The following is a 115343-nucleotide window of genomic DNA, read 5'->3' as shown; positions in this document are numbered from 1 at the left end:
TGTTCGGCAGTAATCTTGCCAAAATTCAGCTCTTCCACCACATCTGCCAGGGAGGAAATCACTTCAGGTGATCCAACCGGTGGTGGTGGGCTCATTGGCGAAGCTTTCGGTTCCATCGATGCCACGAATTCAAATACCTGCTTCGTCGCGTCACTCAGTTCAGGAGCAATGGCCTCTTTGATTTTCCCAGAAATCGGCACACCGCGCTCCCCTTTGATCAGTTTGTTCGCCTCTTCGTCATTCACCCAGAAATCAATGAACTTTGCCGCTTCTTCTTTCACTTTGGAGTTGGACGTTACACCCCAATACATACTTGGCTGCATATAAAGTCCTTTTTCCATGTCTGGTCCCGGCATTGGCGCAATCGCGAGTGGACGATTAGCTACCTGCTGCAGAGCTACAAACTGGTTAGACCACTGCCATACCCCGATGCCTTTTTCCTTGACCAGATCCGACTCTTCGATGATGCCTTTCGTCTGGTTAGCCACATCCGGTGAAGGAGCTGCCTTCTGCTCAATCATCCGCTGCATCAATCCGAAGAATTCTACGAATAGAGCATCGTCATCATAACCAAGCCCGGTTCCTTCTGGGTTGTAGAGTGATTTGCCTTTGGTACGCAGGAAATAGTGGAAGAAGATATCCGGCGCTACGCCGCCATCCAGATACAGCCCCTTCTCCGCTGCCTGCTTGCCAAGCGCTTCGTAGGATTCCCATGTCAGATTTTCCGGCATGGTATCTACGCCAGCTTTCTTGAGCAGTGCCGGATCATATTGAAAACCAAGTACGTTCACCCCGGCAGGTACACCGTACTGTTTGCCGTTAATTACACCTGTGCTGATGACATTCTCAGCTACATCATCCACCTTGATCTGGCTGCCCAGATACGGTGCGAGATCCTCAAGCTGACCGTTCTGTGCATATTGACTGATGTAGGAAATATCCATCTGAATAATGTCAGGCAGCTGGTTGGCTGCGGCTTGCGGAGCAAGCTTTTTCCAGTAGTCGTCAAAAGAAGCATATTCCACATCAATTTTGACGTTTGGATTTTTCGTTTTATACAGGTCGATGACCTTCTGTGTATATTCATGCCTTGTATCCGAGCCCCACCAGGCGATACGCAGGTTTACCGAATCATCCTTGCTCCCGGATCCCTGCTCGCTGCCTCCACCTGAGCTGCACGCTGCTGTAAACACAAGTAACGCAGCCATCACCAGGAATATTGCCTTTTTCACCATGTCAATCTCCCCTTTTTATGCTGATATGGTATTGTGAACGGGTTATCTCCATCTTGTTATCGATACACTGATAACGCTTTCACAAACTTGATAATGCCATTTTCGCAAAAGTACGATCCAAGTTGAATACACAAAACCGTCTTGTTGGTTCAAAAAACAGAGGAGGACATTCCCTGACGCTGCAAGCGCCGGTTGTCCTCCTCCTGAAAATATGGATCTGCGCAGCTCCACCACTGCCAATTCACTGTTAGATGCCGAATCTGCGGAATTCGGTAGGTGTCATTCCGGTCCATTTTTTGAACACCTGACTGAAATATTGCGAATTGCCTCCAAATCCGAACAGCTCCGCCAGCTCAAAAACCTTCACATCCCCGCCTCTGCGGATATGTTCACAAGCCCGTTCGATGCGCAGACGATTAACGTAATTGGAGAAATTTTCGCCAGTAACTTTTTTGAAAATTTTACCGAGGTAATCGGGATTCATATATAACATCTGATGAGCCACTCCACTTAAGGAAAGATCAGCCTCACCATAATGACGGTCTACGATGTCCATCATCTTCTCCACTGCCGAAGATTGGCGGATGATGTAATTTTTATAATAACCCGCGGTTAACCGGGTGGCACTGTCTGCGACAAATGCTTTTAAACCGGGCAGTGTATCCATATGTGTCAGTTCTGCCATCCGCTGCGTGAAATCCGCAGCCTCTTCAGGTGGGCAGACTTGAATCATCGCCGAGTACAGCTGCACGACATACGCGCGTGTAACCTCAATATCCAGCTTCTGTTCGGCCAGCTGCTCGAACAGACGGTGCACTTCAGCGGCAGCCTCCTCCGCATTCCCGGATTTAATCAGCTGGCACAGCTGTTCGGCATCCCGCTCCACATACACACCGTCGCACTCCCCTGCCAGTACTACATCCTCTTTGGTAATGAGCTTACCTTCCCCGATGAAAAAACGATGATTCAAGTACTGCATCACCTCGCGGAACAACCGACGGGACTGAGCCATCTGGTCGGCTTCACTAAGTGCGGCGGTGACCTCCAGCTTATATAGACGGGTAAAAGCCTGGCGGACTGCTTCAATTCGCTCCTGCAGTACCTGCAGCTCTACTGGTTCTGCCAGGACAATCAGGAGCTTGCCTTCAATGGTTGTGCTTAACAAAACGTCAGGAAGCATGTCAGCCGCTATATTTTTAATCGCAAACAAATGACTGTAATCATGCTCCTCCACAATACGAACCAGCAGTAACCGAACGCTTTTCTGCTGCAGCTCCAGATTGAATAGGTCCTGATAATATTCCAGATCCATCGGCCCATATGTACGATTGGTCATATACTCCAGCAAAAACTGTTCTTTCACATGGGGAAGTACTCGCTGCAGCCGCTGCTTCATTTCCCCTGCAGCATGCTCTTTCACCTGTGCATCCTGACGCTCCTGCAGCAGCTCGATCAAGGCATCGTGGATCTGATTTTCATTACAGGGCTTAAGCAGATAATGCTTCACCCCATACTGCATCGCCTTGCGAGCATATTCAAATTCCTTATAGCCGGACAGCATAATAAATCGCACAGCGGGATAGGCCTCAGATGCTTTCTCGATCAGACCCAGCCCATCCAGACCCGGCATGGAGATATCGGTAATGATAATATCCGGTTTGGAGCTTTCGATCTTCCCCAGCGCCTCGACACCGTTTCTGGCCGTCTCCACAAGCTCTGTCCCTGCAGCCGCCCAGTCAACGACCTGAGAAATCCCCTCCAGTATGACACGTTCATCATCTACGAGCATCACTTTGTACATCGTCATCGTCCTCTCTGATCCAAGGTATGCTGATCGATACTACAGTTCCTGATCCGGGCTTGCTGCTTATGCTCATGATGCCTTCGTCACCAAAGGTCAGCCTGAGACGTTCCTGGATGTTCGTAAGGCCTATGCCCTGTCCTCTGGTCTGAATCTGTCCTTCCTGCAAACGTTCCATAAATTCGGAAGTCATGCCCGGCCCGTTATCCTCTACCTCAATCCGGATATACTCTCCTTCTGCTCTGGCACGAATTCGAATCTGGCATGGCTCGATACTCGGTTCAAGTGCATAATGAATGGCATTCTCTACAAGCGGCTGCAGCGTTAACTTCGGAATTCTGGCTGTTCCAGCCTCAGGTGCGATATGCATGTCAAAATCAAGTCTTTCTTCAAACCGGGTACGCTGAATGGTAACGTAGCTGCGCACGATATCCAGCTCACGTTCCAGTGTAATCCACTTTTCGGACATATTGACCGAGCTTCGCAGCAGAAAGCCCAGCGCCTCGACCATCTCCGAAATTTGATGCTGCTTCTGTACTTTGGCAAGCCAGTTGATGGATTCAAGGGTATTGTACAAAAAATGCGGATTAATCTGCGCTTGAAGCGCTTTCAATTCCGTCTCGCGAATAACGAGCTGCTTTGCATAATTTTCATCAATCAGCTCTCGAATCCGCTGCAGCATCATCTTGAAGGTTCGATGCAGCAGTCCCACTTCGTTCTGCGGAGATACGGGAACGCTGCCAAGAGCGGCTTCTTCCAGTTTATCCAGGTCTCCCTTTTCAATATTACGCATTTTCTTAATCAAACGGGCGATCGGATGGGTGATACTGCGCGAGAATTTGGCTCCGAACATTAGAGCGACCAGGAAAATCATAATAAAAATGGCCATGACGAGCTGTTTGACAAACTGAATCTGCTTGAACATCTGATCGAATGGCGTGGTGTATAAGTAATTCCAGCTGGTATACGAGGAGTTAGCTCTCGCAACAAAAAATTTGCCCTGTTCTAACGTGGCGATTCCGTAAGGCTGCGTCCGCTTCAGCTCTTCTGCTATTTCGGACCTGCTGACCGTGGATTCGGTCGGATAGATGACCTCTGTCCCGTCAATAATCAGCAGCTGGGAGTCCTCAGCCGGTTCCTGCATCTGATCCTGTACGATGCGGTCCAGCCGCACACGGATAATCAGGGTGCCCAGCTTCTCCAGCGTAAATGCACCGCCAGTGAAAGACTTTACCTGTCTGACTGACATTAATCTGGCCTGCTGATCTCCACTCGCCTGCCAAACATTGGATCCGGCATACTGCTCTCCCAGCGAGATCAATTCCTTTTGCTTCTCCGCAGAGATGCCTTCCCGGTTACCTGCAGCCATCACATTGTTATCGTTGTCGATAAAAATCATGGAGTACACGTATTTCTCGGAACCCGCGTAGGCCACGAGGCGATTGGTAATTTTTTTGCGCAGACCGTTACGCTCATACCCCGTTTCGGACTTCTCCAGCTGCAGCAAATATTGCTGCAGGGGCTCATCCGACATCACTTTGAAAGATAAATTGGATAACTCGCGCAGCTTGTTTTCAATGCCGACGGAAGACATGTTGAGCACCTGTGATGACTTCTCATAGATCTGGCGGTCATAGATATTCAATACGTACTGCATGACAGATACATAGAAAGCAAAACTGATTAACATCAAAAAGCCAATCAGCAGCATCGTTTTGTGATGGATAGGCATTGTATTGAAAGCGTTTTTAATTTTACGCACTCAGGAGCGCTCCTTTGCTTGGCGAAGGGTGCGTTCGCCCAAAATGCTTCTGATTTTCTGTAAGTTATTTTGATATTTACACATTAATAGACAGATGACAAGTCATATTTAAATCTCGCATACCTTTCCCAGCATAGACTCCAATTTTCATGCAATTTCTCACCCATGTTCTATTGTGTAAAAACATATAAAACATTGTGATAAATATTTTCTTACCAGTAAGAGATAGACTCGACTCTATTCTATTCATTTAAAGTTTAATGGAAATACATTTAATCGTTCATAGACTTTACATCTTTTTTTAGTAGAAGGTGTTTTATTTTTACATTTTTTCTGTTATATATATATCTAGAGACATAAAGTAATTATATGAAGAAAAGGAATTATTTATTTAAACTTTTATCTTTGTCAAATCCAAGCTTATTATTCCTTAATAATAAGGAGGTGATTATTGTCGAGTGGGTCTATTTAGTATTGGCAATTATATTTGAAGTAGCCGGCACCACAAGTATGAAACTTTCCAATGGTTTCACCAAACTTATCCCCAGCATACTTTTGATTGTATTTTACTTAGGAAGTTTGTCCTTTCTTACATTAACTCTAAAAAAAATCGATGTTTCCGTTGCTTATGCAGTATGGTCAGGAATGGGAATCGTCTTTATCTCTTGCATTGGTCTTTTATATTTTAACGAACGCTTCTCTCTTGTGAAGTTTATTGCAATTGTTTTAATTATTGTTGGTGTAGTTACATTAAATCTTACCAAAGATCAGCAAACTAATAGCCAAGAAGAGGCTAAGTATAGTAGTGAAATTAATTGATATTGGAGAGATTACATTGGATATATTCCATAAATGTATGAACTGGGAAGTAGTAAAGAATATGCGTGCTAATGACTCTTATCCGTATTTTAAACCTATTCAAGAAAAGATGGGTACAACAGCCATTGTTGATAATCAACATATGATTATGCTTGGGTCAAATGACTATATAGGATTATCAAGCGATGTAAGACTTACTCAAGCAGCTGCTGAAGCAATGAAAGATTACGGCACATCATCATGCGGCTCCAGATTCTTAAATGGAACCCTTCCACTGCATTTAGAATTAGAAACTGAGTTAGCAGCATTTTTAAATCGTGATCGAGCTATTGTATTTTCAACAGGATACCAAACAAACCTCGGGGTCATCTCAGCAATCATGGGACGTAACGATATTGCTATCGTTGATCGACAAGTGCATGCCTCAATTGTTGATGGACTCCGCCTCTCCTCTTGTAAAACATTACGATTCAAACATAATGATATGAATGATCTTGAAACGAAACTAAAGGCTGCTCCAAAAGATACAGGTAAACTAATAATAGTTGACGGTGTATTTAGTATGGAGGGGGATATCTCCAATCTTAAAACCATTGTTGCGCTTAAGGAGCAATACGGTGCCAGATTACTTGTAGATGATGCCCATGGAGTCGGAGTTCTTGGTATCAACGGAAGGGGAACAGGAGAGTATCTGGATGTGGAATCCAAGATAGATCTTATAACGGGAACATTCAGCAAGTCTTTTGGTAGTCTGGGAGGTTTTGTGGCTGGTGATGAAGAGATTGTTGATTATATTCTTCACAAGGGAAGAAGCATGATTTTTAGTGCGAGTATGACACCTGCGAGTACTGCTGCATGTCTTAAAGCACTTGAGATTATTAGAAACGAACCTGAACGTCGAGATCGACTTCACAGACATACCAAAAAGATGGTTGAAGGTTTACGAGATTTAGGATTCAATACCGGGAATAGCCAGACGCCCATTATTCCCATACATGTAGGCAGTGCGATGAAAACCTTTATTTTTTGGAAAGCCTTAATGGATGCAGGTATTTATACAAACCCGGTAATTTCTCCAGCAGTCCAAGAAGGCGGAGAAATGATTCGTATTTCTTTAATGGCGACACATACCTCTGAGCAGCTTGATGAATCTTTACATATTTTCGAGGATATAGGGCGGGAATTAAAACTAAGCAGTGGAAAGGAAAGTATTCCTCTACTAAATAGCTAAAAGTAACTTATAAGGAGAATTATATCCTATGCTTAATAAACTCGAATTGCTCTTTCGTATGGTTTGGTACAAAATGACCAACAAACACGCAAATAACACAAAAGATTATGATAAAGCAAGCGGAGATTACGATTCTTTTTTCTCTAAAATTATGGGAGAGCATTCAATTCATTTACTAGATAAAATAAACATTACTCCTGGTCAAGATATTCTAGAACTAGCTTGTGGTACCGGTTATATCACTAACGAAATCGCTCAGAGGCTCCAAGGTAAGGGATCAATTACTACAGTGGACCTTTCCAATGGCATGCTTGAGGTTGCTCGCTCGAAATTATTAAACTACCCTTCTCTAAAAGTTAATCTGCAGCTGAATGATATGATGACCTTCCTTAAACAGACACCCAGTTCCAGCTTTGATACTGTAGTCTGTGGTTGGGCCATCTGTTATACCAATCCTGTACTTTTTATGAGAGAAGTAAAGCGTGTATTAAAACCAGAAGGAAAGGTAGGAATAATAGAGACACGAGTTGATTCTGAGAAGGTACTTATGGATGCATTCGAGAAAGTTTTAAGTTTAAACCCTTCTTACCTGCAGCGCTATATTAAGGTAGAACTACCGCAGAATCCTACAGTATTAAACAAATGGTTTTTACGAGGAAATTTACAGACGTTACATTCATGGGAAGGAGAGCAGCCTATACCGTGCCAATCATCGGACGATGCTATGGAGTGGGTCTTACGTTCAGGTGCAGCAGCAGGTTTTTTAGATGTCATCGATCGAGAGAAAGAAGATGAAATTTTGGATCAAATTAAGAAACAGCTCGATCACGTGCTGCATTTAGAGAAAAAGCTCGATTTGTCCCATACCTTTGTTGCAGGCATTGCTCGAAAGGAAATCTCTTAAATGAATAAGAAGATTTTATATCTGGATAATATAAAGTCTTTTATGGCAGTGCTGGTAATTGTATTTCATACAAACAGTGCTTACGGGGCTGAAGGTGGCTGGTATTATGTTGAACTATCCAACGATGAACTATCCAAAACGATTCTTACCTTTGTTAATGCTGTATGCCAGACATTTTTCATGGGTCTATTCTTTTTTATATCAGCTTATTTTACACCACCTTCATTTGATAAAAAAGGATTCTATCCTTATATAAAAGGAAGAGTCTTCAAGTTACTTATTCCCGCTTTATTCTATTACTTTATTCTTAATCCTTTTTGTATATTTTTGGTAGAACCTCAGTCACATCTTTCCTTATCTTCTTTTGGGTTTTACAACATGTGGTTCATTATGGCTCTGTTTTATTTTTCCTCAATCTATGGCTTGGTACGAAAATGGTTTGGAGGCTTTACTGTAAAAATAAACTTCCCATCCAAAATAGGCATATTGTATTTCATCCTATTAATAGGATCTTTGAATTTTGTAACAAGATTAATCTTTCCTACCAATATGTTATATATACATGATTTTTCCTTGGGATACTTTCCACAGTATATTATGTTATTTTGGCTCGGCACCGTTGCTTACAGGAATAACTGGCTAGATCAGATAGACTCGCTTCTCACGAGCTTTTATTTCCGCATCTCTTTAATAACTATTGTGACTTTGCCTGCAGCATTTTTACTCATTGATTTGTACGGAGGAAGTCTCGATTCCTTTTATGGAGGATTCACCTTTGAATCTCTTTATTATTCTTTTTGGGAGCCGTTTACATCTATTGGGATTATTCTAAAAATAATCACTGTCTTTAAGACAAAGTTCAATTTTACTAATTCATTTTTATCCAGATTCAACCGTTCAAGCTATGCAATTTATATTTTTCAAGCTCCTATAATTGTATCTTTACAACTAGCTCTACAAACCATTGATGTGAATATTATAATCAAGGTTATGCTGGTGAGTAGTGTCACATTAATAATTTCGTTTTATTTAAGCCGTTTTCTCTTAAAAAATAAAATGTTGAATCAAATGATATGATGATTGGGAAGGAGTAACATGAAAATTTTAAAACCCTTTTTTTTGGTCACCGATATAGGTTTTATCGTCTACTGGATTATCATATATTTCCAAATCATACCTGACTCTTGGGCTTTTAAAGACTATACTAATCCCATTATGATCAACTGGAACTGGTCCTTTTTTCCTTTGGATATTCTTATCTCAATTACAGGTTTGAGCAGTCTTTATTTATATCAACGAAGCAACCCTTTATGGAGACCATGGTCACTCATATCTCTAGTCCTAACCTTTTGCTCCGGGCTGCAGGCAATTGCCTTCTGGGCATATGCTGGCGATTTCGATATTTATTGGTGGGGATTTAATTTGTATTTAATGATATATCCACTGTTTTTCTTAAAGACTGTCATGAAACCTCAAAAAAATGCAATATAAAAACTGACTCCACACTTTTGTTCACAGCTAACTCCTTGTAGTCATAGCTAAACGGTGAAGAAGTTACTTATTATTTCAGGTAGAACCAAAGTGCATAATTATAGCAAATAGCCTTAGTCCTAATTCTTCAGGACTAAGGCTATTTGATTTAGTTGGAAGCGCCCGTTAACTATTTTATTCATTTAAACGCTAATGAAATCATAGTTTCTACGGATTTACAAATACCGTTTTGAGCTTCGCGATGTACTGCACGTCAAAACCAAGACCTTCAGCCACCATAGCTACTGGTACATAGGTTTTGGATTCCTTACCTACTTTGTTCAGGAAAGCCGGGGTGTCCACAGCAACGGATGTGCCATTCACTTTTAAGGCATTAGCTCCGATCTTCACAGCTACTTTGCGGTCACCGTAAGTAATGGTTGCGGTTGCGGTTTTATTATCCCACACTGTTTTGGCTCCTACGGCGTTCACAATGTCCTGAATTGCCACAAAGTTTTTGCCGTTGCGGATAATCGGTTTATATGGAGTGTTGAGTGTTTTGCCGCTGACAATGATGTTCATCGGTTGACCTGCATCTGGTGCAGCCAGTTTGGTGTAGTCGCCCCAGATTGTTTTGGCAAACTCTTCAGCAATGGCAGCATATCCGAATTGATTCGGGTGAAAATCACGGTCTTTGATCATATGTGTCATCGTGCCTTCACCGCCAACAAAATCTTTGGCTACATGAGCTACTTTCACATCTGTACCCTGAGCTGCGAACTGAGCGGCAATGCCGTCAATCGTTTGTGTAAAGCCCTGGGAAGCCTGCATCAGCTTGGCATACAGCTCTTTGCCAGCGACTTCCGGCATCGGCTGGTACTGATCTGCAATGACGATCCGGGCCGATGGATTAACTGCATGAATATTATTAATGATCGCAGTAACATTGGTTGTATACGTGGCCAGCAGCTCTTTCACTTTCTCCTGCAGCTCCTGATCGCTCAAGGTGTTCGCTGTACCAAGCAGCTCGGATACGTCATTGCCACCAATCGTCATCGCTACGAGATTGGCCTGTGCAATGCTTTCACGGATGGAAGCCGTGTTTGCACCAATCTGACCGGCTCTCGGATCAGGCAGGTTAGGCTGAATTGCATCCGCAGTAAGCGTCTCTCCTTCGTTAACGGCATCAGTAAAGTTCTTCAGACCGCTGGTCTTAAGTCCGGCGATACCGAAGTTATCTACCTGTGTACGCCCATGCAGCAGACCTTGTTCCTGCAAACGCTCAACATAACCATATGGGGCAGTGGTCATCTTAGGCTCATACCCTACAGTAATGGAGTCACCCAGTGTAACGATGCGGAACTCTTTCGTCACTGCCGCTGCATCTTTCTTCGGTGCAGTCTTCGATGTTTCGTCCGAAGCCACAGGTAATACGCTCGTTTTGGCATCAGCAGCATGTGCAGGCAATGCGGACGATGTGAACAGCAGCATACCCGCCAGCATACTGGCTGAGAGACCTGCAGCTGTGTTTTTCCATATCCGTTTACGTTTCATTCTAGTGAACACTCCTTTGGTTGCATCTATATTTCACACAATTATATAGTAAGTCAGTCATTCTGATGACATATGCTTGTGTAAAACTATTCTATCATCTTGGAGCAGGTCCTGTCCTCTTTCCTATAAATGGGCATAAAATAACAGACTCCCCATCGTTGGGAAGTCCGTTAATCATACAATTCATCTCTATTGAGTGCCTTAGGGTCCAGGGTTTATGAATGATCATACGTTTTGTTTTGTGCGGGCTCATTTACTCTTGTCCCTGCCCTGAGTCTGCACCTTGGCCTGTAACTTGGTCTGGATCTGACAATGGTTTGCCATTCGCCTTTGTTTTCGACCCGGCAGCACGTTCCAGATAGCGATCATAGCGGTCATCCAGTTCCCGAGCCATAGTGCGAAACTTTAATGTTTCCTCCACGATCGGGTCTCGTTCCGTCTGAATGCGCACCTCGTATTTGGGAGGAATGAGCTGACGTTCCTGCTCTTCAGCATCGACGGATGCTTCCATGTCTCCTTCCGTCAGCATGTCGCTAAGCCGTTGTTCAAGTTCTTTGGACTCATCCATTGTTATTCGCTCCTTCACTAAAGTGTGTCTACTTATTCCAAACCTGTAGCCTTGGCTTCCTTCAACACATTGGTCAATGCATCATGAACCTTGCCGTTGCTGGCAGCGATATGGTTTACCGCCAGTGTATATGGTGTTCCAACGGTATCCGTGACCTTACCACCGGATTCCGCTACCAGCAGTGCTCCTGCGGCAATATCCCACGGCTTGAGGCCAACTTCCGTATAGGCACTCAGCCGTCCTGCGGCAACGTAAGCCAGATGAATTGCAGCGGAGCCGCCTGCACGCAGGTTGCGAACCTGCGGAGCAAGGGCCTGAACAGCAGCCATATTCAGCGGCAGCGCAAACGTGGTATCTGCCGGGAAGCCTACCGCCACAAGGCTCTGTGCAAGTGTTTCTTCACCCGATACCGTCATCCGGTTTCCGTGCACGTAGGCTCCTTTCCCTTTTTCAGCAACAAATAATTCGTCCCGGGAAGGGTCATAGATGACACCCACGATAACTTCGCCCTTATGTGCCAGCGCAATGGAAACCGAATAGAATGGGAATCCGTGCACAAAGTTCGTCGTGCCATCCACCGGATCCACAATCCAGAGGTACTCCTCCTCTGCTGCCTCTTTCAGCGCTCTTGCTGAAGCTTCAGGTCCTGGTTCGACTCCTTCCTCACCCAGAACAGCGTGATCTGGAAAATGGGTTAGAATCAGGCGGCGAATCATCTGCTCCGCGCCTTTATCGACTTCGGTTACCAAATCCTGCGGAGAATATTTGGTTCCTAGTTCACTTACCGTACCCAGACGGCTCTTGATCCACTCGCCCGCCTTGGATGCGGCATTAATGGCAACGGCAGTATAGCTTTTGCTTGTCACGACATAAGGTACCTTTTCCTTTTCACTCAAAGCGTTCACTCTACTTTCTATATCAATCTACGAAAAAGTTAAAATACTTGTTAGAAGTATACGTCCGAGCGTGTGTAAAGTTTCTTACCGCCCAAGCCCCTTTTGGCTTCAGGGATGGATGCGAACGGTGGACTCATCTACCCACTCCACACCCTCATTCTGATAGAAAGCCAGTTTCTGCATCAGCTGCACCAGAGCCTCATCCTTACGTTTCGCCTCAATCATTACATCAAGGGCTGGGGTATCTGCCGCAATATGACGCAGAAAATCAAGCAGCGGCTCAACCTCGACTCCATCCGCATGGCCACGAAGGTCCTTCTCGCTCTTCGGGCTGGAGACATGAATTTTCGGTACCAGCGGCTTATCCGCTGGCGCATCGGCCTGTGCGAGCGGTGACTGCCAAGTCTTTAAAATATCCGGCCACAGCTCCCATGGCTGCTCGCCTTCATTGTTCACCCACTGATGATGGATATCAAGTACCATAGGCAGGCCGAGGTTCTGACATACTGCCAGCGTTTCGGGCGAATTGAAGGTTTTATCATCATTTTCAAGCGTCAATCGCTCCTGGATGTCAAGGTCCAGTTCTGAAAAATTCTCCTCAAAACGCCGTGCTGCCGAAGGCTTGTCCCCGTATGCACCACCAATATGAATATTGTTCTTGGCTGTAGCATTGAGGCCCATGGCATTCAGCATCCGGACATGATGACGCAGATCCTTCATTGAGCTGCGCAGCACCTCTTCACGAGGCGTACTCAGCACGGTAAAATGATCCGGATGAAAGGAGACGCGCATCTCGTTTTCCTTCACAAAATGACCGATAGCTTCAAAATCCGGCTTCAGTGCCGGGAACGGGTCCCAGTCACTTAAGTCCTCATGGGTTGCAAGTGGAATCAATTTCGAAGAAAAGCGATATACATGAATATGGCTGCCTTTATTATGCCTGAGCAAACGTAATGTATTGTGCAGGTTCTCGGCTGCAATGCGTTCCAGCTTGCGAAGAGCCGCTTCCCTGTCGTCGATTTTTTTAAAACTGGCCATCGTCATGGTCCGTGAAGGCGAAGCATTCTCCACGAGCACCGACATCGCCACGTAACCGAAACGTACAAGCATCATTTTCTTCCTCTCTGTTTAGGGCGGACAGACCGCACGGCTGCAGCAGCCGCGAAGATAAGCCGACACGGTATATAACCAAGTTTTACCCTAAACAAGGGACCATAATCGCATGCTTGCAAATCCTCCAGGCGCTCTTTGCAAGAAGTCATGCCTTTAGGTTAAACCCCAGTGATAGGCCCATCAATGGGCTCTATTCCTGAGCCTGCTCACCAAAGAACATCTCGTCGGCCAGTGCCGTCTGGATTCGTGATTCTTCCTCCGTCAGCTTACGAATAAGCTGCATCTCCACTTCCGTCACTTCCTGGTTCTGAAAATTGATCTCTGCAATGGAAGCCACGATCTTCACAATCGCCACGGCTGTATTATCCGGGGTGTAAGCAATGACCTTTTGCCCGGTTGGGAACACCCGGAAGCCTTGTTTGACCATTTTGCCGCGACCGTATTCCAGCAGTTCGAAAAGCTCCTGCTCGCTTTTGAATTTGCATACTGAATTAAACTCTGTCTGAAATCCCATGCACATTCCTCCTGATTTCCTGATTCGGTTCGTCTCAGGCTACGCCTGAACGCCGTTTTCGTAATTCAGTGCCTGCTTGCGGTTATACCGCTCCAGTCCCAGTTCGATCATACGATCCAGCAATTCGGCATACGATACACCTGTCTCGCGCCATAAAAGTGGGTACATACTGTAAGGCGTAAAGCCTGGCATAGTGTTCACTTCATTAATGAGCAGCGCTCCATCCGACTTGCGAACGAAGAAATCCACACGTGAAATGCCGTTACCTTCAATCGCACGGAATGCCTGCAGGGCTGCTTCACGGATGCGGTCAGCTGCCTCTGTGTCCAGCGGTGCAGGAATCAACATCTGAGACTGTCCGTCAATGTATTTGGCAGCATAATCATAATATTCGCCGGAGGATACAATCTCGCCGGGAACCGATGCCATCGGTTCATCATTGCCGAGAACACTAACCTCGACTTCACGAGCTTCTACAAACTCCTCAACCACAACTTTGGTGTCATACCGTAGTGCAAACTCAATGGCTGTTTTCAGTTCATCGCGGTTACGCGCTTTGGAGATCCCTACACTAGAGCCAAGGTTGGCCGGTTTGATAAAACACGGATAACCAAGCTGGTCCTCGACCTGGACGATCATATCGTGCTGAGCCTGCTTCCATTGTGTCGCGTTAAAATACGTAAAGGCACACTGGTCAATACCAGCCTGAGCGAACAGCTTTTTCATCACCACTTTGTCCATGCCGCCTGCCGAAGCCAGCACACCTGCACCCACATACGGCATATCTGCCATCTCAAACATGCCCTGGATGGTACCATCCTCTCCAAACGTGCCGTGGAGCAGCGGGAACATGATGTCCAGCGCTTCCGCCCCGCCCGATAAACGTGCAAACAATGCATTCAGTGCGTCCTGTGTGCCGCCCGCCGAGCTTTCCAGCTTCAAGTCTTCGATGCGTGCAAAAGGTGCATGCATCACCGCTCCTTTTTTCCACGTCCCCTGTTTGGAGATATAAAAAGGAACCAGTTCATACTTTTCATAATCAAATGCATTTGTTACAGCAAACGCCGTTTGCAGCGACACTTCGTGTTCGCCCGATTTTCCGCCGTATACGACGCCTACTTTTAATTTATTCTTACTCATGCGTAACCTCCGATTATATCTGTACGTGATGCTGTCTGCGCAGCCATCTCAAATCCCTGCCCGGCTGCTTCCGGTTTCTATTCTTATTTTACACGGAACGGGCTGTCTGCGTCACCGCAGCCCGCAAATCTTTACCTTTTAAAACTCATCTGCAATATGAAAAAGCCGGTATACCGTCTGCTCCGTCCAGGCATAGGAATCCCGGTAGTCCCAAAAACGGTGACGGCTGCTGACCGTATGTGCGTTCACAAGCGGCATGCCTCCCGCATCAAAAGCGGTGACCACCGTGCTGTGCTGGAACCTTCCGTCGCCGTCCCAGTCATAGAAAATAACATCGCCAAGCATAAGCTGCTCAGGGCGATCCACCTCGGTGGCTGTCAGCCCCCAGCTGCTGCCGGACAGATATCTTGCCAGGCTGTTGGATACAGCCCAGCTGTAACTCCACATTTCCGAGCCGTTCACATACCCTTTGTACCACCAGCCCGCTTCTCTTCTACCAGTATAGTGGATGGGTGCTTCCCCTGCAAAGAGACATTGGGACACATAATTGGTGCAGTCCACATCGAATTCTTCAAAAGCCGGATTGCCCGCATTCCACCACCGATCAGCGTAGGCAACAGCCAGATCCCGACGGTAGATTTGTCTTTTGGCTCTTCGTCCCTGGCCCAATACTTCCCGGTTCAACAGCGGTCGGTTCCCCGCCTGTACAAAATCAGCCTGCTGATACGGACGTCTTTCCCCGGCTGGACGCCGTTCGGGCACTTCACGCTCCACACGCGCAATACTCCACCGCTCATTTTCGCGTAAAAAGGTTAACCTTTCCCGCTCAATTCGATCCTCGCGATGAGTAATCCCGCTCTTTTCATAGAACAATCTGCTGTAGAGCTGCACTTCAATTACCGCTTCTTCCGATCCATCAATGAGAGTACGCACAAGCTTGGCACTGGTCTCGCTGCGAAGAGGTACGGCGCGCCGTCTGCGGTACCATTCATCCAGCCTTGCCATGCGCTCTCCCCGTTCCACCACAAATTCGGGATCGGTTACGATTCGTTCACTCGCCTGTGGACGGTAATCGATCTCACAGCGATTGTACTGGTTGACGTACGTATACAAGGCGCTCTTCCATTCGCGTTCCAAGCTTATGTCCCCCTTTGACATGAGTTAGTCTCTATCCAACTGCTCATTCCATGGCTTGATCTCCTACTATGCATATGAAGGAAAAATCCGTTGTATGTACACAGTTTCGGATAAAGCCCCTGTAAAAACATTCAGGAAAGCTCGAAATCATGCTTGCTCCCATCAGATTTTAGTAAACGCCTTCATTCGTTCAAAAGCGTGCTTGCACAGGCAAAAAGCCCTTTACGTACGAAGGTGAAAACGGTATACTTAGAACTAAAGTTATGATTTTGAAATTATGTTTCATCTAGTGAAACTACTGAACAAGAACACGGAACGGTGAAGGCCTGTTCTTTATTTAGAAATGAACGTTTTCTTCATCTCACCGACACATTTTAAGGAGGTACATGTATGTCAGCAAAGAACCATTTCTCCGCCGCTCGTACGCTTGAGGTTGGAGGCAAATCTTACCGCTACTACAGTCTCGAGGCACTTCAGGAAGGCGGCCACGGCGACCTTTCCAAACTTCCCTTCTCAATTAAAGTGCTGCTTGAAGCAGCGGTTCGTCAATTCGACGGACGTGCTATTACCGAAGATCACGTAAAACAACTGACCGGCTGGGCAGAAGGCCGTGATAATAATAAGGAAATTCCGTTTATCCCTGCGCGGATCGTATTGCAGGATTTCACGGGTGTACCGGTTGTTGTTGACCTCGCGGCAATGCGCGATACGGTGAAAAAGGCAGGCGGCGATCCAAAACAGATCAACCCGCTCGTTCCCGTTGATCTGGTTATTGACCACTCCGTTATGGTCGATGCATTCGGAACCAGTGATGCACTGGATTACAACATCAAGGTTGAGTTCGAGCGTAATGAAGAGCGTTACCGCTTCCTGCGCTGGGCACAAACAGCATTCAATAACTTCCGTGCTGTTCCACCATCCACGGGGATTGTTCACCAGGTTAACCTGGAGTACCTCGCTTCCGTGGCAGCTACCAAAACGGTTGATGGCGAAACGGTTGTATTCCCGGATTCACTCGTAGGTACGGACTCTCATACTACAATGATCAACGGTCTCGGCGTTGTCGGCTGGGGTGTAGGTGGTATCGAGGCCGAAGCAGGTATGCTGGGTCAGCCGCTTTATTTTGTAACACCAGACGTTATCGGTTTCAAACTGACAGGCAGCCTGAGCGAAGGCGCAACAGCAACAGACCTTGCCCTGACAGTTACTCAAATGCTTCGTAAAAAAGGCGTTGTCGGCAAATTCGTTGAGTTCTACGGACCGGGCCTTGCCAACATTGGCCTTGCTGACCGTGCAACAGTTGCCAACATGGCACCGGAATACGGCGCAACCATCGGGTTCTTCCCTGTAGACAGCGAGACGCTGAACTACCTGCGCAGCACTGGACGTTCCGATGAACAAGTAGAGCTGGTTGAAGCGTATTACAAAGCTCAAGGGATGTTCCGCACAGCGAACACGGTTGATCCGGAATTCACAGATGTCATTGAACTTGATCTCGGCTCCGTTGTACCAAGCCTTGCAGGACCTAAACGTCCACAAGACCGTATCGAGCTGACACAAATGAAAGAAAGCTTCAACAGCATCATCCGTACCCCTGTCGACAAAGGCGGTTATGGACTGAGCGATGAGAAGATTGAACAAAAAGTGCCAGTGAAGCACCCTGACGGTTCCACAAGTGAATTGAAAGCAGGCGCTGTTGTGATCGCGGCGATCACAAGCTGCACAAATACATCCAACCCTAGCGTTATGGTCGGTGCAGGTTTGCTCGCGAAAAAAGCAGTTGAACTCGGTCTGACCAAACCAGGATACGTGAAAAGCAGCTTGACTCCAGGTTCCCTTGTCGTTACAGAGTATCTGGAAAAAGCAGGTCTGATCCCTTATCTTGATCAGCTCGGATTCAACGTTGCTGGATACGGCTGTGCAACATGTATCGGTAACTCCGGTCCACTGCCGGATGAAGTAAGCGAAGCGATTGCCGAGAACGATATGACTGTAGCAGCTGTATTGTCCGGTAACCGTAACTTTGAAGGCCGTGTACACGCACAAGTGAAAGCCAACTATTTGGCTTCTCCGCCACTCGTTGTTGCTTACGCACTGGCAGGTACAGTTGATATTGACTTCGAAACCGATCCTATCGGTCACGATCAGAATGATCAACCTGTATTCCTGAAAGACATCTGGCCTAGCTCCGAAGAGATCAAGGATGCGATTGCCAGCTCCCTGAATGCTCAGATGTTCCGCAACAAATATGAGAATGTATTTACTGCCAATGAACGCTGGAACAACATCGCTGTACCGGAAGGCGAACTGTATGAGTGGGACCCGAACTCCACATACATCCAGAACCCGCCGTTCTTCCAGGAGCTTGGCGATAAACTGAACGATATTGCTGACATCCGCTCTGCACGCGTAATGGCGCTGCTGGGTGATTCCGTAACAACGGATCACATCTCACCAGCGGGTAACATTGCTCCGTCCAGTCCAGCAGGACTGTACCTGAAAGAGCATGGCGTAGAGCGCAAAGACTTCAACTCCTACGGTTCACGTCGTGGTAACCATGAAGTGATGATGCGTGGTACGTTCGCCAACATCCGTATTCGTAACCAGGTAGCTCCAGGCACTGAAGGCGGTATTACAAAATACCTGCCTACAGATGAAGAAATGTCCATCTACGATGCTTCCATGAAGTATCAGGATGAAGGACAGAACCTGATCGTTATCGCAGGTAAAGAGTACGGTACAGGAAGCTCCCGTGACTGGGCAGCCAAAGGAACATTCCTGCTCGGCGTCAAAGCCGTTATCGCAGAAAGCTTCGAGCGTATCCACCGCAGTAACCTGGTGGGCATGGGCGTTATGCCGCTGCAATTCCAAGAAGGTCATGGCTGGTCCAGCCTGGGTCTGAACGGACGCGAGACATTTGACATCACAGGTCTGAGCAATGATGTGAAACCAGGCCAAGAATTGAAAGTAACTGTAACTCGCGAAGACGGTACGCAGTTCGACTTCCCTGTCATCGCTCGTCTGGACAGTATGGTTGATGTGGATTACTACCACAACGGCGGTATCCTGCAAACCGTACTGCGTCAAATGATGAAAAAAGCTTAATACGCTTGATCTTTCATGGGATAAAGTGATATAACGAAGCCCCGCTTCATGTGCAGCCTGCACGATGAAGCGGGGCTTTTTTTCGATTTTTGGTTATTGTGTTGTGAATTCAGGTTTGGTTGGGTTGGGGCCCCTATCTACTCAAAAATCGATCCTAATCCCCACTTCTGAATCATCCGGTGGTGCAGGGATGCGATAGATACCCCTGCATTTTAATTTTTCTACGTTGATCCAATCCATAAAGTCGTCCCCCCCGTAACTACGGATAAAAATCCCATATTCCAATTCATCATCAAAATTAATGTATTCCGTATATTGAGTGAAGGGATGTTTACCTTCAATGCTTTGCAGAAAATCAGAGAATTCATTTCTCCACTCTTGGATCTGCCCTACATACTGGTCAGGCACATAGTAATAAAAACCATCGGGCGTGTAGTACGAAATTTTCATAATCAACCCATCTGCCTCCTAGATTTTCAGAATAGCCATGCCTTCCTTCAGCTGCTCAGAAACAGCCGTATAGTATTCAATTCCATCAGCAAGCTCGCGTTCCGTTTTATGTACCAGGTAATAAGAATACTTCTGCATCAGTTCATGCTCGTTCAACTCAATTGGCAGGTGAATGATCTCATAATGGTCTCCATGCTCTGAACGTTCTGAATTAGCATAGAAGCGATAACCTCGTTCGGATTGTCCAATATTCATAACGGTTTGGATAACCAGCAGCTCGCTCCGCGTGAAGCTGCGAATTAGTGCGGATCTTTCCTTTTCCAATGCCAGCACATCCTGTTCAGCTTCGGGCCTGCGCTTCGCCTCCACGATCTCATTTTCTATAGTTACGAGTGCTCTCATACTTCCAGCAAGTTGTTTAGCTAATAGATACAATGCAGCTCCTCCTTCAGGTATGGTGAACAGAGAATCTATAGGTAATACATGTCATCTTCCTCACTCGATTCCATCAGCTGTATTCCCATTTTACATGGGGAAAACTCGCTGGATAAGATCTCTCATGAAAATGAAAAAAACTCCCTATCACGCATACATTATCCGCTGTGCGCTCAAAGGAGATTCCCCTAATGTCCATATGATGTGAAGATTGATCAAACAGCTGCATCGTTCCCATCACGAGAAACAAACATGACATCACAATCAAAGCCGTCCCGATCCATCCTGCCGCAGCTCGGCGATTCCTGACCTGCCTGCATCACCTGCTGTCTTCTGAGGATATACCAGAAACATGAGTCCTGTGCCGATAAACAGCACAGCCATAATAATCATATTGCCATTCCTCCTTGGAAAGAAAATAGATTCGGATTAATCTCATTCCTACAGTAATTCTCAGACCGGCTTCTTACGCTCTCAGCATAGTGATTCGCTCTGTTATTCCTCTAACGGTTCATCTACTTAGTTATTCGCTGCCAGTCGCGCCCTTCCTCCCTTAAACAGCAGATTGAGGATGAGCAGCAGCATATACACCACATACCCCATTATTCCGCCAAGCGTGTTCAGCATCAGATCATCTACATCAAAGATACCTATTCCGGTCAGCAGCTGTGTAACTTCATAACCCAAACTAAGCAGGAATGACAGGACAAGTACATGAATTCCGGTGAAAAAGGAATGACGTGTCAGACCCGCTATAAACATGCCGAGCGGCACAAACGCGGCTATATTACCAGTCAGATGAATGGCCGTTCCTGGGCGGTACAGCGACAGACTGTGCCAGTCACGTTTGATCTCCTGAAACGGAGTCAGATTAACGGTACGTGTATGAATCAGGTCCGGCTGGCGCAGGAGCGCAGTCAGTCTGTCCCATATCAGCTCCGTATCCACCGGACCTCCTTTGAATAAAATCAGTTTGGTCAGCAAGTAGAGGTATATCAGGCATAGAATAATCCCAATGATTCGGAGCGGATTTGATTTATTCTTATGCTTATACTTATGATCAAGTTTCCCATCCGATTGCGGCTTGTTCTGTCTCATGCTGTCCCTCCCCCTACGCTGATCATTGCCGCTGCAGCTCAACGTTCATGATCAAGATGGTTCCTTAACGGTAACAATGACTCCTTCCATGTTGTCCCCGGATATATCATAAGACTCATGCTCTGGCACATATACCTTGTTATCCTCTGATACCCGGTAATAATGGATGCGGAACGTCTCGCCGTCAAGATCAACGGTCACGTCTCTCTTTTCTTTTAACATCTCCAGATACTCTTCCAAAACCATCTGATTCTCGTACATAATCGCACTATGCGGCATGCCGACATATCTAAAATGCCAAGGTTCATACTGGATGCCTGTCACGTTCACTTTATCTTTGGGATATCGCAAAATAAAACCGTATTTCCATGCGTTTTTCTCCAGCCATGCTCCCTCAGGAGCCTCACTCATTGGGGCCAGACTTGAGCCTATATCCAGGGATAACCCCAGATTGTGCTCACTGTAACCCGCAGGCAGTGCGTAATCTGAACCCTTTTGCCGATACAGCTCTTCCTGTTTCTCGAAATCTCTATACCCGCTGCTCATCAGAAAATATCGCACTTCCTCCTGGGCGGCCGCCTCAACCATCTTCTGGAATCTCTCGGCCACTTCACGAGATAACATTATTTTTGTATCCAGCACGCCGTACCCGCTGAGCAGGTCCCGCTCCTTTGCCACATATACAATATCGGAACGAACACCCTCCGGCTTAATCGGATGCTCTGAATTAACCAAGACGAGATTACCTTTATGTATGTGCTTTTTCATCTCTATGTTCGCAGCTGTCCGGTATCCTTCATATTTCTTGTCTGCGTCCAAAACAATAATCGACATCTCCTTATTTCCTCCCAAGGCTGCCGGCGATTGCGTTAGGATATACCCAACCACAATGATGCATATCAAAAAGCCCCACTTTTTCATCACTGCTCCTCCTTCCTCTTCTCATTCAAGGATAGACGAAACAATTTAAAGAAAAAGCAGGGCAATTCTAAAGTTTTTCTTAATTTTCAGGAGCAACCTGTTGAAAAGCAGGCAGGCGAACCTCAAACATGGTACGTACCACATCACTTACTGCCGATATTATGCCATCATGCTGCTCTACAATGTTGCGGGCGATAAACAGACCAAGACCTGTACCTCCCTCTTGAGCAGAACGTGCACGGTCCCCCGTGTAATACATGTCAAAGATCCGCGGAAGATCGTCCGGATGAATATACCCGCCATAATTGGTAATCTGAATGACAATCTGACCTGAATCCTGATACCCGTTAATGTCTACATACATGCCGTCTTTGCCATGCCGCGCGGCATTAATCAGCAAATTCTCGAACACACGGGCAAGCAGCTCACCATCCCCGGATACGGTCAGATCGTCAGCGATGATTAAACGGGTGACCAGATGATTTTTTTCAAAAACAGGATAGAGCTCCTCGTTCATCTGCTTCAACAGCTCGCTCAGATCCAGCCGCGTTCTGCGCACAGGCAGCATACCGTAATTCATTCGTGTGATCTCGAACAGATCATCAATCAGTTTTTCCAGCCGCTGCGATTTGGTAAATGCAATCGCGATGAAATGCCGGGCCTGCTCCTCGGTTAACTGCTCGTCCTTCATCAGCAAATCCAGATAACCCAGTACGGAGGTCAGGGGTGTACGCAGATCATGGGCAAGGTTTACGATGAGCTGGTCTTTGCTGTTTTCGGCAAAATCCCCCCGTTTCACCGCTTCCCGCAGCTTCTGGCTCGCCATATTAACACTTTCCGCAATCGTACCCAATTCGTCTTTGGCCACAATCTGCACCTGATGATCAAAATCCCCGTTAGCCAAGTGATTAATGCCTGCGGAAATCTCTTTGAAATACGTAACGTAACGTCTGGTAAACAAGTAGAAAAATAAAATCGCAAGCGGGATGAAGAGCAGCATAAAGACATATAAATCGCCAATACTTCTCATGATATTCCGATATTCCGCCAGCGGGTCTTCCCGTCTCACCCCTGCGTAGTACATCTGAAGCAGCTTATAGACGATAAACGTGACGACACCGGAAGCCAGCATGCTCAGACCAAGCATCATAATCATCGTTGTGCGAAAACTTCTCCGTTTAGTCATTGAACGTGTACCCCACACCCCAGATGGTTTTGATGAACTTGTTCTTGTTCACATCTTCTCCGAGTTTCCTGCGCAGCGTGCGAATATGTACCATGACGGTATTGCCGCTCTCAAAATACGCCTCGCCCCATACCTTTTCAAAAATGCTTTCTGCACTGAAGACCTGTTTAGGGTTACTGGCAAGCAGCACTAAAATGTCAAATTCCTTCGGTGTTAAATCCAGCGGTTTACCGTAAAGTGTTACGCTGTGCTGGTCGGGGACAATAACAAGTCCGCCTTTTTCCAAAACCGAGCGCTGCGCCGCAGCTGTGGACTGACTGAACTGCAAAGCACGCCTTAGTTGAGAGTTGACGCGAGCCACAAGCTCCATCGGATTGAATGGCTTGGTCATATAATCATCGGCACCCATCACGAGCCCTGTAATTTTATCCATATCTGACGTTTTCGCACTCAGAAATATGATCGGAAAATGATGCTGCTCCCGGATTTTACGGGTCACCTCATACCCGTCCATACCCGGCATCATAATGTCCAGTACAGCCAGATCAATGGCTTGTGTCTGAACGGCCTGCAGTGCCGACTGTCCGTCAGATGCCTTAAGGGTATGATAACCTTCTTTTTGTAAATGCAGAGCAACCAGATCCGCGATCTCCACTTCATCGTCCGCAATCAGAATCGTAATTTGCTTCATTGCTTATTTCACTCCTATATGGGATGCTGGGCAGTATAACACCTATGAATCTAACAGATAACTCCCAGATAAACAATTGAAAGCAATGTTATATAAGTTTGACTTTTCTTTTACACTTTAACGGAGAGGACAGAAAAAACCTGAAAAAGCGAAGCGTTCGCCTTTATCACCGGATTTTCCCCTTTTAAAAAGGGAATCCAAAAATCTGGGGATAACAGCGATTGGAAGGTTATTCTGTCATTGGAGTTATCAGTGTAAATGCTGTCCAATTCTATAAAGACCCATAAATGAAAGGAAACCAAACTATGAAACTGGAACGTTTGTTAGCGATCGTGGTACTGCTTATTAACCGCCGGCGATTACAGGCGAAAGACCTCGCGGACATGTTCGAAGTGTCCATCCGCACAATCTATCGTGATATCGACACATTAGGTCAAGCTGGAATTCCAGTGGTGACATATCAGGGAGCAAGCGGCGGGATCGGGCTGGCGGAAGGCTATCGCCTGGATCGCAATCTGTTAACGGATAAAGACCTCGCTTCCATCGTCACCGCACTGCGCAGCATCTCGACTTCCCATGATAATACAGCCCGTGATCTGCTGGTGGAAAAGCTGAGCAGTATCGTCCCTGAAGCAAGAAATGAAGATTTTCAGGCCAGCACCCATCGCTTCATCGTTGATTATTCAACATGGACGCACCCAGAAGCCCTGCAAAACAAATTGAAAGTAATTGATCAGGGTATTGATGAGCTGCAGAGCATTTGTTTTGTTTACTGCAGTGCCGAGGGTACACAGACCTGCCGCACGGTTGATCCGCATACCCTTGTGCTGAAAAGACACGCCTGGTATCTGTATGCCTTTTGCCATGAACGAAAAGAATTTCGCATGTTCAAGCTGGTCCGTATGAAGGAGGTTGCCCTTGCCGCCCAGAACTTTGAACGGAAGTCTATTAACCTCCGAGAGAGACCGTGGCAGCAGGAATGGAGCCGTCCCGTTAATCAGATTGGCATCACCCTGAAATTCCATGAACGTGCCCGGCACCTCGCAGAAGAGTGGTTTGGCATCGAAAATGTACTGCCTGATGGAAATGGATACTATGTCAGCCAGATCGCTTTTCCAGAAGACAACTGGCTGTACGGCTTCATTCTGGGCTTCGGTGCAGATGTGGAGGTGCTGGAACCGCTGCACATTCGGGATAAAGTGTGTCAGATTGCCGAGCAAATCATTCAAAATTATAAAACCTCATCGTAAACCTGACAGACAGCTGTCCAGTTCCTCCCCGTATACTTCAAATATGTTCAGGTTGAAGTTCTACACATACCTTAGGAGGAATGAATGATGAACGTTACTGTATGTCAAAGCTGCGGGATGCCGCTCACCAGCACAGATCAATTCGGCACGGAGTTGAACGGCGGCACAACCCGTGAGTACTGCATTTATTGTTACAAAGATGGCCGGTTTGAGCAGCCGGGTATGTCGCTGGAAAATATGATTGAAATGTGCACTGCCATTCTCAAAAAGGAAGGTATGGATGAGGAATCCGCCCGCTCCATGCTGCGCAACCAACTGCCTTATCTGAAACGCTGGAAGCCTGCAGGTCAATCGCAGAGCGCTTCTGGCACCGGGCTTGGCGGAGAGCCAGTTCGTTATGTAACCCTTCCTGGCAAACGCCTTACCGGGCTGGCATCACGTACGACCAACGCAGTCGAAATGAGCGGCCAAGGCAGCATCGGTGAGCTGTGGGGTCGTTATTTTGCCTCAGAGCACCTCCCCTCTTCCGAAGCTGCGCGTTACGGCTGTTATACGGACTACACGGACGGCATTGCCGGAGAATATACCATCCTGGTCGGACATGAAGTCGGCGCAACAGATGTATTACCCGAAGGATTCGATGAGGTACAGCTGCCTCCTGCCACCTATGCCGTGTTTACTTCGAGAACCGGACCGATGGTTGAAGTGGTTAGTGAAGTGTGGGAAACCGTATGGGCGTGGGGCCAGCAGAGTGACCGGACATTTACAGGTGATTTTGAATATTACGATGAACGCAGTCTGAACCCGGAACAGATGCAGGTAGATGTATATATTGCGGTAAAAGAACGTAAGTGACGTTTCACTTCAAGGAATATTTAAAAACGGAGTCTTTAATGAAAGAAAGATATAAGGAAATCCGCGACTGCCAAGCAATCTTGGCAGCTTTTTTCCATTTTTCGAGCAGCATACCCGACCATAGTACCAAGTTAGTTAGCAGGAACCCTACCTAATCACTTGGACATATGCCTTAGAGACAGGTACCATTGACTTCCTTAAAATTAGGACCATTCGCATAACAACCGATCCCCTGCTCCCATCTCCCCAGTAAGAAATCAGGTTCTTTATTCCTGAATTTCCCTAAAACCGTTTACATCTCCAGAATACCGGGTAAAATCACTACATCCGAGTCGGAATTGCAGAGAAATCCTCGCTCTTTCGCCTAACAAGTCATATGTACCTATATGCGAACAGGAGACTCATTTAATTTTGGCCGACACAGCTCCAAGTTGAAATACATATTATATGTACGATATTAAGAACCCATTACACAACCGATGCATGTCTATCATGCATGTAAGGAGGAACCAAGATGATCCGCATGCCTATTCAGCAAATGATCCCGTATCACCACCAATATCCGCGCAACACGGCGACTGCTGCTCCGAAAAAGGAAAATGAGAACACTCAAGGCCTATCCTTCCATGAAATCCTGCAGCAAAAAATGGCGAAAAAGAACGTATCCATGAACATGAGATAAGTCTTTACATCTTCGCGGCAGATCCCTATACTACGGGGTAAAGGGGATTGCCTATGAACACTGCTGCCTGCTTTCATGCACATCACTCCAATATCAGATTGATTGAACAAGCGTTGGCTTCCTATAATATCGAATTGGTCCACTATGTCGACCCCGGCTTGGACCGGCTCAAACATGATGAGGATTTCAGCAGCACTCTTGTTCAGGAAAAAGTAAATCAGACACTGCAGTGGATGAGGCGCTGTCACGCTGATGCCATTCTTGTGACATGCACCTTGTTTACAGCAGTGCTGGAACAGCAGAAGCAACCGTTACCGATTCCGGTAACGGGTATTGATGATTCACTGCTTGCCATGATGCGCACACATCCGAAGCGATATTTGCTGGCGTTCACCAACCCGGCTACAGTGGAACCAACCATGGCCCGGTATCGTGAACATCTGGATCAGCATCTGGCAGGAGAGGACAAGCCGGAGCTTGAATCCGTGCTGCTCCCTGGACTGTTTGACATGATTATGCGCGGTGAACAGGAAAGCTACCTGGCAGCTTTAAAAGATGCACTGCACCAGCTTGCTGTAGAACGCAAGAACAGCTGCCTTATTGCCGCTCAACTTTCAATGGCTCCCGCGGCGGAGCAGGCCTCCCTCGATTCAGGCATTACCATCTACACACCACTTACAGGTTTAGGCGCAAGCCTGGAGCGAGACATTGGCATTACACCAAGAAGTTGAATGCAGGGGATTAGATGACCACTGCTAAACGCATGTACCATTTCTATTTTGGAGAGGAGAACATGATGAAGCACCTCACTGTAGAACCAGGTCAATCCATCGGTGATATCCGGCTGGGGATGACACAGAACGAAGTTGAGCAGACAGACGCGTTCAGCCTTGATCCCAAAGTTGAGTATGATGCCCAAGGCAAAGCTCAATTTATTGAATTTTATGAGAGCGATGAATTCAAATGTATGCTCGGTAAACTCGATCTTCTGGGCACCGAAGCTGACGTTCTCATTCCACAGTTGGATGAAATATCGCCGTATGACCGGGAAGATCCTGAACTCGGATGCAGCTTCCAGTTCGATCAGATCGGCTTGATTCTGTGGCGTCCGGTTCCGATGACCCGGCAGGATATGCAGGAGAAGTGGTTTCTGGAGATGCCGCCCGAAAATCAGCAGGACGAAATGAAACACCTCTGCTTCTCTACGGCTGCTGTCTATGCCAAAGGGTATTATGACTAGTTACGTCATGTTGGAAGTTGACTGCCTCAAGTGAACAATCCAGCATCACTGCTCACTGCTCTCATACTCCGATACATAAAAAAGTGACCCAAGTTCAGGCTCGACAAGCCTGTTGGGTCACTTTTATTCGTTTGAACCATTCTATGCTCTATTCAGCTGGCCATCTACGACCTACCTTAACAGTCACGGTCTACGTCAGTAGATTAGTCATAATCTATAAACGTGCCCGATACTCCTCAGCCTTCGCCTGCATCCCAGCGGCGACTGCCTCTTCTTCCTTCAAGCCGCGATCTGCGGCAAAAGCACGGATATCCTGCGTGATGCGCATGCTGCAGAACTTCGGCCCACACATGGAGCAGAAATGTGCCTCCTTGGCCCCTTCTGCAGGCAGTGTCTCGTCATGGTAGGACAGTGCCCGTTCCGGGTCCAGAGACAGGTTAAACTGATCCCGCCAGCGGAATTCGAAACGTGCTTTCGAAAGTGCATCATCCCGGCGCTGGGCACGTGGATGCCCTTTGGCCAAATCAGCGGCATGAGCAGCTATTTTATAAGCGATTACCCCTTCGCGCACGTCATCCTTATTTGGGAGCCCGAGATGCTCCTTCGGCGTAACATAGCAGAGCATGGACGTACCAAACCAACCAATCATCGCTGCCCCGATTGCAGACGTAATGTGATCATAGCCCGGAGCAATGTCAGTAGTCAGCGGCCCGAGTGTATAGAAAGGAGCTTCCTGGCAGATTTCCATCTGCAAATCTACATTCTCCTTGATCTTGTGCATCGGCACATGGCCCGGCCCTTCGATCATGACCTGAACATCATGCTTCCACGCGATCTGCGTCAATTCCCCGAGCGTTGCCAGTTCCGCCATCTGTGCCTCGTCATTGGCATCGTAGATGCTCCCTGGGCGCAGTCCATCCCCGAGGGAGAACGCCACATCATACCTTTTCATAATCTCGCAAATTTCTTCAAAATGAGTGTACAAAAAATTCTCCTGATGATGTGCCAGACACCACGCCGCCATAATCGACCCGCCACGCGATACAATACCCGTCATGCGTTTCGCCGTCATTGGAATATAACGCAGCAGCACGCCGGCATGAATCGTAAAATAATCCACACCCTGCTCCGCCTGTTCAATCAGCGTATCCCGATACAGTTCCCAAGTGAGGGCTTCCGCCTCGCCATTCACCTTCTCCAGCGCCTGATAGAGCGGCACCGTACCAATCGGCACCGGAGAGTTGCGAATGATCCATTCCCGGGTGGTATGAATGTCTTTCCCAGTGGAGAGATCCATCACCGTATCCGATCCCCACCGTACAGCCCAGGTCATCTTCTCCACCTCCTCCTCGATCGAGGAAGATACAGCAGAATTACCGATATTGGCATTGATCTTGACATGAAAATGACGACCAATCAGCATCGGCTCACTCTCCGGGTGATTGATGTTGGAGGGCAGAATCGCCCGGCCGCTCGCCAGCTCCTGCCGTACAAATTCCGGCTCCACCCCTTCACGAATAGCTGCGTATTCCATCTCTGGCGTAATCAGACCCTGCCGCGCATAGTGCATCTGTGTAACGCAGCGCCCACCCAGAGCACGCAGCGGCTGTCCGCGAAAGCCTGGGTATTCCTCCGCTCCAGCTCTCCGTCCTCCAGGCTTCAATCCGTTATCCTCCGGTTTAACGGCGCGGCCCTCGTATGCTTCTACATCACCGCGCTCCATGATCCAGTGATTTCGGAGCGCAGGCAGTCCCTTCCGAATGTCCATCTGGAATTCGGGATCGGTCATCGGGCCGCTCGTATCGTAGACACGCAGCGGCTCATTATGCTCCACCCCTTGGGGAGTATTCGTGTCATGCAGGGCAATTTCACGCTCCGGTACAGCTATGTCCGGTCGTGAGCCCTGAATGTACACTTTGCGGCTGCCCGGGAAGGGCTGAACCCCGCCAGCCGCTCCGGTTTTCTTTTCCACCGGATGGCCATCGTTCCCCAATTCCTCTATTCCAATCTGCTTGCCCGTTTGGTTATGTGTACTCATGTCTCCTGTTTCCTCCTCTGTGATCTTCTTTTGTGCATTCTCTCACTAATGCGTCAGCTCCAACGACCACACCTGACAGAAAACATCCAAAGCACAGAAGCACAGCAGGAGTGATCCTGCTCAAGCAGCCCGATAGATCCAAGAGACAGATTTTTATGTACAGCAGCACGAGAACCGAGATTACTATACTGATCCGTTCAGCGTAATTTCATGGTTCCGTTGTTATTTTCCATCATCAACATGCCCTGAACGGCTGCCCCAGAACTCCAAAGGTACCGCGATGGTAAAGCACAACAACGAATGACTCTCTGCTTGCCGCCGTATATAAAAAAGCCGGTTCCGAAGGAACCGACTTATGTCCATCACCCTGCACGCAGCATGGACAAACCGCTGCAATGCAGCATTTGTCCATAGACAACGTCCATGGTGTATGTGATCATATGGCCGATTACTTCCCTACGCTGGTATGATCCAGATCAGGTGCAAAGGGTCCGGGATCTCATGCGATCCCGTCTCAGTCCGGACAATTCGGACTCCCCCAGTAACGTAAACGTATTGCGGCAACCAGGCCGCGTTCAAATCAAAAGATGACATTCATCTGGCCCCGCTGGGCCGTCCATTACAGAGTAGCTTAAACTGGATATAAATACAACCTTTATATTCCAGAGGGACCGGCTCATCTGTGTGACATTCAGGCGAAGGTGGCTGAAAAAGCTCCCTTTAGCCCGCTTTGCCCCTCTATAAAACATATCGATACCGCATCACATACCAATATCAGCAGACACTTATGACAACATAAGTCCCATTTGCGCAGCTGCTTCTTTCAATACCGGCGCATACTCATGCAGTGTTTCCTGTGAGAGCCTGCTGACCGGTCCGGACACGGAAAGTGCTGCCGCAATATTACCCTTGCGATCCATAATCGGTACAGACACAGCTGCAGCTCCTGGCTCACGTTCCTCATAACTGGTGGCATAACCGCTCACCCGAATATCCTCCATCTGCGCCAAATACACTGCTGGATCGATAAACACCGGCCATTCCGGGCCGTTCATCAGTTCCTCCCGGTCCTCTTCGGCGGCAAAAGCCATCAGCACTTTGCTGGATGCCCCCACCGAAAGCGGCAGTCTCGCACCAACGGGTGCAACACGCCGAATGGCCTGATCACTCTGCACCGCCTGAATACGAATCCGCTCACTGCCGTCACGAAGGTAAAGACTCACAGTTTCACCCAGACGATCTCGGAGCCGCTCCATCGCAGGCAGCAGCAAAATGGCTGGATCATCGCTGCGCGACATATGCGCCGACAATTCCCAGATGCGAATGCCTAGCCGGTATTTCTCGGTAGCCGCATCGCGTATCACAAAGCCCTTATCCTCCAGCGTAGCCATCAACCGATGCACCGTACTTTTGTGCAGACCAATCTGGCTGGCAATTTCGGTGAGTCCAAGATCGCTCCGCGTGGTAAAACATAATAATATATCCAGCGCCCGTTCGACAGCACGGACGGTTAACTTGCGGTCTTCCATGGCATAATGCCCTCCTCATGTTTCATCACATGAAACTTGGTTACATAAATTATATGAGAAACGGTCTCATCTGTAAACCAAAAATAGCTGCGAGGCAGGGGAAAAATATATATTTATGATCATTTTATAAGGCTTTAATCTCCTGTAAATTACACGCTATGGAAATGTTATCTATACATCTAAAGAACTATATAACAATTGCGTAACAAATGCCGTCAATCAATTGACTTTGATGATATCGGAACATACGATAAAGACAGGAACCCTTTCACTTATGATCACTAAAATGTGACTTTAGGATCAGGATGTCATAATAGTATGTACGAGATAAACGATATGAAATGTTATTCTTTTAACATCGCCGTTAACTTCAGCGGAATGAATCTTTAACCGAATTTTAAAGGAGGGGCGTGCATGTATCCGACATCCCAGAGCGAAGCCCCGCTGCATACCAAAGTGTCCGATCTGCCCTCTTCATTGTCACCGAGGCTGATCCGGTTCAAACATATTGTCGTAGCGCTGCTGCTCTCCGTTGTTTTTTTCCTGTTGTTTTGTTTTATTGCCTTACATGGTTATATCGCTTGGGTGCTGTCGAATCCTACAGTTGCTCCGGTCTTTTCGAATCCGATGCAGGCTAAAAATATGAAATACGAAGACATTACCTTCCCCGCAGCGGACGGCAGCCGAACAATGCAGGGCTGGTATATTCCCGCTGCCACTGATACGGGCAAAACCATTATTTTCAGCCATGGTTATGGAGCGAACCGAGAGGAAACATGGGTACCTATGTACGATCTCGCCCACTATGCACATCAGCTCGGTTTTAATGTGGTCATGTTTGATTACGGCTTTGCATCTCAGGTCAACAGAGCCGTAGCTACCGGCGGCAAAGCCGAGTCCCAGCAGCTGCTCGGAGCGATTCAGTTTGCCAAGCAGCGCGGCGCACAGGAACTGGTTGTCTGGGGTTTCTCTATGGGAGCCGGAACCGCCCTGCAGACTGGGCTGCTGACCGATGAAGTGAATGCCATGATTCTGGACAGCACTTTCCTGCTGGAGCCGGATACACTCTACCACAACATTCACAATCAGATTAATCTGCCGCGTCAGCCTACACTGGAGATTATGAAGCTGCTCTTCCCGGTGTTGAACGGTACCGGTCTGCAGCAGATTCCGTACCAGGAAGTTAAAAAGAAAGACTATCCGTTCCCGATCTTTTTCATCCATGGTACAAAAGACGAGAAGGCCCCTTACCCGATTGCGGAGCAGCTTGCCGCCAATCAGACCAATCCATTTTCCGAAGAATGGATCGTGCAGGACGCGCATCACGAACTGATTTTCAGGGAGCATCCAAAGGAATATCTGCGCCGTGTCTCCACGTTCCTTAGTCATGTAACGAAGACAAGCAGTGAGGATGTGCAGCAAAACGAGCAGTAATCAACAAATTATCATTATATTCACCATTAGTTATCTACAGAGCCCTTCAGGGGCTCTTTTTTATGTGCACATAGGACAAAGCGCCCGGGGAATACACTGTTTAGACAGAGCAAATGTAAATGAACGTAGACTGTATTCAATGAATGATTGGAGGGTCAATGAATATGAACTGTGATGGATACGGCCGCCTGCTGCCTCTGCGGACGCTGGAAGAAATCCGCTTCTGGAAGGAACAGGAGAAAGAACATACCATCATTATTCGGGCGTTGGTTCCAGATCTGGAGGCCGCATACGTCAGGCTGCTAGAAGAATGGGAAGCCGCTTTTGCAAACAGTGAGCGGGCAGCCAATCAGCTGTTAAAGCAGCTGCTGCCCGCAACCCAGCCTCCTGCTCCCTATATGATCCGGTGTATTGATCAACTTGTCTCGGCAGCACAGCATCAGTCCAGGGAGTTTATTAAACAGCTGTACGTCATGCTGGAGCAAAGTGCGGCTGTGCATGCGGTTCCGCTTGCTGAGACCTTCATTCTGCATGTCATCCGCGAGTCCGAATATTTTCTGGGAGTTCTCGAAACGTTGAGTCAGCCCGGCATTTTTAGGGAAACAGAACCCGCATCATCGATACTACTGGAAAATGCCCTGCACGGCGCAGCCTCCCAAGACCTCCAGAACGTCCGCAATGATGAAACATCGGAATCACAGGCCCCTTCTTCCGGGAATGCAAATGCTGCTCCCACTGCCTCAGCCCTGGTGCAGGCTGCATCACTCCAGCCTTCATCCGGCGGTACTGCGCCAGCTGAGTCTGCACTTACCTCTGCCCCGGTAAAAGAAAAGCCGGTTCCCATTGGCGGGCACACACTGCCTCCTCTACCCTACCCATACAATGCGCTGGAGCCGCATATTGACGAACTGACGATGCGCATCCATCATGACAAACACCATCAGTCTTATGTAGACGGGTTAAATGTGGCGGAGAAGAAGCTGGCGGAATCCCGGAAAAAGAACAACTTTGAACTCGTCAAACATTGGGAGCGCGAACTTGCTTTTAACGGAGCGGGACATTATCTGCATACCATCTTTTGGACGATTATGAACCCTGCAGGCGGCGGCAAACCTGCAGGCATGCTCGCAGAACAGATCAAACGTGATTTTGGCAGCTATGAGGCATTCAAAAATCAATTTACCGAAGCCGCCAACAAGGTCGAGGGCAGCGGCTGGGCAATGCTCGTTTGGAGCCCGAGAGCACATCGTTTGGAAATTTTGCAGGCTGAAAAACACCAGAATCTGTCCCAATCGGACATCGTTCCACTTCTGCCTCTGGATGTATGGGAGCACGCTTATTATCTCAAACATCAGAACGAGCGTAAAAAGTACATTGAAGATTGGTGGAATGTCGTCTACTGGCCTGCTGTTGCTGAACGTTACGAAACCGCACGCAAGCTGCTGTGGCCGCCTTATTAAAGTGATGCAGCTGTAAGTAAAAAAGCAAGGATTGGTAGTAGGTGTGTTAGCGAATCATCATAGTCACACAAGTAAGACCCGAGTAAGCTGCCTGATACGTCACTTGAAAATGAGAGCTGCTCAAAACACAAAAGAGATATCTCCAGTCAAAGACTGAAAGATATCTCTTTAAATAGGTTTGCGTAAAGAACGAAGATCATTCGTTTGTGCTCGTGCGCTTGATCGTATTTCAGCTTATGCTTCTACTCTCTTTCGCAGCAGAGCCGTGTTTTAATTGTTATTCTTTAATGGATGCTGCCTGAACAGCTTCATAAGCCCAGTGAGTATCAGGAACGTCCGACCATAATTTCGAGCTCGTGGACGCAGGCTGCAGGTCCATCAATTTATTGATCAGAGTTACAGCCTCAGCACGCGTTACCTGCTGTTCAGGACGGAAGGTACCGTCGGTGTATCCTGTAAGAACTCCGGCTGCATTCAGCCGGGCGATGGCTTTCCGTGCCCAGTGCTGCCCCACATCCGTGAATGCAGCTGCAGCTTCGGATCCGGATGCCTGCTCATCTTTCAGCAAATGCTGTAATACGCTCGCAATCTCTGCTCGCGTCATGGCTTGTTCCGGTCTGAAGCTGCCGTCAGTGTAACCTCTGACGTAACCAGCGTTGGCAGCGGCAGATATATTATCATATGCCCAGTGACCCGCTTTAACATCCGTAAACGCTGTTTCGCTCTCGACTGATGATGCATCCAGTACACGCGTAATGAGTGCAGTCATCTCTGCACGTGTTACGAACCGCTCCGGTTGAAAACGACCATCGGCATACCCGCGAATATAAGGTTTTGCATCCGATGTATGGTCTTTCCAATCTTTCACTTGGACAACGGAAAACGTACTGAATTGGTCTACGCTAATCTCGATGCCCTGCTGGCCGTTATCCTTGTTCACCGCCACAAGCTTGCCATGTACCAGCTCCTTGGTTCCGCTGCTGTGTTCAATATAGACACCCAGATCGGCAGGATTCACACCTGCAAGCTGTTTGCTGTCAACGGGCAGTACAAGCGTTACAGGACGGCTCTGCAGATTGGTTTCAATTGTCATGGGACGTCCCAGCAGCTGCATGTTTTTGGTGCCAGCCAATTGAGCAATGGTATCGTTAGCCCGTAATCTTTGTTCAATCTCCTGACGTGTCTCCTGCTTTTTCACCGGCACCAGACGGAAATATACATCATCCGATCTGTCCTTCAATGAGGCAGCCGGAATCGTAATTTTTACGTTAGGGTTGGAGATCACCAGATCGATTCCATGCTCTGTAAACAACCGGGCCGATTGCTGCGCCAGTTTCACATCCCACCGGGAGACTTCATCCCTGCCATCGGGAATAAGAACAACTGCTGTACGCGAGCCCGTTTTCTTCAACTGATCAATAATAGATTGCGCCTTACCCGGAAACAGCCCAAGCTCGTCTTTTACCGTACCGTCTGTTTCACGGGTTCGGCTGATCTCCAGCGAGTCAATGGTCGAAGCCTGCTCGCCATTTTCCACATCCACTTTAATGCTTTCCTTCTGCGGAGCGGTAGATGCAGCTGTTGAAGATGTGGATGGAGAAGGTGTTGGTGTTGGTGTCACGATCACTTCACCACCGCCGCTGCTTGGGGCTTGAGGAGTCACGGATGTCGAGACTTTAAATTCTGATAAAATGGCATGTTTGGAAGACCGAACAGCAAACACATAAGGCAGGCCGCTCGTTAGATTGGAAACGGTATAATGCAGCACATTTACCGGTCCTGCGATTTGAGTCCAGCTTGCCGGGTCTTGCGGCGCATCGCTGCCCTGATACATATATACGATGTACCCATCTGCCTCAGGGACGCCAGTCCAATTCAACTGCACTTTTCCATTGGCTGCCTGTGGAGTAAGCGTGGCAGGTGCCTCCGGCAAACCAGGTGTGACTGCATTAGAGACGACATAATCAGAAACTGCATGTTCCATTTCTGAGTGATACGTCGATGTGACCGCAAAAATATAGGTTCTTCCATCTACCAAGTCCGGAACTTCGTTTTCTGCGGAAAGGGTACTCGTTATGTCAATCCAGTCGCCGGGATTGGTTGGAGCCGCAGCACCTTCATACTTATAGACGGTGTATGTCCGGTTATCTTCTGTTGTCCAGCTCAATTTCACCCTGCCATCAATCAGCTTGGCATTAACCTGATCAGGAGTTATTAAAGTTACAAACCCTACAGCCTCAATAAGCTGAAGAAGGGAGTCTTCCCCCTCCTCCAGTGTAATAAGTGAATATTCAGAGCCGGGATTTAGATTGTTGAGAACAATAGTCTTTTCTTCACCAGGCTCTATTTCGAAATACGTGTGATTTGCTAACGCATTCGCTTTGCTGCCTTCGGGATCGGAAATGTCCGGGAGAATACTGGCTTGCAGATCATAATACACTGTGGCTTTATAATCTGATTTTAGAGTAATTTTAGCCGAATGGGGTGAGAGCAGGTAAGGTGACAGCACTCGAATGCCTGCATCCGCTCTAGCCACCTGTGCCCCCCATGCAGCAAATGGTAAAGCCAGCATCATGATCATTGCAATAAACATCTTCGTTAATCTCTGGAGCGCCCTACACCCGAATGCAGCTTCCGTGCTATCCTTCATATTGTTGATCTCCTTCTCAATGAGATTGGTTTGCATCTATGATGGAATCTTAGCAAAATATTCTGAACATTTTCTGAACAAAAACCGACATTATTCACGTTTTTTTCGATGTTATCTGCTTTCCATTGCTAAATTAGCAGCAAAAAAAGCAGATCTCTTCGTAGAGATCCGCCTCAAATATTAATCCATATTACACTTCATACATAACATCGCTGTATTATGAAGCACAGCCCTCGCACGCCACATAGTTGTCGCCAACCTGCTTGCTGATGGCGATCAGGTCGCCCAGCTTGATATCGGACTCCTCTGTGAACTCCAGGTCAGCAATACGCGCCACAATAAGGGCAGCAGCTTCTTCCTTGCTGGCTGCCATCTGGCTGAACTCTGATTTTTCACCTGTCGAAACGACCTCATACAGGTATGTATATCTCAATGTTTCCACTCTATCCTCTCCTTCCGAAATCACATCATACCATCTCTGTTACCCAATTCCAAGCCTGCTGAAAAAGAACTTAATCATAACGCTGTTTCATCTGCTCTGCCGTCAGCAGCACTTCATCCGCGCCAACAGAAAGCACCCGCTCTGTCTGTGAATGAGGATATCTCCTGCGCAGCGTACGCACCAGCGATGCTGTATACGCCGCACTGGATGGCACGCCTGCCAGCTCCTGCAAACTTGCCATGGTACCCGGCTTTACCTCAGGATATCCTTCGGTTGCTTCGCCCGAAGCTTCTTCATAAAAACTGCGTACTGCAGCAGCCAATTCATCTCCCCGGCCTTCTACAATGATAAAGGCTGTAATAATATAAGCTTTGGCCTGCCGCCTCTGGGCAATACCGCAAAATTTCAATCCGCTAACACTGACGTCATAATCTCCAGGGCAAAAGGCTCCCTGCACTTCCCCGGTCTGCGCCTGGGCCGACCAAGGTGTCAAAGACTCGGCTATAATCGAGGCCATCTCGCGAAAATCATCATGGATGTTAATCGCATGCCCCGGATTAGGCAGGATTAGTGATACATTCACTACTCCCGGGTTCAACGGAACCGCAGCACCGCCAGATGGCCGTACACATACGGCTGTCCCCTCACCTCTGATGCGTTCCATTGCTTCGACAGCCTGCGGCAGTCTTCGGTCACGCAGCCCGGCCACAAAGGCATCCGGATGCCTCCAAATATGGGCGACAGGCAGGTCTCCTGCTCCTACACGTCTGCACATGACTTCTTCCCATGCAAATGCATCCAGCACACTGCTGCCGCGGCGCATAAGCGGTGTCTCCCAAATCTGCAGACGCAGCGAGGAAGGCTTTTCGACAAACATCCCTTTTGCAGCCATATTCAAATCACTCTTCTCCGGCTCAGGCAGTTGATCGGCTTGAGATGGTATGCTCATCTTCCGTAACCTCCGACTAATGAATTCATATGTACTTCAACTCACAATGGATAAAACATATATAAATAAGCCGGTTCCCCAAGGAACTCGGCTTATTGTTCATTTACTCTTTCACCAAAGACAGAAACTCGGCACGCTGTGCAGGGTTATCACGGAAAGATCCGCGTACTGCAGACGTTACCGTCTTGCTTCCCGGTTTCTTCACACCGCGGGAGCACATGCACAAGTGCTCGCCTTCAACGACCACCATCACACCATGCGGTGCTACCGCTTCCGTCAGGATGTCGGCGATCTGTGACGTAATGCGTTCCTGTACCTGAAGACGGCGTGTTACAGCTTCGACCAGACGTGCCATTTTGCTCAAACCCACAATTTTCCCGCTTGGTACGTACCCAATATGTACTTTACCAAAGAACGGTGCCATATGGTGCTCGCACTGGCTGTAGTACACAATATCTTTCACGATCACCAGTTCTTCGTGATTCTCGTCAAAAGTGACACCCAGTACGTCACGGGGGTCCACTTCATACCCGCCAAAAATTTCTTCATACATCCGTGTTACACGTGCAGGCGTTTCCAGAAGCCCCTCACGTGTGCTGTCTTCTCCGATCAATTTGAGAATCTGTTCAACATGATACTCGATCTTATCCCGATTGTCGGATACTTTGGAATTCAAATAATCTTTAACGCCAGCCACTGCCAAGCGCCTCCTTTCGAACCACATACTGCAAGCGGTTTAATCTTTCCCAGCTATTATTTTCGGCGGCCCGAGTTTTTACGCGCAGGATGCTGACTCGGCTGAGGCATTTTTGCGCCCGGCTGTTGGTTCTTCATCATCTGCTGGGCACGCTGCATTTGCTTGCCGTTCAGGTTGTACCCCATTTGCTTTGCCATTTTCTGCAGCATGTCAGGGTCACTTTGCATTTTCTCAAGCTGTTTACGCAGGTAGAACACCCCGATGAAAAATCCACCGACCAGACCCACAATCAATGTAATAATCGGTATTACAATCTCCATCTCTTAGACACCTCTGTATGCAATCTAAAAAACCTGATGATCTGTGCCAGTACACACCATAATTTATGAAAAATCATCCTTATGATGAACACATGTCACCGACCGGATTTCCTGAGAGTTATCATAGCATTTCCACACGCCGTGAGCAAACGCATTTTCCAGTTAAATGGGCTTATGTGAGCACACCTTCGATAAAGACCGTAGTCTGTTTGGCCAGGTCAATTTCAATAACGTCCAGCGAATAACGGGTGCTGCCTCGCGCTACCCGGATGACCGGTCTGCCCGGTAACCCTCGATGCTGACGGACAATAACGCCGGTTTCTTTGGTGGACAGCCGGACAGCAGTCCCATTGGGATATACAGATACGCTTTTGTTGAACTCAATCAGGATCTCCCGATCCAGCTTCGTTTCTGACAATGCCATCATTTTCTCACACGCTTCATGCGGAAGCAGGGGGCTGCCCGACAATCCATTAATCAGATTATCATAGATGTTTGCTGCACTGACAATTTTGGCAAACAGATGAATATCCTTGCCCTTGATACCTCTGGGTATTCCGCTGCCATCGACATGTTCATGATGCTGCAGCGCGGTATGGGCAACAAGTAGACTGAACTCCCGCTTGTTCTTGATCACTTCGAACCCGCGCCACGTATGGTGCAGCGAAGAAGTGGATGTGCCGCTGCCGCCGGGCGGCTCGCCTACTTTTCCAATATCATGCAGCAGTGCACCTACGGCCAGATCTTTGAGTTGATTGTAGTTGAGTCCCATATTCAGGCCGATAACCGAGGACAACAAACATACGTTCATCGCGTGAACATACTGCGCATTGTCCTTCGTACGGATATCTGTTAACTGTACAAGCAGCTCGCGCCCGTTCAGCACATCATTCAGCAGTTTGTCGATACTGAGTGCAACTTTCTTCGGACTCCAGTCTTTCCCGGATCTTACCGCTTCAAGTGTCACACTCATCTCATTGATAATCGCCCGTTTCGTGGCTTCGTCCAGAATATCTTCTGTATCCACATCTTTATACGCTTCATCCTGGATGTACAGCGTGGTTACCCCGATACGCTTCAGCGTATTGACCATAAACACGGTAAGCTGGACTCCGGCAGATAACAGCACTGTTCCGTTACTGGAATATACCGTTTTGCCCAGAATCTCCCCCGCCTCCACGCTCTCCACGTTTACATACTTCATGAACGTCCCCCGCTCTTACGATTGCTGCTCCAATGTGAGCAATTGCTCTTTGGTTTGCAGACCGCCTGCGTAACCCACCAGGGTGCCATCTTTACCGCTCATGCGATGACAGGGAATAATAATCGGGATCGGATTCTTGCTAATGGCATCCAAAACTGCGCGTACAGCCTTGGGCCGGCCGATCTTTTCCGCAACCTGTTCGTGGGTTAAGGCTTCTCCATAAGATATATCGGACAGAACCTGCCAAACTTGTAGCTGGAATGCTGTTCCATACCGTTCAAGCTGGAGGTCGAACGTCTTTCTCTCTCCTGCAAAATACTGCCGCAGCTGCTCAGCAGCCTCACTAAGCTTCTCTTCATTTCTCTCATACCGGTACTCCCCAATCCACGTACGAGCCCACTGCTGCAGGTGGGCTTCCCGTACATGAAAAGCACCAAAATCAATATGGCACAACCCCTCATCGACTGCACATAAGGTAAGCGTGCCAATCGGTGTCAGCAGTTCATCATAATATACAGGCTTGCCGTGAATCCCCGTGACTGCAGAAGGTTTCCACGCAGCTGCTTCCGGCTTGGCAGGAGCAGCCGGCTGTTCACTTGAATTTTCATGATCACCTTCATTTTTACTCATACTGCCAGCCCACGCGGCATCCAGTCCAAATTCAGTGTCTCTTACATGAGACAAAATTTTGGCTGCCTCTGGATGTTCTGGCTTCTTTACTTGCGGCAGCTCCTCTTGCTGCGTAATCTTCATTTCATCGGTTTGCTGCTTCGTATTCCGCTGCTCAGCCTGTGACTGATCGGGTATGGTCTCGGAAGATACCAATCTCTCCTTGGCCTTCTGCAGCATACTCAGCACGTTCCCATCTTGTTCGATCGCGGCAGCTTCCCCAATAGCTCTCATGGCTTCTTCCCCTCCAATTCTGCTCAGCGCCCAGGCGGCGGTTCCCCGCAGCTCCGGACGCGGATCACGCTTTAGTACCTGTGTTAGTTTAGGTACAGCGCTTTTGTCTTTGAAATTGCCCAGTGCAATGACCGCATTGCGCTGAATCGGTTTTTTGCCCCGCCATGCGGCGGAACTTTGCCCGAAACGCTCTTTGAATTCACGGTTACCGATATCCAGCAGCGGCAGCAGCAGCGGCTTTACAACCTCCGGATCGGGATGAAACTCGGGATGATGATCCCAGTTCTTGCCCCGATTCTTCGGACATACAATCTGACATGTATCACACCCGTATAGACGGTTGCCTATTTTGAGCATAAACTCTTCATCCAGAAACCCTTTGGTTTGGGTTAAAAAAGAAATACAGCGCTGTGCATTTAATTGGCCTGGGCCAACCAGCGCACCTGTAGGACAGGCATCGATACATTTCGTACATTCACCGCAATCTTCGGTTACGGGCGTATCAGGCGGAAATGGAATATTCGTCACCAGCTCGCCCAGAAAAATCCAAGAACCAAACTTCGGCGAGATAATAGCACAGTTTTTGGCACTAAAGCCGATTCCGGCACGCTGCGAGACTGCCCGATCCACAAGCGCCCCCGTATCCACCATGCTTTCAATCATTGCTTCGGGTACGCGTTCACGAATAAAATCCACCAGCTTATCCATTGCTTTGCGAAGCACCTGGTGATAATCCTGCCCCCAAGCCGAACGAGCGAAAATGCCGCGGTACGCGCCAGGTTCCGACTTCGGCGGGTTTACCATTTTGGACGGGTAAGCTACAGCTATGGCGATCAGGGAAGCAGGTTCGCCGTCCTGCAGGGCGGGATGCACCCTTTTTTCGATATCCGGCTCTTCAAACCCCGACGCATATCCCTTATCCCGAGACTGTTCCAGCAGTGATTTAAGGGACACAAAAGGGTCCGCCGCGGCGAATCCAATATCATCTATACCCAGTTCCGGGCCTGCTGCCTTGATTTCCTGCTTTAACGTCTCCCATACGGAGGCGCCTTGTACTGCCCCGGTCCGTACGCTCGTCATTTCCTTCTCCCTCTCTTCTGTCAGACACGTAATCTGTAAACAATGAACGCCCGACTCACTTAAGAGATCAGGCGCTTAGCTATACGGTATATGACTTGCATAAAATTGAATTTACAGCCTACGTGCCTGTATGGTTAAACGCATCATGCGCTCTGAAGTTGTTGCGATCCAACATTTTACAGCTTTTTCATCTCCGAGAACGGCCAGAAAATAAACTCGGCTTTGCCCACGATCTCACTGGAAGTTATACTTCCAAACACACGGCTGTCCTTGCTTTTACCTTCATGACGGTTATCACCCATCACAAAAAAATGGTCTGGCTCAAGCGTTATCGGCCCGAAATCAGGGTCCTGTACCTCAATGTCGGTATAACTCTCTGTCTGCTGCACGCCATTAACATATAAATGATGGTCCTTGACCTCAATTGTATCTCCCGGCAGTCCAACAATCCGTTTCACCAGATAATCCTTCTTCCCCACATCTTCACTCGGGTCACGCAGCACAATGACATCCGATCGAGCTGGCTCGCCAAAATGATAAACCATCTTGTTCACAAACAAACGATCAGACTCCACCAGGGTTGGCTGCATGGACTGCCCTTTGACCATCGACAGATTAAAGACAAACAGGTTGAGCAGCATCATGATTACAAAAGCAACCACAATGGTCTTCACCCAATCCCACAGTTCGGTTGTCCAGGACTTGCCTGCTTGCTCAGGCGCAGACTTCTGATTTTGCTCTTCAACAGTCGAATCCACGGAAGGCATATTAGAATTCAAAGGGACACCTCATTTATCGGTTTGTAGATTAAACGTACAACCAGGAATTTTACTCCCTTTTAGTCTACTCTATTTGGAAGTGTGAAACAATTGGAGATGCCCACCAGTATAAAGGATAAGGACGAGTGCACTCGTTTCTAAACCCATATCTCGGAAAAAGAAAAGAAGGACGCATATCAAGCGCTGCCTCCTCATAAAAATAGAAAGGCATATCGATCACGCCAAGTTGCGTGAACAGATATGCCTAATATGAAATGAAAAGCTTATATTTCTTTGTCTAACTACACCGAATTCACCTGCACCGCTTAAGCCTTGGACAAAATACTAAGTTTCTGAAAAGCACTCAGAATCTTACTCGCACCATACCCCATTGCTTCGTACAAAGGCATGGCTGCTTTGTTGTGCTCATCACCGGCCACCCATATCTGGCTGACTTTGCGCTGCTGGAATCGCTGTTCCATAGCCTCGACAAGTGTTTTGCCGACACCGCGGCGACGATAGTCTGGATGAACCGCAATACGATAGATGCATCCCTGGTTTTGATCAATCGTACCGATCAAGGCGCCAACGAGGTCTCCCTCTTCTTCCGCAACCATGATCAGGTCAGAATCCCATGACAATTGACGGGCAAACGGGCCCATCGTGTTCTCATAACACTCTTCCGATAGTGCAACCTGGAGAAGCTCCGTCATCTGGCTTGCATCACTCAACTGAAAGGAACGAACGTGCATGTCTTAAATCTCCCTTTTCGTTAGCTTAGATGAGGTTTTACAAAAAAGGGGGTCCCCTTTTACCAAAAACCCGATGTTCATATAATGACAAAAAACGAGAAAATACCGCTTCTTCGTCAATTAAACCACACTTTACTCCATAAAACACGCATTTTCTTCTGAAAGCGCTTTATTGTAAACGTTTACATTGTTTTTGTTTACATTTTGCCGATTATATCTATCAATATCTCATAATATTATTCAAATCGGGTAAAATATGTTTGTAATCTCAGGCCCGGCTTTCGATTAACAGTTCAGGGGACTTAATAAACAAAAATGTTGATTAATTATCCCGAATGCGGTTTAATAATAGAGGCAGGGGTATTATTACATATGTACCTTAACAACAAATTACAAATTCTCAGGAGGTATTTCACTATGGCTTTTCAATTACCAGCACTTCCTTACGCTAACGATGCACTGGAACCACATATCGATGCACAAACGATGGAAATCCACCACGATCGCCATCACAACACTTATGTAACTAACTTGAACGCAGCTCTGGAAAGCGCTCCTGAACTGCAAAACAAAAGCTTGGAAGATCTGATCGCTAACCTCGACAGCGTACCGGAAAACATTCGTACAGCGGTTCGCAACAACGGCGGTGGACATGCTAACCACAGCTTGTTCTGGGAAATCATCGGACCAAACGGCGGCGGCGCACCTACAGGTGAGATCGCAGCAGCAATCGACAGCGAACTGGGCGGCTTTGACAAGTTCAAAGAAGACTTTGCAAAAGCAGCTACAACTCGTTTCGGTTCCGGCTGGGCATGGCTCGTTGTAGGCAAAGATGGCAAATTGTCCATCACCAGCACACCTAACCAAGACAGCCCGCTCTTCGAAGGCCTGACTCCGGTTCTGGGTCTGGATGTGTGGGAGCACGCGTACTACCTGAAATATCAAAACAAACGTCCTGATTACATCTCTGCATTCTGGAACGTAATCAACTGGGATGAAGTTAACAAACGTTACGCTGCAGCGAAATAAGACTGCGGTTAGAATAAAAAGCCTGAATCGATCCTTGTGACCGATTCAGGCTTTTTTTAATGTGCGCGGCGTATCGGCATGTGGATACGCCGGAACATTAATGCGGGTACAGGGCGGCGTAACCTACACAGCGGGATGGGCTGACAGCGCTAAGCCATCAGGCAGCATGGGCCGGGGGCTCACTGCGGGGAGCCACGGGGATACTGCGGCGGGTGCCGGGACACACCACGGCAGGCGCCCTGGAGAATGTTAGACGTCATCGAGTCATGATGCACCAGAAAGTGCTCGCCAATGCAGCAGCTGTCAATGCTTATCAATCTAAGCTAACGATCTCCAGAAACGCTATTTGCCCATTTTCCAGTCCATTAGAATTCTAACGATCTCCAGAGACGCTATTCACCTATTTCCTCAGTAAAACTGCACCTTATGAGTAAATCGCATCCAAATAGCGTCTCTCAGAATCGTTAAAATTTTTCAGGCCCCTTTTTTCACAATATAAGGTGTCTGGAGATCGTTAGAGCTGGCCCATACCTCAAGCAGCGCACCGTCTCCAACTTTATTAAACTCTTGTACATTCTGCCTTGCTCACTTACTTCGCAGGTTACTCGCACACCTCTGGCTTATACGCATACGCTATCGGCTGCTTGCACACTTTGACTCGCACGCAGACACTAGCGCTGCTCCTCCACCACGGCTCAAGCACATACTCAGTTAGTACTAGCACTCATAGCTGACCTGCATTCTACAGCTCACTCACACACTCTAATGCTTACTTCCGCAACGTGGCTGCAGTTTGCTCTATTGAATGCTCGTACCGCTATATTACGAGCATAATCTTTGGTTACTTGAACACCTTGCTCCCATACGTCCTACAGCTCGCTGCATACTTTGTTGGTTACTCTACCCCGCCGCTAAATATGAAAACTATTGTCCATGCGTTCAGGCGTAACTCAAGCACTCCTTTTTTCTAAACACTTGAATGGTCTTTATTTACTCTGTTACATCATAGGCTCCTGCGAAATAGTTACGAAGCAGCTTCAGGAAGACGTTAGGAAAAGCCAGCTTCTCCATATCTTCCAATCCGATCCACTGGTAAGTGAGCCCATCACTTTTGCCTGTCAGGGCTTCCTGTGCCGCTCTAGCAGTGATGGATACTGGAAGCAGCTCACTATGTTCACCAAGCAAGCCTGATTGACCTGCCGCACTGGTCAAGCCCAGCTCTGACACATCAGCTTTAGCCGATGTGAATTTTACGGATGCATCCTCAGCATCTGTATTAACAGGATCAGCGGATGCAGATGACATGGCAGCTGGAGCCGATCCCGCCAGTGATGCCGCTTGCGCATCGTAGGCGGCTCTGGCTTCCGCAGCGATCAGCGGAAGCTCACTGCTCTGGTCCTGCTCGGTACACTTGTACACCTGCAGGTTCCAAACAATATGGCTGAACACATGCTCCGCATGGGTGGCCAGCCCTTCCGGGCGGGCAGCGAAGCCTTCCGCCCACAGACTGCCGGCCAGCAGAGCCATGGCCGGCTCATCCGCCAGCGGCACTGCCGCCTTCCCCGCTGCGGCAGGCGCCGCCAGCACATGGGGCAGCTCCCACATCCGGGCCAGCAGGCCAGTCTGTGGACGCTGACGTACAAGCACACGGCCGCGATGCACGCCGCGGCCTTCTACCAGGGCAACCAGCCGCTGCTCAGGGCGCGGCGGCTTGGCTTTGGTCTTGACCGGCAGCGTAAGCTCTCTTCCGGCAATTCTGCCGGAACACTGCTCCATCACCGGGCAAGTCAAGCAGTGCGGCGCTTTGGGTGTGCACACCAGCGCACCAAGTTCCATCAGCGCCTGATTGAAATCACGCGCTCGCCCTTCCGGAATGAGCTCTCCCGCGAGCTCTTCCATCAAAACCCGCGTGCTGCCCTTCATAATATCCTCATCGATGAGGAAGTATCGGGACAGCACCCGCATGACATTGCCGTCCACCGCAGGCTGCGGCTGGTTGAAGGCAATGCTGAGAATGGCCCCGGCTGTATACGGGCCGACCCCTTTTAATGCAAAGACGCTCTGCTTGTCCTGCGGCATCTCTCCACCATGCAGCTCCATCACCTGTCTTGCCGCCGCCTGAAGATTACGTGCCCTTGAATAATATCCGAGTCCTTCCCAATTCTTCAGCACCTCTTCCTCCGGTGCCTCCGCAAGAGCCTGCACGGTCGGAAAATTGCCGATAAATCGATTAAAATACGGAATGACCGTATCTACCCGTGTCTGCTGCAGCATGATCTCCGATACCCACGTAAAATACGGATTATTGTGGCGACGCCACGGTAAATCCCGACGATTAACCATGTACCAATCCAGCAGATTCACGCTGAAATGTCGTTTCTGTTCTTGTAAACCCATATGCCCTTCCTTTCCTTTTCCCCGCTACTTCCACTCTTCCTTTTCTCTGTCGATCTCATATACCTGCTCCACAATGGCAAATGCCGCTGCCAGCTCTGTCTGATGTGTAATGCTCAGATGAATCTCATACTGTTTATCGTACGGCAGTTGCAACCGCTCCCAAGCCCGACTGGACAGTGAGGCAACCGGCCGTCCTGACGGATCAGGCAGTACTTCGATATCAGTGAATCCCATCACAGCGCCAATCCCGCAGCCAAAAGCCTTGGACACTGCCTCTTTGGCCGCAAACCGACCCGATACGAACTCTGCCATCCGCTTCCCGCGCCTGGCCGCGATTTCCCGTTCAGCCGGAGTCATAATACGTTTCATCAATGCTTCTGCCTGACGGCCGGACAGCAGCCTGTGCATACGTCGAATCTCTAAAACATCGTTACCGATGCCATATATCATAACGATTCACCTGCTTAATCTTTTAGACTGTAAAAGATAATTCGTAGTTCAATTCATGTGCAGTTTCCCGAACACGTATTCTATTGTAGCAGGAGGCGTGCATGGATGCGAGTATCTGTTATCCGCATTTCCACTTTTGCTAAAATTTTCAGCAGTTCAATATAATAATCTTCATCCTATTGTTTAACGACTGTGGACTTGGAACTCACGCGGCATCGTATAAATTGAAATTGTCAAAAGTACAAACGTACGGAGTTGTGGTATCCATAAAACGGGCGAGATGTGGATGTAAAACAACAAAAAGAGCCGCTGCTTAAGGCAGAGACTCTCTTTTGTAAGCAGCGATTCATTTGCAAAATAAACCCTGCTGCTCGAATTATATTTCCCAATTCCCAACCTTAGATACCGGGAATCGCATTGCGTTTGTGATGTGTACGTGTATAAAAAGCTTCCAGACGCTCCTGCGCGGCAGGGTCAATCTGCTTACCTTCAAGGTAATCGCTGTTCGCTTCATATGAAATGCCCAGCTCGTCCTCGTCGGTTTGTCCTTCCCATAGTCCTGCTGAAGGAGCTTTGTCCAGAATGGATTGCGGCACTTTCAGGTACGCAGCCAGCTGACGTACTTGGCGTTTGTTGAGCGTGCTCAGCGGTGTGATATCCACGGCTCCATCGCCCCATTTGGTGTAGAAACCTGTGATCGCCTCGGATGCATGATCCGTACCTACAACCAGCAGATTCTCTTCAAATGAGAGAGCGTACTGCATCACCATACGTGTTCTTGCTTTCACATTCCCCTTGCCTTGATGAGTCATATGGCGCGGACTTCCAAGAGATTTGAATCCCTGCTCCACTTCAAGCGCAATCTCATTCACAGCATCTTCGATATTGGTTTCCACAACATGTTTCAGGTCGTACGCTTTCGCTACCGCATAGCTGTCCTGGATATCCGCCTGCTCTCCATAAGGCTGGAACACACCCAGCGTTTTGTATTCCTGATTGTTCTCTGCGGTAAGCTCGTCTGTGGCTTGTTTGCAAAGCGCTGCCGCTACTGCACTGTCAATCCCCCCGCTGATCGCAATCAGCAGTCCCTTGGTACCGGAATTTTTCACATATGTCTTCAGGAAATCCACACGCTTACGTACTTCCTCGGCTTCATTAATGCTCGGTTTAACCTTCAATTCGGCGATGATCTGTTGCTGCAAACTCATCGTTCATACACCCCGTTTCTACAGTAATGGAAGTTTTGTTGAATAGAAGTTTGGTTATGGGTCAGCTTGAAAGGTTCGAATGGTTCAATAACCTGATCTGTCCAAAATGAAACGCCCCGGCATCGGGCATCCGAAGTGCGGGGCGTTCTATGGAGCGGATTAACGGCAGTAACGGTCAAATGCACTGGTCAAATCAGCCGCGATTTCCTCTGCTGAACGATCTTCCACTTGGTGACGCTCAATAAAGTGAACGAGTTCTCCGTCTTTCATCAATGCGATGGACGGTGAGGATGGTGGATATGGCGCAAAGAATTCACGTGCTTTCGCCGTTGCTTCCTTGTCTTGACCTGCAAATACAGTATAGAGGTGATCCGGTGTAATATCGTTCTGAAGTGCCTGAGCAACCCCTGGACGACATTGACCTGCTGCACATCCACATACAGAGTTAATTACAACCAGTGCTGTTCCTTTGGCATCCGGCAGACTCGCTTCAACCTCTTCCGGTGTGCGCAGCTCCTGGATTCCCAGACGAGTCAGCTCATCCCGCATCGGCTGAACCATATCTTTCATGTATTGATCAAATGACATCGACATTCAGTTTCACTCCTTATAATGGTTGTTCTATGATCTCGTTTGAAAAGTTAGAGGACAATAGCCATGCACAGACAGATGCGTCCATATCGAAAAAAATGGATACACTGTGCTATTCCTATTATACATCCCCAAGCAATGAAAGCAAGGTTCAGACAACACCTGCGGAACAGCTTTCCCTTACTTATTATGACTCAGGGTCTGGCAAAATATGCTGACTCTCTAGCGCTGGAAGGCAACTTTGAACGTAGTTCCCTGTCCTTCCTCCGATTCAACCGTAATTGTGCCGTTGTGCCGCTCAACAATGCTTAGACACATGGATAATCCAAGTCCGGTACCTTTTGCTTTGGTTGTATAAAATGGTTCGAACAGCTTCTCCTGCTTCACCGGCGGAATACCAGGACCTGTATCGTGTACACACAGCTCAACCTTGTCATCCACCATTCGTGTTTCCAAGGTAAGCACACCTTTTTCAGTCATGGCTTCCATTCCGTTCCGGGCAAGATTAAGTACGACCTGTTTGATTTCTTTGGAATTCAGATGCAGTTTCGGCACATTATGAGCCAGCATCAGCTCGATGCTCTGTCCCCGAAGATTGGCATCTGCCCAGAGCAGCGGACTGAGTTCATGAATGATGTCGTGCAGCTGCGATTCTTCTTTCTCCGCTATCCGATTCTGAGCCAGAGACAGAAAGTCGTTAATGATGCTGTTGGCTCTGTCCAACTCCTCCATTACGATCCGGTAATAATGATCAAGAGATTCCGGGCTCTTTTCCTGCATTAACTGGAGAAATCCCCGCACCACAGCCATCGGATTACGCACCTCATGTGTAATGCTCGCCGCCATCTGCCCCACCAGGCTGAGACGATCTACATTATCCAGTTCGCTGCGCAGCATCTCAAGTTCGGTCACATCCTGAATGATGATCATCGCTCCCGAGACTTCCTTAGAGCCATTCGCCGTATAAGCATAGATCGGTACCGTCCGGGACAGAAATACATGTGAGCCGTACCGGACCGTCAGTACATTCACTTCACCATGTACCACGGCTTGATGAATGCTGTGATCCATCTTGTCAGCCTGCTCCTGCTCTACAAATTGACTGGCATGCTGCCCGATCAGATTCTGAGCTGAAGTGCAGGGCAGCTGTTCCTTCGCTGTCTGTTTCATCAGTTCATTAACAAAAACCACTTTGCCTTCAATATCCACCGTAGCTATTGAAAGAGGAACCGCATTCAAAATCTGGTGCAGTTTCTCCGTTTCGGTCAAGTAGTATTGATGCACTTCGGAAAGCTGCCGCTCCATTCCGCGATAACGTTTCATCCGTTCCAGCCACAGCTGACTCATACTGCCTGCAGCCAGTGCACCTGCCACATATCCGAATGAGGACAAAATGAGGTAAACTTTCGAATACGCTGTATCCGGATAGACGGAGATGACCCATAACAGACTCGATACAGCCAATTCGGCGGTAACCAGAGCAATGACCATACCCATTTTGCGAGAACATGCATTGTGCTTGAATCGTTTGGCAGACAACCATACAATAGGATAGAGAAGAATACCGGTGTGAAGAAAAAATCCGTACAGATCATAGGAATGTGCTAAGAGAAAATAGAAGAGAATATGTAGAACAGACAAGGCTGCACCTATGTGGACTTTACAATATAGAATCGCCAGTGTAACCGGGATAATACTCATGGATATAGGAACGGTCTCGGTACCTTCAGATAACGCAAAAAGCAGACACAGCAGCATACTGAACACACTCGCTGCCGCAAAACTGATACTCACTTTATCTGCATGATCTATTCGCTTGACCTGTTGTTTGGAGAGACCCAGATAAAATAAGGGAATCAGGAATACTGCCGATCCGGCCAGCAGTACTTGTAAAAGAATGTCCTTTAACGCAACCACAACGTCATCTCCTCCTCTGCCCGCACATTCCCTCATTAATTCTGATTAAAACATAGGCGACAGTTTATTACAATATATCGCTTAAGGCTGCAAAATAGAACACTTTATAAGCCTGTCTGATTTCAGAAAAAGGCAGAAGTAGACATTGTCTATAAAAAACAGACAAAATCAATCAAAAAGAAGGTAATCATGAATGTATGACGTTATTGTAATAGGCGGCGGTTCCGCAGGTCTGATGGCTTGTGTGGCAGCTGCTGAGCACGGAGCATCTGTGCTGCTGCTGGATAAAGGAGATCAATTAGGCCGCAAACTGGGCATCTCCGGCGGAGGACGCTGCAATGTAACCAATGCCAAAGAAACAGATGAGCTTATTCGCCACATTCCGGGTAATGGACGCTTTTTATACAGCTCGTTTCAAAATCTGGACAACCAGGGTATCATGCGTTTTTTTGAAAATCTCGGTATTGCCTTGAAAGAAGAAGATAACGGCCGAATGTTCCCGGTCACAGACAAAGCCAAAACGGTTGTTGATGCGCTAGTGGGTAAAATCGTCTCCCTTGGCGTAGAGATCCGTACGAAAGAACCCGTCAAAGAACTTCTTCAGAACGGTCAGCATGTGCAGGGGGTTAAACTGGCCTCTGGCAAAATTATTCACAGCCGCTCTGTGATCATCGCAACGGGCGGCAAATCCGTGCCGCAAACCGGTTCGACCGGGGACGGATATCCTTGGGCTGAAGCAGCGGGTCACACCATTACTGAGTTATATCCAACCGAGGTGCCGATTGTTTCCGGGGAGAGCTGGATTCAGTCCAGAGAGCTGCAGGGCTTGTCTCTGCGTGACATCGCTCTATCCGTACTGGATGCCAAAGGCAAAACGGTCATTTCCCATCGTGGAGATATGATTTTCACCCATTTTGGTGTATCCGGTCCGGCTGCCCTTCGCTGCAGTCAATTTATTCGCAAGGTTCAGATGAAGTCGGGGAGCACGCAGGTCACGCTGAGCATCGATCTCTTCCCTGACCTTACCCCGGCTGCGCTGGAAGCACAGGTTAAGCAAGGACTGGAACAGGAGTCACGTAAGGCTGTCAAAAACATTTTGAAAACATGGGTGCCTGAGCGACTGATTCCCCTCTTGATGAAACGTGCCGAGATTGGGGACGACCTCACATTCCATCATTTTCCGAAAGGTATGTTAAGTCATCTGTGTGAACTTATGAAGTCCTTCACTTTTCGTGCAGACGGCACGCGATCCCTTAAAGAAGCCTTTGTTACCGGGGGCGGAGTTCACTTAAAGGAGATATACCCTAAAACAATGGAATCCAAGCTGCTGCCTGGACTATTCTTTTGCGGTGAGGTGCTCGACATTCACGGTTACACCGGCGGTTATAACATTACAGCTGCCTTCTCCACTGGATACACCGCTGGCATGCACGCAGCGGAGTACAGACATGTTAACGCGTAGGTAATTTGGTGTTTGGTGTTCGGTGTTTGGTGTTTGGTGTTTGTGTTCGGTGTTCGGTGTTCTGCTTTTTATTTTTGGCGACCATGGTCGGGGGTAAGCGCCTGTTCCATGCGATGTTGACGTACGGGATCAAGGGCCAGTGCATGGAGTAAGCGAAGTGTGTCTAGGTACAGATTGTTATGGTGAAACGTTGCTTACCATTTGTCAGGTATCGGTGTTATGTGCACGCTGCAGACGCGGCCTTAATGTGCTCATCAATACGTTGGCTAGTGTCGGTTGTTGTAGTCGGTTTCGGTGTGATGCTGATAGTTGGCGAGCCGCTTTAAACATGGTTCAAGCGCTAACGATCACCACAAACCTTATTTCGTGAAAATTGACCCTTTATAAAATCTAACGATCACTAGGAACGCTATTTGGCAAAAAACAGGCCTTTCCAGCTTGAAATGAGCTATTTCTACTAAAATAACGTCTCTGGAGATCGTTAGATTCTCAAACATCCTTAAATGGAGTAAATAGCGTTTCCTGTGATCGTTAGAATACGATCAGGTACAACACTGGCCGATGGGCCACTTACATGAAATGCACCATACGCTTGCGCGAAAAAAGACACCCCATATGTCATGATCCATGACCGGGGTGCCCTTTGCTTTGTTTTAACTTTTCTTTACAGCTCTAATTGGTGTTCCAGATACATCTTGCCGTCTAATGCAGCATCGTTGGGGACTAGTATGGTGTGCAGAACTGAAATTGGTCCTGTTACTAGTACTTTTCTTCGTACTGTTCTCAGTAATGTTCTTCGTACTTTTATTCGTATTGATCTTAGTACTGTTTTTGGTACTGTTGTTAGGACTGGTGTTGTCACGTTATTAGAGTTGTTGATGACATCAAGCACTGCTGTTGCGGCCACTCTAATTCTAACCTTTGGTACCGTGCCTCTCTTTTCCCGATCTCCTCTGTTTCGTGTTCTATCCTCAAGCTTTAACACTGCCGGAAAATCCATCCGCCGAATCATCATAAACGGGATCATCACTATAATTATGTTCGCCTTGGTCTACACCTTGATCAACATTCTGACCGCCATTCACCGCCTGTTTCCCACCGCGTACATAATTCTCATCCCAATCCTCGTTCACCAGATGCGCTGGAATAGATACACTTTGAAACTGATCCAGTTCATCCACCGAAGAGGCAAACACAGCACTCCCTCCATGGGATTGCACAATCTCAACAGCCGATTGCGGGTCTTGGCGATCCGTTGGGATATATAATTCAAGCGGTGCAGATTGATATGGCTTATAGCCTAATTCCTCCAAGGTTGCTTTTGCCGCAAGCAGTGCCGAAGGATCGGAAAAATGCACTTGAAGCTCACTATTATCCATCACGCTAAACTTCTCCTCACTATAGATATTTCATCCTCAGTCCGTGAAACCTGTTGAAATCCAAGACATCCCTGAGTCAGGATTTCTTGAACATTCATGTGATTCACAAAACCTTTTCTCTATAGCATGGGCAGTAAGCATATGTGATATGCGTTCCCGGCAGCAAATTCCTTACAAGCGCATTTATGCAAATCATGCACGGGTCTGTCTGATCCAGCCTGCAGCGGACACTACAACATAACCAAATGCCGCCGTGCATGCAGCCGTCAGAAAACCGGCAAGCCAGCCCAGCCAAAACAATCCCATCACATAGCCCATCAGTACGGCGAGTGGGAGCAGTAACATACGCACCATAATAGAGCCTGCTTTATGCAGCGCATCAGAATCATACGTGACAAGCTGAACATACTCCGACGCAGCGAGTACATCCCAACCACGGTACAGCATCACGGTCAGCATAATCACCAGTAAACCGCACACGATGACATTAACCGGAAACGGCGGCAGGGCTACCGCGGCAATGGACAAACTACCCAACTGTAAAAATAACTTCAGCGTCTCGGAATTGCGAAAAAATGCTTTGAAAGCAATCTCTGCCGTCCGATTCGGAATGGAGCGTTTACGAAATAGTTTGCGAGGTTTGCGAAAAATGATCGTACGTGTCTGCGGAGCCTTGGGTTTGCTCACAGCCTGACTTAACATCAGGGCAGTCAGCCTGAGCCTGCTTCGCAAGTCCTCCCGTACATCTCCTTCAAATGTACCTCTCATACGTAAACTCATCTGGATCAACATCATGAGCAGCAGCAGCACGGCAGCAATACTCAGCATGATTTTCCACGTATCCGGACCTTCAAGCATCCACGTCGATGTGCGTACAGTCGTCCATGCCATGGCGATCACAAGTAAGATCATTAAAAGCCCGCGCCGCCACCCTGTGTATCGAACTTTGAGCATACGTATAGCAATGACTTGAGATGACGCTGCGGTTCCCAACCAGATACATGTCAGCACGATCTGTAATAAGGACATCTCATACACACGTACGAGCAGCGGTGCAGCAAGCGCGATAATAAGCATCATTTTTCCAAGTTGTAACACCGTCACCCGCCAAAGCCCTCGCATCATCAGTGTTCGCATCCATGCCGTTCTGGATTTCAGAAACAATACATCCGCTTCTTCCACAAAAAGCAGAACTCCACCCGTCAGGATAATTAGTTCAATAATGCCTGTCAGTAAAGGTAATGGCAGGCTGGCTGTCCAGGCTGGCAGTGTTTTCGTCCACAAACTCGTGTACCAGCCGATAAAATACAGCAGACCCGGAATCAGCAGATACAGCCATACCGTCCAGTCTACGACCAGCTTGAAGTTGTGCCACTGCTCCCGAAGATGCTCTTTCTGTCTTCTCTGATATAGAAGATGCGGGGTATAACGTTTGGGCTCCACCATCAATTCGCTCCTTTCTTCAATCGGATGTTAACGTATCGAAACAATCAAACAAAGTCGCTTCCGGCATTCCCGCAGCTGCCTGAATTTCATCCAATGTTCCTTCCGCAGCCGAACGGCCAGAAGCAATCAGAACGAAGCGGTCACAGATCCGTTCCGCCGTATCCAGCACGTGTGTAGACATCAACACGCCTGCCCCGCGGCGGCGCTCATCATCAAGTAATTTGAGAAAATCCTTTGTTGCACGCGGGTCTAAACCGATAAATGGCTCGTCCACAATATAGATATCCGGTGAGGAAAGAAATCCGATCATGAGCATCATTTTCTGACGCATGCCCTTGGAGAAACTCGCTGGAAGATCATTGCGGACATGATCCATACCAAAACGGACTAACAATTCCTCCGCTCTCGCCACAAATACCTCTTCTTCTATTTCATACGCCGCTGCAGCCAGATCAAGATGTTCCCACAAGGTCATGTACTCGTAAAAAACAGGCTGTTCGGGAATGTAGGCATATCGCCCTTCCCCGCCAATGGCTACATCATAATCGGCATGCTCCAGCAGGCCAAGCAATGTCTTGATGGTTGTACTTTTACCCGCACCATTGGGCCCGATAATCCCGACCAACTCTCCCGGTGCCACATGCATCCGAATATTCCGGATCGTAGACTGCCCCGGTGCGTAACCTGCTTCGCGAATATGTACGTTCAGGATGGAATTAGGTAAAGCTGTTTCTTCCTGCGATGCATGCTGCATGGCTTAACACTCCTGTTCTTATCCTTTTTATACGTGTTGAACTATTTATATTGTAAATGAGTTTTGTGAATCATGTTTGATCAAATTGAGCAAAAAGTGGGCAAACAAAAACAATAAATCATCAAAACCCGATGATTTATTGCTCATACATTCTTTGATCCCTATTATGTTTTCTCCTCAGACCAACAGTGAGTTTGAATCATCGAAGTAAGATCTTCAAATGAATATTTGTGGTTGACCATATCAACCGTAAAATCCTCAGCTAAGGCCTGTTCCATTTTAAAGTAAATATGATTGTAACGTAAAAACATGACTAATGCAGTAAAGGCTGTTCGTTTATTCGCATTATGAAAAGGATGGTTTTGACCTAACGACTGAAAAATTGCAGCCGCCTTCTCATAGACTGTCGGATACGCTTCGTCACCAAAAGCAGATGATTGCGGTCTAAGAACAGCAGATTCAAGCAGATTAGAATCTTTTACACCAATCTGCTCTCCCGGGCTATACCGTTTTATCATCGCAACATGGATCGCAATTACTTCTTGAATATTTAAATAACGAATGAGACTCATCTGTCTTTAAGACCTTTCAGAGTTTGATCATACTCATCCATAACAGAAGCTAACGTATCCATAAAATCATTACTTATTCCGTTAGGCAGATTTACCTTGACCGACTTTTTAATAATAATTTCTCCGCTCGTTTGGTCGACCTCTACCTGAACCATATCTCCTTGTTCAAGTCCAATTTGCTTGAATGCTTCTGTCATCGTTATTCCAAGGCTGTTTCCAAACTTCGTTACTTTTCGTTCCATCTCTCTCACCCTACTCACTTAGATTCCTCCTATAATTATACTATTCAACTGTTATAACAATTATACCATGATTCACCCATTGTATTTGTTTAAATATAAAAAAAGAAGCAGGGGCTCCGGAGCCCCTGCTTCTTCATATTACAGTGAAAAACTCATATTATCGATTGCTCTCCACCATGGTCATCGTTTCGCTTTCTGCATCCGCATTAGCGTTCAGACCCAGATCGAGCATGCCGCTACTTTCGCTGGCATAGCTGCTGCTTGCGGTACGCTCACGGTCATTCACGTTACTGTTGCGTTCGGATTGAGCCATTGTTTTACTCTCTCCTTCCGCTTTCGCGTTCAGACCCAGATCGAGCTTACCGCGGCTTTCGCTGGCATAGCTGCTGCTTGCAGTACGATCACGGTCGTTCACGTTACTGCTGCGTTCGGATTGAGCCACTGCTGCACTCTCGCCTTCCGCTTTCGCGTTCAGACCGAGATCGAGCATGCCGCGGCTTTCGCTGGCATAGCTGCTGCTTGCAGTACGATCACGGTCGTTCACGTTACTGCTGCGTTCGGATTGAGCCACTGCTGCACTCTCCCCTTCCGCTTTCGCGTTCAGACCCAGACCCAGCATGCCGCGGCTTTCGCTGGCGTAGCTGCTGCTTGCAGTACGATCACGGTCGTTCACGCTACTGCTGCGTTCGGATTGAGCAATGCTTGCACTCTCCCCTTCCGCTTTCGCGTTCAGACCCAGACCCAGCATGCCGCGACTTTCGCCGGCATAGCTGCTGCTTGCGGTACGCTCACGGTCATTCACGTTACTGTTGCGTTCGGATTGAGCCATTGTTTTACTCTCTCCTTCCGCTTTCGCGTTCAGACCCAGATCGAGCTTACCGCGGCTTTCGCTGGCATAGCTGCTGCTTGCAGTACGATCACGGTCGTTCACGTTACTGCTGCGTTCGGATTGAGCCACTGCTGCACTCTCGCCTTCCGCTTTCGCGTTCAGACCCAGATCGAGCTTACCGCGGCTTTCGCTGGCATAGCTGCTGCTTGCAGTACGATCACGGTCGTTCACGTTACTGCTGCGTTCGGATTGAGCCACTGCTGCACTCTCGCCTTCCGCTTTCGCGTTCAGACCCAGATCGAGCTTACCGCGGCTTTCGCTGGCATAGCTGCTGCTTGCAGTACGATCACGGTCGTTCACGTTACTGCTGCGTTCGGATTGAGCCACTGCTGCACTCTCTCCTTCCGCTTTCGCGTTCAGACCCAGATCGAGCTTGCCGCGGCTTTCGCCGGCATAGCTGCTGCTTGCAGTACGATCACGGTCGTTCACGTTACTGCTGCGTTCGGATTGAGCAATGCTTGCACTCTCCCCTTCCGCTTTCGCGTTCAGACCCAGACCCAGCATGCCGCGACTTTCACTTGCATAGCTGCTGTTCGTGTTACTGCTGCGTACCTGACCGTCTCGTGAATACTCGTTCATCGCTGCTGCTTCTCCCGACACGCTGGCATTCAGGCCTAGACCTAATTTGCCAGTGCTGCTCTGCTGAGTTGTAACATCAGAAGAATGGTTATTGTAACGGTTCATGTTCTCTGCGGATACACCGGCGTTTAAGCCTAGATCCAGATTTAATGCTCCGCTTGCACTGGAGGAACCCCCATAGCTCTCATTATTCCCGTAACCAGCGTCACGTTGTCCTGATAGCAACGATCCCAGTTCCAGACGCAGACCTGCATTCAAATCCAAATTACCGCTGCTGTTGCTGTTATAGCTATCTGCATAGGTTGCCTGCGAAGCTCCCAGCAATCCAGCTGCCAGCGTACCCGACAATACCGACAATTTTACCCAACGATTCACTTTTTTCATGATTATATACACTCCTTCTCAATTTTGGTTGAATGAACACCTTTGTTTTTTATGAGAAAGAGGTATATTTTGGCGGCTGACCTGGTGGTGCTTGTGACCACTGGCTGAAACCATCCAAACGTTCCATGTCAAAAGCAAAACCATAACCCGGCATCACCGGGCTAGTTAACGCCAAAGGCAGTGCTGCAGCTGGAATGGATGCTCCGCCCCCCGCCACACCGGACGAACCGGAGCTTGTACCTGTAGAGGTACTCGTTGCAGAAGGAGCTATTGCCATAACAGACCAGTTGGCCGGTCGTTCAGTCCGTGGTTGCCATGGTGCAGAGGCTTCATCCTGCTTTTCAGGTATTACCTGATCTATTTTCAGATTCCCCTGATTCTGGTCCTCGGCTGTTGATCTGCCAAAGATTGTGTCCATTTGCAACCACTCATTATCCAGTAAAGATACGTTTGCATTCGTCTCCTCAGCACGCTGGTTCAGACGATCCTGTTCCACAGGCACAGCCTGAGAAACGGTAGGTTCGTTGATTGAGTCCGGATTGATCTCAAGATCAATCACCTGACTTGTAACCTGTATTTCATCTTGTGCCGTGTTCTGTCCACTCACCTTGCCCTGAGACGAAGGTGAATCCGTTGCTGTACTAGAAAATTGTTTCTCAATTCTAGGTGTTTGCACAACATCAGGCTGATCCGAAATGTTCGCAGGCTTCCTTTGTTCTACAACCGGATGCTGCACCTCTGCCTTTCCAGGGTCAGGGTCAAGTTCAAGCTTGGCATCAGCGACAGGCACTTCTGCCTTCACCTTTGGAAGCTGTACCTTGCCTTCGCTCAAGTTCACACCCGATATCGAGACATCTACCGATGTGACTTCAGGAATATCAACTGTCACGGAAGGCAGTTCAACCTTGCCTTGCCGCAGGTCTGTTTGCACAGCAGACGTCTCTGCTTTGATGACCTCAGGAACCTCGGCAGTAATGCCTGGCAGGGAAGCTGTTCCTTCGTTAAGATTTACCTGGCTGCTGGATACATCTGCTCGAATGACAGGCGTGTCTGCCTGCACTGAAGGAAGATCCACCGTCCCCTGCTTCGCATCGATGCCTATCTTCGATGTTCCTGCCGATCCAAGCGGTGTATCTACTTCCAGCTCAGATACACTCAGCTTGCCGGTAGATGCATTCGCTTGGATCGAAGGAACTTCTACATCCAGCAGTGGGGTGGACACGGATATTGATGGGGTCAGATCAAGACCACCATCTGCATCACGTGAAAACAAGTTTAGCGACAATCCACTGGACGGTTTACTCGAACCCGCCTGATTCTGAACATCATCTGCATACACATGCGATGAACCGATGCCCATAACCAACGTTCCCGCCAGAATGGCTAACGGGATGCTTGCCAGACGAGTAATTGTTCTGGGTAATTTTACTTTTAAGTTCAAGCTGCTTCACCCCCTTTCCGCACTAGCCTTGGTGGGAAAAGGCATATGAGTTTCCCCCTTAGGATTAATTAGAATACAGGGATTTCTGCCTGTTCCTCATTAAACATGAAGGCATCTACTCAAACGATTTTTCAATAAAAAAAATTTAAATTTAAATTAATTTCCGCCTTCATGCTGGGCGATTACCTCTCAAAAATCAACTTACGACACCTCTCTGGTTGACACAGATTTTGCCGGAAGAACTGCTTCCACATCTCCACTCTTCGCTCTTGCCTTCAACAAATACAATAGACCCAGCAGTGTCAACAGAATGCCTGAACTTACAAACGCAGGTACAACACCAAACGAAGTCACTAATAACCCGCCTGCCACAGGGCCGAGAATGTTACTCGTTGTCATCACACTGCCTACGGTACCAAATACCCTGCCTGTCATTGGCTCAGGGGTCTGTTCCTGCAGCAGAATCTGAAAAGGCACGACTGCAAACCCGATGCCCACACCCGCCAAGGCAAACAACGAAATAAGAAGCAGCTGTGCGCCCATTCCTGCTGAAGGCCATACGACAACAACTAACCCAGCCGTCCCGATCACGAGGCCTGTTACAGCGGTACCCAGCCCCATTTTTAACCCGTGGCTCGCTGTTTTCCATTTCCGGACACTCATCGCCGCTATTAACGTTCCGACACCGCTTGCCGCAACACACCATCCAAGCAGATCACCCGAAATGCCGGGAAGCTGCCTGAACAACACAACCGTTTGTGAATCGGCAAATTGCAGAAACAAAATCGCAGCTGCCAGCAAAAGAAGTGACGTCCCTACGCGAGGAAGGGAAGCAAGCATACGGATGCCCTCCATTGTTTCTTTCCAAAAGGATGGTTTTACTTGAGTCGATCCTGCTGTCTCTTCCTTTACTCCTGTTACGTCAGAATCTGTCCGTTGGATCACCCGATAACCGGGAATCCACAATAAAATAATGCCAGAGATCAGAAATGATGCCGCATCCAGCACAAAACACCACGTGATTCCAAATCCGGCTGCAAGTAATCCGCCCAGTGCCGGGCCGATAATTTTGGACATCTGTTCGATTACAGAGCTGATGGACACAGCTTGAGCAAGCTGATGATGCGGCACGATCTCCTTCAGTTTGCCGTTCTTGGCAGGAGAGAACACCACATCAAACAGAGATTTTAGAATGAGCAGCACGTAGATATGCCAAATCTGATTGGCAAAAATGAACGCACCCACGATGATCATTCGGGCACCATCGGCTGTAATCATCAACCATTTCCGGTTCAACCGATCTGCCAGTGCACCGGCAAAAGGTCCGGTAATCAGGACAGGCAGCGCAGCTGACAGCATCACAAAAGTGATCTCCAAAGGCGCTGCATTCCAGCGAAGACCTACCAGTGTCAGAATAGCCAGCAGATGAAGCCAGTCTCCCAGATTAGATACAGCCTGAGATACCATTAATGTGACGAAAGAGCGATTCTGTTTCAGTGTCCTCTGCCCTTCCAATGCGTATGTCGTAGTCATTCCGTTTCTCCCCCATCAATTCCGAATAATCACTATGAAAATGATTATATAGAAGAGGGCCCTTCTGAACCTCCTGCCAGAGACGGAGATCAGAGTATCCTGCAGAATGATTTTTCTAACGATCCGGGCTTTGATCGATACAGCTCCTCCAATTGCGGATATGTATGTTAAATCATGATAATGATCAAATTTTAAATGCTAAAAATGCAAATCTTGTGACATATCGCATGTTTTTCACCAAAATAGAGGTCTACAATGTACATATAACGAGACGATTCACTGATTCGTCAATCGATATAATGATCCAACTCATATAAGTTGATCTGATCTTTTACAAAACGCATTGTATAAGTTTAACTTCATTTGCCCAGGACCGAAGGGGAGAGAATACATCTGGAAAAGCGCAGCTAAAAGCATTCTCAAAGAAAGCTGCATCGAAAGCATAAAATCTCGCCTTATACTCTCATTGGAGTGCAGGAGTAAGTCAGCCTTAGTTCAAACTTATACAGCAAAGAGAACCTTCATATCATGTCAACTTATATAAATATCACTGAAAGGCGGGATCAGCATGCTGGAATTACAAGAAATCGGGACCGAACGTTCACTTCATCTGTACCGCACCTTGGCCCATACGTTCAAAAGTGTGAATGAACACGCTGTATCTGGAAGTAAAGTACATGGATTTAATCCGACTGCGTACGGAGTGCTCGAAGTGTTATATATGAAAGGTGCACAGCCGATTCAACAGGTAGGCGCGCAGCTGCTGTTGCAGAGCGGGAATGTCACCTATGTCATTGACAAGCTGGAGCAAAAAGGACTGCTGCGCCGCAAACATTGTCCGCAGGATAGACGCATCATTTTTGTCGAACTGACGGAGGAAGGTCAGCGTACGATGGATGATATCTATCCGGGTTATGCAGTCAAGATTGATCGGGCGGTCAGTGGTCTGAGCGAAGAGGATAAGGAACTTTTATCCGAGCTGCTGTGCAGGCTGGCTCACGGTGCAGAAAGTCTTTCAGCGAGCAGCTAGGGGCGGCATAAGCATCGCACAACCACATCAGCAGCAGGATAATGATAATGCAGACTCGCTAGAAAGCTTTTGAAAGTAAACAGAAATAAATAAAAAACCGGATGGGCCTATCCAAGGCTCATTCGGTTTTTGCTTGTATATTGTTTTTTAGCCCGTGGGACCCTGCCCGCAAAACATACTGCCAGCCTAGAAAGATCAGGGTGATGACAAACATCTGGCGAATAGCCCCCATGTAAAGAAACGTATTTTCCCGAAACACAAAGATAGAGAACAGAAGACCGCTTAATCCTGCTAGTAGAACATAACCAATCATTATAGAAACAACCTGCATCGCAACTCCTTTGAATCGTCGCGCTAAGGACATAGACACCGCATCCGTCAAGAGTGACAGTGGAAGAATAAGAAAAGTGACAATCGCTAGACTAATTAGTGCAGTAATAAGCAGTGAATACCAAAACGGATAATAATACGTATGATCCATTCGCTCAGCTGCAGGCACGTATTCCATGAGGACAACGATTAGAGCCATTGAAATACAGGCCAGCAATGCTGAAAAGATTCGAACAGGAGCGGAAACAGGTCGTAGGACAACTAGCTTTGGTTTACTCAAATCAGTTCATCCTCCTTTTTCCAGTCCATCATACCAAACCTGTTGTAATATAAAAAGCAGCTGATGTTCAGCTGCTTTTTAGGATATAACGAAAATATGCATCGATCCGGCGAATGCCATTACTTACCGTGCACTTCCAATCCTTCACCCGGCATGTTAGTTACTTCTGCATAGCTTCCACCTGAGGAGGTGCATCTCCATCTTCAGGAACAATCAGTCGTTTGCGCAGGGCCAGTGTGGTGACCCACGAAATGATCGCAATAACAAACATAATGACAAACAAGGAGTGCAGGCTGCCCTCAAGCACGCTGCGCAGCAGCGCCCACTTCTCATCCGACAACGCTGCATCTGTATGCGGCGCCAGCAGCTCGTTCAAATCCTGTTCCGAAATCCCCGCTGCCGCCAGATTCTGTTCACTCGATAGAGCCGAGATACGGAAATTTAACCACGTACCAAAAGCCGCCGCCCCAATGGTCTGCCCGAGTGTACGCATGAACGTATGCAGTGCCGTTGAAGAACCGCGCTCCTTATATCCCACAGAGGACTGTGCAATAATGGTGAAGATTGTAAATGCAAAGCCGAACCCCAGACCATATATAAAGGTCAGAATAAACAGCACGACCTGCGGGGATGTCCCGCCCACCAGGAACAGCCCACCCGAACCGACGGCAATGCCCGTAAGTCCGATTAATGTGGTCAACCGTGATCCAATCTTCAGCAGCAGGCGGCCTGCCAGTACGCTGCCGATCAGCCAACCGACGGACATGGGTGCGAGCAGCAGCCCGGACTCAGTTGCATTGCCTCCGCGAACTCCCTGCACCCACAGCGGCAGATAACTGGTTAAGCCGATCATTAATGTGCTGGTCAGCAGGCCTGCGATATTCGCCACCCGGATGTCCCGAATACGGAACAGATGGAGTGGAACCATCGGGGCCTGAGCTCTTTTTTCCACCACAAAAAACAAAATAATAAACAGAACGGCAGTGATACTCAGTCCCACAATTAATGGAGAACTCCAAGCATAGTACTGCCCGCCCGCCGACAAAACAAAGAGCAGTGCGGTGATGCCTACGGTGAAAGTCAGCGCCCCGAAATAATCGATTTTGGCCGTACGTGGCGAGATATCCTCTTTCAGATACCGGAATACAAACCACATCGCAAGCAGGCCAAACGGCACATTAAACCCGAAAATCCACTGCCAACCAAGGTTGTCCACAAAATAACCGCCAAGCAGCGGACCCACAAGAGATGAAATGCCCCATACCGAGCTGATCCAGCCCTGAATTTTGCCGCGTTCCTCAATGCGGTAGATATCCCCGATAATCGTAAAGGTCACCGGCACTACAGCTCCCGCACCAATCCCCTGAATGGCACGATAGATGATCAACTGCTCCATATTCTGGGAAAGACAGCACAAGAGTGAACCGAGCAGAAATAAGGCACAGCCGATGAGGAAAACAGGTTTACGTCCATACAGGTCACTGATTTTGCCAAAAATCGGGGTACTGACTGCCATCGTGAGCAGATACGCCGTAAAAATCCAGCTGAGCAGCTGCACGCTTCCCAATTCGCTGACAATCGTTGGACCCGCCGGGCCAATTACGGTGCCTTCAATCGCAGACAAGAACGTGGCCAGCAGCAAACCAGCCAAAATGAAACTGCGCTTTAAACCTCCTGATGATGTATTCACACAAACCCTTCTCTCTTTTTTCTCTTTAATCATAAGAAGAATATTATTTACATGCCACTACGAGCCAGAACAATCTTTCGATCGTTGTTACCCCCGGATTTTTTGAATTTCATTATTTAAGAGGGGGAAATCCGGTGGTAAGACTATGCTTCCGATGCAGCTTTCTTGCCGAAAGCTTTCAGACGAACGCTTCGCTTCTCCAGCTTTGTTCTGTCTCTCCGTTAATATGTAAATAAAAACTCTTATTAATAAAATCGCATCTTATTCCTTCTCTTACTGCGAAGAAACTCATCATATAATAGCGAATACATGACCATGTCCTTGTATCCGGTGGACGTGTGCTGCACTTGACGCAGCAAACCTTCACGTGTGAAGCCTTGACTTGTCAGGAAAGACCCCGAAGCTGCATTACGCGGGTCAACAAGTGCTTCAATCCGGTTCAGTCCCATCGTCTCGTAACCGAAGGGCAGCAGCGCCGTAAATGCCTCGGACATATAACCGTAACGCCAGTAGTCACGACCCAGCTCATACCCGATCTCCCCACGGAATGCCCCTTCCAGCTGCCAGGTGTTGAAGCCGCAGCTGCCGATAAGTTTGCCTGAATCCTTCAGTTCGATCCCCCACCGGATGGCATCCTCTTCCCCTGCCATATGGTTCAGCAGCCCGATCATATCAGCCGCCTCGCTTGTCCCGATCATCGGTGCGAGATTCATATACCTCGTAACCTCCCGGTCTGACCAGTGAACGAACATCTGGGTAGCATCCCTGCGGCGCATTTTACGCAAACGAAGACGTGTTGTCTCGAGCTCGGGAATTCTTCCTTTACATTTATACATCATCTGACACTCCGATCCGATCCTTTGTTGCAGACCATAAGATTCATTAGCCATCTAACCATAACCTGCACCAATTGGCAACTGTTCACTCTTCGGATCATATCAAAAAACCGGGCGCACCTGCTCCCGGTCTTGATGTACATATGAATCCATCAGCACAGGATATCCTGTCTTATGGCAAGGGTCCTACACATTTGCTTTACTTTGCTTCAAGCCGATCTGTTTCAGACTTATGCTGGAGAGGCTTTCTTACTGCCAGCGAGCAGTTCCTCGCTCACCCGTCCAAGCACAGCAACAATCTCTTTATATTCTTCAATGCCTGTCCCGGTCAGGCTCCACTGGTCTCCGTGGGCAGTCAGGAAGTTCTCCTGTGTGAGGTGTTCAAGCTCCTGCTTGATCTCACGTTCACCAACACGATATCCACGCTCTTCTAACAGAGGCAGCGCATCGCTTACGGTTAGATCCTCATTTTGGGCAAAATATAGAAGATGAATTCGTACAAACAGGTTCTGTACTTCTGCATGCATAAGCTAAGCTCCTTCCCGGGTTGTAGCCCTACTTGGTTGCTAAGTAATTACCCCGTGAAAGAAGCGGAGAAACAGGAGCAGAATCCAGCTGCTGTAATCTCTTTCCAGAATCATTCCGCTTGACTAACCGCATCCGCTGCACTATCTTGAAAATAAGTACCATTTTTGCTCGGGAGGGTGATTCACCATGTTTCAAGCTGTTTCCTATGAAGGAACACGAAGCGAGCAGCACACCGCCGTCCTGGGACAGTTAAGTGCTCTGATCCGCGATGAACCTAGTGCGATTGCCAATCTGGCTAACGCTGCTGCGCTGCTCAACGTATTTCTAACCGACACCAACTGGGTCGGATTCTATCTCTATGACGGAAAAGAACTGGTCCTCGGACCGTTCCAGGGATTGCCTGCCTGCATTCGTATTCCACTTGGACGCGGGGTATGCGGGACATCTGCTGCAGAGAGACGCACACTCGTTGTGGATGATGTGCATGCTTTCCCGGGCCATATCGCCTGTGATGCCGCATCCAATAGTGAGATCGTTGTTCCAATTATTAAAGATGGACAATTATACGGTGTGCTGGATATCGACAGCCCGATTAAAAACCGTTTTGACGATGAAGACCGTGTCTTCCTGGAAAAAGCGGTCAGTTTGCTCACGGAGCAGCTGTAGGCCATTTAATTGACTTTCAACTGAACGGTACAAGAGGACTCATCTCCTCTCACCACGATGATGGTGATATCGATAAGTGTGAGCAAAAAGCGCAGACCTCGCCGAGGTCTGCGCTTTTTGCTGCTATGTTCATACCGATGTTCTTGCCCGCCCAAGTTACTTTATGCATCTAGGATAGATCCTGTGCTGCTTTGATGATCATTCCTTCCCGTAGAAACTCAGCCAGCCTTGGGTGATAGCCGTCATACATGTTACGAAAATCGCGATGCTCCACGTACAGATTGGCTAAATCCCGGTAAATCTCAGCTGTTGGTGTGTAATATCCTTTGATCCATTCAAGATGTCTGCCGATAATCTGCTGCACATCCGGGCTGCCCGGCTCAAGGCCAAGTTCCAGTGCCTGTTTCAAATCCAGATGAATTCGATCAATCTTCGCCTGCGATTCCAAAAAATCTTCTTTGGATTTCAGCTCCATTTCCTTCGCTTGCAGATCTTGTGTCGGGAAGGCGTCAGCAGCATCAGAAGAGTGCTGTGTTTCACCTGCTTGCAGCAGCGGGACATGACGCGTGTTATGCGCAAAACCATAGTACAGTTCATGCTCCTCCATCGTCTGCTCTCCTTGGAGATAAGAAACCGTTCGATCCAGTGTCTGAATTAAACCGTGCAGTCGCAGCGCTTCCTCCAGAATTTGAATCCGATGCTGCTGCATCACACGTACAATTTCTGCAGGATCTTCTTTCAGCATAGAACCAATTTCTTTTTCCGGCACACCTGCTTCTTTACAAAACATGATTTGCTGAAGCTTCAGCAGCTCTTTTTTTTCATAGTAAATATCTTCGTCCAGTCCACGAAAGGCAGGGGACAGCAGCCCCAGCTCCGCATAATAGCTTAACTCACTCAAACTTACACCTGACATACCAGATACATCGGTCATGGAATACGCCATGATATCACCTCCTGCCTCTTCTGTTTGCTCTGTGTGTTCACTCGCCGGTTGATTACTGCGTTATATTTAAAAGATTGAAATGTAAAACGTTAATCCTGCTTAATGCCAAAAGCATTCATGATCCTTGAAACATCGTTGAAACGCATTCATTATTTTTCACAAAGCGTTAGACATCCATATTCCAAGGAGACCAACGGGTTCATACCGTTGTTCGCAGTATGTACCTAATTAATACCCCCCTCACTCTATGTGAACCCGTAGTCAGTAAATAATTTTATGTATTTTTTGAGACCAATTTCTTGGTTTTGAAACCCAAAAAATCCTGCACCCCTGAGGTGGATGCAGGATTTCCAATCATTTTATACTACAGGCTGTAACCCTCAATAAACCCGATTAATTTTTGTTAAACATGACAAACTTTAATTCCGTCATTTCTTCCGCCGCATACTTGACACCTTCACGTCCGATCCCGCTTTGCTTCACTCCACCATACGGCATATGATCTACCCGGAATGTTGGGATATCATTGATCATCACGCCACCCGCTTCAATCTCATCCACGGCTCGAAGCGCCGTTTGAATGTCATTGGTGAACACTCCTGCCTGAAGCCCATACATGGAGTCGTTGACATGCTTGGTGCCTTCTTCTACGGAATTGACCGTGTTAATGACAACAATTGGTGCAAACACTTCCTGACACGATACCTTAGCTTCACGCGGCACATTGACAAGTACCGTTGGACGCAGCACGCCTGCTTCAGCTTTACCACCCACTGCAACCGATGCACCTGCCTGCTTCGCTTCTTCAATCCATTCCAGTGTGCGCTTCACATCCTTGGAGGTAATCAGTGCTGAGACCATCGTATCCTCATTCAGCGGATCACCGATCACAACCTGTTCGGCCGCTGCAGCGAAACGTTGGATAAAATTCTCGGCAATGGCCTCGTGCACATAGATACGCTGTAATGAAATACATACCTGACCCTGATATGTGAACGCACCCGTGACGCAGCGCGGAATCACCTTGTCCAGATCGGCATCTTTGTCTATAATTACAGCGGCATTGGAGCCAAGCTCCAGCGTAACACGTTTCAATCCGGCTTTGCTGCGGATACCCGTTCCTACGGCTGGACTGCCTGTAAAGGTGATATAAGCCACATCGGGATGCTGCACGAGCACGTCACCGATTGTTTTGCCATCGCCACTCACCACGTTCAATGCTCCATCAGGCAGCCCTGCTTCGTGAAACAGGTTCGCTATGAAGTAGGCAGACAGCGGTGTCTGCTCCGCAGGTTTGAGCACGATCGTATTTCCTGCTGCCAGCGCGGGCCCCACTTTATGTGCAGCCAAGTTCATTGGAAAATTAAACGGCGTGATCGCCCCGATGACCCCTATCGGCTGTCGCATAGTATAACCGATGCGGCCTTCGCCGCCTCTCGCCGCGTCCATCGGAACCGTCTCTCCGGTTAAACGTTTCGCTTCTTCGGCGGCAAAACGGTATGTCTCAATTGTACGGTCGATCTCGGCTCTCGCCGCAGTGATCGGCTTCGCTGCTTCCAATGCAACGATGCGGGCCGCCTCTTCTCTGCGTTCTTCCAGCATGGCGGACAGCTTGTACAGCAGGTCTGCACGCTGATGTGCAGGCATCTGACGCATGGCTTGGCGTGCCTGCACTGCCGCAGCTACAGCCGCCTCCGTCTCCTCTGCTGAGGCGGAAGCCACTTCTGCCAGTGTTTCTCCGGAATACGGCGCCTGGAGTGTCGTATACCGCACTGATTCGGTGTGCTTGCCGCCAATAAACAGATGTTGTTTTTTCATAAACTGCATCCTCCATTCATTCGATTCCTTATCAAAGGCATATAATGCAACTTATAGCTCAAATAACTCACATGCAGCGCATAATTCATATTCAGTTGTAACTGACAAGCATCACAGTTCATTCAAGTTAATAACGCATAGAACAAAAGCCGCGATGCACGAATCGTTTAGAACACCCCGCACAAAGCTTAACTCAAAAACAACGAACCTGCCTGCACAGCAAGCTGTAATCTCAAGTAGATAACACAGCCTCTGAGGCAGACCTGAGAAGGTTATACTTTAGTTATACACTATTTCTGCATGATCCACCCAGTAAACGAGATTGAAAGACAGGGTTAGTACCCTCGCTCTCAATTCTAACGATCTCCAGAAACCTTATTTCATGTCCTAACATGATAATCAACCTTTTTCCACACCCAAAAGGCAATATAGCGTTTCTACGAATCGTTAGAATTTCAAAATGGCATTTTCCAGCAGAATAGGGTTTCCTGAGATCGTTAGAATTTACAGCGTGAATCACTCACCAGACATTCCGTTCACTTCACCGTCAGAACTGGACAATCTGCGTGCTTCAGCACACCATGACTGACGCTGCCGACCAGGATCTCAGCCAGCATCCTTTTACCTCCGGTGCCCATCACAATCAGATCGCATTTTTGTTCACGTGCCGTGCGGCAAATTTCGGTCACAGGATCACCTGCAACCAGACGTGTCTCATATGACACGGCCCGATTAGCCAAAAGTTTCTTCACTGGCTCAATAATATGCTTTCCTTCCTCGGCGATGCGTTCTTCCAAATCCACCCCAAGGGCAGGCTCGTTAATCGAAATGGAAGGATTCACATGCAAAATGGTCAAATGAACTGAATTCTTCATCTGTTCAGCCAGCATGAGAGCCTGTTCCAGTGCTTTATTCCCATGATTCGATCCATCCACAGCTGCCAATATTCGTTCCAGCATTTCAATTCCTCCAGTCTGATGATTAACCCGAAATGTTAGTTAGTTAATAAGCTGATCTCGGCATATTTCATTAATGAGCAATTGAAGCATCGATATCCCGCAGGTGACGACGACGCATCAGCAGTACACCGACGCCGATCAGGACCATCAAAGCACCGAAATAAAACGGCGTTTCGGGCAGAAACCATTCGGACAATTTTCCTGCAAGCCAAGGCGCAAGTGCTCCACCCATAAACCGTACAAAGCTGTATGCTGCAGATGCGACCGAACGCTCGACAGGTGCTGCCTCCATAACAGCCGTGGTGATCAACGTATTGTTAATACCCAGGAAAATACCGGCGACAATTACCGCAACGATAACCGTCATTGATGAACCCATTACCGTACCAACAGCCATTACCAGCAGGTCGGCCGCAAACAGTGTGAGCATCACACTCATGGATGGCACTGAGCCAAATCGCCGCTGCAGCTTCGGTGCCACAAAAACGGACGTAATCGCCAGCATTAATCCCCAACCGAAAAAGACATAACCTAGACCGTGCTCATCTAGTTTCATCACATATGGTGAATAAGCCATCAAGGTAAAGAAACCAAAATTGTACAGAAAAGCGGTAATCGCCAACGTTTTAAGTGAAGGGTAACCGAGTGCTTTGAACGGATCGGACAGTGTACTGCGCGTTTTCGGTTTGGCCATTTTGGGCAGCATAAACATGATACTGATAAAAGCAACCGCCATCAGGGCAGCTACCCCGTAGAACGGACCGCGCCAGGAGATCGAACCCAGCTCACCGCCAAGCAGCGGACCAACGGCAATCCCGAGACCGAGTGCTGCTTCGTATAAAATAATAGCCTTGGCTGTCCCTGATGTGGACAACCCAACAATGGCTGACAAGGCGGTGGCAATGAACAAGGCGTTCCCAAGTCCCCAGCCTCCGCGATAACCGACCAGCGCTCCGACCGTGTCGGATGTACCGCCCAGGAAAGAGAATACAATAATCAGCAGGATGCCGCTGAGCAGTGTCCATTTCACGCCAATACGGCTGGATACAACACCGGTGATCAGCATAGCAATTCCCGTTACTGCGTTATAGCTTGTAAACAGGAGGGACACCTGGCTTTTGGATGCGTGAAGCTGATCAGCAATAGCTGGCAGGATCGGATCGACGAGACCCAGTCCCATAAATGAGATGATACAGGCGAAGGCCACGGCCCACACTGCTCGCGGCTGGGACAGCAGGCCTCCACGGGATGACGGTAACTCGTCAGGTAATGATGGTTCTCTTTTCATAAATCATTCCTCCGATATGAATTAATTATGGTATTGAAACGAAACATAATGAAAATTTTCGCAATGCATCTATTCCATTTTCAAAATTCGAGACAAAAAAACAGCACAAGCACACCGGAGTCACCAGTGTTTGTACTAAAGCATGCTGCAATTCATCTGATCCTGATTTAATCCGTAATCAGTGCAATCCGGATCATGCAGACATACTTGCTATCCATCCGTTTCCGTTCCTTTTTCTCTGCATTGATCTCATGCTGGTTAATCGTCCTTGGTCTTCGTCTGCTTGCCAGCACGGATCTGCAGCGTCTGTATACCTGTTCTAACCCGTTCGCGCAGCTCTTCCAGCTCATGCTGTACGGCGTGAATGCTTTGCAGTTTCTGCTCCAGCAGCTGCAGCTGACCATCGAGTGTTGTTTCCATGCGGCTGAGCTTTTCGATACGTTTCTCCACCTCAGTTGTCTGCTGGTAGTCAAATCGCTGTTCGTTCAGCGTATCGGCCGTGGCGACATAAGCATGAAGCTCCTGTAACGAGAAGCCAAGCACTTCTTTGGCACGAACAACTTTTTTCAAATAGTCGATGTCCTCTTGTGTATACAGCCGCGTTCCACCATCTGTCCGCCGAGGTGAAGGCATAACTCCAATCTCTTCATAGTATCGAATGGTTCGTTTCGTAAGTCCGCAGGCTTTGGCAGCATCATCAATTTTGAATAAACCCATCTGCTTCACCTCTTTTCATATGTCATCATTATTATGTATATAATTATATATCTTTATAACGTTAACGTCAACGTAAGATTTATAAGGCAGAGACAAGGAAAGACACAAACATGATCTGAAATACAATTGGAAACGAAAACAAAAAAGACCCGCTTGCACGGATCTTGGTGTATTACATAATCCTTATTCAGGTTTCAATACGCATACCGATACCATTCTGCTCCATGTTCCCATACATCGGCAGCTTTTCATCAGGCTCTCTATTTTTTCTTGCGCTCCCTGTGCTTCCTGCGCATGCTTCTCACTTTCACCGCTAGGACTACCTGGTTTGCCTGACCTTCTTTACTGCTTGTCCTGCTCCTGCTGCGCTCGCTGCATTTGTTTCAAACGTCCTTCTACCCGGGTAAACAGCCTGATCGTATAAAAACCCACTGCAATCAGACTTAATACCAACGCGCGCACATCCGTAAGCCAGAAACCGATGACACCAAAAACCGTTATAATAAACCCGAACTGCATCATCAATGCCGAACTGTACCGCTGCGCTTCCTCCCACAAGGTGGAATTGCTCATTGCCCGTGGTGTCCGATAACCGTATATTCCGTTAATTTGTTTTGGCGGCTTCTTATACACCATCAATCCCAAAATGAAATAACATACTCCGCATATAATGCCCAATAATGCTCCTGCCAAAATGCTCGCACTCCTTCTCTTCTCGTTAGCTTTCAGACCGATATCATTCATACAAATATCCATAAAAATAGTAAAACAGCTCTACGTATATACGCAGAGCCGTGCTGTACGTTTCATCAATCTAAACGTCCTTGATCCGAAGCACCCGCATCGCATTCAACACCGCGAGCACCGTAACGCCCACATCGGAGAAGACAGCTTCCCACATGGTGGCGATCCCGAATACACCGAGCAGCAGGAAGACGGCTTTGACACCCAGCGCAAATCCGATATTCTGCCAGACGATCCGGCGTGTACGCTTGGCGATCTGAATTGCACTGGCAATTCTGGACGGTTCATCCGTCATGATGACTACGTCCGCTGCTTCAATTGCCGCGTCTGATCCAAGTCCGCCCATCGCAACTCCGACATCGGCCCGTGCCAATACGGGTGTATCATTAATGCCGTCCCCAACAAAGATCATTTTTTCCTTCGGAAATTTGGCTGCTTCCAGCTGCTCCAGCCGTTCGACTTTGTCCTGCGGCAGCAGTTCCGCATACACCTCATCTACGCCAAGCTGACGTGCTACTGCTTCGCCTACCGCTTTGGCATCACCTGTCAGCATCACTGTTTTGCGGATGCCCAGCTGTTTGAGTTCCTGAATGGCAGATGCTGCGTCCTCCTTCACTTCATCGGCAATGATCAGGTGACCGATATATTGTCCGGCTTCCGCAACATGCACGACCGTTCCGACGGTTTGCGGCTTTGTATACATGACGCCTGCCTGCTCCATCAGCTTCGCGTTGCCAGCAAGCACTTCCTGACCATTCACATTCACTTTAATCCCGTGACCTGCTGCCTCGTCATATCCATCCACACCTTGAGACGGAATATCTTTCCCCCAGGCTGCACGAATAGATTCAGCAATCGGATGATTGGAGTTCGCCTCAGCAATCGCTGCCAGCCTCATCAATTCTTCTTCCGTACGTCCGCCTTCGGGTTGAACAGATGTGACCTTGAAAACACCTTTGGTTAGTGTGCCCGTTTTGTCGAACACCACCACTTTAACATCATTTAAAGCTTCCAGGTAATTACTGCCTTTAACCAGAATGCCGTTCCGTGAAGCTGCGCCAATACCACCGAAGAAACCAAGCGGAATCGACACGACGAGTGCACAAGGACATGAGATAACTAGAAAGACGAGTGCACGATAGATCCAGTCGGCAAATGCTGCACCGCTAAAAAGAAGCGGAGGAACAAAGGCAATCAGAGCAGCGAGAATGACCACAATCGGTGTATAATACCGGGCAAATTTGCTGATGAAATGTTCTGTTTTTGCCTTCCGGCTGCTGGCATTCTGCACCAGGTCGAGAATTTTGGATACCGTTGATTCACCAAACGTTTTGGTAACCTCAATCGTTAACATGCCGTTTTTGTTCACGAAACCGCTGAGCACATCACTTCCAGGTTCCAGCTGTCTCGGCACGGACTCCCCTGTCAGCGCTGATGTGTCCACCATAGATCGGCCTGCCTTCACAATCCCGTCCAGCGGGACTCGTTCACCCGCTTTAACCATGATACGGTCGCCTATGCGGACCTCTTCTGGTGATACACGCCGAGTCTCGTCACCCGTACCCGTAAGAATATTCGCATAATCCGGGCGAATATCCATCAGGGACTGGATCGACTTGCGTGAGCGGTTAACCGCCATGCCCTGGAACAGCTCTCCGAGCTGATAGAACAGCATGACCGCAACTCCTTCGGGGTACTCCCCGATGGCAAAGGCACCGAGTGTAGCAACCGTCATCAGGAAGTATTCATCAAATACCTGTCCGCGAATGATGTTTTTGACCGCCTGAAGCACGATATCTCCACCTGCGATAAGATATGCCGCCACATAAAGGGCAAGCTGCGCCCAATCACCCAGTGGTGCCCAGACGGCTGCAGCAAGCAGCACAGAGCCAGCAGCCAGTCTGGCAAGCAGCACCTTCGTCTGCCCCGCACCATGTTCATGGGAATGGCCGGCATGAGCGTGACCGCTCTCCTCATGACTGTGCGCGTGGCTGTGGTTATGACCATGATCGTGTCCATGTTCATGAGTGTGTTCGTGACTATGTTCTTGAGCTTGGCTCTGATCATTGTGCCGATGTATGCCCGTGCTGTTCGTCACGGCTTCTTGTGCACCGCCCTTATCCGAGATACGGATATGCGGTTCCAGGCGGAGCACCTTACGTTTGGCTTCTTCCACCACCTGCTCATCCATATCGGATGTGGTGTACATAGATAACGTCTTGGTCACAAAATTAACGGAGCATTCATTAATGCCTTTAATTTTGCTCACACCATTTTCAATTTTCAGTGCACAGTTTGCACAATCCAGTCCATCCAGCAGCAGTTCCCTTTTCACCTGTTCCTGTCCGGTTCCCATGTGAATTCTCCCCTTTGCAGTCCGTCAAAAGTTGAACTAAAAGTGCTTATCCTTCCGAAAAGCTTTCAGCTCCGCTTTATCATTTTTTTCGTCTTCTCCACTTTGTGTGACAAATAATTTAACTCTTTAATATAAAGTTTATGTTTGATACAATACATGAGCAATCATTCATATATTCAATTAACCCTATTATATGCACCCCCAAACGGGAGTGTCAACATGAGTTGTTGATTTTGGATACAGAATATGCTAATAGTAATCATTTCGCTTTAGGCGTTTTTTGGATATAATAGAGCTATCAGTTGTTAAACATAGGCGGTGATAGGAATGGAACAACCGGTTAAAGCTCCACATGATTGCGATGATGCCTGCTCAGGTACGGAAGCCGATGTGCAAACCATTCGCACCTCACTCATAGATCGGGATACTTCTTCCGAGATGGCGGATTGGTTCAAAGCATTTAGTGATCCAACACGTCTACGTATTATTGATGCACTGTTACAGAAAGAATTATGTGTGCACGATCTGACCGTGCTGCTGGATATGGGCCAGTCAGCCATCTCCCATCAGCTGCGGTCACTCCGCAACATGAGGATTGTGAAGCGGCGTAAGGAAGGCAAGACGGTATACTATTCCCTGGATGATGCTCACATTGAGCAAATTTTCCTGCAAACGCTCCAGCATATCAAACACGGCTAGGCATCATGCCTGCCGGTTTAAACCAACAGAACCCCCGCCTCTTGGCGTTATGCCAATGGGCGGGGGTTCTTGTTGTGTAAGGGAACTGTTTTAAGCAGCATGCTTATCTTGGCTTTCTGATCTAGCTTACCAACCTTACTCACCTTACTCACTTCAATAATTTATTTTTGTTTGGATCATACAGACCCGACCTGTCCTTGAACAGATTGAAAATATGAGACACGATCACTTTGAGTACTGCGTACCCCGGAACTGCCAGCAGGATACCCACCACCCCGAACAAATTGCCTGAAGTCAGAATGACAAAGATGATCGTAATTGGATGAATTTTAAGCGTTTTGCCCATGATCTGTGGGGAGATGAACTTGCCTTCGATCAGCTGTACAATCGTCCATACCGCAATCATCTTCAGCAGCATCACGGGCGAAGTTACCAGAGCCACGATCAGTGCAGGCGTGATGGCAATCGCAGGTCCCAGATACGGAACCACACTTGTAAAGGAAGCGATAATCGCAAGAATCAAAGCATAATCCAGACCGATGATCATATACCCGATGTAGAGCAGCACACCGATACAGAAGCTGACGATAATCTGTCCACGGATGAATGAGCTGATCTGGTGGTTGATATCATGCAGGACATGCATTGCACCGGTACGGCTTTTGATTGGTAGAAAAGACAAGATTTTCTCCGGCAGTTTCTTGCCGTCTTTGAGCAGATAGAACAGGATGAACGGAACGGTTACAATGGATAACACCGTCTCGGTAAACGCACCGAGGAATCCGCCAAGCTTCGTCCACGTGGAGTTGAGAATCTCGGTTGCTTTCTGGGAGATCGTGCCCCACCAGTCCTGCCAGTTCATGTTGATGGTCTCCTGTACCTGACTGAACAGCTGACTGCCTGTCAATTCCTCGAATTGATCCCTTACGGTTTCACTATAGGTAGGGAAATTGGCGATGAGTCCCATGATCTGGTTACGCAGCACAGGAATAACAGCCAGCACCACAACGGTCAGCACCCCGCCAATGGCGAGATAGAGAATGAGAATGCCCCAGCCTCGCTTGATTTTCCATCGTTCCATCACGTCCACAAGTGGATTGAGCAGGTAATAAAGTATGCCAGACAGAATGATTGGTAGTACAATCGTTTTGATCAACACCGCCAGCGGGTGGAATACAAACGATACTTTGGTCAGAACCATTATGTTCAGTCCAACCAGCAGTAGAATTAATAGAAACAGTACAAATTTATTATTCAGAAAAAAACGTTTGAATCGATCCGGCCAAACACGGGTTTGGTTCTCGGACTGCTGCTCAGGCTGCTCCATAGGCTTGTCGTCCTCTCTTATGTATCTTACTTCCGTATTTATCGGTTACGATGGGTAATACAGTAAGCTGCATCCCGCCTTTTCTGCCTGACGGGTACAATTCACTTGTACAAGCCAACATATGTACAATACTTCAGATTTATACGTATGGGCCGTTTGCCCGTTTCAAATTCGGCAAGTAAACTCATTTTACCCCAAAACGACTCCCCTGCCCCACAACAATCTATTGAAAATTTTCCCACGCAAAAAACGGCCCGCCTCCCTCGGAGACGAACCGTTGATCTGCAATCCGATGCTGCTCACATGCGGCTCCAGGCCAATCTATTATATGTTTCTCGCCAACTGCGCGATCAACTCGTATGAGTGCAGGCGTGCTGGATGGTCATAAATCATCGACGTAATGATCAGTTCATCCGCCTGTGTCTGGCGGATAAAGGATTCAAGCTGTCCGCGCACCTTCTCCGGCGAACCGTTTACCGCTGCTTTCAGCGTCTGGGCTACAGCAGCTTGTTCACGATCCGTCCACTTGCCGTCCATCACTGCTGGCGGCTGCACAAGTCCGGTTGTACCGCGGATAATGTTCAGGAACTGCTGCTGCATCGTTGTTCCAAGCCATGCGGCTTCTTCATCGGTATCAGCTACCACGGCGTTAACACCCACGATTACATATGGCTCCTTTAAGTTCTCGGACGGCTGGAAGCTGCTGCGGTAGGTATCCAGAGCAATCCGCGTATAGTCTGGCGAGAAATGGCTGGCAAAAGCAAACGGCAATCCCAGCTGGCCCGCCAGACGTGCACTGAAATCACTGGAACCCAGCAGATAAAGCGGGATGTTCAGTCCTTCGCCGGGTACAGCCCGCACTGGTGCATGATAAGACGTTGCCGAGGCATCAAAGTAAGCCCGCAGTTCGGCAAGCAGCTCAGGAAAATCTTCTCCGCTGTTCAGATCTTTGCGCAGTGCCAGTGATGTACGGCGGTCACTACCAGGTGCACGTCCCAATCCTAAGTCAATCCGACCTGGATACAACGATTCAAGCGTGCCAAACTGCTCCGCAATCACAAGCGGGGCATGGTTAGGCAGCATAATGCCGCCCGAACCGACACGAATTGTTTTCGTCCCGCCTGCAAGATGACCGATCACGACTGAAGTTGCAGATGAGGCAATGCCCGGCATGTTGTGATGTTCGGCAACCCAGTAGCGATGATATCCCCAGCGCTCGGCATGCTGCGCCAGCTCCAGACTGTTGCGAAGTGCATCTGCGGGTGTTGATCCTACAACTACTGGGGCAAGATCAAGCACGGAAAGTTTGACGTCGGTAATATGTTCTTTATGTTGATGTTCTTTATGTTCGATATTCATTAACGTTCATACTCCTCTGTAATTATATTTTTGCATATCCAGATATATAGATATATATGAACAAAAGTGTACTTTGTCGCTTCCCGGATATACCATGTGCTCCAAAGATCATTTCTCTTTAACCTGGCCGTTCACATCCGGACGGAATTTCTGCTTGCTGCATGTCGCATCCTGACTTCCGATCCGGCATCCGGCTTATAACTCGTGCTGCACGTACTCGGCAAATGCCTGTATCGTCTCTTCGTTGCGGCGATAGTACGTCCATTGTCCTCTACGCTCCGACAGCAGCAGCCCTGCCTTAAGCATCGTCAACAAATAGCTTGAAATTACGGACTGAGCCAGTCCTGCCTTTAGTTGAATTGTGCCTACACAGATCCCACTCTTTCCGCCATCCGGATGCTGGGACAGCTCAAGCGGTGAGAAATGCTGCTCCGGGTTTTTTAGCCACAGCAGAATCTGTCTGCGTGTCTCATTGGATAATGCTTTGAAAATGAGTATAGGTTCCATGGGTCGATTATACCCCCTTTTTACCCTTTTGCCAAACGCCAGAAATAAACAAACCGACTCAGGAAAGAGTCGGCCTCTCATTTTTCATCCGTTTGATCTGGGTCGAGGTTCGCCAATCTATAAAGAAATCACCCAATTATTTGATCCAATGTGTAATTTGCTCAACAGACTGGCGAGATTTCTCACGAGGCGGCTCTGCTGCACGGTAACCAAAGGCTGCCATAACGGACACATCCCATGCACCGTCTTCAAGCAGTCCTGCCTCTTCCAGAATACGATGTACCTCTGCATAGTTGTAACCCTCAATCGGGCATGAATCGATGCCAATCTGAGCCGCTGCAGTCATCATATTGCCGAGTGCAATGTACGTCTGTTTAGACGCCCAGTCAAATAACGTTTTTGCATTTTCAAGCAGACCTTGATTGTTCTGGAATTTGCCATAAGCTTCACTTGTCAGCTTGAATACGTCGTCCGGCATACCCTGAATCTCTTTCAGCATATACTCTGCATGTGGAGAATTATAGCTTGCATCCGTACGAGCCAAGATCACGATAAAGTGACTGGCTGTAGCCAGCTGCCGCTGCGCACCGGAAGATACCTCGGACAGACGCTGACGGAACTCCGGGTTTTGTACAATCAGAAACTTCCATGGCTCAAATCCGATGGAGCTTGGGGATAAGCGGCCCGTTTCAAGTATGAACGAGAAGTCTTCTTCACTAATTTTGCGTGACGCATCAAACAGCTTGGTGGCATGCCGAAATTGAAATGCCTGCAGAATTTCTTCTTTTTTCTTCGTTTGCACTGTAACGTCCATATTACTCCACGTCCTTTTCTCTATATGTTTTACATAAATCCAGTATTATTTCTCTGTTTATATGATGATTGAAGGCTTAGGTATCAGTTTAGACGTTATGTTCCGAATTGAAAAGTACGTACCTGATTGTTTCTTAGTTCCTAAAAGTAAGTTATATGACTTGTTACATTTTAGCATTAACCTGTAATTCCGTGCACTTCAGCTTATTCATGAATTACTTTATTACATTTGAGCACCAAAATCACTTTACTCTTCCCCTCTCGTTACCATGGTGATGCGTCCATCTTCTTTATATTCGACCTTAAACATGTCGCGGGCAGACTCCAATTCAAAAGTTACAATGCCCAATGCATCGGCTTTCCGATGAAGCTTGTAAGCATCCAAATCAATGTTAAATATGCTCTTAATGATTGGCCCTGCTTTTTCTCTAAGTACAGCTTCATCTATATTGTATAATTTCTCTTGATAAGCCTCCATTTCTTTTGGGTCATCGATTACTGGCTCATAATTATTAGCGTCTCGGACGGTGTACCCCAGGCCTCCTTTTCCTTCGGTCATTTGAACAAAGTAATTATGGGCAAATCGAAAAAAGAAAATCTCTCCTCCCAGCTTAATATCCTTGGTTCGATGTATGCTCTCCAAATTTAAATCCGTTTTCCCTGATAAAGCAGCCACCGATTTCCGAGCATCTTCCAAAGCGGTCTGAGATACCTCATCTGAAGTAATTTCCCCTGATAACGATACGACCTTATCCTGCTCCCATTCAATATACCCAAAACTGTTGTCGTTCTTTAATGCAAGTGTAGTGCGTGTTTTCGGCACAGTCTCTCCTTGCTCCATGCTTACCTTCCGCCAAACGAGTACTGGTTTAAGCGAAGGAGCACTGCGAATGCTCTCCAAAAGTGACGGGATCTGGCGCAGGTACCGATGCTCCAACTGTTCTGGCTGCATCTCGGCTTTCATCTGAACTTCACGAAGATCACCCGTTTTGGCATCAAGCCAAATTTGGGCATAATCTTCTTCTTTCTCCTGACCGGCTTCAATGTATATTCTGCCAGACACGGATAGATGCTGCACTTTGGTAATGCGCAGCTGTTTGCCCAGATCGTCTCTCATCGTGATCGCAACATTCTTTTTCATCTGATTCGTAAGGATATCCACATTCAGATGATCGGCAAATAACAAAGCGGAAGCCGGATTGATCTGTGCAACCAACGGTTTGGCGAGCCGCCCGTCGTCCCAGCTCCACATAAACATCCCGCCTGCTATAACCAATGCACTCAACCCTGCAGCGAGAATGCCGATACGTCTTTTTCTAAGACGTTGATGTCTTGATGTAACTTTCGCTGTATCTTTAACTGCATATGTGACTGTACCTCCATCTCCGCTGAACGTATCGGAGCGTGAGCCAGAGCGTTTCAATGCGGGTTCTGAAGGGCTCATTTCGCGCATTTCCTGTCCCTTGCTGCCTGCCGTCTTCATCCATTCTACCTGCTGCAGCACCTTACTCTTATGCTGTTCGGTAAAAGGCGACACTGCAAACGGCCCTTTACGAATTTCTTTTTCCCACTGCTCATCCTCATGCTTCATTGCCTTCTCTCCTCCCACTGGCTTCGTACCTTATTCTTAGCCCGGGATAACCGCGATTTCACAGTTCCTTGGCTGATTCGTAACATGTCTGCGATCTCCACCGTTGTAAGTTCATACCTCAGATGCAGTAAAAGAATCTCCCGAAACTTCTTCGGCAGCGCCAGAACGATATCCCAGATTTCGTGCATATGTGCTCTTCCCATTACTACCATCTCGGCAGATGGATGAAAAGATCGCTCCGACCTCATCTCATTTGACCCTGAGCGGTCCTGATCTGACACCAAAGGTAATGCCTCTCCCCATAAACTGCTTCGAAAAAATCTCGATTTTCGGTATGTAAACGTTGTGTTTCTTGTAATCGTCAACAGCCATGTTTTGATTGTGCAATCTCCTCGGAAATGAGCAATTCCCGTATATGCCCGAACAAAAACCTCCTGTGACAAATCATCCGCCTGCTCCGCATTTCTAGTTAAAAAATAAGCATAATTCCACACATCATTACCGTAATCATCCATTAGGCTGGCAAGTGTGTCATTGTCGATAGTCTGGGCCTCTGCCAGAAACGAATAGTCCAATTGATGTTCACCTCACTTAATAGGACTTATCCCGATGTCATTTGGTTCCCTAATTCGCACAGTATTTCTTATATTTTAGCAAAATAAAAAATCAGCATGTTCATGTGCTGAACAAGCCGATTCTCCAACCCTTGCATGATGTATATATAGTCTATTACTTATCCTTTGATTGCGGCGATCATCAGAAACATCGGTCTTCGATTCTCATCTGACATACCTGGAACCTGCTCTATCATCTCCAGCGAGGGTCTCGATTCTGCCATCTGCTCAATAACGAATCCTGCACGAATTAATTCATTCAGATATGCTGCCATTGTCCGGTGGTATTTGACGACGTCATGGTTCAAAAAGTTGGCAATTCGCTGTCCCTCCTCGTGGTAATGATCCACAGGCCAATGCAGTTTCTCGCCTTGCGCGCCATAATGCCAGTCCTGCTCTGCACGAGCAGTGAAAATCGGATGTTCAACAGATAAGACGAACGTTCCACCCGAGACCAGACAATGATGAATTTTACGATACACATCATGTAAATGCTCAATGTAATGCAGCGCAAGGGAACTAACTACGACATCAAACTGGTTTTGTTCAAAATGGATATCTTCTACAGCCATCTGCCGATACTCAATCTGTGGATCAGTCGTCAGTTCTCGTGCACGCTGCAGCATTTTTTCCGATAGATCAATACCGATGACTGAATTCGCTTGTTGTTCGCGTGCATATCGGCAATGCCAACCAAAACCGCATCCCAAATCAAGCACTCGCTTATCCTTCAGATCAGGTAATAAGGTTTGCAGCTCATGCCATTCACCAGCTGCATCCAGCCCCCTAACGGAACGTTCCATCTTGCTGTAATTCTGAAAGAACGCATCTTCATCATACTTGTTTTGCTTCATTTGATTCTTCCCCCCCTGGCTAGCCCTTTCTCATACTCTATCAAATAAACAATGTGAATTTCAGAAAATTTGCCATTTGAATTGTTCTCATGTTATTATACAGAACGAACGTTCAGTATAAAATGTGGCTTTAAACTTTTAAACTTACTACCGGAGGTCATTATGAGTACGAATTGGACGCATCCGCTTGAGAGGCAAACCGTAGGTAGAGCTTTTATCAGCTATCTGGTGCCCTCTGTCCTGGGGATGCTGGTCATCGCGTTTAACTTTATTATCGACGGCATTATGGTCGGGCACAAACTTGGGTCAACCGCTATGGCAGGGATCGGTATTGCTTCTCCTGTCTACACCCTATTCGTAGCCATGTCTCTGTGGATCGGCATGGGCGGAGCTGCGTTATATTCTAATCATATGGGCAGAAAAGAAAACAAAAAGGCCAAAGAAGTGTTCACCAAATCCATTATTCTCATTCTGTTGATTACAATGGCTATCGGGTACACTGCCTATATGTTCAAAGACAAGCTCGTGTACGCGCTTGGAGCGAACGCCGATACGTTTTCTTCTGCATCCGACTATATGAATGTCATGTTACTGTTCGGGTTTGTCTTTACGATTGAAAATGCATTATCCGTGTTTGTTCGCAACGATGGGAATCCAAACACCTCGATGTATGCTCAGATTACCTTTGCTGCGGCCAATATTGTAATCAACTATATTACGTTATATGTGCTGGAGTGGGGAGTAAGTGGGGTTGCACTTGGCACGATTGTATCAGCGGCACTGGCGCTGCTTGTGCTGTTCAGTCACTTTTTCAAAAAAACAAACAATCTTACGTTTACAAGGTTCACATGGAGCTCCAAGCTGCTCGGCATGATTGCCCTTATTGGTTTTCCCAGCTTCTTGGCCGAACTTGGCATGTCTGTCTTTTCGGTATCACACAATATCTCCATGGAGAGAATTGGAGGTACCAATGGTGTCGCTTCGTTTACGGTTCTAAATTACATCCATGGGGTTGTCTTGTTAGCTTTCCTTGGTCTTGCTTCGGCTGCGCAGCCTCTGATCAGTTATTATCATGGGGCACAGCGAATGGAGCGAATCCAGGAAACGATGCGCATTGCCGTTAAAACAGCCTTCATTAGCGGTGTAGTTTTACTTCTCGTTGTTCAAGTCGGGGCGCCTTATTTTGTACAAATCTTTGGTAACTTCAGCAGCACTGTTACCGATAGCGCTGTCTATGGCTTGCGGATCTTCACCATTGCCTATGTTTTCATGGGAGTAAACTTTGTGATGAGTACGTATTTTCAATCCATTGGTAATGCCAAAATGGCTATCTGGATCACAGCCGCACGCGAGATGATTATCATGATTGCTTTACTTATCATCCTACCATCATTCATGGGCGGTACTGGAGTATGGCTGTCCGTACCTTTATCTGAGATGTTCGTTCTTATAACCATAGCAATCTATAATCGAAAGCGGTCCCGAATGGAGGAGAACAGCCTCTTACAAACACACTAATTATTATAGGATTTGAAAAAAACCAGCATTACTTATTTGCCGAACATCATGACTCAAAACCCTGCACCTAACCCCTGAGAGAATCTTAATAGATTCATTAGGGGGTTAGGCGATTTGTAAAGATTCATGGTTGTACGTATCCGTAATTGTACATATCAATGAGCAGCACAAAAAAACACACCTGATATGATCAAGTGTGTTTTTGATTCTGCTTGGCGGCGTCCTACTCTCCCAGGACCCTGCGGTCCAAGTACCATCGGCGCTAGAGGGCTTAACGGTCGTGTTCGGGATGGGTACGTGTGGAACCCCTCCGCCATCGCCACCAAACGCGATTCGATTGAAGCTGTGCTTCTTCCATTCAGTTGAAACTGAAAATCAACCACACCTTAAATGATGTACCGATTTTCATGTCATTCAGAGTGTTGTTCTCTGAAAACTAGATTCGAAACGAAACTTACGCGACTCAAAACCTGCTATTGGATAAGCCCTCGACCGATTAGTACTGGTCAGCTCCATGCATTGCTGCACTTCCACCCCCAGCCTATCTACCTCGTCGTCTTCAAGGGGTCTTACATACTGGGAAATCTCATCTTGAGGGGGGCTTCACGCTTAGATGCTTTCAGCGCTTATCCCGTCCGTACATAGCTACCCAGCGGTGCTCCTGGCGGAACAACTGGTACACCAGCGGTACGTCCATCCCGGTCCTCTCGTACTAAGGACAGCTCCTCTCAAATTTCCTACGCCCACGACAGATAGGGACCGAACTGTCTCACGACGTTCTGAACCCAGCTCGCGTACCGCTTTAATGGGCGAACAGCCCAACCCTTGGGACCTACTTCAGCCCCAGGATGCGATGAGCCGACATCGAGGTGCCAAACCTCCCCGTCGATGTGGACTCTTGGGGGAGATAAGCCTGTTATCCCCAGGGTAGCTTTTATCCGTTGAGCGATGGCCCTTCCATGCGGTACCACCGGATCACTAAGCCCGACTTTCGTCCCTGCTCGACTTGTAGGTCTCGCAGTCAAGCTCCCTTATGCCTTTGCACTCTTCGAATGATTTCCAACCATTCTGAGGGAACCTTTGGGCGCCTCCGTTACTCTTTAGGAGGCGACCGCCCCAGTCAAACTGCCCACCTGACACTGTCCCCGTACCCGCTAAGGGCACCAGGTTAGAACCTAGATACGATCAGGGTGGTATCCCAACGGTGCCTCCACACAAGCTGGCGCTCATGCTTCAAAGGCTCCCACCTATCCTGTACAGATCGTACCCAAATTCAATATCAAGCTGCAGTAAAGCTCCATGGGGTCTTTCCGTCTTGTCGCGGGTAACCTGCATCTTCACAGGTATTAAAATTTCACCGGATCTCTCGTTGAGACAGCGCCCAAGTCGTTACGCCATTCGTGCGGGTCAGAATTTACCTGACAAGGAATTTCGCTACCTTAGGACCGTTATAGTTACGGCCGCCGTTTACTGGGGCTTCGGTTCACAGCTTCGGATTGCTCCTAACCACTCCCCTTAACCTTCCAGCACCGGGCAGGCGTCAGCCCGTATACTTCGCCTTACGGCTTCGCACAGACCTGTGTTTTTGCTAAACAGTCGCTTGGGCCTTTTCACTGCGGCCCCCTCGTGCTATTCACACTACCGGGGCACCCCTTCTCCCGAAGTTACGGGGTCATTTTGCCGAGTTCCTTAACGAGAGTTCTTCCGCGCGCCTTAGAATTCTCTTCTCGCCTACCTGTGTCGGTTTGCGGTACGGGCACCTTCATCTGGCTAGAGGCTTTTCTTGGCAGTGTGAGATCATGACCTTCGCTACTGTAATTTTCACTCCCCATCACAGCTCAGCCTTCCGATGTGCGGATTTGCCTACACATCAGCCTTACTGCTTGGACAGGCATCCATCAGCCTGCGTCACTACCCTACTGCGTCCCCCCATCGCTCGTAACGATTTACGGTGGTACAGGAATTTCGACCTGTTGTCCTTCGACTACGCCTTTCGGCCTCGCCTTAGGTCCCGACTTACCCTGAGCGGACGAGCCTTCCTCAGGAACCCTTAGGCTTTCGGCGGATCAGATTCTCACTGATCTTTTCGTTACTCATACCGGCATTCTCACTTGTATAATGTCCAGCGCTCCTTACGGTACACCTTCAACCCTTATACAACGCTCCCCTACCCCTGATGCAAGCATCAAGCCATAGCTTCGGTGGTGTGTTTAGCCCCGTTACATTTTCGGCGCAGAGTCACTCGACCAGTGAGCTATTACGCACTCTTTCAATGATGGCTGCTTCTAAGCCAACATCCTGGTTGTCTGTGCAACTCCACATCCTTTCCCACTTAACACACACTTGGGGACCTTAGCTGATGGTCTGGGCTGTTTCCCTTTTGACAATGGATCTTAGCACTCACTGTCTGACTCCCGGAAGTAAGTCTATGGCATTCGGAGTTTGACTGAGCTTGGTAACCCTTGCGGGCCCCGCACCCAATCAGTGCTCTACCTCCACGACTCTGTTTTCCGAGGCTAGCCCTAAAGCTATTTCGGGGAGAACCAGCTATCTCCGAGTTCGATTGGAATTTCTCCGCTACCCCCACCTCATCCCCGCACTTTTCAACGTGCGTGGGTTCGGGCCTCCAGTGCGTGTTACCGCACCTTCACCCTGGACAGGGGTAGATCACCCGGTTTCGGGTCTACGTCCACGTACTCATTCGCCCTATTCAGACTCGCTTTCGCTGCGGCTCCGGCTCTTCACCTTAACCTTGCACGGGAACGTAACTCGCCGGTTCATTCTACAAAAGGCACGCCATCACCCTGTTGACGAACAAGTTCGCAACATAGGGCTCTGACTTTTTGTAAGCACACGGTTTCAGGTTCTATTTCACTCCCCTTCCGGGGTGCTTTTCACCTTTCCCTCACGGTACTGCTTCACTATCGGTCGCTAGGAAGTATTTAGCCTTGGCAGATGGTCCTGCCGGATTCATACGGGGTTTCACGTGCCCCGCACTACTCGGGATCCGTCTCGGAGGGAACAGACTTTCAATTACAGGGCTTTTACCTTCTTTGGCGGGCCTTTCCAGACCTCTTCGCTTAACCGGTTCCTTTGTAACTCCATGTGAGACGTCCCACAACCCCAAAGAGCAAGCTCTCTGGTTTGGGCTTCTCCGCGTTCGCTCGCCGCTACTGACGGAATCACTATTGTTTTCTCTTCCTCAGGGTACTTAGATGTTTCAGTTCCCCTGGTATGCCTCTGCACAACCTATGTATTCAGTTGTGAGTAACTGGATATTACCCCAGCTGGGTTTCCCCATTCGGACATCCCCGGATCAAAGCTTGCTTACAGCTCCCCGAGGCAGTATCGTTGTTCGCCACGTCCTTCATCGGCTCCTAGCGCCTAGGCATCCTCCGTGTGCTCTTAGCAGCTTAACCAGATTGCTCCGGTTTCGTTTGCTCGCTTCCCTTGTTTTGCTTACGCAAAGCCAAAAGTCGCTCCCACCCGATACCATCGCAATTGCATTTAACTACCGTTTTTATTGAAACTTGTTTAACACAAGTTCAGCTAAAAAGGAATGTTCTAATTCGCGTTTGTTTCGTTTCGATATCTAGTTTTCAAAGAACAAATCGGTTTCTTCGGTCCGTTCACCATCGGTGTCCGTCGAAAAAACGAGATGATTGAGAGTTTGAGCTCTCAAAACTGAGCAACGAGTGAGTAGTTTGCTCTTCATTTCATCCACACCTGAAGTGATGGACCGAAATGAATCGCTGTTGCAGGTTCAAAGAACCTGCTTATTTGAATGTCTTCATTGCAGAAGACGATTCTCCATAGAAAGGAGGTGATCCAGCCGCACCTTCCGATACGGCTACCTTGTTACGACTTCACCCCAATCATCTATCCCACCTTCGGCGGCTGGCTCCTTGCGGTTACCCCACCGACTTCGGGTGTTATAAACTCTCGTGGTGTGACGGGCGGTGTGTACAAGACCCGGGAACGTATTCACCGCGGCATGCTGATCCGCGATTACTAGCAATTCCGACTTCATGCAGGCGAGTTGCAGCCTGCAATCCGAACTGAGACCGGCTTTTTAGGATTGGTTCCACCTCGCGGCTTCACTGCCCGTTGTACCGGCCATTGTAGTACGTGTGTAGCCCAGGTCATAAGGGGCATGATGATTTGACGTCATCCCCACCTTCCTCCGGTTTGTCACCGGCAGTCACCTTAGAGTGCCCACCCGAAGTGCTGGCAACTAAGATCAAGGGTTGCGCTCGTTGCGGGACTTAACCCAACATCTCACGACACGAGCTGACGACAACCATGCACCACCTGTCTCAACTTTCCCCGAAGGGCACCTAACGCATCTCTGCCTCGTTAGTTGGATGTCAAGACCTGGTAAGGTTCTTCGCGTTGCTTCGAATTAAACCACATACTCCACTGCTTGTGCGGGTCCCCGTCAATTCCTTTGAGTTTCAGTCTTGCGACCGTACTCCCCAGGCGGAATGCTTAATGTGTTAACTTCGGCACCAAGGGTATCGAAACCCCTAACACCTAGCATTCATCGTTTACGGCGTGGACTACCAGGGTATCTAATCCTGTTTGCTCCCCACGCTTTCGCGCCTCAGCGTCAGTTACAGCCCAGAGAGTCGCCTTCGCCACTGGTGTTCCTCCACATCTCTACGCATTTCACCGCTACACGTGGAATTCCACTCTCCTCTTCTGCACTCAAGTCACGCAGTTTCCAGTGCGATCCGGGGTTGAGCCCCGGGATTAAACACCAGACTTACATGACCGCCTGCGCGCGCTTTACGCCCAATAATTCCGGACAACGCTTGCCCCCTACGTATTACCGCGGCTGCTGGCACGTAGTTAGCCGGGGCTTTCTTCTCAGGTACCGTCACCTTGAGAGCAGTTACTCTCCCAAGCGTTCTTCCCTGGCAACAGAGCTTTACGATCCGAAAACCTTCATCACTCACGCGGCATTGCTCCGTCAGGCTTTCGCCCATTGCGGAAGATTCCCTACTGCTGCCTCCCGTAGGAGTCTGGGCCGTGTCTCAGTCCCAGTGTGGCCGATCACCCTCTCAGGTCGGCTACGCATCGTCGCCTTGGTGAGCCGTTACCCCACCAACTAGCTAATGCGCCGCAGGCCCATCCCCAAGTGACAGATTGCTCCGTCTTTCCAGTTCTCTTCAGGCGAAGAAAACAAGTATTCGGTATTAGCTACCGTTTCCGGTAGTTGTCCCAAGCTTGAGGGCAGGTTGCCTACGTGTTACTCACCCGTCCGCCGCTAACCATCCGAGAAGCAAGCTTCTCTTCAAGTCCGCTCGACTTGCATGTATTAGGCATGCCGCCAGCGTTCGTCCTGAGCCAGGATCAAACTCTCCAATAAAGATGAATTTCGTCAGCGTGGTTAAACACTGTGATACTCATCGGGGTATTGAAAAGAGCGATAAGCTCATTTTGAATCTGACGAGATTAAAAATCTCATTTTGATCTTGCAAGCAAGATCATTACTCACTCGTTGTTCAGTTTTCAAAGATCAAACTTGTTTCGCCGCTGAGTTTATTTCGTTTCAGCAACTCTTATATCTTATCACGTCCGAACCAACTTTGCAAGCTCTTTTTCCCAAGTTTCTTTCGAAGCTTGTTTTCTCAATTGCTTGCCTCACCGTGTATACTGTGTTTTCTTGGCCGGAATTAGAGTATATAACGTATCACCCCCACTTGTAAAGCATTATTTTAGAAATGATATGTATTCGTATTTGACCATGAAAATCAAACAGCCACAACCCTTCACGAATAAGTTAATCTTCATGTCCTCTGTAGTTAACTGATTTCAATTCAGCTGACTTTCTTCTATATATAAGGAAATCAAACTCTTATATAGAAGAAAGAGACCCTTTCAGGCTCGAAAACGCCGAAAGGGTCTGCTGCATTATTCTATAATAAGTGCATCTTTTGTTTTTCATCAAAACTGCATCAAAAGTACATCGTTAGATATCCCACTCGCTGTTTGTCTTATTTACGGTCAACCGTATATCCTTTATCTTCAAGCAGCTTCACAATCCCATGCTCTCCCAGGTAGTGCGCTGCACCAACCACAATAAAGTACTCTTCACCTTTGCCGTTTTTCAGGTAGCCATCAATCTTGTCGGCCATACCAATATTACGATCAGTTAGCATCGCTTTATTGTACTCTTCGTCAGTAGAGAAACTTTTTGTCAGCTCCAGCAGCTGCTCGTCATTACCCGTTTTCCACATCTCGGCCATTTGACTTGCACTATTGTCCAGGGCATCAAAATTCTCGATTGTAGATTTAAGTGTTTTCTCCTGTAATTCTTTCGAGAAATTATCGAACATTCCCAACTGAGACTGGTAGGATTCCAGTTCAATGACCGGGATCTTCCGTTCAACAGCTTTTTGGATAAAATACAAATCTACACCGGACGATGCTTCGAGTCCAGCTGTCGATGTTTTCAGGGTCGCCAATGTGCTTTCCACCACCCAAGGCTTATACGCATCCAGTGCATTAGGCTCCAGACCCGCTTTCTTCAAAATATCCCCGAGCTTGCTGTAGGTCTCACTCGATATATGATCCTTAAGAGTTGTACCATCCTGGTATGAGCCCAAGCTCAACACCAACTTCTGCTGTTCTTCATCGGCTGCTTTACTGACATCCACTTCTACACTAAGATAGTCTGCTTCGGCAAAAGCTTCTTCAAACTCCGGACGCAGCGGGTAAAAGCTCTTGTCCGCCACATGCATTGACCCTACCAGATACACGGTGTTACCGTTATGCTGTACTTCCCACATGAAGCCGCGTCCACCCGTTTGAACGGCTTCCGTTGATCCGCCTTTGGATACCAGCAGCACTGTACGTGCAGCCTTATCCCAGCGCACCTCATATCCTGCCGCATCACCTACAATACGGATTGGCGCGTAAGTGACGCCGTTAATGCGAACAAGCTTACTTTTCAGCGTAATGGTTCTGCCATTCACAACAGCCGTAATACTGTCATCGGTCGTACTTGTTAGTTTGGCATCGAGTGCATCGAGCGTCGTACGCAGCGGAACGAGAGTCGTTCCTTTTTCAACTATCGGTGCACCTGCAGTGTATTTAACCGCCTGATTATCCACCTTAACAGCTGTGTCTGGAGGTGCCGCCATTGCCGGTACTGCCGAGGCAAGTAAGCCTGCCGATAAGGTAAGAGATAAAAGTACGCGTTTCCATTGCTTCATATAGTATGTATTCTCCCTTGTTGTATAAATTCCGAACCCTTAGCTTGTGAGAAAGATAAACGCTTAACTCTCTTTAATACGGACTGAGTTGGATATTGTTCCAGAAATTCGTGAATTAAATTTAATAAAAAAGAACCCCGACTTTTGCCAGGGCTGATAAAGAATATATTATGTATCCTTTCACGAACGATTCGTTTTTTGATAAGCATGCATTGCCGTTTGAAATTGATCTAACGCTTCTTGATATTTCAGACGATCTTTGTCATTAGCGGCCAGCTGCTTACGCATTATTAAATCATCCTGCAATTGCTGGACCAGTTCTTTAATTTGATCATTCGGATTCGATTTGGCTGGTTTGGGCAAGGCCTCCGTCCCGGTCTGCACAGTCAGTTCTCCTTTACTATCCACCTGACCGATTGAAACTTGGCTTAATGTCAGACCTAGTTTACGCAGTTCTTTTTTGACCCAATCCTCAGTCACTCCAGCAGCCTTTAACGTTTCAGGTAGAATGCGGCCATCCATAATGATCGTTCGCGGTTCCTTTTCCGAAGAAAGACGATACCCCAGCATGTCTGCAGTGAGCGGTTGATATTCCTTTTTTAATAATACACTGATATCTCCACTCTGTTCCATTACCGCAAATTCCACATCAGCCACCCGAAAAACATCTTTTTTACGAAGCTGTTCCAGAAACTCATCAATCGTCAGCCGTTCCTTCTTCAGATTTTTTTGAATCACAGCTCCGTTTTCAACAAGTATGGTTGATTTCCCATCCACAACATCGCGGAACTTTTTACTTTTCATCGTTAAATACTCCGCTCCTGCGGAGACCGAAACCCACACCAACACAGCAAGAAAACCCAAATACCAGCTTGTGTCTGTATCCAAAGAGATGTATCCTACCAGATTCCCCAAAGTGATACCCGTTATATATTCAAACAAGGATAGTTCAGAGATCTGCCGTTTGCCTAAAATTTTGGTGATGAGAAACAGCATGGTTACCGCAGAGAACGTTCGTATAATAACCTCTAACCAATCAGGCACGTCGCATGTTCCTTTCCTGTGAAGTCTTGTGTTCAGATGATGAACTTCATTATTGAAGGTTATACTTACCATGCGCGTCAGATTGTATGCATGCAGCATTCATTCAAAAGTCCGCTGTTTTTTATCTTACTTGTCCAAGATGATAGTATATTCAAAGAGGATGCTTTCTGAAACAATCACAACTCATGTATTTTTCTTACCGCAAACCACAGCTCAACGAAATTAAACCCGTCTTTAGCTCCTGTAATTTCAAATTCCAACCCATCGACCTGTTCGTATCCAGCAGTAGGAAGCCATTCGGAGAAGAACCGTTTATATAATGTATCAATTGTTTCATCAAATTTGTCCCATGTGAACGGATCAGAGGAAAAAATTGCCCATGTTTGAGCTGGTATGGTTAACCTTGTGTAGCCCTCAGTTTTACTCGAATCCCCCTTGAATGCGGACAGCATATAAGGAAAATGATCCTCATCTGTTTTTTTGTAGCTGCAAACAGCATGTATTTTATGATAGTTCTGATTTAAAAAGGTTGGTAGGTCTCCAGCATTGTCCGCCAGTTTTTCAACCTCGCCGTTAGCATGGCATTGCTTCCATAACTCTGCTGGAGTATCCGCTCCGTTTAATTGGAATACTTTTTCAATACCGAATACTTGAAAGGATTCTTTTGTCTCAATACGATAGTTCATAGCCTTTTCCCCTTTAATTGAAATAAGGAAGGAAAGCCGAGGAAAGGCTTTGAGGGAGGTCCCTTCTTCCCGGGCCATTGCCGGATTAACACCATGTAATAATTGAAAAGCCCTTGCGAATGAAACTGGAGATTCATAACCATACTTTATCGCAATATCAACTACTCTCAGATCACTATGCTGCAATTCAATTGCAGCGAGAGTAAGCCTTCTTCTCCTTATATATTCCGCAAGAGACACATCTGTAATGAATGAGAACATTCTCTGGAACTGATGTGAAGAACAACAAGCACATTTAGCAGCTTCCTTCAATTCGATCTTTCCAGTTAGATTTAATTCAATGTAATCCAATGCTCGATTCATCCTCATCAGCCAATCCATCTGATCCCTCCTCTTAACAGAAGTATAGTTTCGCTACATTTTCGTATCGCAACAATTTGTGCACAATTAAGTTTCCTTGGAGAATTCAAGTTGATTCTAAAAATTAATTATATAGCACAAAGATATACTTATTACAGGTGATCCTGAACGTTAAGATAATCTTTTATACTAGGGCGTGCCTCGAAACCCGCTGAAGTGCATCTTTCACTCCCTTATCGCACCCTGTGGCGTCAGTTTCCCTTGACGCGCCCCGGCACGCCTGCGGTAAACATCCTGGCTGGGAATGAAAATTCGACAAGATCTGCTTCCTTCTTCCTTTTCTGACACCCCCTAATCTGCACGTTAATTAAACAAAAGCAGCTGATCACTTTGACCGGCTGCTTTCTTAGTTCTAATAAACGAATATTGGATAATCTTTGTTTATTACTAAACCTTTGGATAAGGAATAACCTCTCTAATTACTCACTTTTTCAGAAACCGTGCTGAAGCGAAAGACCAGCTTTTCTCCATCTTCAGGATGATGACCGAATTCTTCGGAGTATTTCCCGTTGGTACATGTGTTAAGTGTTCTACGCCAGAAACGTTTCGCATGTTCGTTTCGTTCAGTTGGATTTGTCTGCAATTCCCATTGCCCTGGCATCTTTCCAAAAATCTGCCTCACCGCTTCTTCTCCAACACCCTTTCCTCGATAATTACGTAATAGGAAGAACTCATTCATGTAATAATCGATATAGTGAGGACATGGTATGAAAGGGGAAGTAGCTACAAAAGCAAGCCCCGCAGGTATATCATCCACTGTGATAAGATAAGGGAATAATATGTTCGGGTGTTCCCACCAAATATCAAACACGCGATTCTGTTCAATCAAAGTTCGGGTATCATCATTTTCAAACACCCCATAACGATTGGTCTTGCGTTCCCACACTTCAGACAAATCATGCAGATAAAGAGGATAAATATTATTGATAATGTACTTCTCTTCCATACTGCATAGTCTAACGGTAACATTTAACTTATTTACTTCATGATTAACGCATTCCATTCTGCAACTCCTCCGATTTTGATACTCTCAGTCAACAATATCACTGATACCATAATTCTTCCCCAGCATCAGTATAAAGTGACTGCCGCATCCTTTATAGGCCGAGTATTTATATATTCATTTTTTACATAACAAAAGGCCCGTGTTGGTTTTATCCAACATGAGCCTTTTGTTATGCCTGCGTTTTATAAACAATCTTCTTAATCTGTCATGGGATTGACAGTAGGAATTCGCGAGTTGATCCACATTCAATCAGTGAGTGTTCTTCTTGTTGACATTTACTGCTTAACTTATTTCTTGCTGCCGGCCATCCATAACCCAACTACAGTAAAAACTGCTCCAGCTCCCGTCATCGCTCCTTGAACTGCGTCCTTCAGTCCAGATCCTTCTCCACCTATGACTGATGCTAAAAGCAAAACTACTATACCTGCGCTCATTAACTTATATGAATTTGTATTTAATTGATTAATCATATTGAGTACCTCCCATAGTATGTTTTTTTATTATTATTTTTTTTGAGGTGTATTGTTTTAAATCTTGTACGCCTTCATCGCTTTGAACAGCTCTTTGAAGGTTGGGCGTTTGCCATACATCAGAACACCGGTACGATAAATCTTGGCTGCAAGCCAGCCGAAGACCAGGATAGATACAGCCAGAATGGCAAGAGACGTTAGAATCTCCCAGGTTGGTGCAGCTCCTGCGCCGATTCGCACTAAGATAGCCGTTGGCGAAGTGAACGGAATGAAGCTTGCGACTTTGAGCAATAAAATATTCGGTGCAGAGATGCTGAAGAGTGCGATATAGAATGATACCAGCGACAGCATGGTGATGGGCAGAACCGCCTGCCCCAGTTCTTCCGTGCGGCTCACCATGGAACCAACGGCTGCGAACAGCACCGCATACAGGAAGTAACCTAAAATGTAGAAAATCAGTCCATATACAATCACTGCGATATTGATGTCGTTCACACTCAAATTGAAGTCACTCAGTACCGCCCTATTGTGCGGCAGCATGATGTTACCGGCGATTACAGCACCGAAGATCCCGATCTGAAGCATGCCCACCATAAAGATTCCGATAATTTTACCAAACATTTGACTGAGTGGTGATACACTCGTAATCAAGATTTCCATAATCCGTGAGCTTTTCTCTGCCGTGATCTCGGAAGCAATCATATTGCCTGTCATCATCGTGGATGTGAACAGCAGGATGATTAACAAGTACACGACGATATAGTTAATCGGGCTCATTGATTTTTCCGAACCAGCTCCAGCCTCACCATCATCGGTGCTTAAGCTTTGTGCGGTCAGCTTTACAGGGGTTGTAATCAACGCCTTTTGTTCAGGCGTCAGTACATCCTTAACAACGACATCCAGCTTTACACTTTGCAGAGCAGATTCAATAGATGTTATGACCTGAGGCGAAATGTCGTCTGTAGAATATAAAACAGGCTGTGGAAACTCCTGTCCTGCAGCAGTTTCAAGCTTCAAATAACCGTCGATCAGACCTGCCTTCGCATCTGCCTGTAATGCAGCTTCATCCTTATCCCCACTCATGATGAACCGATAAGCCTCATTACCCTGAGCCGCCGAGAAACCTTCCAGCTTCTGTGCCACATCCTGCTGCTCCGTTGTCAGAAGCCCGATGTTGACAGGGTTACTGCCCGAAGCTCCACCACCCGTACCACCATTAAATAGAGTAATGAAATATGGAACATTGAGTCCGATCGAAATTAAAAGTGCAAGTACAATGGTCGTGACCATAAATGACTTCGTTTTTACTTTGTTTTTGAACGTGAAACCTGTAATTGTGCCCATTTTATTCATTCGACTCACCTACCTCACGAATAAAGATTTGGTTAAGCGTTGGTTCCTTGATCTCAAAATGCTCCACGGTGGTCTGTGCCATCGCCGTTTTCAGAATCTCCTGAGCTGCCTCAGCCTCACTGACATGGATCTGATATCCACGCTCGTTTTGCTCCACTCGTTTTACACCCGGAAGCTGCTCAAGCCCCTCTACCTGACCAATAGTGCTCAGATATACCTGTTCACGAGGATAACGGCTCTTGATCTCCTTGATCTCACCCTGCACTACCGTATTAGAACGATGAAGTATCGTGATCTGACGGCACAGCTCCTCAACATGTTCCATGCGGTGTGTAGAGAACAGGATAGCTGTTCCTTCATCACGCAATTCCTTAACTGTGGATTTGAGCAGCTCTACGTTAACCGGATCAAGTCCGCTAAACGCTTCATCCAGAATAAGAATCTGGGGTCTGTGTACCACTGCGGCAATAAAGCCCATCTTCTGCTGATTACCTTTGGATAATTCCTCAATTTTTTTATCGTAATACTCCGGCACTTCAAACCGCTTCAGCCAGTACTTCAGACTCTCATCCGCATCCTTGGCACTCATTCCACGAAGGCGTGCCAGATAATTGATCTGTTCACTCACTTTAACCTTTGGATACAACCCGCGTTCTTCGGGCAAGTAGCCCATAATCTGCTGCAGCTCCGTGTTGTAAGGCTTACCGTTGTACAAAATGTTACCGCCATCCGGGTGAATCAGGCCCAGCACCATACGCATCGTTGTTGTTTTACCTGCACCGTTGGCACCAAGCAGGCCGTAAATCTCGCCCTCTTTTACATTAAGTGTTACTCCATTAACAGCTGTTTTGTCTGCGTACTGTTTGACGACTTGCTTTAATTCCAATCGGTTCATTCAGAATCGTCTCCCTTCGGTTATCTCCACTGTACGGGTGCATACCCGGCAACCCAATATTCCAGCACTTCTCCCAGTTCCAAATTGCGAATTTGGAGCACCCGATGATTGGATAACTCCAACCGTTCCTGTGCCTCACTCACCCGGGTGGTTATGACACGGATCAGGCCATTTTCTTCTTGAAAAGATTCCACCACACCGGGAATACTCTCAGGTCGCAGGTCCCCCTCATACCAAATTTCTTTCCACTGCTCAAGCACGAGGTCCTTCTCTGCCATGCCCAGAACCTGCCCTTTGTGCATCAATACGATGTAATCTGCCAGCCGTTTCACTTCATCCGCAATATGAGTGGCAATCAGAATGGTCGTGTCTCCACTTTTCATATAATCCCGGAATTGTTCAACCATCACCTTCCAAGCAAATGGATCAAGTCCCGACGAAGGTTCATCCAGCAGCAGCAGTTTGGGACGAGCAGCCAGCGCTGCAGCGATTTCGAATTTCCGCCGCTCCCCCTTAGACATCTTGGTCAGCTTCACATCACTTGGCACATCCATATCTGCGATAAGCTGCTTAAACAGCTTCATGTCCCACTTGGGATACCAATGCGATCGAAAATCTGCTGCCTCCTGCGGTGTCATCCGGTTCTCTTCAATACCGCTGTTGTCTGCCACAAAGTTAATCTGCTGCCTCAGCTCAATCGGAAGTGTTCCCGAATGCTGCTTCTGTCCGAACCATATGATCTCTCCGCTATCCGGCAGTACAATCTGCTGCAGCATATTAAGCAGTGTACTTTTGCCAGAACCGTTATGTCCCAGAATTGCTACAACATATCCTTCCGGAATAGTTAGATCAATGGGGCCAATCACTCTGCGTTTACGCATCTTGGATACACCGTTTAACTGAATGGCTATGGGCTCCACCATGCTTCTGCCTCCTTACTATGAATAATTCGCTCTTAGGGCCTGCTGGAACAGAGCCTCCATCTCCTCTTCTGTACATCCCACAGCTTTACCCGACTGCACCGCGACCTGCATCGCTTCCTCCGCAGCCTTCAGCCTGTAATTTTCCCGATCTCCGGCCTCAACCTGAGCCACAAATGTACCAGTCCCCTGCTTCGTACGAAGCAGACCTTCATTCTCCAGGTCCTGATAGACCCGCCTAACCGTAATTACACTGCAGTTCAGTGCCCCGGCAAATTCACGAATGGACGGCAAATGTGTCCCCTCCTCCAGTTGACCCGTTATAATTAACGACCGTAATTGATTCTCAATCTGGTGATACAAAGGTTCAGCGCTATTCTCATTTATTTGAATGGGTATCTTCACATCTTGCACCTCGCCCTCCGGTACACTTCATTCAGTTGTCTGAACGTGCCGGTTTCATCCTTTATTCTTTTTATCAAAATCCTCTCAGCCGCCTATCAGCTCAAATCTCTCAAGGCAAGCTTCTTCAGCGTTAATCGGCTGAATCCCCACAATACTGCCAAACCTGCAGCTGCCGCAACCCACAACACCGGGGAGATTAACCCCCATGATTTACTGTAATGAATAACATACCAGAATCCATAATTACCCGAGAGGCGGATCAGAACAGATATCACAACGGCTATCGGTAAGAACATAAAGCTGAGCAGTAAATATTTTTTACCACTGAAGAGAAACTCTCCGTAAATATATAATCCCGTAATCAGAAGTCCATATCCTGTGCAGCTCAGTGCGAAAGCCAAATATTGATCCCATGTGAAGCCAACCGTATGCAGTTTGACAGCATATAATGATCCGTAGAAAAATAATCCATTATACGCAAACGCAATTAAAGCTTGCTGCAATCTTGACCACATTACCGTTTCATTCGAGATGGGAAGCCTTCGATAGTAGGCCAGCATCTGTGTGTAGGAATCCTCCTGTATGTAGCGGAAGGAACGTCTGCTGAATAGGAATCCCTGAAACGGAAGCATGATTAGAAAGAATGCATCCACCACCGGATTAATCACGCTGCTCTCCTGCTGCCCAATCAACAGCACCCCACTCATACTGCCGGTATAAATCATGAACATGGCAGACCACAACCACTGGAGCTTATCCTTTCTAAACTCGTTGCGGGTCAACCACCACGCTTGCTTCCATGCATCCATATTCATGCCTGCCTTTCCACTGTCTTTCATCCTGTTTATTTCATATTGTGCTGTACTGTGCTTATGTTCCAGTTCACTGTGTCTACTGTATATATCAATATACACAGTATACAGACCTGGGACTTGTCCCGTCAACCCCTTTTTTCCTGAATCAGGAATTCGGGATAGGAAACGCCTCTGTTCTGCGATAAAATAAACACAGCAATTCCAGATGAAAGGAGCGGTCCTTATGGGATGGCTTATTGAGCCCGTATTGGTTTTCATATTTATCCTTGCGATGATCTGGCTCATTATTCGAAGTGAACCGAATCGGGAGAAGCGCAAAAGAGATGTAAGACGCTCTAGGCAAAACCACCATCAATCAGATTCCGCTGCCTCTTCTTCCATGATGGCTTCTGACTTCTCAACAGATTCTCATTCCAGGCACAATCACGACCACCGACTTCACCACGATCATGATCACAGACATCATGATATGGATTCTTCGGGGTCACATCATCATTCAGGCAGTGACCACGGAAGCAGTGACAGCGGCGGGGATAGTGGTGGTGGCGGAGATAGTGGAGGCGGTGGGGATTAACAGCACCAGTCCCATAAGAAAAGAGCTGTACCCGATACTGTGAATAATCACAGAAGGGTGCAGCTCTTTCGCTTTTTCATTATCTTTTTCCGTTCCGGTCACCTGATTGCAGAAGAGGCCAAATCTTTACACGAGTCGGTAGCCGGCTGGCAGCCTGCGGTTTCTACGGATGGCACGAATTTCAGCCAAAGTGAGACGCTCGTTGGTGGAGATCAACGATTCCACGTCATTACCGCGAATCAAGTCATCCAAATCTCTCAGATTGGTGTTTCCGCGATAGACCCGGAATCCACCTTGAAAGTTAGGACGTGTAAACAGCACAAGAGTTGCATTGGAACTCGTTGAGAAGAAGCGGAGACTCTCTACCCCGTCCAAAATATTGTCCAGGTTACGAAGCCCAGTATTTCCGCGGTAAATACGGCTTCTTCCTCTGTAGTTCTCCTCCGAGTACACGGTAAGACGAGGATACGTCTGACTGATGCTCACTGTTTTTTTCATTTTGTTTTCCCTCCTCTCAAACTCATTCTATGAATGAATAAGAGAGAAAGTATGGACCAATCATCTGTCAGATTCGTCCATTTTCGTATTTTCATAAATTATGCGCCGAGAATAGCCTCCCACACCGGACGAGTATGTCCTCCTGGATACAAAATATATAACAGAACATATACCACCACACCCGTCATTGCCGAGCCAAACCAGATCATCGAGGTAAATCTGCCCCAGCGGCGATGCGTCCCAAACTTCTTTTTAAAACCAAGAACGAGTGTCGAGATACCAAATACTGCTGCCACAGTAGCCAGAATAATATGAAAGATCAGAAAGATCCGATAAAAGATTTCCATATCCGGGTCCCCGCCCCAAGCCGTATTGCCTACGAATACCGTGCGGGACGTGTAGATTACAAAAAAGATCAGAGCCGCGATTGCTCCCGCTACCATAGCCGACTGGTGTGCCTCACGTTTACCCCGAATGATTAAAACCCAGCCAATCGCCACAAGTACCGCACTAATCACAATGAAAGAAGTACTGATCGTAGGCAGCCAGAAATACATATCCATCGTGCGTTCCCCCTTTTGTCATCACATTACACTAATGATCCACTCATGATTTGGCAGCCGGATTTAGCGGTCCGGGCTCGTTGCCGCCGCCGCTAGGATAGGAATCATCATCCTCTTCCTGTCTCTCTTTCCGGTACCATTGAGTAAATACATAGGCCAGCATGGAAACGAAGATCCCCTCCTGAATGAACTTCATCAGAATTCCACCCACCTGCTGGTCTTCCTTGGCGGAAGATAAAAAATTAAAGAACTCCGGCCCTCCGAACGAACGCAGGATTGCCGAGGAATCGCCAGAGACGCAGTACCTCATCGCTTCAGCCCATACAGCCGGGTTGCTGTAAGTCTGATACAGCGGTTCGGATGCAAAAATAATTAATCCGCACGCCGGTGTTAACAGCACCATGTTCAGAAAAATAAACCCAACCTTCGATAAGCCTGATGCTTGTCTGCCCTCAGGCAGAGGATTCAGCAATGTCCACCACATCAGCATGGACGTGATAAAGAGCACAATATAATACAACCGGTGAACGGTAAAATTCAACATCACGTAATCATGCACAATCGGCAGATGATACAAGGAAAACAGTCCGTTGAACAGAACGGCTGCTGCAATCGGATGTGCCAAAAATGAAAGCTGGCGGGTCGGCAGCCAGCGCACGATACTGCGCCACACCCAAGTGGGCAGGCCCTTCATCATCAATGGCGGGGCAACTAGGTAGGACAGCGCCATACTTACCATATGGAAGCTGAACATCACATGGCCCAGCAGATTAAAAGGACCGGCTTGGGCCAGATACAAAACGAACAGACCTGTAAAAAACATCACTTTCTGTCCTGCTGTCGCCGGTTCAGCGTCCTGCACTTTCTCGCTGAATGGACCTACCAGCACGAGATATGCCGCTGCGATAATCAAAAATAAAGCAAGAACAAGTGGACTCCACAAGTCCTCAAAACTGAAATACTGCAACCCGAGCATACGGGAAACCTCCCCGTGACCAGTTTTAGTGAACATTGGCTTCGCATAAAAGGGGAAAAGACGGCAGCATTCGCCGCCGCCATCTCTCTTACCACCACACCCAGAAGAGGGCCATAATAATACATGTAAAAGCTACGAAAAATCCAAAGGCCATAAACAGAATAGGCATCAAGTGACCTTTGTCCTTCAAGTGCATCCAGTAACCCAGCTGCACGAATACCTGAAGAATGGCCATGACGACCATAAGAATGATCGTGAAGGTTGTGTTGACCCCTCCGGCAGAAGCTGCCGCAAATGCAATCAATGTAAGAATAATGGAGAAAACAAATACGACAACGTGCTTCTGAGGTCCTTCAGCCCGGTGACGGTGCTTCACAGGCTGTTGATCACTTTGATCCTGAGCGGACATGTGTTATCCCACCTTTCCGAGCAGGTACACGACCGTAAAGATGAACACCCACACAACGTCAATGAAGTGCCAATACATGGCGGAGACATAGACTTTCGGTGCGGTTACGACCGTTAATCCTTTTTTGAACAGCTGCCCGATAATGATTCCGATCCACACAATACCGAATGCAACGTGGGCTCCGTGGAACCCGACCAGCGTGTAGAATGCCGAACTGAAGGCACTCGTGGTCATACCGAACTCTTTATGCTTCACGTATTCGTAGAACTCGTAAATCTCCAGACCAAGGAATCCCAGCCCCAGAACAACCGTTATCCCCAGCCACAAGGCAAGTGAATTTCGATTCCCCTTGTGCATCGCCTGAATGGCGAATACACTCGTCAAGCTGCTGACCAGGAGGATGAACGTCGCTGCTGCCACAAGAGGCAGATGAAACAATTCATTCGCTGTAGGTCCATCATTGGTCTGCCCGCGGAGTGCCAGGAAGGTGGCGAAGAGCGTTCCGAACAGCACTGTCTCGCCGCCAAGGAACAGCCAGAAGCCGATGAGCTTGTTGCGTCCTTCGAGCGTCGCCTTCTCCGGTTCATGCGGCAGTTTGCCGTTTACCGGCTCGGCATGTGAGGTTGTCATGTTCTCGCCCCCTTCTCGTCCTGATCCTCCGGTTCAATGTGCCAGCCGTGATCGTCATATAATGAACGCAGTGCCATCGCACCAAATGTAATAAGAAGACCGATAATAACCACAATATAATTATTGAAGATGATATTCATAAATTCCAATTCGAATTTGTCTTTGCTGAACATCAGTCCAAGTCCTGCGATAAAAATACCTACAGACATGACAAACGGCAGCGGTGTAGCAGATGGCATATGAATCGAACCTACCGGTTCCGCCGGGGTCATCTCTTTGTTGCCTGCCATCTTCTCTTTCCAATATGCATCGATACCACGTACCAGAGGCGTTTGCTTGAAGTTGTACTCTGGTGGTGGTGACGGGATCGTCCACTCCAGTGTACGTCCGTCTTCCCAAGGGTCATTCGGTGCATCGACCGGTTTCCTCGTCGTAATGACGATGTTGATCAGGAAGATAATTACGCCAACCCCCATCAGGAATGCGCCGATGGAGCTGACCAGGTTAAGCAGATCAAAATCCTGATTCGGCAAGTATGTAACGATCCGGCGCTGCATCCCCATCAGACCGAGGAAATGCTGTACGAAGAAGGTCAGCTGGAAGCCGATCATGAATGTCCAGAACGTCCACTTTCCAAGCGTTTCACTCAGGATCCGGCCAAACATCTTCGGCCACCAGTAATGAAGCCCTGCGAATAATCCGAGTACGAGCCCGCCCACAATAACATAATGGAAGTGAGCTACGACAAAGTATGTGTCATGGAACTGGAAATCTGCCGGAGCAGAAGCCAGCATGACGCCGGTAACTCCGCCCATAACGAAGGTTGGAACAAATCCGACAGCGAAGAGGTTCGCCGCCGTGAAGCGAATCTGTCCACCCCACATCGTAAAGAGCCAGTTGAAGATTTTGATCCCTGTCGGTACGGCAATCAGCATCGTCGAGATCGAGAATAACGCATTGGCCACGTTACCGAGACCTGTAGTGAACATGTGATGCGCCCAGACCATGAAGCCCAGGAAGGCGATCAAAATCGTAGCGAACACCATGGAACTATAACCAAACAGCCGCTTACGCGAGAAGGTTGGAATAACCTCCGAGATAATGCCAAATGCCGGCAAAATCAAAATGTAAACTTCCGGGTGTCCGAAAATCCAGAAGATATGCTGCCAAAGTACGGGGTTACCACCGTTCGCAACATCGAAGAAATTCGCACCGAGAATCCGGTCAAACGTCAACAATACCAGACCTACCGTAATGGCAGGAAAAGCAAACAGGATAATGGCGGACGTAATAAACGTGGTCCATGTAAACATTGGCATCCGCATATAGGACATGCCTGGTGCACGCATCGTAATAATGGTCGCCAGGAAGTTAATGCCGCCAATGAGTGTACCCAGACCGGCGATCTGAAGACCGATCGTATAGAAGTCCACACCATGCGATTCACTGTACGCTGCACTGGATAGCGGTGTATACGCAGTCCATCCTGCGTCCGGCGCGCCTCCCATAACCCAGCTCAGATTAAGCAGCAAACCCCCAAACAAAAACGTCCAAAAACCTAACGCATTAACAAAAGGGAACGCTACGTCACGTGCCCCGATCTGCAAAGGAACGACCGCATTCATAATGGCAAAAATAATCGGCATGACGCCAAGGAAAATCATCGTGGTTCCGTGCATCGTAATCAATTCGTTAAATACTTGTGCCGATACAAAAGTGTTCATCGGCTTCATCAGTTGAATCCGGATCAAAATGGCTTCAATTCCGCCAATGCCGAAGAAAAATCCGCCCGCAATTAAGTAAAGAACGGCAATTTTTTTGTGATCGACTGTGGTGATCCAGTCCATCAAGCCCCTGTACCGCTTGACGCTATGCGCATGAGCCAAGGTTGTGTACCCCCTTCTTCATCCTTGCTGTTCTATTCGTAGTCCAATTTGTAATTGGCCAAATACTCGGCAATTCCGTCGATCTCCTCATCCGTGAGTCCGAGACTCTTCGGACTTGGCATGGTATTGCCCTCTTTCACAGACTGTGGATCATGAAGCCACTCTTTCATGTTATCCAGCACCGGTTTGCCTTCTTCCTGACCCTCACGCTGATTCAGCAAAATACCTGCAACGGCTTCCTTGCCGCCAATGCCTGTAAGGTTCGGTGCAGCCGGTCCGCCTTGATCGCCAACAGCGTGGCAGGAAAGGCAGTTTGTTTTGAATTTCTCGGCAAGCTGTGTGTCTTCAGGAAGAACAGCCGGTGCTTTCATGGCATTAACCCAGCGATCGAAAGACTCCTGACTTACAGCTTTAACTTTAAATTCCATGAAGGCATGTGATCTTCCGCATAACTCGGCACATTTACCACGGTAAACGCCTTCATTCGGAGCCGAGAAGCTGAATTTGTTCAGTGTTCCATCCGGGTTTGTGTCCATTTTACCCGCAAGTGACGGCACCCAGAAGGAATGAAGCACGTCAGCGGTTTTCAATTCAAATGCAATTTTCTTTCCGGTCGGGATGATGAGGTCTTGAGCGGTGGTTATGTCATACTGAGGATAAGTGAATTCCCACCAATACTGATGTGAGGTTACCTGGACCTTAACTGCGTTTTTGTCGTTCGTCAGATCTTCACCATGGGCAAAAATCGTCTGCACCGTTGGCACAGCCAAAATAATGACCAGCAGAAGTGGAATGGCTGTCCATATTACTTCCAGTTTGAAGTTCCCTTCAACCTGCTCAGGCATTTCGGTCTGCCCGGCTCGTCTGCGAAACCTGATCAGGACATAGGCAGCAATCGCAAATACAATGATGAGCACCACGATCATAATCGCAATAGACAGCTTCATCAGATCTAATTGGTCTTGCGCCACAGGACCTTGAGGTTTCATTGCCGACAAGTCTTCCCGCCCGCATGCGGATAGCAGCAAAGAGAACACTGCCAGCAAGGGAAGGATTCGCTTTGCAACCTGCCACTGTTTCATCATTGATCTACCCCACTTTTTTACGTTTTCGTAGATTACGGTTGTCGTTCGGTACAAAGGCAGCACTGTACGTTTCGGTACGATAAACATAATCCTCTTCATCAAATAGAATGCTTACAAAAATAACGCTTCCAGTACTCCCGTCATTTCCTGTCCAGGGCATGTCTGCGCATTCTTCCAATTCATTCTATATGCTTCAATCACTTATTAAATATAAGTTGAGGGTATGATTTTGTCAATCTTTGGACACATGTTCACAAATTGTTCACTTTATGTATAAAACCGCTCTGCAGCTTGCTTTGCAAACGATTTCACTTAAAAGTATTACTCTCTTCATCTGAAAAATTTTGCCAAATTTCGGTGATAAACTAAAAATTCTTAGCGATTTTTATCACAATCAAAACATGTGGTATTATGCAAAAATGAACACACTTAGGTTAAGGTAATCATTTCCACTGAAACTGGAAATGGTTAAATCTGCCCCATGCGTTTGTCCGCCATGATTGGCATGGAGCAGCCCTCGTCAGTCTTCCCCATTTTGATGTTAACATCTCCGGGTCTTAACAACCGCTTCTCTGTTTTCTTGTATGGTTCATTATCTTCTTGTTCTTAAGTACCATCTGTCAGAATTAAAGGCCCATCCTTAGTAATCGCTACAGTATGTTCATACTGCACGCCCCAGCTTCCATCCAGCGTTCGCACGGTCCAGCCGTCCTCATCCCAGACTACAGCGCCGGAGCTGCCCTTCGTGAAGATCGGTTCGATGGTTATGACCATACCTTCAGCAAGCATCATTCCTGTTTTGCGTTTCCCGTAAGGCAGCACATTCGGCGGCTCATGGATATACTGCCCGATACCGTGACCGATCAGCGGCTTCACAATGCCGTATCGGTATAATCTGGCTGTCCGCTCAATGGCATTACCGATGTCTCCAAGCGTATTGCCCGGAACAGCCTGAGCTATCGCTTTATACAGTGCTTTCTTTGTACGCTGCATAAGCCTGCGAATCGATCTGCTCGGTTCGTCTACGGCATATGTCCAGGCCGAATCAGCAAGCCATCCGTCTTTGTTTACAACCATATCGATTGTAACGACATCTCCGCTTGTCAGTGCCTGATTGCCGGGAAATCCGTGACAGACCACTTCATTCACTGAAGCACATGTGGCGTAAGGATATCCCTTATACCCTTTTTGCTCAGGTGTCGCCCCATGATTCGCAAGGAATACCTCCACACGTTCGTTAATTTCCGCTGTTGTGGTGCCTGGAACCATGTACTTCTCGATATGTTGATGGCAGCTTCGTAATATTCGTCCCGCTTCCCGCATGCAGCCAATCTCTTCTCTTGTTTTTAAAATAGGGTCCACATGCCTTCATCCTTCCTGCTGTAGGTGTACTTCTATATATATGCAGCAGGTCTACAACAAAGCCCCCTAAAGTGACATCTGTATCGAGAAAGTACAGCCGATGCGGCCCCTCTGCCCAAACGCAAAAAAAACCGTCTTCCGGAGCCAAGGCCCGAGAGACGGTTCTATTCATATTTTGAACAGTATAATCAGAAGTTGGTGTTGTTTCAGGATACGGAAGAATCCATCTTGACAAGCTCATGCTCAACGACAGAAGTCAATTCTTCCTCATACCCACCCGTAATCCGGTATTTTCTCACATACTCCTTCACGAATTTTTTTGGATCCTTAGGACGGAAAATCCGAGTCATTTCCCTCAAACTTTCTTTGACCTCATTGTGACCTTTCGTTGCCATTGTAATTCCCTCCCAAAACGTTGAAAGTGAATGCTCCGTTTAGAGAACGCCGAATAAGTCTTAAATGCCATTCATGAAGTTGTGTGCGCGGCTTAAAGCAAGCTTTAGGTCGGGAACCTCGCCGAATAGCAAGTACCTGACACTATAAATACCCGATATGATTCAGGTTGAATCATAATCTTATTGTATCATATTCGGAACCTCGTTACGACTTGACGATTTTTCCTAATATATATAACGGTTTTACGGCCCAAAAAGTTTAATTCCGAATCATATTTTACAAAATGTTTATTCTATACGGATTAATCTATCCAGCATAACTCCCAACTATTCGGGGGATATTATCTTGGACCACCAAATCAGTTAACTATCTGGAATTAAAAGGAGGACCTGTTATGGATCGCAAAGAACAGGATATGCTGCCCCTTTCGCATGAAAAGGTAGAAGTCGACGGTGTTTATATCAATGAATCCGGGCAGGAAGAACATCTGCACCGGGGTCAGCATTTCCCCGCCGATCCCGTACTTGGCAGGACGGAATGGAAGCTGACGGAGTTTGCTTTCGATAATCATCATGAAGGAAAAACAGATGAGCGTCTCGTACCTAAGGAAGATGACGAGGATAAGAAAGGAAAAATCACCAGTCCCCGCAGACAGATTCAAACTTAGTGAATTCATCGGTTCAGTTCTGTCCAGCTCCTACATAGCCTTATAAAAAGGACAAAGGAGGCTGGGCCGGATGTCCCCCATGAAATCGTCCAGTGGTCTGGATGAAAATATAGCCGGCATGTTGTGTTATCTTTTCACATTTGTAGGCGGCATTATCTTTCTGGCAGTGGAGAAGCGAAGCAAATTTGTGTTATTTCATGCCCTTCAATCCGTAACGGTCTTTGGACTGATCATGGTGGGGCATGTGCTGTCGACCTTTCTTCCGCTGTTCGGTCCGCTTGTGGCGTCACTGTTATCCCTGCTGGGTGTAATTGTATGGCTCCTGACGGTAATCGCCAGTCTGCAAGGGAAATGGTTTAAACTGCCTTGGATCGGTGATTTTGCCGAAAAACAGATGAGGCACCTCTAACATCACAGGCATTCGAAAAAACACCGAAACAACGGGCCTCTTCTGAACCCTTTGTTCCGGTGTTTCCTGTGCGTATATTATGTTAACTTTAAGAATTGAATCAACACTATTTACACGAGATACTGAATTTAATAGTCCATTTATTGTATGTTTAACATCGTTGATATTTTATAACATAAATTATCAAGGTCATAAATCGTTCATATCCTGATTCAACATGGGTTATGTCATGAATCATTCATGATATCAGTTTACATAATAGTGCATTTGAACCCCAGATACTCCCCACAAACCACAAAATAAACCTGTGTTCACTATAAAGCAAACTACCTTATCTCTACTGATTTTCCATAAGCATTCGGTCTTACATTATGTCCTATCTGTCTTATCTAACCTTATGTGCCTTACGCAGACTTGCTGCTCTCCTCAATCATCTCATCTTCATGCGGTGCAGCCAGCTGAGCCGCGGTATCTTTACTTCCAAGGCCATTAAATAACAGATTCATAAAGATCGCTGTAAAACTTCCTGCAATAATGCCATTGCCCAACATAATCTGAGCCCAGGCTGGCGCACCCGCGAACAACTGAGGCACAACCGTCACACCCAGTCCCATACCAACGGAACAAGCAATGATGAACAGGTTCTCGTGACGGTTCAAGTCCACCTGACTGGCAATGATCCGAACACCAGAGGAAACAACCATGCCGAACAAAGCCACCATCGCACCGCCAAGGACAGATCCGGGTACAAGCTGGGCCAGTGCGGCAATTTTCGGTACAAAGCCAATCACGATCAGCAAACCGCCAGCAACAACGATGACGTCACGTGTCTTTACACGCGTCATCTGTACAAGTCCTACATTTTGCGAATAGGTTGTATATGGAAAAGAGTTGAAGATCCCGCCAAGTACAATTGCCAGACCCTCTGCGCGATATCCACGCGCCAAATCTTTGGAAGTCAGATCCTTGTCCAACAATTTGCCCAGAGCCATAAATACGCCCGTGGATTCGGCCACACTGACAATCGCAACCAGAATCATTGTCAGAATCGGAACAATCTCAAAGGTGGGCTTGCCGAAATAAAATGGCTGTACCATGTGAAACCAGCTTGCATCAAGAATAGGAGCAAATTCCACTTCGCCCATCAAGCCGGCAGCCACCGTGCCAACGAACAGACCAATTAATACCGAAATGGAACGTACAAATCCTGTCGTGAAACGAGTCATCAAAATGATGAAGATGAGAACACCGAACCCGAGCATCAGGTTAACGCCGCTTCCAAAGTCCGGCTGTCCCTGGCCACCGCCCAAATCGGTGAATGCCACCGGAATCAGTGTCAGACCAATAATGGTAACCACCGAACCTGTAACCACTGGCGGAAAGAGCCGGATCAGTTTGCCGAACAATCCAGAAAAAACAAGCACGAACAAGCCCGATGCAATAATGGCACCGTAAATGGCAGAGACTCCACTGCTCTGTCCGATCATAATCATTGGGGATACCGCCTGAAATGCGCAGCCCAGCATAACTGGCAGTCCTACGCCAAAATATTTATTGCCCCAAACCTGGAGCAGTGTAGCCACACCGCAGGCAAGCAGGTCGATTGCAATCAAATAAGTCAGCTGCTCTTGTGTAAATCCGAGTGCCTTACTGACGATCAGCGGTACAATAACAGCTCCCGCATACATCGCCAGTACGTGCTGCAGGCCCAGTGAAAAGGTTTTGACCGGATGCCGGTGACGCTGAAAAATACGTTCGCGTGCCATATCAGTTCGTGCCCTCCTCATCTGCAAAGGTTACTTGTCCATTGGACAGCGCTCCGATACGAACCAGAGATTCCACACGGTATCCAGCCTCTTTTAACAGACGCCCTCCCGGCTGGAAAGCTTTTTCAATCACGATCCCAATACCGACTACTTCTGCTCCAACCTGCTCCACAATGCGAGCCAGACCAAAAGCCGCTTCACCGTTCGCCAGAAAATCGTCGATGATCAGCACACGATCGCCGGGGTTCATGAACTTTTTGGCAACCGTAATCTCGTTGGTCTCCTGCTTGGTGAAGGAATAGACTTTTTCCACCAGAATATCTTCGGTCAGGGTGAGCGACTTCTGCTTCCGAGCGAAGATTAGCGGAACATTCAGTTCGAGTGCAGTCATAATGCCGGGCGCGATACCGGACGATTCAATCGTTAATACACGTGTAATTTGTTCACCTTCAAACCGGCGAATAAACTCTTTGCCTACTTCCTTCATCAACACGGGGTCCATCTGGTGGTTCAAAAACGAGTCTACTTTGAGTACCTGCTCGGACAGGACAATGCCTTCCTGTCTTACTTTGTCTTTTAACAGCTGCATCTTTTTTTCCTCCCAAAGCTCTTTACCTGCATATACAGTTAGTTTTGCATCACTACCCCACACCTCATGTAAAAAAACAAAAAGCCCGCCTTTTCACACCTGCGGCATCAACCGGAGACGGGAAAGACGGACTTGTTCCTGTATGGACAAGCCGTGTGAACACTGCAAACGCCAAGGGACGAGGTCAAAGTGTACAAATATACTGACCTTGACCGCTCAGGGCGCAGAAGCATCCTTCCCGTAGTCCAATCATTCCGGTGATCGGGTAGAGACATGCAGGCCTATTCCTGCACATATACGAGTAACGGCATATTTAATTCATTTTGGCTCCAAGATTCGTTTCAATGTATAATTGCGAACCTGAAATGTAAAAGTGTAATCTCACTGACAATGTTAGAAGTATACCGAATTGGCGGCTTGAAATAAAGAGGAATTTTCATGGAATTTACGGAAACTATGTTTTATTTGCAAACAAGGGGATGATTGATTCTCATTTTTTTTGTACAATATGAGAACGAAAGCGTGTCCTGAAGGGATGAACCTGAGAGGAAGCGTTCTGAATATAGTCGTTAAAGGAGATTGTCACAATGAGAGGCATACTGAAAGAATTTAAGGAGTTTGCTGTGCGCGGCAGCGTTATTGATCTGGCGGTCGGTGTCATTATCGGGGCTGCTTTTGGAAAAATCGTTACGTCCCTTGTGAATGATATCATCATGCCTCCGGTCGGGAAACTGCTCGGCGGGATTGATTTCAGCCAGAAAATTATTAACCTGGACCCTGATGTAAAAACAGCAGGCGGACAAGAGATCACAACACTGGCTCAAGCCAACGAGGCTGGGGCTACCGTCATCGCCTACGGTCAGTTCATCAATATCCTGATTGATTTCATTATCGTGGCGTTCTGTATCTTTATGCTGGTGAAGGGCATCAACTATCTCAAACGCAAGGAGCATGCCAAGCCCGAACCGGAAAAAACGACCAAAGCCTGCAAGTACTGTCTGTCTGAAATTCCGGCTGCAGCTACCCGCTGTTCCCAATGCACCTCACAGCTCGAGGCAGAAGGAAGCAGCGCTCCGGCTTAAACGTTGATCTATGGTTATGTATAAAAATAAACAATGACGCAGGTTTGATTCTTTGATACTGATGCTCACAGATAAAAGCCGTTTAAGTTTAATGCTTATCCAGCCATCACGGTAAGCTTATAAAGCATATTCAAAGTTTGGTATGAGACATATTCACTGCTATGTATACACATATAAATTACATCAAACCTGCGTATGTCCAGGTTCCACCTATTGAGGCGGGACCTTTTTTTCATTTATCAAAAAACCTTGCTCGTCAATCCTATGTTCCCTGCTTAGAAACGCCGCGGAAGCAGATGTTCCAGAATCGATTTGAGGTCTTTGTCTTCCTTGTAAACCTCTTCCCCGGTATCCAGTTCAGTGACCCGGATATACTCAAAGTTAGCATTGGCATCCGTTGGCTTAAACAACAGCTGTGCCTCGTCCTCCAGTCGAACATGAAATCCCATGTCTTTAAACATCGTCGTAAGCTGGCTGCTCGCCGGCTCCTGACCCTGCCCTACAAAGATAAGTCCTCTAAGGGTTTTGCGCTCCTGAGGTTGCGGATAAATCACCTGAAAGTGTACAATGCATTCCATACAATCGTTCCCCTTTCGTTAAAAACATAGTTTGTGAAATTTTGAACTTTAAATTCTGCTATATAAGGAGATACGTATCATGACCCCAGAACGTTTCGACATTTATGACAATCAGCAAAAATGGATCGGTACAGCTCCCCGAAACGAGGTTCATGCCAAAGGATATTGGCATCGCTCCTTTCACTGCTGGATCGTGCGTGATGAAGGTGACCAGCGTATGATTCTGTTTCAGCGACGGCGGGATATCAAGGATACTTTCCCGGGATATTACGACATTACGGCAGCCGGCCACCTCACAGCTGGTGAACAGCTGCAGGACGCCTCCCGTGAGCTTGAAGAAGAACTCGGTGTGCATACGTCATTCGAAGCACTAACTTATTTGTTTACAGCTGAGCAGCAGCTCCAGGGCGAGGTCCGCGGAGTTCCTTTCCTGGACCGGGAGATCAGCGCAGTATACGGCTTATGCCTGAATCAGCCGCTGGAGTCTTATCGCCTCCAGGCCAGCGAAGTAGACAGCCTGTATGAGGCACCACTGGATGAGCTGATTGCTCTTTTCGAGCAGCAGACGAATGTCATTCAGGCATCAGGTGTGCGGCCGCATTCTTCTGTGTCCATGCCGGAAG

General features: G+C 47.7%; 106 protein-coding genes, 3 rRNA genes and 2 riboswitches (2 of these 111 only partly in view). Of the genes, 25 read left to right on the top strand and 84 right to left on the bottom strand.

Features of this window, described 5'->3' with window-relative positions; translation table 11 throughout:
* From MKY97_RS03515 to MKY97_RS03505, 3 genes are all read right to left on the bottom strand, one after another.
* A protein-coding gene (locus tag MKY97_RS03515; RefSeq protein WP_342554137.1) for a sugar ABC transporter substrate-binding protein crosses the window boundary here: on the bottom strand, positions 1-1235 show its 5' portion. It extends 55 nt beyond the left edge of the window; 1235 of the gene's 1290 nt are visible here — the first part of the coding sequence; it begins with the start codon at positions 1233-1235; its stop codon lies off the left edge, out of view.
* A 247-nt stretch (positions 1236-1482) separates the two neighbouring features.
* Positions 1483-3036 carry a response regulator gene (locus MKY97_RS03510; RefSeq protein WP_342554136.1) on the bottom strand — a complete coding sequence of 518 codons (1554 nt, stop codon included), beginning with the start codon at positions 3034-3036 and terminating at the stop codon, positions 1483-1485.
* The gene (locus MKY97_RS03505) at positions 3011-4768 is read right to left on the bottom strand and encodes a histidine kinase (RefSeq protein ID WP_342556219.1); all 1758 of its coding nucleotides are present in this window, start codon (positions 4766-4768) and stop codon (positions 3011-3013) included. Before MKY97_RS03505 ends, MKY97_RS03510 begins: the two co-directional genes overlap by 26 nt.
* 399 nt (positions 4769-5167) lie before the next feature.
* Here MKY97_RS03505 and MKY97_RS03500 point away from each other — a divergent pair, with 399 nt between their 5' ends.
* Genes MKY97_RS03500 through MKY97_RS03480 form a run of 5 tightly spaced genes read left to right on the top strand, consistent with a single transcriptional unit; the run spans position 5168 to position 9243 of the window.
* Positions 5168-5617, top strand: coding sequence for a multidrug efflux SMR transporter (locus MKY97_RS03500; RefSeq protein ID WP_342554135.1), 450 nt, complete (start codon positions 5168-5170; stop codon positions 5615-5617).
* Entirely contained in the window at positions 5604-6848 is a 1245-nt protein-coding gene (locus MKY97_RS03495; protein WP_342554134.1) for an aminotransferase class I/II-fold pyridoxal phosphate-dependent enzyme, read from the top strand. Before MKY97_RS03500 ends, MKY97_RS03495 begins: the two co-directional genes overlap by 14 nt.
* Positions 6849-6876: 28 nt before the next feature.
* Positions 6877-7752: a class I SAM-dependent methyltransferase gene (locus tag MKY97_RS03490; protein ID WP_342554133.1), complete on the top strand. Its 876-nt coding sequence runs from the start codon at positions 6877-6879 to the stop codon at positions 7750-7752.
* Positions 7753-8829 (top strand): acyltransferase, encoded by a 1077-nt coding sequence (locus MKY97_RS03485; RefSeq protein WP_342554132.1) that lies wholly within the window; start codon positions 7753-7755, stop codon positions 8827-8829.
* Positions 8830-8847: 18 nt separating this feature from the next.
* Entirely contained in the window at positions 8848-9243 is a 396-nt protein-coding gene (locus MKY97_RS03480) for a YvaD family protein (RefSeq protein ID WP_342554131.1), read from the top strand.
* A gap of 207 nt (positions 9244-9450) precedes the next feature.
* On the opposite strand, the gene MKY97_RS03475 is transcribed toward MKY97_RS03480, so the two are convergent.
* The 7 genes from MKY97_RS03475 to MKY97_RS03445 form a co-directional block, all read right to left on the bottom strand.
* Positions 9451-10776, bottom strand: coding sequence for a stalk domain-containing protein (locus tag MKY97_RS03475; protein ID WP_342554130.1), 1326 nt, complete (start codon positions 10774-10776; stop codon positions 9451-9453).
* Positions 10777-11029: 253 nt separating this feature from the next.
* Positions 11030-11344: a hypothetical protein gene (locus MKY97_RS03470; RefSeq protein ID WP_342554129.1), complete on the bottom strand. Its 315-nt coding sequence runs from the start codon at positions 11342-11344 to the stop codon at positions 11030-11032.
* Positions 11345-11376: 32 nt separating this feature from the next.
* Positions 11377-12240, bottom strand: coding sequence for an inositol monophosphatase family protein (locus MKY97_RS03465; RefSeq protein WP_342554128.1), 864 nt, complete (start codon positions 12238-12240; stop codon positions 11377-11379).
* Positions 12241-12348: 108 nt separating this feature from the next.
* Positions 12349-13350: a UV DNA damage repair endonuclease UvsE gene (uvsE, locus tag MKY97_RS03460; RefSeq protein ID WP_342556218.1), complete on the bottom strand. Its 1002-nt coding sequence runs from the start codon at positions 13348-13350 to the stop codon at positions 12349-12351.
* A gap of 193 nt (positions 13351-13543) precedes the next feature.
* On the bottom strand, positions 13544-13867 hold the full coding sequence (locus MKY97_RS03455) for a hypothetical protein (RefSeq protein WP_342554127.1): 324 nt from the start codon (positions 13865-13867) through the stop codon (positions 13544-13546).
* A gap of 39 nt (positions 13868-13906) precedes the next feature.
* A complete protein-coding gene (locus tag MKY97_RS03450) occupies positions 13907-15007 on the bottom strand; it encodes a D-alanine--D-alanine ligase (protein ID WP_342554126.1) in 1101 nt (366 codons plus the stop codon).
* Between the two features lie 138 nt (positions 15008-15145).
* Positions 15146-16165: an amidase domain-containing protein gene (locus MKY97_RS03445; protein WP_342554125.1), complete on the bottom strand. Its 1020-nt coding sequence runs from the start codon at positions 16163-16165 to the stop codon at positions 15146-15148.
* A 369-nt stretch (positions 16166-16534) separates the two neighbouring features.
* Here MKY97_RS03445 and acnA point away from each other — a divergent pair, with 369 nt between their 5' ends.
* Complete coding sequence (acnA, locus tag MKY97_RS03440) at positions 16535-19249, top strand: aconitate hydratase AcnA (protein WP_342554124.1); 2715 nt, start codon at positions 16535-16537, stop codon at positions 19247-19249.
* Between the two features lie 141 nt (positions 19250-19390).
* Here acnA and MKY97_RS03435 read toward each other — a convergent pair whose 3' ends face one another.
* From MKY97_RS03435 to MKY97_RS03405, 7 genes are all read right to left on the bottom strand, one after another.
* Entirely contained in the window at positions 19391-19705 is a 315-nt protein-coding gene (locus MKY97_RS03435) for a hypothetical protein (RefSeq protein WP_342554123.1), read from the bottom strand.
* 12 nt (positions 19706-19717) lie between these two features.
* On the bottom strand, positions 19718-20134 hold the full coding sequence (locus MKY97_RS03430) for a hypothetical protein (RefSeq protein ID WP_342554122.1): 417 nt from the start codon (positions 20132-20134) through the stop codon (positions 19718-19720).
* Between the two features lie 264 nt (positions 20135-20398).
* A complete protein-coding gene (locus MKY97_RS03425) occupies positions 20399-20527 on the bottom strand; it encodes a hypothetical protein (protein WP_342554121.1) in 129 nt (42 codons plus the stop codon).
* A 126-nt stretch (positions 20528-20653) separates the two neighbouring features.
* The gene (locus MKY97_RS03420; RefSeq protein ID WP_342554120.1) at positions 20654-21232 is read right to left on the bottom strand and encodes a VanZ family protein; all 579 of its coding nucleotides are present in this window, start codon (positions 21230-21232) and stop codon (positions 20654-20656) included.
* Positions 21233-21283: 51 nt separating this feature from the next.
* Complete coding sequence (locus MKY97_RS03415) at positions 21284-22153, bottom strand: M15 family metallopeptidase (RefSeq protein WP_342554119.1); 870 nt, start codon at positions 22151-22153, stop codon at positions 21284-21286.
* A gap of 79 nt (positions 22154-22232) precedes the next feature.
* Complete coding sequence (locus MKY97_RS03410; RefSeq protein WP_342554118.1) at positions 22233-23339, bottom strand: HAMP domain-containing sensor histidine kinase; 1107 nt, start codon at positions 23337-23339, stop codon at positions 22233-22235.
* Positions 23332-24030, bottom strand: coding sequence for a response regulator transcription factor (locus tag MKY97_RS03405; protein WP_342554117.1), 699 nt, complete (start codon positions 24028-24030; stop codon positions 23332-23334). Before MKY97_RS03405 ends, MKY97_RS03410 begins: the two co-directional genes overlap by 8 nt.
* 305 nt (positions 24031-24335) lie before the next feature.
* Between MKY97_RS03405 and MKY97_RS03400 the strand changes: the two genes are divergently transcribed.
* The 5 genes from MKY97_RS03400 to MKY97_RS03380 all read left to right on the top strand — a co-directional run bounded on the left by MKY97_RS03400 (position 24336) and on the right by MKY97_RS03380 (position 28057).
* A complete protein-coding gene (locus MKY97_RS03400; RefSeq protein WP_342554116.1) occupies positions 24336-25280 on the top strand; it encodes a YafY family protein in 945 nt (314 codons plus the stop codon).
* 84 nt (positions 25281-25364) lie between these two features.
* Positions 25365-26135, top strand: a complete 771-nt coding sequence (locus tag MKY97_RS03395) for a zinc ribbon domain-containing protein (protein WP_342554115.1) — start codon at positions 25365-25367, stop codon at positions 26133-26135.
* A 514-nt stretch (positions 26136-26649) separates the two neighbouring features.
* Entirely contained in the window at positions 26650-26817 is a 168-nt protein-coding gene (locus MKY97_RS03390; protein ID WP_161557043.1) for a hypothetical protein, read from the top strand.
* A 53-nt stretch (positions 26818-26870) separates the two neighbouring features.
* Positions 26871-27548 carry an aspartate/glutamate racemase family protein gene (locus MKY97_RS03385; RefSeq protein ID WP_342554114.1) on the top strand — a complete coding sequence of 226 codons (678 nt, stop codon included), beginning with the start codon at positions 26871-26873 and terminating at the stop codon, positions 27546-27548.
* A 14-nt stretch (positions 27549-27562) separates the two neighbouring features.
* Positions 27563-28057 carry a hypothetical protein gene (locus tag MKY97_RS03380; RefSeq protein ID WP_342554113.1) on the top strand — a complete coding sequence of 165 codons (495 nt, stop codon included), beginning with the start codon at positions 27563-27565 and terminating at the stop codon, positions 28055-28057.
* A gap of 214 nt (positions 28058-28271) precedes the next feature.
* Here MKY97_RS03380 and thiC read toward each other — a convergent pair whose 3' ends face one another.
* Both thiC and MKY97_RS03370 read right to left on the bottom strand, forming a co-directional pair.
* Positions 28272-30095 (bottom strand): phosphomethylpyrimidine synthase ThiC, encoded by a 1824-nt coding sequence (gene thiC, locus MKY97_RS03375; RefSeq protein WP_342554112.1) that lies wholly within the window; start codon positions 30093-30095, stop codon positions 28272-28274.
* A 436-nt stretch (positions 30096-30531) separates the two neighbouring features.
* Positions 30532-30645, bottom strand: a riboswitch (TPP riboswitch).
* 235 nt (positions 30646-30880) lie between these two features.
* On the bottom strand, positions 30881-31624 hold the full coding sequence (locus MKY97_RS03370) for an IclR family transcriptional regulator (protein WP_342554111.1): 744 nt from the start codon (positions 31622-31624) through the stop codon (positions 30881-30883).
* 414 nt (positions 31625-32038) lie between these two features.
* Between MKY97_RS03370 and MKY97_RS03365 the strand changes: the two genes are divergently transcribed.
* Entirely contained in the window at positions 32039-33058 is a 1020-nt protein-coding gene (locus MKY97_RS03365) for an alpha/beta fold hydrolase (protein ID WP_342554110.1), read from the top strand.
* Between the two features lie 164 nt (positions 33059-33222).
* Positions 33223-34518 carry a Fe-Mn family superoxide dismutase gene (locus MKY97_RS03360; protein ID WP_342556217.1) on the top strand — a complete coding sequence of 432 codons (1296 nt, stop codon included), beginning with the start codon at positions 33223-33225 and terminating at the stop codon, positions 34516-34518.
* Positions 34519-34795: 277 nt separating this feature from the next.
* Here the strand turns inward: MKY97_RS03360 and MKY97_RS03355 are convergent, their stop codons facing one another.
* The 9 genes from MKY97_RS03355 to MKY97_RS03315 form a co-directional block, all read right to left on the bottom strand.
* Complete coding sequence (locus MKY97_RS03355; RefSeq protein ID WP_342554109.1) at positions 34796-37168, bottom strand: S-layer homology domain-containing protein; 2373 nt, start codon at positions 37166-37168, stop codon at positions 34796-34798.
* Between the two features lie 217 nt (positions 37169-37385).
* Complete coding sequence (locus MKY97_RS03350; RefSeq protein WP_342554108.1) at positions 37386-37610, bottom strand: hypothetical protein; 225 nt, start codon at positions 37608-37610, stop codon at positions 37386-37388.
* Positions 37611-37680: 70 nt separating this feature from the next.
* The gene (locus tag MKY97_RS03345; RefSeq protein WP_342556216.1) at positions 37681-38502 is read right to left on the bottom strand and encodes a lipoate--protein ligase family protein; all 822 of its coding nucleotides are present in this window, start codon (positions 38500-38502) and stop codon (positions 37681-37683) included.
* A gap of 160 nt (positions 38503-38662) precedes the next feature.
* Positions 38663-39256 (bottom strand): GTP cyclohydrolase I FolE, encoded by a 594-nt coding sequence (folE, locus tag MKY97_RS03340; protein WP_342554107.1) that lies wholly within the window; start codon positions 39254-39256, stop codon positions 38663-38665.
* Between the two features lie 56 nt (positions 39257-39312).
* Complete coding sequence (locus MKY97_RS03335; RefSeq protein ID WP_272040305.1) at positions 39313-39576, bottom strand: YneF family protein; 264 nt, start codon at positions 39574-39576, stop codon at positions 39313-39315.
* 172 nt (positions 39577-39748) lie between these two features.
* Positions 39749-40780, bottom strand: coding sequence for an HD domain-containing phosphohydrolase (locus MKY97_RS03330; RefSeq protein ID WP_342554106.1), 1032 nt, complete (start codon positions 40778-40780; stop codon positions 39749-39751).
* 15 nt (positions 40781-40795) lie between these two features.
* Positions 40796-42763 carry a tRNA epoxyqueuosine(34) reductase QueG gene (gene queG / locus MKY97_RS03325; protein WP_342554105.1) on the bottom strand — a complete coding sequence of 656 codons (1968 nt, stop codon included), beginning with the start codon at positions 42761-42763 and terminating at the stop codon, positions 40796-40798.
* Between the two features lie 176 nt (positions 42764-42939).
* Positions 42940-43530 carry a signal peptidase I gene (lepB, locus tag MKY97_RS03320; RefSeq protein ID WP_342556215.1) on the bottom strand — a complete coding sequence of 197 codons (591 nt, stop codon included), beginning with the start codon at positions 43528-43530 and terminating at the stop codon, positions 42940-42942.
* A 317-nt stretch (positions 43531-43847) separates the two neighbouring features.
* The gene (locus MKY97_RS03315; RefSeq protein ID WP_342554104.1) at positions 43848-44273 is read right to left on the bottom strand and encodes a GNAT family N-acetyltransferase; all 426 of its coding nucleotides are present in this window, start codon (positions 44271-44273) and stop codon (positions 43848-43850) included.
* Positions 44274-44690: 417 nt separating this feature from the next.
* Here MKY97_RS03315 and MKY97_RS03310 point away from each other — a divergent pair, with 417 nt between their 5' ends.
* Together MKY97_RS03310 and MKY97_RS03305 are read left to right on the top strand one after the other, a co-directional pair.
* Positions 44691-45302 (top strand): superoxide dismutase, encoded by a 612-nt coding sequence (locus tag MKY97_RS03310; RefSeq protein WP_342554103.1) that lies wholly within the window; start codon positions 44691-44693, stop codon positions 45300-45302.
* Positions 45303-45363: 61 nt separating this feature from the next.
* Positions 45364-45555: a hypothetical protein gene (locus tag MKY97_RS03305; RefSeq protein WP_342554102.1), complete on the top strand. Its 192-nt coding sequence runs from the start codon at positions 45364-45366 to the stop codon at positions 45553-45555.
* 737 nt (positions 45556-46292) lie between these two features.
* Here the strand turns inward: MKY97_RS03305 and mutY are convergent.
* The 5 genes from mutY to MKY97_RS03280 form a co-directional block, all read right to left on the bottom strand.
* Complete coding sequence (gene mutY, locus MKY97_RS03300; RefSeq protein WP_342554101.1) at positions 46293-47699, bottom strand: A/G-specific adenine glycosylase; 1407 nt, start codon at positions 47697-47699, stop codon at positions 46293-46295.
* A 24-nt stretch (positions 47700-47723) separates the two neighbouring features.
* A complete protein-coding gene (acpS, locus tag MKY97_RS03295) occupies positions 47724-48149 on the bottom strand; it encodes a holo-ACP synthase (protein WP_342554100.1) in 426 nt (141 codons plus the stop codon).
* Between the two features lie 398 nt (positions 48150-48547).
* The gene (gene nadE / locus MKY97_RS03290) at positions 48548-49357 is read right to left on the bottom strand and encodes an ammonia-dependent NAD(+) synthetase (RefSeq protein ID WP_342554099.1); all 810 of its coding nucleotides are present in this window, start codon (positions 49355-49357) and stop codon (positions 48548-48550) included.
* A 159-nt stretch (positions 49358-49516) separates the two neighbouring features.
* Positions 49517-49951 (bottom strand): BrxA/BrxB family bacilliredoxin, encoded by a 435-nt coding sequence (locus MKY97_RS03285; RefSeq protein ID WP_342554098.1) that lies wholly within the window; start codon positions 49949-49951, stop codon positions 49517-49519.
* 219 nt (positions 49952-50170) lie between these two features.
* Complete coding sequence (locus MKY97_RS03280) at positions 50171-51865, bottom strand: ATP-binding protein (RefSeq protein ID WP_342554097.1); 1695 nt, start codon at positions 51863-51865, stop codon at positions 50171-50173.
* Positions 51866-52058: 193 nt separating this feature from the next.
* On the opposite strand from MKY97_RS03280, the gene MKY97_RS03275 reads away from it, so the two are divergent.
* Positions 52059-53327: an NAD(P)/FAD-dependent oxidoreductase gene (locus MKY97_RS03275; protein ID WP_342554096.1), complete on the top strand. Its 1269-nt coding sequence runs from the start codon at positions 52059-52061 to the stop codon at positions 53325-53327.
* A 971-nt stretch (positions 53328-54298) separates the two neighbouring features.
* Here MKY97_RS03275 and MKY97_RS03270 read toward each other — a convergent pair.
* The 8 genes from MKY97_RS03270 to MKY97_RS03235 all read right to left on the bottom strand — a co-directional run bounded on the left by MKY97_RS03270 (position 54299) and on the right by MKY97_RS03235 (position 62546).
* The gene (locus MKY97_RS03270) at positions 54299-54709 is read right to left on the bottom strand and encodes a hypothetical protein (RefSeq protein WP_342554095.1); all 411 of its coding nucleotides are present in this window, start codon (positions 54707-54709) and stop codon (positions 54299-54301) included.
* Between the two features lie 189 nt (positions 54710-54898).
* Positions 54899-56152: an ABC transporter permease gene (locus MKY97_RS03265; RefSeq protein WP_342554094.1), complete on the bottom strand. Its 1254-nt coding sequence runs from the start codon at positions 56150-56152 to the stop codon at positions 54899-54901.
* 16 nt (positions 56153-56168) lie between these two features.
* On the bottom strand, positions 56169-56906 hold the full coding sequence (locus tag MKY97_RS03260) for an ABC transporter ATP-binding protein (protein WP_342554093.1): 738 nt from the start codon (positions 56904-56906) through the stop codon (positions 56169-56171).
* 164 nt (positions 56907-57070) lie between these two features.
* Entirely contained in the window at positions 57071-57478 is a 408-nt protein-coding gene (locus tag MKY97_RS03255) for a type II toxin-antitoxin system death-on-curing family toxin (protein WP_342554092.1), read from the bottom strand.
* The gene (locus MKY97_RS03250) at positions 57475-57738 is read right to left on the bottom strand and encodes an AbrB family transcriptional regulator (protein WP_090924923.1); all 264 of its coding nucleotides are present in this window, start codon (positions 57736-57738) and stop codon (positions 57475-57477) included. The genes MKY97_RS03255 and MKY97_RS03250 overlap by 4 nt, the downstream gene beginning before the upstream one ends.
* Before the next feature lie 139 nt (positions 57739-57877).
* Positions 57878-59572, bottom strand: coding sequence for a hypothetical protein (locus MKY97_RS03245; RefSeq protein ID WP_342554091.1), 1695 nt, complete (start codon positions 59570-59572; stop codon positions 57878-57880).
* Between the two features lie 49 nt (positions 59573-59621).
* Complete coding sequence (locus tag MKY97_RS03240) at positions 59622-61013, bottom strand: hypothetical protein (RefSeq protein WP_342554090.1); 1392 nt, start codon at positions 61011-61013, stop codon at positions 59622-59624.
* Between the two features lie 201 nt (positions 61014-61214).
* Positions 61215-62546 (bottom strand): MFS transporter, encoded by a 1332-nt coding sequence (locus MKY97_RS03235; RefSeq protein ID WP_342554089.1) that lies wholly within the window; start codon positions 62544-62546, stop codon positions 61215-61217.
* 568 nt (positions 62547-63114) lie between these two features.
* On the opposite strand from MKY97_RS03235, the gene MKY97_RS03230 reads away from it, so the two are divergent.
* Entirely contained in the window at positions 63115-63576 is a 462-nt protein-coding gene (locus tag MKY97_RS03230) for a MarR family transcriptional regulator (RefSeq protein ID WP_342554088.1), read from the top strand.
* A gap of 118 nt (positions 63577-63694) precedes the next feature.
* On the opposite strand, the gene MKY97_RS03225 is transcribed toward MKY97_RS03230, so the two are convergent.
* The 4 genes from MKY97_RS03225 to MKY97_RS03210 all read right to left on the bottom strand — a co-directional run bounded on the left by MKY97_RS03225 (position 63695) and on the right by MKY97_RS03210 (position 67239).
* Positions 63695-64186, bottom strand: coding sequence for a hypothetical protein (locus MKY97_RS03225; RefSeq protein ID WP_342554087.1), 492 nt, complete (start codon positions 64184-64186; stop codon positions 63695-63697).
* Positions 64187-64346: 160 nt separating this feature from the next.
* On the bottom strand, positions 64347-65876 hold the full coding sequence (locus MKY97_RS03220) for an MDR family MFS transporter (RefSeq protein ID WP_342554086.1): 1530 nt from the start codon (positions 65874-65876) through the stop codon (positions 64347-64349).
* 245 nt (positions 65877-66121) lie between these two features.
* On the bottom strand, positions 66122-66712 hold the full coding sequence (locus MKY97_RS03215; RefSeq protein ID WP_342556214.1) for a GNAT family protein: 591 nt from the start codon (positions 66710-66712) through the stop codon (positions 66122-66124).
* Between the two features lie 230 nt (positions 66713-66942).
* Positions 66943-67239, bottom strand: coding sequence for a hypothetical protein (locus MKY97_RS03210; protein WP_342554085.1), 297 nt, complete (start codon positions 67237-67239; stop codon positions 66943-66945).
* Positions 67240-67426: 187 nt separating this feature from the next.
* Here MKY97_RS03210 and MKY97_RS03205 point away from each other — a divergent pair, with 187 nt between their 5' ends.
* Complete coding sequence (locus MKY97_RS03205; RefSeq protein ID WP_342554084.1) at positions 67427-67906, top strand: GAF domain-containing protein; 480 nt, start codon at positions 67427-67429, stop codon at positions 67904-67906.
* A 169-nt stretch (positions 67907-68075) separates the two neighbouring features.
* On the opposite strand, the gene MKY97_RS03200 is transcribed toward MKY97_RS03205, so the two are convergent.
* The 7 genes from MKY97_RS03200 to MKY97_RS03170 all read right to left on the bottom strand — a co-directional run bounded on the left by MKY97_RS03200 (position 68076) and on the right by MKY97_RS03170 (position 76734).
* Positions 68076-68852, bottom strand: coding sequence for a TipAS antibiotic-recognition domain-containing protein (locus MKY97_RS03200; RefSeq protein WP_342554083.1), 777 nt, complete (start codon positions 68850-68852; stop codon positions 68076-68078).
* A 393-nt stretch (positions 68853-69245) separates the two neighbouring features.
* Positions 69246-70670: an aldehyde dehydrogenase family protein gene (locus MKY97_RS03195; RefSeq protein WP_342554082.1), complete on the bottom strand. Its 1425-nt coding sequence runs from the start codon at positions 70668-70670 to the stop codon at positions 69246-69248.
* A gap of 536 nt (positions 70671-71206) precedes the next feature.
* On the bottom strand, positions 71207-71629 hold the full coding sequence (locus tag MKY97_RS03190) for a universal stress protein (protein WP_342554081.1): 423 nt from the start codon (positions 71627-71629) through the stop codon (positions 71207-71209).
* 70 nt (positions 71630-71699) lie between these two features.
* The gene (locus MKY97_RS03185) at positions 71700-72917 is read right to left on the bottom strand and encodes an MFS transporter (RefSeq protein ID WP_342554080.1); all 1218 of its coding nucleotides are present in this window, start codon (positions 72915-72917) and stop codon (positions 71700-71702) included.
* A 258-nt stretch (positions 72918-73175) separates the two neighbouring features.
* Positions 73176-73634, bottom strand: a complete 459-nt coding sequence (locus MKY97_RS03180) for a MerR family transcriptional regulator (RefSeq protein ID WP_342554079.1) — start codon at positions 73632-73634, stop codon at positions 73176-73178.
* 342 nt (positions 73635-73976) lie between these two features.
* Entirely contained in the window at positions 73977-74327 is a 351-nt protein-coding gene (locus MKY97_RS03175) for an SdpI family protein (protein WP_342554078.1), read from the bottom strand.
* Between the two features lie 121 nt (positions 74328-74448).
* The gene (locus tag MKY97_RS03170) at positions 74449-76734 is read right to left on the bottom strand and encodes a heavy metal translocating P-type ATPase (RefSeq protein ID WP_342554077.1); all 2286 of its coding nucleotides are present in this window, start codon (positions 76732-76734) and stop codon (positions 74449-74451) included.
* Positions 76735-77061: 327 nt separating this feature from the next.
* Between MKY97_RS03170 and MKY97_RS03165 the strand changes: the two genes are divergently transcribed.
* Positions 77062-77433, top strand: coding sequence for a metalloregulator ArsR/SmtB family transcription factor (locus tag MKY97_RS03165; protein ID WP_342554076.1), 372 nt, complete (start codon positions 77062-77064; stop codon positions 77431-77433).
* Between the two features lie 148 nt (positions 77434-77581).
* On the opposite strand, the gene MKY97_RS03160 is transcribed toward MKY97_RS03165, so the two are convergent.
* The 7 genes from MKY97_RS03160 to MKY97_RS03130 form a co-directional block, all read right to left on the bottom strand.
* Positions 77582-78760: an AI-2E family transporter gene (locus MKY97_RS03160; RefSeq protein ID WP_342554075.1), complete on the bottom strand. Its 1179-nt coding sequence runs from the start codon at positions 78758-78760 to the stop codon at positions 77582-77584.
* 324 nt (positions 78761-79084) lie between these two features.
* The gene (locus tag MKY97_RS03155) at positions 79085-80119 is read right to left on the bottom strand and encodes an LLM class flavin-dependent oxidoreductase (protein ID WP_342554074.1); all 1035 of its coding nucleotides are present in this window, start codon (positions 80117-80119) and stop codon (positions 79085-79087) included.
* Between the two features lie 195 nt (positions 80120-80314).
* Positions 80315-80626, bottom strand: a complete 312-nt coding sequence (locus MKY97_RS03150) for a helix-turn-helix transcriptional regulator (RefSeq protein ID WP_123066816.1) — start codon at positions 80624-80626, stop codon at positions 80315-80317.
* A gap of 136 nt (positions 80627-80762) precedes the next feature.
* Positions 80763-81440 carry an NAD(P)H-dependent oxidoreductase gene (locus MKY97_RS03145; RefSeq protein ID WP_342554073.1) on the bottom strand — a complete coding sequence of 226 codons (678 nt, stop codon included), beginning with the start codon at positions 81438-81440 and terminating at the stop codon, positions 80763-80765.
* A 246-nt stretch (positions 81441-81686) separates the two neighbouring features.
* Positions 81687-83030 carry a hypothetical protein gene (locus MKY97_RS03140; protein ID WP_342554072.1) on the bottom strand — a complete coding sequence of 448 codons (1344 nt, stop codon included), beginning with the start codon at positions 83028-83030 and terminating at the stop codon, positions 81687-81689.
* Positions 83027-83605, bottom strand: a complete 579-nt coding sequence (locus MKY97_RS03135; RefSeq protein ID WP_342554071.1) for an RNA polymerase sigma factor — start codon at positions 83603-83605, stop codon at positions 83027-83029. The genes MKY97_RS03140 and MKY97_RS03135 overlap by 4 nt, the downstream gene beginning before the upstream one ends.
* A gap of 158 nt (positions 83606-83763) precedes the next feature.
* A complete protein-coding gene (locus tag MKY97_RS03130; protein WP_342554070.1) occupies positions 83764-84498 on the bottom strand; it encodes a class I SAM-dependent methyltransferase in 735 nt (244 codons plus the stop codon).
* Between the two features lie 162 nt (positions 84499-84660).
* Between MKY97_RS03130 and MKY97_RS03125 the strand changes: the two genes are divergently transcribed.
* Positions 84661-86016, top strand: a complete 1356-nt coding sequence (locus MKY97_RS03125; protein WP_342554069.1) for an MATE family efflux transporter — start codon at positions 84661-84663, stop codon at positions 86014-86016.
* A gap of 210 nt (positions 86017-86226) precedes the next feature.
* Here the strand turns inward: MKY97_RS03125 and rrf are convergent.
* The 13 genes from rrf to MKY97_RS03060 all read right to left on the bottom strand — a co-directional run bounded on the left by rrf (position 86227) and on the right by MKY97_RS03060 (position 101244).
* Positions 86227-86343: ribosomal RNA gene (gene rrf, locus MKY97_RS03120) — 5S ribosomal RNA — on the bottom strand.
* Positions 86344-86492: 149 nt separating this feature from the next.
* A 23S ribosomal RNA gene (locus MKY97_RS03115) occupies positions 86493-89435 on the bottom strand.
* Positions 89436-89832: 397 nt separating this feature from the next.
* Positions 89833-91387 (bottom strand): 16S ribosomal RNA (locus MKY97_RS03110).
* Together the 16S, 23S and 5S rRNA genes form the textbook arrangement of a ribosomal RNA operon.
* 628 nt (positions 91388-92015) lie before the next feature.
* Positions 92016-93236, bottom strand: a complete 1221-nt coding sequence (locus MKY97_RS03105) for a TraB/GumN family protein (RefSeq protein ID WP_342554068.1) — start codon at positions 93234-93236, stop codon at positions 92016-92018.
* A gap of 180 nt (positions 93237-93416) precedes the next feature.
* Positions 93417-94280, bottom strand: coding sequence for a DUF421 domain-containing protein (locus tag MKY97_RS03100; RefSeq protein ID WP_342554067.1), 864 nt, complete (start codon positions 94278-94280; stop codon positions 93417-93419).
* Positions 94281-94456: 176 nt separating this feature from the next.
* Positions 94457-95347: an effector binding domain-containing protein gene (locus MKY97_RS03095; protein WP_342554066.1), complete on the bottom strand. Its 891-nt coding sequence runs from the start codon at positions 95345-95347 to the stop codon at positions 94457-94459.
* 454 nt (positions 95348-95801) lie between these two features.
* Positions 95802-96389, bottom strand: a complete 588-nt coding sequence (locus MKY97_RS03090; RefSeq protein WP_342554065.1) for a GNAT family N-acetyltransferase — start codon at positions 96387-96389, stop codon at positions 95802-95804.
* Positions 96390-96679: 290 nt separating this feature from the next.
* Entirely contained in the window at positions 96680-96862 is a 183-nt protein-coding gene (locus MKY97_RS03085; protein ID WP_342554064.1) for a hypothetical protein, read from the bottom strand.
* Positions 96863-96919: 57 nt separating this feature from the next.
* The gene (locus MKY97_RS03080) at positions 96920-98215 is read right to left on the bottom strand and encodes an ABC transporter permease (protein WP_342554063.1); all 1296 of its coding nucleotides are present in this window, start codon (positions 98213-98215) and stop codon (positions 96920-96922) included.
* Positions 98208-99110, bottom strand: a complete 903-nt coding sequence (locus MKY97_RS03075) for an ATP-binding cassette domain-containing protein (protein WP_342554062.1) — start codon at positions 99108-99110, stop codon at positions 98208-98210. Before MKY97_RS03075 ends, MKY97_RS03080 begins: the two co-directional genes overlap by 8 nt.
* A 20-nt stretch (positions 99111-99130) precedes the next feature.
* Positions 99131-100033 carry an ABC transporter ATP-binding protein gene (locus tag MKY97_RS03070; RefSeq protein WP_342554061.1) on the bottom strand — a complete coding sequence of 301 codons (903 nt, stop codon included), beginning with the start codon at positions 100031-100033 and terminating at the stop codon, positions 99131-99133.
* A gap of 15 nt (positions 100034-100048) precedes the next feature.
* A complete protein-coding gene (locus MKY97_RS03065; RefSeq protein ID WP_342554060.1) occupies positions 100049-100435 on the bottom strand; it encodes a GntR family transcriptional regulator in 387 nt (128 codons plus the stop codon).
* A 95-nt stretch (positions 100436-100530) separates the two neighbouring features.
* Positions 100531-101244, bottom strand: coding sequence for a hypothetical protein (locus MKY97_RS03060; protein WP_342554059.1), 714 nt, complete (start codon positions 101242-101244; stop codon positions 100531-100533).
* Positions 101245-101473: 229 nt separating this feature from the next.
* Between MKY97_RS03060 and MKY97_RS03055 the strand changes: the two genes are divergently transcribed.
* Positions 101474-101824 (top strand): hypothetical protein, encoded by a 351-nt coding sequence (locus MKY97_RS03055; RefSeq protein WP_342554058.1) that lies wholly within the window; start codon positions 101474-101476, stop codon positions 101822-101824.
* A gap of 126 nt (positions 101825-101950) precedes the next feature.
* Here MKY97_RS03055 and MKY97_RS03050 read toward each other — a convergent pair whose 3' ends face one another.
* From MKY97_RS03050 to MKY97_RS03010, 9 genes are all read right to left on the bottom strand, one after another.
* The gene (locus tag MKY97_RS03050) at positions 101951-102322 is read right to left on the bottom strand and encodes a hypothetical protein (protein ID WP_342554057.1); all 372 of its coding nucleotides are present in this window, start codon (positions 102320-102322) and stop codon (positions 101951-101953) included.
* A 98-nt stretch (positions 102323-102420) separates the two neighbouring features.
* Positions 102421-102885, bottom strand: a complete 465-nt coding sequence (locus tag MKY97_RS03045) for a DUF420 domain-containing protein (RefSeq protein ID WP_342554056.1) — start codon at positions 102883-102885, stop codon at positions 102421-102423.
* Positions 102886-102928: 43 nt separating this feature from the next.
* Positions 102929-103861 (bottom strand): cytochrome c oxidase assembly factor CtaG, encoded by a 933-nt coding sequence (ctaG, locus tag MKY97_RS03040; RefSeq protein WP_342554055.1) that lies wholly within the window; start codon positions 103859-103861, stop codon positions 102929-102931.
* A gap of 88 nt (positions 103862-103949) precedes the next feature.
* Positions 103950-104270 carry a cytochrome C oxidase subunit IV family protein gene (locus MKY97_RS03035; protein WP_342554054.1) on the bottom strand — a complete coding sequence of 107 codons (321 nt, stop codon included), beginning with the start codon at positions 104268-104270 and terminating at the stop codon, positions 103950-103952.
* Between the two features lie 3 nt (positions 104271-104273).
* Positions 104274-104900, bottom strand: coding sequence for a cytochrome (ubi)quinol oxidase subunit III (locus MKY97_RS03030; RefSeq protein ID WP_090918554.1), 627 nt, complete (start codon positions 104898-104900; stop codon positions 104274-104276).
* Positions 104897-106786, bottom strand: coding sequence for a cytochrome c oxidase subunit I (ctaD, locus tag MKY97_RS03025; RefSeq protein WP_342554053.1), 1890 nt, complete (start codon positions 106784-106786; stop codon positions 104897-104899). Before ctaD ends, MKY97_RS03030 begins: the two co-directional genes overlap by 4 nt.
* A gap of 32 nt (positions 106787-106818) precedes the next feature.
* Positions 106819-107871 carry a cytochrome c oxidase subunit II gene (coxB, locus tag MKY97_RS03020; RefSeq protein ID WP_342556213.1) on the bottom strand — a complete coding sequence of 351 codons (1053 nt, stop codon included), beginning with the start codon at positions 107869-107871 and terminating at the stop codon, positions 106819-106821.
* A gap of 606 nt (positions 107872-108477) precedes the next feature.
* Positions 108478-109233, bottom strand: coding sequence for a type I methionyl aminopeptidase (gene map, locus MKY97_RS03015; protein WP_342554052.1), 756 nt, complete (start codon positions 109231-109233; stop codon positions 108478-108480).
* Positions 109234-109439: 206 nt separating this feature from the next.
* Positions 109440-109628 carry a hypothetical protein gene (locus tag MKY97_RS03010; protein WP_017690840.1) on the bottom strand — a complete coding sequence of 63 codons (189 nt, stop codon included), beginning with the start codon at positions 109626-109628 and terminating at the stop codon, positions 109440-109442.
* A gap of 395 nt (positions 109629-110023) precedes the next feature.
* On the opposite strand from MKY97_RS03010, the gene MKY97_RS03005 reads away from it, so the two are divergent.
* A complete protein-coding gene (locus tag MKY97_RS03005) occupies positions 110024-110296 on the top strand; it encodes a transposase (RefSeq protein ID WP_342554051.1) in 273 nt (90 codons plus the stop codon).
* A gap of 70 nt (positions 110297-110366) precedes the next feature.
* Positions 110367-110705, top strand: a complete 339-nt coding sequence (locus tag MKY97_RS03000) for a hypothetical protein (RefSeq protein WP_342554050.1) — start codon at positions 110367-110369, stop codon at positions 110703-110705.
* Between the two features lie 404 nt (positions 110706-111109).
* Here MKY97_RS03000 and MKY97_RS02995 read toward each other — a convergent pair whose 3' ends face one another.
* Entirely contained in the window at positions 111110-112471 is a 1362-nt protein-coding gene (locus tag MKY97_RS02995) for a nucleobase:cation symporter-2 family protein (RefSeq protein ID WP_342554049.1), read from the bottom strand.
* A gap of 1 nt (position 112472) precedes the next feature.
* Positions 112473-113060, bottom strand: coding sequence for a xanthine phosphoribosyltransferase (locus MKY97_RS02990; RefSeq protein ID WP_342554048.1), 588 nt, complete (start codon positions 113058-113060; stop codon positions 112473-112475).
* Positions 113061-113281: 221 nt separating this feature from the next.
* A riboswitch (purine riboswitch) is annotated at positions 113282-113381 on the bottom strand.
* Between the two features lie 266 nt (positions 113382-113647).
* Here MKY97_RS02990 and mscL point away from each other — a divergent pair.
* The gene (gene mscL, locus MKY97_RS02985) at positions 113648-114142 is read left to right on the top strand and encodes a large conductance mechanosensitive channel protein MscL (protein WP_342554047.1); all 495 of its coding nucleotides are present in this window, start codon (positions 113648-113650) and stop codon (positions 114140-114142) included.
* Positions 114143-114417: 275 nt separating this feature from the next.
* On the opposite strand, the gene MKY97_RS02980 is transcribed toward mscL, so the two are convergent.
* The gene (locus MKY97_RS02980) at positions 114418-114720 is read right to left on the bottom strand and encodes a hypothetical protein (RefSeq protein WP_342554046.1); all 303 of its coding nucleotides are present in this window, start codon (positions 114718-114720) and stop codon (positions 114418-114420) included.
* 79 nt (positions 114721-114799) lie between these two features.
* Here MKY97_RS02980 and MKY97_RS02975 point away from each other — a divergent pair, with 79 nt between their 5' ends.
* Positions 114800-115343 carry the 5' portion of an NUDIX domain-containing protein gene (locus MKY97_RS02975; protein ID WP_342554045.1) on the top strand. 176 nt of this gene lie beyond the right edge of the window, so the window shows 544 of its 720 coding nt (coding positions 1-544); the start codon lies at positions 114800-114802; the stop codon falls past the right edge of the window.

The organism is Paenibacillus sp. FSL R7-0652 (genome assembly GCF_038595045.1).
Taxonomy (GTDB): domain Bacteria; phylum Bacillota; class Bacilli; order Paenibacillales; family Paenibacillaceae; genus Paenibacillus.
The sequence above is the reverse complement of the archived record's forward strand: the minus strand, read 5'-3'. Positions and strand labels throughout refer to the sequence as shown.

Bases quoted from the DNA above. Each gene is read 5' to 3' on its own strand.
- MKY97_RS03260 (WP_342554093.1), bottom strand. From the start codon at position 56,906: ATGCAGCATGCATCGCAGGAAGAAACAGCTTTACCTAATTCCATCCTG.
- MKY97_RS03335 (WP_272040305.1), bottom strand. From the start codon at position 39,576: ATGGAGATTGTAATACCGATTATTACATTGATTGTGGGTCTGGTCGGT.
- MKY97_RS03060 (WP_342554059.1), bottom strand. From the start codon at position 101,244: ATGGATGCATGGAAGCAAGCGTGGTGGTTGACCCGCAACGAGTTTAGA.
- MKY97_RS03125 (WP_342554069.1), top strand. From the start codon at position 84,661: ATGAGTACGAATTGGACGCATCCGCTTGAGAGGCAAACCGTAGGTAGA.
- MKY97_RS03005 (WP_342554051.1), top strand. From the start codon at position 110,024: ATGGATCGCAAAGAACAGGATATGCTGCCCCTTTCGCATGAAAAGGTA.
- nadE (WP_342554099.1), bottom strand. From the start codon at position 49,357: ATGAGTTTGCAGCAACAGATCATCGCCGAATTGAAGGTTAAACCGAGC.
- MKY97_RS03090 (WP_342554065.1), bottom strand. From the start codon at position 96,389: ATGGAATGCGTTAATCATGAAGTAAATAAGTTAAATGTTACCGTTAGA.
- MKY97_RS03095 (WP_342554066.1), bottom strand. From the start codon at position 95,347: ATGGATTGGCTGATGAGGATGAATCGAGCATTGGATTACATTGAATTA.
- MKY97_RS03035 (WP_342554054.1), bottom strand. From the start codon at position 104,270: ATGTCCGCTCAGGATCAAAGTGATCAACAGCCTGTGAAGCACCGTCAC.
- MKY97_RS03285 (WP_342554098.1), bottom strand. From the start codon at position 49,951: ATGTCGATGTCATTTGATCAATACATGAAAGATATGGTTCAGCCGATG.
- MKY97_RS03425 (WP_342554121.1), bottom strand. From the start codon at position 20,527: ATGATTATTATGGCTGTGCTGTTTATCGGCACAGGACTCATGTTTCTG.
- MKY97_RS03185 (WP_342554080.1), bottom strand. From the start codon at position 72,917: ATGAAAAGAGAACCATCATTACCTGACGAGTTACCGTCATCCCGTGGA.
- MKY97_RS03355 (WP_342554109.1), bottom strand. From the start codon at position 37,168: ATGAAGGATAGCACGGAAGCTGCATTCGGGTGTAGGGCGCTCCAGAGA.
- MKY97_RS03205 (WP_342554084.1), top strand. From the start codon at position 67,427: ATGTTTCAAGCTGTTTCCTATGAAGGAACACGAAGCGAGCAGCACACC.
- MKY97_RS03410 (WP_342554118.1), bottom strand. From the start codon at position 23,339: ATGACTAAACGGAGAAGTTTTCGCACAACGATGATTATGATGCTTGGT.
- MKY97_RS03080 (WP_342554063.1), bottom strand. From the start codon at position 98,215: ATGAATAAAATGGGCACAATTACAGGTTTCACGTTCAAAAACAAAGTA.
- MKY97_RS03195 (WP_342554082.1), bottom strand. From the start codon at position 70,670: ATGAAAAAACAACATCTGTTTATTGGCGGCAAGCACACCGAATCAGTG.
- MKY97_RS03170 (WP_342554077.1), bottom strand. From the start codon at position 76,734: ATGGGAACCGGACAGGAACAGGTGAAAAGGGAACTGCTGCTGGATGGA.
- MKY97_RS03105 (WP_342554068.1), bottom strand. From the start codon at position 93,236: ATGAAGCAATGGAAACGCGTACTTTTATCTCTTACCTTATCGGCAGGC.
- MKY97_RS02995 (WP_342554049.1), bottom strand. From the start codon at position 112,471: ATGGCACGCGAACGTATTTTTCAGCGTCACCGGCATCCGGTCAAAACC.
- MKY97_RS03000 (WP_342554050.1), top strand. From the start codon at position 110,367: ATGTCCCCCATGAAATCGTCCAGTGGTCTGGATGAAAATATAGCCGGC.
- ctaG (WP_342554055.1), bottom strand. From the start codon at position 103,861: ATGCTCGGGTTGCAGTATTTCAGTTTTGAGGACTTGTGGAGTCCACTT.
- mscL (WP_342554047.1), top strand. From the start codon at position 113,648: ATGAGAGGCATACTGAAAGAATTTAAGGAGTTTGCTGTGCGCGGCAGC.
- MKY97_RS03010 (WP_017690840.1), bottom strand. From the start codon at position 109,628: ATGGCAACGAAAGGTCACAATGAGGTCAAAGAAAGTTTGAGGGAAATG.
- MKY97_RS03070 (WP_342554061.1), bottom strand. From the start codon at position 100,033: ATGGTGGAGCCCATAGCCATTCAGTTAAACGGTGTATCCAAGATGCGT.
- MKY97_RS03400 (WP_342554116.1), top strand. From the start codon at position 24,336: ATGAAACTGGAACGTTTGTTAGCGATCGTGGTACTGCTTATTAACCGC.
- MKY97_RS03130 (WP_342554070.1), bottom strand. From the start codon at position 84,498: ATGAAGCAAAACAAGTATGATGAAGATGCGTTCTTTCAGAATTACAGC.
- MKY97_RS03055 (WP_342554058.1), top strand. From the start codon at position 101,474: ATGGGATGGCTTATTGAGCCCGTATTGGTTTTCATATTTATCCTTGCG.
- MKY97_RS03315 (WP_342554104.1), bottom strand. From the start codon at position 44,273: ATGCACGTTCGTTCCTTTCAGTTGAGTGATGCAAGCCAGATGACGGAG.
- MKY97_RS02990 (WP_342554048.1), bottom strand. From the start codon at position 113,060: ATGCAGCTGTTAAAAGACAAAGTAAGACAGGAAGGCATTGTCCTGTCC.
- MKY97_RS03275 (WP_342554096.1), top strand. From the start codon at position 52,059: ATGTATGACGTTATTGTAATAGGCGGCGGTTCCGCAGGTCTGATGGCT.
- MKY97_RS03405 (WP_342554117.1), bottom strand. From the start codon at position 24,030: ATGAAGCAAATTACGATTCTGATTGCGGACGATGAAGTGGAGATCGCG.
- MKY97_RS03345 (WP_342556216.1), bottom strand. From the start codon at position 38,502: ATGGCTGCAAAAGGGATGTTTGTCGAAAAGCCTTCCTCGCTGCGTCTG.
- MKY97_RS03450 (WP_342554126.1), bottom strand. From the start codon at position 15,007: ATGAGTAAGAATAAATTAAAAGTAGGCGTCGTATACGGCGGAAAATCG.
- MKY97_RS03380 (WP_342554113.1), top strand. From the start codon at position 27,563: ATGACCACTGCTAAACGCATGTACCATTTCTATTTTGGAGAGGAGAAC.
- MKY97_RS03165 (WP_342554076.1), top strand. From the start codon at position 77,062: ATGGAACAACCGGTTAAAGCTCCACATGATTGCGATGATGCCTGCTCA.
- MKY97_RS03390 (WP_161557043.1), top strand. From the start codon at position 26,650: ATGATCCGCATGCCTATTCAGCAAATGATCCCGTATCACCACCAATAT.
- MKY97_RS02980 (WP_342554046.1), bottom strand. From the start codon at position 114,720: ATGGAATGCATTGTACACTTTCAGGTGATTTATCCGCAACCTCAGGAG.
- MKY97_RS03045 (WP_342554056.1), bottom strand. From the start codon at position 102,885: ATGGATATGTATTTCTGGCTGCCTACGATCAGTACTTCTTTCATTGTG.
- MKY97_RS03215 (WP_342556214.1), bottom strand. From the start codon at position 66,712: ATGTATAAATGTAAAGGAAGAATTCCCGAGCTCGAGACAACACGTCTT.
- MKY97_RS03200 (WP_342554083.1), bottom strand. From the start codon at position 68,852: ATGGCGTATTCCATGACCGATGTATCTGGTATGTCAGGTGTAAGTTTG.
- MKY97_RS03150 (WP_123066816.1), bottom strand. From the start codon at position 80,626: ATGGAACCTATACTCATTTTCAAAGCATTATCCAATGAGACACGCAGA.
- MKY97_RS03265 (WP_342554094.1), bottom strand. From the start codon at position 56,152: ATGGTGGAGCCCAAACGTTATACCCCGCATCTTCTATATCAGAGAAGA.
- MKY97_RS03500 (WP_342554135.1), top strand. From the start codon at position 5,168: ATGAAGAAAAGGAATTATTTATTTAAACTTTTATCTTTGTCAAATCCA.
- MKY97_RS03085 (WP_342554064.1), bottom strand. From the start codon at position 96,862: ATGATTAATCAATTAAATACAAATTCATATAAGTTAATGAGCGCAGGT.
- MKY97_RS03330 (WP_342554106.1), bottom strand. From the start codon at position 40,780: ATGAAGTATGTAAACGTGGAGAGCGTGGAGGCGGGGGAGATTCTGGGC.
- MKY97_RS03255 (WP_342554092.1), bottom strand. From the start codon at position 57,478: ATGAGTCTCATTCGTTATTTAAATATTCAAGAAGTAATTGCGATCCAT.
- MKY97_RS03505 (WP_342556219.1), bottom strand. From the start codon at position 4,768: ATGCCTATCCATCACAAAACGATGCTGCTGATTGGCTTTTTGATGTTA.
- MKY97_RS03475 (WP_342554130.1), bottom strand. From the start codon at position 10,776: ATGAAACGTAAACGGATATGGAAAAACACAGCTGCAGGTCTCTCAGCC.
- MKY97_RS03445 (WP_342554125.1), bottom strand. From the start codon at position 16,165: ATGTCAAAGGGGGACATAAGCTTGGAACGCGAATGGAAGAGCGCCTTG.
- uvsE (WP_342556218.1), bottom strand. From the start codon at position 13,350: ATGCTTGTACGTTTCGGTTACGTGGCGATGTCGGTGCTCGTGGAGAAT.
- MKY97_RS03470 (WP_342554129.1), bottom strand. From the start codon at position 11,344: ATGGATGAGTCCAAAGAACTTGAACAACGGCTTAGCGACATGCTGACG.
- MKY97_RS03310 (WP_342554103.1), top strand. From the start codon at position 44,691: ATGGCTTTTCAATTACCAGCACTTCCTTACGCTAACGATGCACTGGAA.
- MKY97_RS03420 (WP_342554120.1), bottom strand. From the start codon at position 21,232: ATGAGACAGAACAAGCCGCAATCGGATGGGAAACTTGATCATAAGTAT.
- queG (WP_342554105.1), bottom strand. From the start codon at position 42,763: ATGACGAGCGTACGGACCGGGGCAGTACAAGGCGCCTCCGTATGGGAG.
- MKY97_RS03395 (WP_342554115.1), top strand. From the start codon at position 25,365: ATGATGAACGTTACTGTATGTCAAAGCTGCGGGATGCCGCTCACCAGC.
- MKY97_RS03370 (WP_342554111.1), bottom strand. From the start codon at position 31,624: ATGGAAGACCGCAAGTTAACCGTCCGTGCTGTCGAACGGGCGCTGGAT.
- MKY97_RS03190 (WP_342554081.1), bottom strand. From the start codon at position 71,629: ATGCTGGAACGAATATTGGCAGCTGTGGATGGATCGAATCATGGGAAT.
- mutY (WP_342554101.1), bottom strand. From the start codon at position 47,699: ATGGGTTTACAAGAACAGAAACGACATTTCAGCGTGAATCTGCTGGAT.
- MKY97_RS03155 (WP_342554074.1), bottom strand. From the start codon at position 80,119: ATGAATATCGAACATAAAGAACATCAACATAAAGAACATATTACCGAC.
- MKY97_RS03485 (WP_342554132.1), top strand. From the start codon at position 7,753: ATGAATAAGAAGATTTTATATCTGGATAATATAAAGTCTTTTATGGCA.
- MKY97_RS03455 (WP_342554127.1), bottom strand. From the start codon at position 13,867: ATGGGATTTCAGACAGAGTTTAATTCAGTATGCAAATTCAAAAGCGAG.
- MKY97_RS03480 (WP_342554131.1), top strand. From the start codon at position 8,848: ATGAAAATTTTAAAACCCTTTTTTTTGGTCACCGATATAGGTTTTATC.
- MKY97_RS03145 (WP_342554073.1), bottom strand. From the start codon at position 81,440: ATGGACGTTACAGTGCAAACGAAGAAAAAAGAAGAAATTCTGCAGGCA.
- MKY97_RS03360 (WP_342556217.1), top strand. From the start codon at position 33,223: ATGAACTGTGATGGATACGGCCGCCTGCTGCCTCTGCGGACGCTGGAA.
- MKY97_RS03050 (WP_342554057.1), bottom strand. From the start codon at position 102,322: ATGAAAAAAACAGTGAGCATCAGTCAGACGTATCCTCGTCTTACCGTG.
- MKY97_RS03140 (WP_342554072.1), bottom strand. From the start codon at position 83,030: ATGAAGCATGAGGATGAGCAGTGGGAAAAAGAAATTCGTAAAGGGCCG.
- coxB (WP_342556213.1), bottom strand. From the start codon at position 107,871: ATGATGAAACAGTGGCAGGTTGCAAAGCGAATCCTTCCCTTGCTGGCA.
- acpS (WP_342554100.1), bottom strand. From the start codon at position 48,149: ATGATATATGGCATCGGTAACGATGTTTTAGAGATTCGACGTATGCAC.
- MKY97_RS03365 (WP_342554110.1), top strand. From the start codon at position 32,039: ATGTATCCGACATCCCAGAGCGAAGCCCCGCTGCATACCAAAGTGTCC.
- MKY97_RS03415 (WP_342554119.1), bottom strand. From the start codon at position 22,153: ATGAAAAAGTGGGGCTTTTTGATATGCATCATTGTGGTTGGGTATATC.
- MKY97_RS03235 (WP_342554089.1), bottom strand. From the start codon at position 62,546: ATGACTACGACATACGCATTGGAAGGGCAGAGGACACTGAAACAGAAT.
- thiC (WP_342554112.1), bottom strand. From the start codon at position 30,095: ATGAGTACACATAACCAAACGGGCAAGCAGATTGGAATAGAGGAATTG.
- MKY97_RS03180 (WP_342554079.1), bottom strand. From the start codon at position 73,634: ATGGGTTTATTCAAAATTGATGATGCTGCCAAAGCCTGCGGACTTACG.
- MKY97_RS03075 (WP_342554062.1), bottom strand. From the start codon at position 99,110: ATGAACCGATTGGAATTAAAGCAAGTCGTCAAACAGTACGCAGACAAA.
- MKY97_RS03030 (WP_090918554.1), bottom strand. From the start codon at position 104,900: ATGACAACCTCACATGCCGAGCCGGTAAACGGCAAACTGCCGCATGAA.
- MKY97_RS03385 (WP_342554114.1), top strand. From the start codon at position 26,871: ATGAACACTGCTGCCTGCTTTCATGCACATCACTCCAATATCAGATTG.
- MKY97_RS03230 (WP_342554088.1), top strand. From the start codon at position 63,115: ATGCTGGAATTACAAGAAATCGGGACCGAACGTTCACTTCATCTGTAC.
- MKY97_RS03510 (WP_342554136.1), bottom strand. From the start codon at position 3,036: ATGTACAAAGTGATGCTCGTAGATGATGAACGTGTCATACTGGAGGGG.
- lepB (WP_342556215.1), bottom strand. From the start codon at position 43,530: ATGCCTTCCGTGGATTCGACTGTTGAAGAGCAAAATCAGAAGTCTGCG.
- MKY97_RS03210 (WP_342554085.1), bottom strand. From the start codon at position 67,239: ATGCATGCAGAAGTACAGAACCTGTTTGTACGAATTCATCTTCTATAT.
- MKY97_RS03245 (WP_342554091.1), bottom strand. From the start codon at position 59,572: ATGAAAAAAGTGAATCGTTGGGTAAAATTGTCGGTATTGTCGGGTACG.
- MKY97_RS03490 (WP_342554133.1), top strand. From the start codon at position 6,877: ATGCTTAATAAACTCGAATTGCTCTTTCGTATGGTTTGGTACAAAATG.
- acnA (WP_342554124.1), top strand. From the start codon at position 16,535: ATGTCAGCAAAGAACCATTTCTCCGCCGCTCGTACGCTTGAGGTTGGA.
- MKY97_RS03160 (WP_342554075.1), bottom strand. From the start codon at position 78,760: ATGGAGCAGCCTGAGCAGCAGTCCGAGAACCAAACCCGTGTTTGGCCG.